This window comes from Mucilaginibacter sp. CAU 1740 (assembly GCF_039839285.1).
GTDB lineage: Bacteria > Bacteroidota > Bacteroidia > Sphingobacteriales > Sphingobacteriaceae > Mucilaginibacter.
The window spans coordinates 173,015-286,107 of the sequence record NZ_JBDOQS010000011.1 but is presented as its reverse complement, the minus strand read 5'-3'; the positions used below and the strand labels follow the sequence as shown (position 1 = coordinate 286,107).

Below are 113,093 nucleotides of genomic sequence, written 5' to 3'. Positions count from 1 at the left end.
GATATTTACTCAGATAATTCCGCTTTAAGGTTAGATCATTATTGATGTTCCGCATAATTGAATTAACGTTTTTTATTGCTTGTTAATTCTGTTACCGAATTATCTAACCTTTACAATTGCGAGGTACGAAGCAATCGCGAGCTATACAGGGCGGACCTGCTTCCGTGCGATTGCTTCGTACCTCGCAATGACGTCTTTTATAAGCGGTAATTTCCAAAAAGCTTTGGTGTCTTTGCGTTAAAAAATAGCGTCAGGATCAACTCTCCCTGATCACATCCCTATTCACGTTGTAGTTATTATGGAACGGCTTGCGATACTTTTTAATATAATCTGAAGGGTTAATACCGAATAGTTTATGGAACTGCTCTCTGAAATACTTCAGATCATTTAAACCTACCTTATATGCTGCTTCATAAACTGTACTATCAGATGTTAGCAATATCTCGGCTGCTTTACGCAGGCGGATAAAACGGATAAAGCCATTGGCAGATTGGCCCGAGATGGATTTGATGCGTTTATACAAATTTGAATGGCTCATACCTATTTCGGCAGCGAGGGTTTTGATACTGAAATCGGGATCAGTAAGGTGCTGCTCAACTATCTGCAAACATTTTTCGAGGAACTCTTTATACTCCTGGGAGATCTTCAGATCGTTGGATTTGTTGAGCGTGATCTCATTATAAAAATACTTTTGCAGGTTATTGCGGCTTTTCAGGATGCCGTTAACACGGGCTATCAGGATCTCACGGTCAAATGGCTTACTGATATAATCGTCGGCTCCTCCTTCAATGCCTTTTAGTTTAATCTCTGGCGATGAACTGGCCGTTAGTAATATTACCGGAACGTGGTTCATCACCGGGTCTTCTTTAATGCGACTGCACAACTCAATACCGCTTACCCCGTTCATCATCACATCGCTTATCACAATATCGGGCATTAGGTTACAGGCCATTTCAAGGCCGGTGGTACCGTTATCGGCCTCAAATATCTCGAACTCATTGCTAAAGATCTGTTTAAGATATGTCCTGATTTGTTCGTTATCATCAACCAGCAACATGGTTTTGGTGGTTGAACTCAGGGCTTCCTGGTTTTTAACAGGCGATACAGATCCTACTTCAACAGGTACCAACTCACCTTTATTCTCCATCAACTCATCCAAAAACACCGAAGTTTCGGCAACATCCTCAAAAATAAATTGCTGACCGAAATGTTCTTTCCCTTTTAATAACGATACTAAAAAGGTGGTGCCTTCTCCCTGCTTACTTTCATAGGTAATATTGCCCCTATGGTTTTCGATAAACACTTTAACCAGGTAAAGCCCGATACCAAAGCCCCCGGTATTGGCCGTTGGGTTTTGTAATTGATGGAATTTATCAAACAACTCATCACCAGTACCCTCGGCTATGCCGCAGCCGCTATCTTTTATAGCAATGGTAACCCCTTCTTCCCTATCGGTTATTGTACAATTTACTATGCCTCCGTCGGGCGTAAATTTTAAGGCATTGGAAATGAGGTTAAACAGAGCTATCTCCATTTTTTCCTTATCGGCATAGATCTCGATAGATTCATGCCCGGTAATAAAATCAAACTGAATGTTTTTTGCCCGGGCCTGGTGGTTAAAGCATAAAAACACCTCATGGCAAAGCGAAACGATGTTGAGCTTCACTATTTTCAGCTTATCGGTATCACTCTCGGCCTTGCGGAAAAGCAATAACTGATCAACCAAACTCAATAACCTGCGCGCGTTTCGATAAACAATATGCAAGTTGCCATTATCATCAGGCTGCCCGCCTTTGCCAAACAGCATATCCTTTACCGGGTTGATAATGAGCGTTAACGGGGTGCGAAACTCGTGCGAGATGTTAGTAAAGAAGGAAAGCTTGCGTTCGTTCAGTTCCCTATCCTTTTCGGCAGAGAGTTGCGCAACCTGAACCTCTAATTTAAGTTTGGCCTGATTAATTTTGTATAACCGGTAATAATTGAAAAGGAAACCGGCGGCAGCTATGTAGCAAATGTAAGCCCACCATGTTTTATACCATGGCGGTAGGACGGTTACCTGCAAAGTGGCATAATTATCAAACCAAATCCCATCCTGGTTGGATGCCTTTACTCTGAATGTGTAAGTGCCGGGATCAAGGTAACGGTAGGTGGCCGAACGCTGGTTGCCTACATAGTTCCATGATTTATCAAGGCCTTCCATTTTGTAGGCGAAATCTCCTTTTTGGGGGTAGGCATAATTAAACGCGGTATATTGAATGGAAAAAACGGATTGATCGGGCTGTAAAATTACCTTACGGGTTTCGTTAATAGTCGCGGGTATTTCGGTTCCGCTTTTGTCGCGGTCACCCGCCTCCACCTGCTTGCCGAAGATCTGCAAACCGGTTATCACCACACCGGGGCGATAATAACTTTTGTTTACCTGTGCCGGATCAAAAGCATTAAGTCCTTCGGTACCACCAAAATAGATGATGCGGTGAGCGGCATCAAAAGCAACCGAACCAACGTTGAACTGGCCGCCCTGTAAACCATCTGATTGATCATAGTTTTCTATTTTATTGGTAGAAGTATTGATGCTGGATAAACCTTTGTTGGTACTTACCCAAATGGTACCGTTGCCTGCATCCTTTACAGCATAAACTGTATTATTGGCCAGTCCATTTTTTTCGTTAAATACTTTCAGGGATTGAGTTTTCAGATTGTATACCAACAAGCCGTCTCCTTCAGTACCTATCCAAAGGTGTTGCGTTGCATCATGATACAATGAAAATATCACCGCGCCCGGCAGGTATTTTTTCTCATCCGCTGTTTTCAAAAATTTTGTGAAACGGTTTGTGCTTACATCGAAATAATCCAGTCCGCCGCCATAAGCCCCAATCCAGAGGTTGCCCTTCTCATCCTCGGCAATGGCCCTAACATCGTACGAACTGATACTGCTATTGGCCGGATTATAATTTTTAAACGACCGTGTAGCCGGATCGTACAAACTCAATCCACCACCGTTGGTGCCTAACCACAGGCGTTTGCGTTTATCCTCATAAATAACCCTTACATCATTCCCGCCCAAACTGTTAGCTACGCCGGCAGTATGACTAAAATTGGTAAAAGAATCGGAGGCGCGATTGTATAAAAACAAACCTTTAGCATAAGTGCCGAGCCATACGTTGTTATTACTATCGGTAAATCCGCTTAAAATCGCATTATCAGTTAAGCTGCCGGCTTTACCATCAGCTTTATATTGTTTGATCAGCGTTCCGTCCGGCCGGTTTTTGAGCAGGCCATCACCATCTGTTCCGAACCATAGCGTACCGTCTTTATCGATGGTCATTCCGTAAAAACGCACCATGTTTTCGCTTTCTTTATCGGTGTGCTTACGTTGGATACGGGTAAACTTTTCGGTTTTATTGCTCACCATGTAAATACCATCGCCATAGGTGCCCAGCCAGGTATTTTTATCCCTATCGATATAAAGGGTTTGCACCGAGCGCGGGGTAAGGTTAAAGCCGTCGTCGCCGGTAACGGGTTCAAGAATAAAGTTGTTGACGTTGTAATTAGCAGAGCCACCCAGATCAAGTTTATATAAACCACCATCTTGCAAGCCAATCAATAGTTTTTTGTCGGTTGCTTCGTTAAGCGCTATGTAGCGTTTGCTTTTGGCCCCGCTTCGCTCGTTGGGCAACTGATAAAATTTACCCGCTTGGCGGTTATACCAGGCCAGTCCGTTGCCGGTAGCTATCCAGATGTTATGAAAATGATCTTCAAAAATATCGTTGATCCGGCCGGATGGAGGAAGATCGGTATTCAGCTTTTTGCTGATAGCACCATTAGATTGTGTGAATACATTAAGTCCTCCTTCTTGCGTACCTACCCACAGTAAACCCTGCGAATCTTCGAGCATTGAAATCACCCTGTCGTCGGTAAGCGCGTCGAGCGTTTTGTGCCTATAATTGCTGAATTTACCGGTTTGGGTATTATAATATGAAAAGCCGATACCATAGGTTGATACCCAGAAATTACCTCCACGGGCAGATACAATGTTGTTTACATCCTCCTTTTGCGTGCGGCCTACGTTTACTTTATAATGGGTAAAATTTTCGGTGCGGGTATCCAATCGGCTCAAACCGTCACGCGATCCCACCCAGATCATGCCATCTTTCCCGGTAAAAACTTTTTCTACGTAATTGCTGGTTAAGCCCGACGAATCACCTTGTTTGGATTTGAATACTTTGAAAGTTGTACCATCAAAACGATTGAGACCATCGCTGGTGGCAAACCACATAAAGCCATTGGCATCCTGGGTAACGCTGTTCACAATGCCGAAGGAAAGCCCATCCTTTAATGAATATTTTAAAGCTTTGTTTTTGATGGGTGATTGTGCGTGCGAGGCTGTAAAACAAAACTGCAAGATCGCAATTAACGACAGCCTGATCAAAAACCACGAATATTGTTTACTTGGTAAAAGTGCCAGCATCTAAATTTCTCTTAATATCCAACAAAGCCTAACAGGCTCATAAAAATCTATTTACAACCGTAAAATCGGTAAAAAAATTGGGCGGATAGTATTTTAGATGATCTAAGCGCCTGTTTTGATGGTTTATAATTGAGAAGCAATATATAAATTAATTGTAAAAAAAACACTTAAAATAAAAAAAATTAATTGTCTACGATAAGTGACATGTTATTGCGAGTAAATAAAAGCCGAGGCATCTGAAGGAGATATGACGTTTGGTGGGTCGGCCTGTCACTCTGAGCTTGTCGAAGAGTCGCGCGTAGAGGCCAGCCCACCATGCTTCGACAAGCTACCCATGACATCCATTTTTAACTTGTCATGAGTAGCGCAGCGCGGCATAGCACGGAAGCACAGCCGCCCTGTATAGTATGCGATTGCCACGTCGCGGCTTTCACTTCTTCCCGGCAGCTCCTCGCAATAACATGTTTTACAGGTTCCATTTTAAAAAAAAACCCGACAACTCTAAAGCTACCGGGGTTTCAATTAACTGATCGAAGAAGAATCTTAATGCACCGCAAAAGCTTTCACAAACGTGCCCGAAGCGTCAAACACAATAACATATTTGGTACTGTTTGAGGTGATGGATACCGCGTAGCCTTTTAAGGTACCACCTTGGCTGTACGAGAACGCTTTATCAAACACATAGCCCGGATAGGTAGTGGTTAAATAAGTGGTGATGGCAGCAGGCAGTGCAGCTTCGGCCATAGCTGTGTGTTTGCCAATATGTTTATCAACCTGTACACGTTTTACAAATGTTCCGTTGGCTTTGATAGCTGTAGCGAACAGGCCGTTGTTTTTGCTGATGAGGACATAAGTAGTATCCGGCGTTACCGATGCATGCAACAGGGTATCTGTTGGATAATTAGTTTTGAAGTAGGTGGTTACAGCGGTAGGCAATGCTGAAATAGCTACTGTATCCCTGTGCTTACCATCCCGGTTATCAAACGGACCTCCGTGGTGCCAGCCCTGGCCTTTCAGATCGGGTTTGGCACGTTGTTCCAATACGCTTACAAATGTGCCGTCGGCAGTAAATTTAAGACCAACGTATGCGCTGTTGTATTTGATCAATACGATGTAGTTTACAACAGTTTTTACACTATCAGTAATAGCGTAAGCCTTTTTGAAAGTGTAGCCACTGTAATTGGCTGTTAAATAAGTACCAATGGCAGATGGTAAAGCGCTGAAAGCAACCGAATCTGTCTTATCATGTCGACCGTAGCAACCTACAACATAAACAGTATCCGTACTGCCCGAAGCCAGGCTAACCGCAATAGCCCCTGCCGAGGTTACTGCCGATGACGAAAAAGTTTGTGTTGATGTTGAGCTTTTTGAAACGCTCTGTTTTTGGCATGATGACAGGCCAATGATCAGGGCTATCAGCAGCAATAAAATGTGGGTAAATTTAATTTTCATACCTGTTAATTTTAGTTGATAATTAGTCGCCGCGTTTTTAAAGCGGCTTGTTTCATTAACTAAAATTAGAGGAGACGGGTGATTGTAACAATGTTGTGTCGATTAACGGAATTATAAAATCGACAAATGAAAAGAGGGGTATAGAAATTTTAATTCCCTCCTTGGGGAGGGGCGCGATGGATTGTGTTGTGGCAGGGAGGGGTTTGTCCGCCTTGCCTCATCAGCATGCATGGCGAAGAAACCCCTCCCTACACCCTCCCAAGGGAGGGAATCGCACAATCCTCCGCTTTTTAATGCGTCTCTACGAGAAAAGATTATTTATTTACACCTATTTAACCCATCAGTACTCGAAGCATCATCAGGCTTAATAATGAGCGCTTTTTGAAAATACGGACGGGCATCATTCTTCTTCCCTCCCATCAAATAACTCCAGGCCAACATGTGGTTGCCGTCGTAATCGAAGGGGTAAAGGGTAATTACCGTTTTAAAATATTTGATGGCAGGATCGTATTGTTTGCGGTTATAATAGATCACCCCGGCCCAGTAATTGGCCTGCGTGTTTTGCGGGTCTGTTTTCAGGATAGCGAGGTACTGCTCCAGCACTTTATCCCAGCTTTGCAAAAACGAAAGCGGTTTTACGTAACCAAACCGGGCCTCGATGGCATTGGGTTTCAGAGCGATGGCCTTTTGATAGTATGCCTGCGATGCAAGGTAGTTTTTGTTGAGGTAATGCAGCCAGCCGAGGCGGATATTTACATCGTAACTCCCTTCGGCCTGGTATGGGTAAACATCATTTATAGCGGCCTGGTAGTTTTTATTAAGTTCGTTGGCATAGCTGTTACGGAACGCTTTCTGAAGCTCGGCGTTGGTTTGCGCCTGCAGCCCAGTGGCGAAGGGTACGAAAAGAAATGCAATCAACGTCGTCTTTAAAACTTCCATATCATACCCAGGGTTATCGAGTTTTGGTTGTATTTTGTAGAACGGTAAATATCTGTTTTTCGCTCATAAATATAGTTTAAATTCAATAAGGCATGCCCGCTAAGCTGGTAAAAAGCGGTTTCGCCGCACCTGAACGTAGTAGGATCTATCGAATTATAAACGTATAAACCGTCGGCATCCTGGTAATCGTCCTGGTTACCAAAGGTTACCGAACTTTCCAGCCAAACTTTGTCAATAGCCTTAAAACCTATCGTTTGGTTATAAATAAAACGGTTATCCCCATCCATATTTAACAGCGACACACGGCTACCGGTATATAAATTGAGGTTGCCCGTTGGATAAAAATCAACCTTGGCGTTATATTGTTTCAGAACGTTGTTGATCAGTTTGCCAAACTGCCAATCGCCCTGCAAATCAAAATATCGGGTATTATATTTTATGCCGATTAGCCCCAGATTGCTGTGGTAATAATTATTGCGGTAACTGGTATGCAGGTAATGATACGAACCGATCAATTGGACGGATGAATTAAGCGCGAACTTCGTTTTCAAAAAATACTCCCACTGCCTGTCGGTACGGCCTGTTTGAGTAAAATGATCACGAAAGCCGCCACGGAGGATATTTTGCTTAAACAGCAGGCCCGACTGCTCCAATTGCCAGCGCCACGACAAGCGATTGCTCAGCCCTATCCGCTCAAAAAAACCGTTATCACGCTGGTCGTTATTAGGCAGTTTAATACCGGTTTCGGCAGATGCGTCTATCAACCCGAATGGCGATATTTTTAAAGAGCTTAGTGTTTGCTTATCGAGATATTTGGCCTGATAGGATACGCCTAAACTATTATTGAGATAAGTATTACAGTAGTAAGCAAACAGCCGGGCAGTGGCGTTGTATGAATCCTGGGCCAGCGTTTTATCAAACTCGGCTAAAGCAGCTTTATAGTTACCTTTTAGCATGTACGCGTAACCTAATTTAAACCGCAAACCCGGAAAATCGTTCCCTTTTGCAACCTCGTTTTTACCGAAAATGATGAGTTGCTCCCAGTCGCCTGAATGGTATAAACGTTCGGCGGTACTATCGGCCACAGCGGTGCTATCCTGCTGCGCTTCGGCGGCCAGGGTAAAAAAAATCAAAGCCAGAAGGATCAGATATTTTCTGTACGCCATGTTGCCTTAGTTTGTTTGCCGTTTAACTGTATGCTCATTGATTGCAAACCGTTATGATCTATCGCTATCGATGCTTCCATTAATTGCCCGGTTATAGTTCCAACGCGTTGATATTGAGATGAACTAATGATGATCTTACCTTTATTCAAATACCCTGCCGACTGATAAATGATCTTCGAAAAGAGAAAAAACGGTGCCGCCAAATCCTGCAGCCAACGCAAAGGTTTATTGGATAAAACATGGAGGGGAAACTCATCGCTCACCACCATATTTTTCATAGCGCTAAAAACCACTTTGTAGGCGGCAAGATAAAACTGATACAGCACCGAGGTTTTATCACCATAAAAGCTGGTGAAGTAAAACATGTTGCCATTATTGATAAAATAAGCCGCAGCACCCGTGGTTTTGCAGTAAATATATTGCTGACCGTAGGCATCTTTAAACACCTCCCAATCTTCGCTTTTGCCATCATCTGTTTTAAGCGAGGCTACATAGCCAGGCTGTAGGTCAAAAGCCTTTTTTAATTGCTGATCAATATCAGGGCTGCTAATCAGTTGCCCTTCTTTAGGGATACTGAAAGTTTGCAGGTCATCCTGATTAAGATAGCATGCAAAGGGATAGGCCAGCGATTTGGCACCGATATAGGGCGTTGCCTGTACCTGGAAATGCAAATGCGGCTCGGGCGACCGGCCTGAACTACCGCAATGCCCTAAAATATCGCCCTGCTTTACTACATCACCAACTTTTACTTTGACCGAGTTTTTTTTAAGATGTGAAACTTTGGAGTACAAACCTGTAAGATGCTTTAAAACAACAGTGTTGCCCCAATTATCCTTCAGGTTTTCCTGGCCAATGGCATTATCCTCAATGGTATCAACAACCGTTTCTACCACTCCATCCGCGCAGGCTATTACCGGTTTATTGAAGCAATAATAATCGGCAGGCGAAGCGCCCGGCAGCTGATATGTTTTTTGTTCATCATCACGGATCACAAAATCAAGCGCATGGCCCCATTCGCCTTTGTGGGTGATGTCGCCATCGTATCCTTGTGAAACCGTCCACGAACCCATAAATGGCAAGTTTAACCGCAGGTATTTCAGATCATCCAAGCGTTTTTGCTGGTTTAAAAACTGGTAAAGGTTGCGCTCGGGTGAGTAATGCTGCAAACCTGTTAAAGCGAGTTTTACCGGATATCCACGAAGAGTTAACAACCAGATCACACCGATATTGACCACGCAAAATGGCAAAGAAAACACAGGCAGCGCATGCACGGAAAAAAATCCCGTAAGCCCGTTTATCAAAATAAACGACACCGGGATGCTCAACACAGCCAGCAGGTATGAACGCCATGAGGGGATAGTAAAAAAACTCCCCATTGCCATAGCCGCCATCATAACGTTTGCCCCTAAATGGTAGTAGCTGATGCCTTCAGGATAAACATGTGTTATGCTATTTAAACCGCAGGCAGCAATAAAACTAATGATGAGCAAACTGAAGGCTATGCGTGAATGGATGAGCATCCCCACACTCATCAACATACCGGTTAATATATTATGCTGAAAAAGCACCGCGCTCAACGAGTGAAAAAACAAAGCCACCCAAACCGGCAAATGCGCCGAAAGGTAACCTTCAAGCCCAGCCACATCACCCGGGCCACGATACAACTCCTGCAATAAGTAGTTTGTACGAAGCTGCAAGCCCATGCTAAATATGCTATTGGCTGCCATTAGCACCAGCCAAAAGGTGATGATAAATGGCAAGGACAGCATAGGCAGGCCAAGCTTGCTTAAACGCTGTGTCATGATAACAGATAGCGCCACAGCCATGCAGCAGGCCACCAGCAACCACATTGCAAACATGATATTGAGATTGTAAAAAGCGCCGAAAGCTATACCCAGTAAAAGACTGTTAAAACTGTAAATTCCTTTTTGCCGGTCATCAGCATTAAAATTGAGCGTACCGGTTATGAGTAACGAAACAATAACACAAGCCAGCCCGGCAATGCCCGAAGCTGTATTTAAAAAAGATGCAAGCAGCAAAATAATGCCAAACACCCGGTTCTGCGAAAAAAACAGAACGGCGTAGGTATTAAGCACCGATTTTAAAAATGCTGCTGTTTGCTTCACTATTTAACTGCTAAATGTGATGGTATTAATTCAGGCTCTTCGGTGTAGCCAAGCGTTTCGCTTTTGCGGATCAGGTGCGCGCGCTGCTGCTCATCTATCATTACAACGGCCGGCCGCAGGGTGATGAATTGCATCCATTGGGTCATGTTATAAGCCCCTACCTTGTGTACCACCACCTGGTCGCCGGGATCTAATAGCGGCAGGTTGATACTTTCCCTGATCACGTCGATATTCATACACAGCGGCCCGTACATCACCATATTTTCGGTGTGGGGCACAAAATCCTGCGCGGGGCTTACCTGGTGATCGTACCAGAATGAGGTGAACAGGATATTCACCCCAAAATCCATCACCAAAGCGCGTTTTCCTGCGCTTAAGCGCTTATTGGCTATCACCGTACCTAACAGGTAACCGGCATCATCAATCAACGCGCGACCGGTTTCTAAAATCAACAAGGGCAGATCCTCATTGGCAAAACCATAATTGAGTATGGAAGATGTTATCACCTCGGCAAAATCATCAACCGGCGGTACGGTATCCTGACCGGGTAGGTATGCGCCTTTCAGCGTATTGGTTGAGGGAAATCCTCCCCCCATATCAATATATTCAATTTTATGGCCGAACTGTTTTTTGCAGCCCATGCTTAGCGCACATAGCTTATTGGCGGCTACACCATAAGCATCGGTGCTGGTTACATAAGTACCTATGTGGCAATGCAGACCCGCCAAATGCAATGTGCCCGATTCCAGTATTTTCACTATGGCCTGCCATGCTTCATTGCTTTCGTAATTAAAGCCAAAGCGGTCCCAAAGGGGATAAACACCTGTATCCATATTTACGCGGATGGCTACGCGTGGTTTATTGGTCAGTCCTTTGCTTAAAGCCAGTAACTGGTTCAACTCTTCAAAATGATCAATATGGATCAATGAATCATTATCGATAGCCAATTGCAACTCGGCGGTTGATTTACCGGGACCGTTAAAAATTATCCTGTTACCCGGCACACCATTATTCAGTGCCTTCTGGTATTCAAAACCGGATACCACCTCGGCCCAGCTGCCCTCCTGGTGAAAAACCTGGCAAACTGCGTTAAGGTAATTGGTTTTATAACTCCAGGCAAACTGCACTTTAGGATAACGCGTGCTAAACGCCCTGTGTGCCGAGCGGTAATTTTTACGGATCTGCTTTTCGGATAGCACGAACAGCGGCGAGCCATAGCTTTCCGTTAAGCTTTTCACGCTCAGTCCGTCGATGCTTTTAACCGGCTGCATGCCATTGCCCGAGCCGAATTTGTTCATCACACCGGCCTGCAGCTTTTTAATATATGGTTTTTGGTATGGCAGCTTTTCCATTGTTGGTTTAATTATAATTGGCCAAAAGCCGAGATCTGGTGAAAATCGGCTATATCGGCAATATGGTCCCACGAGTACCTAACGAATAACTTTCCGGCCTCATAATCGGTCATTTTATCAACTGACTCACCTAAAGCCAGTTTTACCAATGCACCGGGTTGATTTTGGCCGGCAGCCGTGGCTAAAAATAACCACGCCGGGAACCGCGGGTTGATCTCCAATATATATAAGCGCCCATCATCGGTACTCATAATTTCCATTTCGTAGCCACCCCGCCATGCCGTTACAGCGGCAAATTTATCGGCCAGCTCAAGTAGTTTATCATCTTTAATGGTAACACCCGCCCAGGCTTTTCCTTTATCGGTGATATACAGTTTGCGCATCCCCACAACGCTCAGGTTATTGCCTGTTCCATCACCCAACGCGGCAATATTAACTTCGGTACCTTTTACATATTGTTGGGCAATAACAGGGATACCCCAGGTTGTGTTAAGCTGATGAAAGGCTTTTACAGCCTGATCCATAGTGTAAACAACATAAGCCTCGTAAAACTTCCCCTTAACCACTATCGGGAAACCAAATTCGTTAGCGGCCGCTTTCAAATCGTCGGCACTGTATAATTTATAGTCGGCAGGTACGTGCAAGCCATTCTTATCGCCGAAATCTCTTAAATTGATCTTATCTCTTAAAGCCAGCTGATGATGCGATGGTAAAAACGAAGCGATGCCCATTTGCTGCAAAGCAGGCGCTATCTTAATAAAATTGAACAGCTCCGAATCGAGATTGGGAATTATAACGCTGATCTTTTCCTGCTGGTGAATGGTTGTTAAGCGATCAAGCAGCGCAGTTTTTCCTTCTGTAGGGTAAGGCAATCTGTAGGTTTTGCTTACAAGCTCGCGCAGGTAAATACCGGGCTCCAACGAATCGTACGATAAGCCGATGATCTTAACGCCATCACCAAAAGCAGCCTTTAACGAGCGGATCACCGCCAGGCCAGGCCCCGGATTGTCATTGGCGTTAAGCCCCGTAACCGCTATACAAAGTTCAGCGTAATTATCTGCCCCCATATATTAGTTTTCCAGCAGGTTAGCTTCTTTCAGTTGCAGCAGCCAGTCGGCCCAATCCCGGTCAAATTGTTCGGCGGTAACATCGTATTGTTCCAATACGGCCGCCTTTATTTCGGCATAGGTTTTACCGCTTTTCATCATACCAAAAAGCACAGCGGCCATGCCATTCCCGCTAAAGGAATCGCCGGTGGCCGGGTTAAAAACAAACCCGTTTTCGCTGGTGGCAATATTGCTTTTAAGTTTCATTTATAGTTTACGCTAAGCTTAAACGGTAAACATAAAGGGTTTGTACCGGTTTTACAAAATCAATACTTAGGGGTTTATTTATGAGGCCATTAAATATTCCATACGCGATGCAAGTAATTCCATATCCAAGGGTTTCACAAACAAAGCATCGCATTTATAGGCATCGGCCATGGCTTTTTTCGACTTGAACGATGTTACCACGATGATAGGCACATTGCTCAATTGCTCATCGTTTTTAAAATCCTCACAAACCAGCGTACAATCATTATCCAACAACAGGTAATCGAGGATCACCAGGTCGGGATGAATTTGCCTTGCTTTATCGTAAACGCCATCCGGATCGTAAGTTAAATGCAGGTCGAAATCGCCGTAGTACATAATATCGTCAATAACCGATAGCATGCGGCTGTTTTTATCCAGCACCAGTATTGTTTTCTTGTCTTTGGGTTTCATAATAACAAGGTTTGTTGTTTTAGAGGATTTGCATGCGGTACGGGGCACCTACGGAGCCGGGAATACCTTCTTTTCTTTCTATAAACACGTTACTCCTACGGAGTACTTGTACAATGAATACTCCGTAGGAGTAACGTGTTTATAGCATACCGGCCCTCGAAATTTTGGCTCCGTAGGTGCCCCGTACTACATGCTATTCTTTTCTGAATTTGTTTACCATATAAAATTCATCATATTTTATATGCGGTGGAACTATGTGTCGTTGAGTGCGTTAAATGTGCCGACAAATCCTAAATCTTACTTGCCCCAATCCTTAATAAAATCGGCATAGCTGGTACCAACCGGCAACTCGGCTGTACGTAGTTTAACCTTACGATTATAAATAGACCTGATCTGCGCTTTAGCCACCACAAAACCGCGATGGATGCGGATAAACCTATTGGCCGGTAACTTTTCGATGATGTTTTTCAGAGGCATCAAAGTAAGCACCGGCTTTTCGGCACTTAGCAGGTGTATTTTTATATAATCCTGCATACTCTCTACGTATTCAATATCATTAACTTCTATCTTGATCAACCGGTACTCCGAATGCACATAAATAGGCTCATCCTGTTCGCTATCCGCCTGGTGTTTAATGGCATAATGATCGATCAGTTTGGTTACCGCCGAACCAAAACGCGTGCTGCTGATAGGTTTGAGCAGGTAATCAAGCGCCTCCAGCTCAAAACCATCGTAAGCGAATTTTTTATAGGCGGTTGTAAACACCACCATCGGCTTTCCCTGTAAGGAGCGCACCAAATCGACGCCGGTAATATCGGGCATATTGATATCTACAAAAAGTACATCTACCTTATTGCTCTTCAGGTATTCGGCCCCCGAAACGGCATCCTCAAAAGTATTAACCAGTTTTAGCGAGGGGTACCCATCTACATACTTTTTAATGATCTCCAAAGCCAGCGGCTCATCATCAATTGCTACACATTTTAACTGCATCGTTTTATGTTGTAATTCGATTGTTAACTAATCTCTAAATATGGGCGTTGCCTGCGCACGCCTCTATGGCTTACTAACATTTTGTCATGCTGAGGAACGAAGCATCTTCTACGACAAGCATGGCCGCTGTGCAGGGCGAAGAAGATGCTTCGTTCCTCAGCATGACAACGTGTTTTTAAACATGTTACCTTGAGGCACTAAGTAATAACCTCCAATTCCACCCTATACATATTATTTTCCGAACTGATATTCAAACTATGCTTGCCCGGATAAATATGCTGCAAACGCTGCCGGGTATTACTTATCCCAATTCCTTTACGGTTTGATGTGGGGCGATTATCAAAAATGGTGTTCTCGCACAAAAACAGGATCTTGTTATCCTTTACGTCGATATTAATGCGAATAACGGATGCCTCATGTTTGCTCACCCCATATTTAAACACATTTTCGATAAACGTCATGATCACCAAGGGCGGCACTTTTTGCAAACCGATATCACCCGAAAAATTAACCGTAAGCTCCGTTTTTTTGCCCAGGCGGAGTTTTTGCAGGTCGATATAATCAACAATGCAATCAATCTCGCTTTGCAGTAGCACAAAATCTTCGGTAACCTCGTCGGTAACGTAGCGCATAATATTGGAGAGCTTCATGATACTCTCCGAGGTATGCTCGCTATCCGTAACTGATAGAGCGTAAATATTATTAAGCGTATTGAACAGAAAATGCGGGTTGATCTGGGCCTTTAAAAACGATAGCTCGGCATGGGCCTTTTCGGCCTCGGCACGGATTACCATTTGCTCGGTAAGCTGCCATTTTTGTACGGTGCTTACAGCGATGCCCAAACCAATAACGATGATGAAAATGAACAGTGCTACCAGATCGATATTGCCCGACTGATGGATAAAAACCACCTGGTTTGATGGCTTCTTTAAATTGGGATCCTGCATGCGCAGATCTTCATGCGGCAGCGGCCCGAAATACATATTCTTATTACTATCCGCACCCGGCATCAACTGCGGACCAATAGGCGCAGTGGTACTTTGCTTTTCTTTTTTTAAGTTGTGCAAAAGCAGGTTATCAAACGGCTGCAAAAAATACACGCAACCCGATAGCAATAAAATAATAAGCCCGTAAATCACATACTTTTTATGAAATACAAACCGCGGCACCAAAAACCACGCATTAAAGTAAAACATAAAAATATAGGTGAGACAGAAAAGCCAGTAGTAAGGCGACAGGATAACCGTAAACGTAAAACCGCTGTTTTGCTGCGTACGGTTCATGAACAGCAGCGGAAATCCGAAAAATACCAGCCAGCCTGCAGCATGAATAAAAATGGAGGTGGCTTTAGAGCGGATCATCTGGTTACATTAACGCCTTGCTGATAATTAATAAGCGCCCGTGGCCGGGCGCTTATCTTATGAAAAAAACCATGATCCGAAAACCTGCAATTCCGGTTCATGGTTCAAATATGATGGCGCGGATGATATGGAACAATCATCTATCGGTGAACCGGCAAAATGTGTGGATGAATGCCACATAAAGTCTGGAGTTATGAGGTTTAAACACTGTTGCAAAGGTTACGAGAGATAATAATTTACTTCGAATAAAACAATCCCGAAGCCTCAAAGCACATTAAGCCAATATTAAGTTTTCGTTATGGAATGATCCCAGCTCCGATTATTCAAATTTCCTCCAAATTTCAGCGGGTTTCTTTGCGGAAAAATCACCCGTTGCTCATGAAACACTATTACTCCCGTTACAGGCTTTTGCTCTTCCTGGCATTAAGTCTGTTGTTCTCTATTAATTCCATCGCCCAAACCATAAAAGGTAAGGTAAGCGATTATAAAACCGGCGAACCGCTGGTTGGAGCTACCGTGCATTTAACCCAGGCCGGTGCAAGCAGGTTTGTAGCCGTATCCTTAAACGGCTCGTACAGCTTTAAAAACGTAAAAAATGGTGCTTACCAATTGCAGGTAAATTATGTGGGTTACAGCACATCGCAGGTTTACGAAGGCACCATTACATCGGCAGACGAAACTAAAACCATCAATGTGAGTCTGCAGGATGCAAGTCAGCAAATGACCGAGGTTAAGATCACTGCCTCAAACGGTAAAGAATCTGACCATGCCGTACGCACGATAGAAAAAACATCGCCAATGGTGCTCAACATTCTATCGGCAAACACCATCAAACTTTTGCCCGATGTTACCGTGGCCAATGCCTTGCAGCGTGTAAGCGGCGTTACCATCCAACGCTCGGCAAGCGGCGAAGGTCGGTATGCCATTATCCGTGGTATGGACCAGCGTTATAACTCAACCTTGGTAAACGGCATTAAAATACCAAGCCCAGATCAGCAATATCGTTTTGTGCCGATGGACCTTTTCCCATCAGAAATGCTTGAACGCCTGGAGGTGATCAAAGCTTTAACACCCAGCATGGAAGGCGATGCCATTGGTGGTGCCATGAACCTGGTAATGAAAAGCGCGCCAAGCCACTTTACCCTTAGCGCCAACGTATCGGGCGGGTTTTCAGGTTTGTTTTCGGATGGCCGTTTATTTAACGCGTTCAATGCTTCGCCTAACAAACAATCACCTGCTATTGTAAACGGCAACAACTTTGCCGCTACCCCTGCCGATTTTAATAACAAAGCCATAACCAGCGGCCATAGCCTTAACAACCCGTTCAGCTCTACAGCGGGTTTAACTATTGGCGATAGGTTTGCCAACAATAAATTAGGCATTATTGTATCGGCCAGCTATCAAAACGTGTACCGTGGTTCCGATTCAAAACAATTAACCCCCAACGCGCAGCCGTCACCAGTTCCGTTGCCAAACTCGCCGCAGTTTTCTGACGCTTATGATCGCACTTACTCAACACAAACCAAACGTGTAGGGATCCACAATAAGATAGATTATGTGATCAACGATAAAAACAAGTTATCGTTATACAACCTGTATATCCACCAGGATGAATCTGAATCGCGTTTTACGGCCGATACTTTGGGCCTGGGCCTGAATACTACTGCCTTAAACAAGCAGATCACCATTTCAAACAGGAGTACTTTAACCCAACAGTCTATTTACAACTCAACCCTGCATGGCGATCATATCCTTGGTAAAAAGTTTGTATTTAACTGGGATGGTGTTTACTCGGTTGCTAACAGGCACATGCCAGATCGTACTGAATTTTCATACGATGCCAATAAAACATTAAACACCGCAGGATCAGTTGTTACCGAATACGATAACAACACAGCGCTTGTACACCATTGGGAAAACAACCGCGACCGTGACCTGAGCGGCTACGCCAACCTGATCTTCACCCCTAAAATTGGCAATACTGACGTTGAATTTGCCGTAGGTGGCCTGTATCGCCATAAAACAAGGGATGCCGACTATATCGATTATCAATTAAAAGGCGGCTTAACTTACTACAATAACAACTTCAACTCGCTTCCTTTTGCTATAAATACGCCGGCAGGCGGTTTGGGTAGCAATAATGATCAGCTTGAAAATAACTACCATATCACCGAAAATGATAATGCCGAATACTTTCAGTTTAAATTTAACCCGTTAGATAAATTGCAGGTTTTAGGTGGTGTTAGGGTTGAAAACACGGATATGAGTTATGCTACCCAATCGCCAATTACGGTAACCGAGCGTAGCGGCAATATCAAATACACCGATGTATTGCCAAGCATCCACTTAAAATATGAATTAGCTGATAACCAAAATATCAGGGCATCTTACTTCGCATCTATCAGTCGCCCCGGTTTTGGCGAGATCGTGCCCTACAAAATTACCGGCGAATACTATGATCAGGAAGGTAACCCTCACCTGAAACATATCACTGCCGATAACTACGATTTGCGTTACGAACTGTTTCCCGGTGGTGCCGACCAGTTTTTGATCGGTACATTTTACAAAAAGATCTATAACCCTATCGAGTTTTTCGTGGTACGAGATGGCGGCCCAAGCACCCAGGTAATTAAACCGATGAATGACGCAGGGAACGCCACCAACTATGGTTTGGAAGTATTGGCTACCAAGTTTTTCGGTGTGCTGGGTTTCTCGGTTAACTATACCTATACGCACTCAAGGATCACTACTTCAAAACTGTTGTACCAGCAAAGTGCCGGTCAGTCGGCTAATCAAAGTTTTGTTGATGAAACCCGTCCGCTGCAAGGCCAGGCCGATAACGTAGGTAACGCGTCGATACTGTTTAAAAGCGCCAAATTAGGTTTGGATATGCAGGCTGCGTTTGTGTACACTGGCGAGCGATTGTTCCAGGTATCGCCTTATTACAACCTCGATTTTTATCAGCATGCCTACAACCAGCTGGACTTCTCGTTCGAGAAAACCATCACCAAAAAACTATCATTTTACGGCAAGATCAATAACATAACCAATGCCGCCGCCAAGATCTATCTGAAATACCCACATGCTCAGATCGATCCTAAACAACAGGAGTTTTTAGGCAAACAGGATATCACTTCGCAAACCCTGGTTCAGAGCGATTTTTATAAAACCTTCTTTTTGGGCGGTTTCAGGTATAAATTTTAATTAAGTACGATCATGAAAAAATATATAATCCCTATAGTTTGCTTCATCATAGCAATAGGCGCTTCAAGCTGCCAGAAATGGAAAGGCGAGCACGCTGATATATACACCTATACCACACCGGCGGCAAACCCGGTAAGCGATAAGGCCCCCCTATCGTGCAGTGGCAGCGGAACCTCGGTGGTATCGGTTAAAGGCACTATGCTAAGCGGCAAAACCTATACCGTTGAAAACGGCTGCGATCTGGTGATCAACCCTTTAGATACTTTATTGATGCAGCCCGGCGTAACCCTAAACATGGGTACCGGTACCAGTTTAATAGTATTAGGTACGTTGGTAAGTAACGGATCAAAAGACGCGCCTAACTGGATCACTGTACCCGGCATTACCAAAAATGATGCGCCCGGAGGTGTAACACCAGCCAACGACCCAGCCTATGCGGGTAAATGGAAAGGTATTGTTGGTGGCCCAACCTGTAACCTGATGGTTTTACGCTGGACACACGTTGAATACGGCGGTCTGCAGGAAGGTGATGCTACGTCAAAAATAGCCAATTCGGGCGCGGGCAACCAATACAGCATTTTGTTTGCCAACTACAAAGGCAACTTTATTATGGAAGATTCGTGGCTGTACGGCGGTGTGGATGACCCTATCCGCATCTCAGCCGGCAAGATCGCCATCTTCCGCAATACCTTCGAAAAAAACGGTGTTAGCGGCGGCGATTGTTTAAATGCCAAAGGTGGTACCACCGGTACCATGGCCTACAACCTGTTTATAGGCACGGCAACCAATGGCCAAAAAGCATCAAACAAGGGCCAGGCTACGGGCGCGCCGCAAACCAATGTTGTTATGTACAATAATACCTTTGTAAGTGGCGGTTACAGGCAGGTACAAAGCGGCCGAGGTGGCTGTATTAACTTTGAGGAAGGTGCCGCAGGCATGTATTATAACAACGTTGCCATTAACTGCCGCTTTGGTTTCAGGGTAGTTGGCAGTCCGGTTGCTGATGTTGCACACCTATCGTACGGTAACAACTATCAATGGGCCGATTCGTTGAGCGTTGCCAACCAGTTTTATCCAACAGGTTATATCACCCAACCCCAAGCAACCGATATTCCGGCGATCAATACATCGGCCAAATATCTACCTTCAAATTATACTTTGGGTTCAATTTACGATGGTACCGATGTTGTGCAAAAAAACAACCCGATGTTTACCAACTTCCCGCTGCCAACAAGCGGGCACGCGTTGGCACAATACTCGGCAGTAGGGAATTACAACTTCCATTTGCAGGCAAGTTCACCGCTGATAGGTAAAGGCAATACAACTATTGCCCCGCTTATTACTGTGCCGCTTGATAAAATTTACGGCCTATCTGAAGCTACTTTGCCAGGTGCCGATCTGGGCTGTTTCCAGCTTAACGGAGGCGGCAACCAACACTAATATTTAATTTATTTACCCAGGGGCGATTGAGAAATCAATTGCCCTTTTTTATACCATTTTACAATGAAAAAATTCATTTATAATATTTTAGCGATCGTTGCGATAGCTTTCGCTTTTTCGTTAAAAGTTCAAGCCCAATCTGCCGATCTTAAAATCGTATTTATCCGCCATGCCGAAAAGCCGCTTAAAGGCGATAACCTTACCTGCGCGGGCATTAACCGCTCGTTAAAACTTCCGGCTGTTATCAACGCTAAATTTGGTGTGCCTGCGTATATGTTTGTTCCGGGTTTAGGTTTGGGCGAGGCTACCAAACACGCCCGCATGTTTGAAACCATTGTTCCCTTAGCCGCCAAATACAATTTAACCATCAACAGCAGCCGCACCGAAAAGGATTCGTTAGGAATGGCCGCCGATTTAAAAAGCCGCAACGGTGTTGTACTGGTAAGCTGGGAACATGGTGGCATTGCACCGATAGTGCGATCATTAGGAATAAAAAAGAAGGGTTTGAAATGGCCTGATGATGATTATGATAGCATTTGGATAGTGAGTTTTAAAAACGGCGAAGCTGTTTTAAGTATTGATCATGAGGGTATAATACCTGAAGCTGGTTGTAGTTTTTAATAAAAATATTTAACCGCCGCTCGGCTCCTGCCCATAGCCGTTAACTTAAGGAGAAAAGCTTCCTAAAAAGCGAAGGAAAGTGCGATTCCCCTCTTGAGAGGGGTGGAGGGGTGTGTTATTCTATACGCTACTTATCGCTCGTATAACACACCCCTGCTCCCGCTCTGGCCTTCGCGCCCCCTCTCAAGAGGGGAATTTAAAGCATTTACGCTAAAATATTTCCTTAAGTTAACGGCCATGGACTCCAGCCGAGCGGCTTTTGTTTTTTTCGTTTTACGAATTCAACGCGTACATAATAATATTAACGCCAAACTTGGTGTTATCTTCCGCCAAAAAACGCTTATTCCTGAAATCATAATCCCATTCGCAACCGTAGTCCTTATTACTGTACAAAACCCCTATCCGGCCGTTGATCTCGATGGCTTTCAAATAATCATGCACCAGGTCATCTCCCCAACCGTTCAGTTCAAAACTGGTATTGGGCGGGCCTTTATCAAAGGGAAAAAACGAGTGGTAGATCTTATGGTTATTGGGGATCTTTTTTAAAGCCGTAGCTCCAAACAAGGCACTCATCTGTGCCTCGAACGAGCGGGCAAATAGGCCGTCGATATCGTGATTACAATCATCGGCAAAAACAAAGCCGCCATTCTCTACATAGCGCTTAAAATTGGCTTTCTCTTTGGCATCAAATTGCACCAGTTTATGGCCGCTGATATAGCAAAATGGGGCCGAGAAAATATCATCGCTGCAAAGGGGGATCACTTTTTCGTGCGGTTCGATAGCGATGGTGGTGTACTCCAGCAATGAGTTAAGCAGGTTGGAGGGCATGCGCTGGTCGGTATCCCAGTCTCCCGAGTGATAGCTTAATCTTGTAAAGGTGAATTTGCCGCTGTATCCCATTTCAGTATTCAGATTTTAAAAGTAGCATAATATTTTAGCCGGGCGAGGCTTTTATTTGTGTACATTGTAAAGTTTCGGATACTTTATTGCCTTTTTATTAACAGACACCTGTTTTTTAAGCAAAAGGATGATATATTGGATGATTAATAAAAACTGATCTCATATTTTGGAACTTACCGAGAATAACGTAAAAGTATTATTGGCTAAACTGCCATTGCTAAAAAGCGAGATACAAAAGGTAATTGTTGGCCAGGATGCCATACTGGATGAATTGCTGGTTGCTTTTTTAGCCGGAGGCCATTGCTTATTGGAAGGCGTACCCGGCCTGGCTAAAACGCTGATGGTAAAAACCATGTCGCAGGCGCTGCACCTTTCCTTCAGGCGCATCCAGTTTACTCCCGATTTGATGCCGACCGATATTGTTGGCACCGAGATATTGGAAGAAGACCACGCCACCGGCAAACGTTTTTTTAAGTTTAACAAAGGCCCACTTTTCGCCAATATTGTTTTAGCCGATGAAATAAACCGTACACCGCCCAAAACACAATCGGCGCTGTTAGAGGCCATGCAGGAGTTTGAGGTAACTTACGGCGGGCAAACCTACCCGCTTGATAAACCTTTCTTTATCCTCGCTACTCAAAACCCTATTGAACAGGCCGGTACCTATCCCCTGCCCGAAGCTCAGTTAGACCGATTTTTACTGTTGGTAAAAATGGGCTACCCTACCGAGCAAGAAGAATTTGAAGTATTGAACCGCACCACCGGCACAAAAAAGGCAGATGTAAAACCGGTTATCAATGCCGAAGAAATTCAGCAAGCGCAGGCGCTGGTAAGGCAGGTAAATATTAATGATGAGCTGGTGAAATATGTGAGTTTATTGATCCGGGCTACACGCCCCGATACCAGTACCGTTACCTACGTTAAAGAATGGGTACGCTGGGGTGCAGGCCCGCGCGCCGGGCAGGCTTTGATACTAACGGCCAAAGCCCGCGCCTTATTAAAAGGCAGGTACGCTGTTTTGATGGAGGATATTCACGCCATGGCTCCGGCGGTTTTACGTCACCGGGTGTTGATGAATTTTAAGGCTGAGGCTGAAAATATTACATCTGATTTGGTTACCGAGGAGTTGATCAAAGCGATTGAGCGGCCAAAAGCGATTTAGTTTCTGCCTGTAGAGACGCATAATTGCGTCTCCCGGAGGACAAGCGGACTTACAGAGCCACCATACCAACGTAAATAGCACGCGGGAGACGCAATTATGCGTCTCTACATAAAAAATCCGACACCTATAAAAAAATGCTCGATCCAAAAGTATTAATGACCATTAAAGATTTGCCATTGCTCGCCAAAACGGTGATCGACGGCTTTTTGAATGGTTTTAATAAGAGCAGCATTAAAGGCCCAGGACTTGAATTTAGCCAATACCGCAGCTATCAGCCTGGCGATGACCTCAGGTGGCTGGATTGGCGTATGTATGCCCGATCAGACAGGTATTACATCCGCGAATCGGAAGTAGAAACCAGTATCGCAGTAAGATTTTTGGTAGATGCCAGCGCGTCGATGGATCACGATGATAATGGTATAAAAAAAATTGATTACGCCCGTTTTATGGCAGCGTCACTGGCCTACCTGGCTAATTTACAGGGCGATTCTGTCGGCTTATATATTTTCAGGGAAGGCGATCTGTTTTCGCTGGCAACCAAGCCCGATCCTCAACATTTGCAGCGTTTGTACCATCATTTGGCGCAGATTAAACCGGGGGGCACATTCACTAACTCTGCGCATTATAAAGAACTGTTTGCAGGCACAAACCGTAAGGAGTTATTGGTTTTTATTACCGATATGTATCAAACCGATGGAGAGATCAATAAACTGCTTAACTCATTATCGGCGCACCGGCACGAGATCATCGTTTTTCATTTAATGGGTAAAAACGAGCTTGAGTTCGATTTTAACGACTATGGAACATTGGAAGATCTGGAAACCGGCGAAACTATTGATATCAACACCACGCAGGCATCAGCCTATCGCAGCAAGTTGCAAGAGCATCTTGATGATACCCGAATTAACTTAACTGGCAACGGTATTTTTTACCGGATGATCAACACTTCGCAACCGTTGGATGAGGCTTTGCGCAGCTTCCTGGTTCAGCGAAATAAAAGCAAGTTTTAATTTCCTACCCAATTAGTCAATGCAGTTTTTAAATCCCATATGGTTGTTTGCAATTGCCGCGGTGAGTATCCCGGTGATCATCCACCTGTGGAATATTAAAAGCGGTAAAACGCTGAAAGTTGGTAGCATTTCCCTCATCAGTGCGGCAGCTAAGAAAAGCAGCCGGAGTTTACTGGTGACCGATAAATTATTGCTTGCTGTGAGATGCTTGTTTTTGATTGTTTTAGCCCTGCTATTATCGATGCCGGTTTGGAAAAAACAAGCTGATACATCCAAAGCCAAAGGATGGCTACTCATCCCCCGTGAAAACCTAACTGAAAGCTACCGCAAGTTTAAACCGCAGATTGATTCTTTAACCCACATTGGGTACAAGTTTCATTATTTTAATGAGGGATTTGCTGAAACGGAAATAGGCAAAGCATTAACCGATACATCAACGCAACTGCAAAAAGATGCAGATTACTGGGTGCTGATCAACAAATTGAACAGACAATTCCCGGCGGGGTTACCCGTGCACCTGATTACCCCAAACGGCATCAGCCATTTTAAAGGCGGCAGGCCCTCTACAGCTTTAAACATCAAATGGAAAACCTATCCGCCCGACGATTCAACAAGTACATGGATAGCCGATGCCTGGTTTACCGCGGATAAAAGCATACAGGTATTGCAGGGTAACAGCAAACCGGGTGCTACGGGTTTCACAAAACGTATTATTAATCCGGCTTTGAATAATGACGCTGATTTTCGGTTGAAAACCAACAATGGTAATGCTTACATCAGCCTAAAAAAGGGAGATACCAGTACTGTTTTAATTGATACCGCAGCTATTAAGCTTGCCATTTACACAGATAAATATGGCATTGATGCAGGTTATTTGAAAGCCGCTTTACAAGCCATAGGCAGTTTTAGCGGGCGAAAAGTTATCGTTAAACAATATGCTAATGCGGGCGAAATCCCAGGCAGGCAGAACTGGCTATTTTGGTTATCCGATCAAAAGCTTCCAGCAGCAGTGGCAAAAAAAGCAGCCAATGTACTAAACTATGTGCCGGGGCCTATCATCAAAACAAATTCGTGGATCAATGATAAAGGTCCGTTTAATATTTCTGGTCAAACTGATAAACCTGCTCTGCATCAGGTAATTAACGACAAGGCAACCGGTGAACCACTTTGGACAGATGGTTTCGGCAGGGCGGTTTTGAGCAAGGAAATACCAAACGGCAGCTACCATCTCTATACTCATTTTAATCCCGCCTGGGCAGATCTGGTTTGGAACAATGATTTCCCGCAATGGATATTTCGATTGATTTTTAACGAGCGGGTGCAGGTGACTATTGGTAAACATGAGCGACGGACTATCAGCAACGATCAACTACTTCCCGATAGCTCAGATAAGAAAAACATAGTGGTGAATACGCAACCGGATACCCACACCGACCTGTCCCATTATTTCTGGCTGATATTAATTACGCTGTTTCTTGTAGAGCGGTTTATGGCACATCATCAATATAAACCTTCAACCACTAATGGATAAACAAGGGGCGGCATATCAACATATCGGGCGGATACGGCGATTTTATATCGGGTGTAGGTTTGCTGTGTGCTTGCTGTTGGCCTTGTCTGCCGCCTCTTTGTTAGGCGCGGCGTTAGTTACATTGTTTAGTGTTTCATTGTTGTGGGTGCCTATCCTATTTTTATCAGCATTCATTGGCCAACTGCTCTATCAAAAACCTTGGATTATCAACTACGAGGCTATTCTAAATTTTCTCAACCTACATTATCCGGATTTACAGGAAAGCGGAAACCTGCTGCTTAAAAAACATGATGAGCTCAACCTGTTAGAGAGGCTACAACTATCAAAAGTTGAAGAAAGCCTTACCAATACTCCCGTAAGGCAAAAACAGTTTTTGAAGCCGTTAAAACAAGCGGGATTAGTTTTGGCAACATCACTGGTTGTCGGGGCTTTGTTGATAACATTGGTTCATCGTAAACCGGGCACGGGCTTATTAGGTGCTGTACAGCAGGCTTCAAAAGAGAGCAAAACCACAGAAAAAATACTCCCACAAATAACCGGGGTTAAATTAACCATAACGCCACCTGCTTACACAGGGAAAGCTAAACGTACGCAGGATAAATTTGCAATCGAAGCCGAAGAAGGCGCAGCAATATCGTGGGAGATCAGTACAAACACAACCGTTAAACAGGTATCGCTATTGCTTAACAATAAGCAGAACATCAGGCTAAAAGCTATTGATGCAGATAAACAAACATGGAAGGTACAGGCAACCGTCAACCAACCGGGCTTTTACCAGGTTAATATCGATGGTAAACTGTCCGATTTGTATGCTATACAGGTTATGCATGATCTGCCACCGGTTATTTATATCAAAACGCCACAGCCTTACACTTATATCGATGCAGGCGAAGCGCAGCAGGTGAATATACGTGCTGCTATTAATGATGATTACGGCCTTACCGGTGCGCTGATATTTGCTACCGTAGCGAAAGGCAGCGGCGAAGCGGTAAAGTTTAAAGATTATAAACTGGATGCGGGTATCTCATTCGACGGCCACAAGCCCAATTACGATTTACAAAAACTGGTGAAACTGCCTGCCTTAAATATGGAACCGGGAGACGAATTATATTTTTATATCCAGGCCACCGATACCCACCAACAGCAAAGCCGTACTGATGTTTACACGGTATCGATACAGGATACTGCCAAACTATTAATTATGGACGGCATTGTGACCGGCACCGATCAAAAACCGGAATTTTTCAGGAGCGAACGACAGATCATCCTCGATTCGGAACGATTGCTAAAAGAAAAAGACAGCATCAGCGTCGTGCAATTTAAAAACCGGAGTAATGACCTTGCAACCGATCAAAAACTATTACGCCTGCGCTACGGTAAGTTTTTAGGCGAAGAATCTGAATCGGACATTGGAGGCGATGATAACAACGCGGTAAGCGATATCAATAATTTTGGCAACGCCGATGTGATCAAAGATCAATACACCGATAAGCACGATAACGCCGAAGACGCGGGCTTTTTTGAACCGGGACAAAAAGCACAACTAAAAGCTACCCTTACCGAAATGTGGAAAGCCGAATTGCAACTCCGTTTATACAAACCGCAGGACGCTCTTGCTTTCGAGTATAAAGCTCTGCGCCTGTTAAAAGACCTCCAACAAAAATCAAGGGTGTATGTCGCTAAAACCAGCTATAACCCTCCCCCATTAAAATTAGAGAAAAGGTTGAGCGGCGATCTGTCGCCCATCAAATCAACATCGCTGAAACAGGATATCAAACCCGAAGCAGATCAGCTTGAAAGCTTACGGAAAGCCGCTGAAATATTAAGCCAGCTAAAAGCTGGGACAAGTATTAGCGCACAACAACAGCAAATACTAAATCCGGCAAACAGGCAACTAAGTATCAGAGCCGCTGCCGAACCGGGCAGTTATCTGGCAGCTATGAATGCCTTGAACAGCATCTTATCACCCAACAAAAAAATAAAACAAAGCGATGTTATTTTAGTGCAAAGAGCTATTCAAAAGGCATTGCATGCGGCGGCAAAAACGCCAGCCGCCGGGCAAAACAGTTTGGATATGGGTTTATCGCAACAGTATTTTAAAAACTTAAACCGTAGCGGGCAATGATGCAAAACAACTGGAATATACTTGTTTTGGGTATCTGCCTTGCGGTTGGAATAGCGGTACTATTGCAGGAGTTTAGGCGGGACAAAAAAAGGCTGCTTGGCTGGCGGATCCTTGCTGTTATAGTGGCGGTTGTCGCTTTAGCTTGCATTGCTATCCCCGTAAGTTACCAAACTGAAATTTCGGGTTCGGGTCAATCCGAAGCTGTTTTAATAACTGATGGATTTAATCCAGATAGCCTTTCAATCTATAAAAACATTAAGCAATTCACCACAGATGACAAGATCAAAGCGCGCTACCCTAATGTAGTTTTGCTTGATGAATTAAATAGCATAAGTGTCGATTCCGGCATTATTCAATTACATATTCTGGGTGATGGCCTAAGCGAATACGAGTTATCGCAGCTCAACAAGCTGTCAATCTCGTTCCATCCCGAACAGTTTAAACAAGGAGTTACTGCTGTAAATTGGAATGCCCGCATTAAAACCGGCGACCAATTGCAGGTACAGGGTACATACAAAAACTCGTCGCCCAACAAAATTAAACTACTGCTTGAAGGCCTCGGTACATCGCTTGATTCAGCGTTTATAAAACCTGGGGCAACGGCCGCATTCGAACTTAAAAACACGCCTAAAATTTCAGGGAAGGCGGTTTATCGACTTTTAACGATTTCGGGTACAGATACTGTTGATCATGGTAGTATTCCTTTCCGGGTTGACAATACTACACCGTTAAAAGTACTGATGCTTACTTCCTCCCCTGATTTTGAGAGCCGTTTCCTGAAAAACTGGCTATCTGAAAAAGGCTATGCCGTAGCCCTGCGTTCGACGATCAGCAAGGATAAATTCCGTACCGAATTTATCAATATGCCCGCCATCTCATTAGAAAACATTTCGGGTGCTGTTCTGGATAAATTTGATCTGCTTATCGGCGATTTATCTGCATTAAAAGCGATCTCTCCACAAAATTCATCGGCCTTAAAAACAGCAGTAACCCAAAACGGCCTCGGCGTCATTATTAGGGCAGATAGCACAGCTGGCAATTCATGGTTGCAAAGCAGTTTTAAAACCCAATCGTCGCAAGGACGGGACACGCTGGCTTACCCCATTCTATTACAAGGTAACCAACAACCGCTTGCTGCATTAACTACAGGTCAGTTTTTTATTAAGTTTAAGGATGGCATCCAACCGTTGGTTACCAACACACGCGGGCATTTACTGGCGGCTACATCTTTAGCAGGTAATGGAAAACTGGTTTACTCGGTGATCAATAATTCCTTTAGCTGGGCATTATCAGGCAACAAAGTCGATTATGCCAAGCTATGGTCGGCATTAATTCAGCAGGCTGCGCGCAAAGCACTACCTGCGGAAAGTTGGGATGTAACCACGGATCTCCCATCGGTTTCGTCGCCGGTTGATCTGCAATTAAAAAGTACAAATGCTACAATTGCGACTGTGGGTGAAGCGGATTTATCGCCAAATCAAAACCCATTGCTCCCATTTGAATATCATTATCAATATCGGCCTAAAACAACCGGCTGGCAATTAATAAAAGCGGGCAATGCAACAAACTGGTGGTATGTTTATGGCGATGATGAATGGCAAAGCCTCCGCAAATTAAAAAAGCAGGCGGATACCAGGCGCTACAGTATTAGCCATCCCCACGCCACTGGTGTAACAAAACCGCTACAGAAAAAAGCAACAATTTTGGTATCGAAAATATATGCTTATATTTTGCTCTTATTAGCATGCACGTTTCTGTGGGCCGAAGCTAAAGCGGCAGGGGCAGCAACAACCTCTCGCAAAGGGCAGCTATAAAACAACCCTATTTTAAAAACAAACGCCGCGGCTATCCATTCAGGACAGCTTTAAAGCGTTAAGGAGGAAAATACTTTGAGAAGACGAGACTTTCTTTATTTATCAGGTATGGGGGCAGGCGCGTTAATGCTGCCCGATCTATCTGCATTTGGTAAAACGATTGATCCGGCACAGGCCCTCGAAAGGGTGGATGTAGCCATCAAAAAAGAGCTGGCCGATGTGGCCCTTAACACTGCAAAATCTAACGGGGCAACCTACGCCGATGTGCGCATAGGCCGCTACCTGAACCAGTTTGTGGTAACCCGCGAAAACAAGGTACTGAACGTGGCCAACACCGAATCGTACGGTATCGGCATCCGCGTGATTGCCAACGGTTGCTGGGGCTTTGCCGCTACTAACGATGTAACCAAAGAAGGCATGGCCAAAACTGCCCTAAAAGCGGTAGCTGTTGCCAAAGCCAACGCCAAAATTGGCGGCGCGCCGGTACAACTGGCCCCGCAAAAAGGTTACGGCGAAGTAAGCTGGAAAACCTCGCTTACCAAAAATGCCTTCGAGATCCCCGTAAAAGAAAAAGTCGACCTGCTGCTTAACGCCAACGGCATAGCCATGGCAGGCGGGGCCAACTTTGTAAACTCGATCATGTTTGCGGTTAACGAGCAAAAATACTTTGCCTCTACAGATGGATCTTACATTGATCAGGACGTGCACCGCTTACAACCAAGTTTTACCGTTACCAAGATCGATCCCTCGGCAGGTTCGTTTGAAACACGCCGTTCGCTAAGTTCGCCGGTTGGTATGGGTTATGAATACCTCGATCCACTGGATAGTGAAAAAGTTGTAGGCATCACCCCTCGCTATAAAAAACGCTACGACATGCTGGAGGATATTAAATATGCCACCACGCAGGCAGCGGAAAAAATAAAAGCAAAATCTGTTGAACCGGGCAAGTACGATCTGGTGCTTGATCCATCACACCTGTGGTTAACCATCCACGAATCTGTTGGTCACCCTACCGAGCTTGACCGTGTATTAGGTTACGAAGCCAATTTTGCCGGTACCAGCTTCCTTACTTTAGATAAATGGAAATCGGGCAAGTTCAACTTCGGCAGCAAGGCCGTGAATATTGTGGGCGATAAAACCCAGGTTGGCTCATTAGGCGCTGTAGGTTATGATGACGAGGGCGTGAAATGTAAAAAATGGGATATTATTAAAGATGGTATTTTGGTTAACTACCAGGCCATTCGTGATCAGGCCCATATCATTGGTTTAACCGAATCGCAGGGCTGCTGCTACTCGCAAAGCTGGCAGGACGTACAGTTTCAGCGTATGCCAAACGTTTCGCTGCAACCCGGCAAAACACCGCTTAGCGTTGATAACATGATCAAAAACGTTGAAAAGGGCGTTTACATAATTGGTGATGGCTCATTCTCTATCGATCAGCAACGTTACAACTTCCAGTTTGGCGGTCAGCTGTTTTATGAAATTAAAGAAGGCAAAATTGTTGGCATGCTGAACGACGTTGCCTACCAGGCCAATACCCAGGAGTTTTGGAATTCGTGCGCGCAGGTTTGCGATGAAAGCGACTACCGTTTGGGCGGTGCTTTTAGCGACGGCAAAGGGCAGCCAAGCCAGTCGAGCGCGGTATCGCACGGATCATCTACCGCGTTGTTTAAAGGAGTTAACGTAATTAATACTAAAAGAAAGATCGGATAATTGAAATGGCAATATTAACTAAAGAAGAAGCCCAGGCTTTATTGAAGAAAGTACTTGCTTATTCAAAAGCCGAAGAATGTGAAGTAAGTATAAACGGCAGCGACGGCGGCAATATTAGGTACGCCCTAAACGCGGTATCAACAGCAGGCGATATCAGCACCATGGGCCTGGCTGTAACCTCGGTTTATGGCAAAAAAGCCGGTACCGCTACCATTGATGAATTTGGCGATGCGGCACTTGAAAAAGTAGTACGCCGATCGGAAGAGCTGGCACAACTGGCCCCTGCCAACCCGGAATATATGCCGATGCTTGGCCAAAGCGAATTTAAAGAAGAAATAACCTTTAACCCAACCACAGCCGCCATGACACCGGACACCCGCGCCGACCTGGTAGCTAAAAGTTTGGAGGTTACCAAAAAAGCGGGATTAACCGCGGCCGGCTTCCTCGAAAACTCAACCGGTTTTAGCGCGGTAATGAACTCGAAAGGTTTGTTCGCTTATACAAAAGGTACAGATGTTACTTTTTCGGTAACTACCCGCAATGAGGCTGGCACGGCATCGGGCTATGCTGCCCGTGGTTTTACTGATGTAAGCAAACTGGATACTTTTTCGGCTACCAAAATAGCATTAACCAAATGCTTAAGTTCATCAGGAGCAAAAGCCATTGAACCGGGTAAATATACCGTGATATTGGAGCCTGTAGCCGCAACCTACATGATGGAAAACATGTTTAGGTTTGATGCCCGCAGCGCCGAAGAAGGCCGGAGTTTTTTGAGTAAAAAAGGCGGTGGCACACGTTTGGGCGAGCAACTGGTTGACCCCAAAGTAACCATCTACTCTGATCCCTTTAACCCCGACCTCCCCTCTTCAACCTGGAACGGCGATGGTTTGCCACGCGAAAAAACCATGTGGATTGATAAAGGCGTAGTAAAAAACCTGAGCTACTCGCGCTATTGGGCCGATAAAAAAGGTGTAAAACCGATGCCAGGCCCAGGCAATATTATTATGGAAGGCGGCGATGCCAGTATTGAAGACCTGATAAAAAGTACCGAACGCGGTATCCTGGTATCGAGGTTATGGTATATCCGGATGGTTGACCCACAATCGTTACTATTAACCGGCCTTACCCGCGATGGTACGTTTTATATTGAGAATGGTAAGATCAAATTCCCGGTTAAAAACTTCAGGTTTAATGAAAGTCCGGTGATTATGTTGAACAACCTTGAGGCTTTGGGCAAGCAGGAACGCAGTATTAGTGTTGAGAGTTACCGCAGCTACCTGATCCCGCCGATGAAGATCCGTGATTTTACATTCAGCTCGTTATCTGACGCTGTTTAAATAATACTATTAGCCTGCCGTGTTACAACGGCAGGCTTTTTAATTGAGATTCTCTCCCTGACCGTCATTGCGAGGTACGAAGCAATCCCCGACTTTACAGGGCGGATTTGCTTGGTCGCTCTGCCTATTGGGGATTGCTTCGTACCTCGCAATGACGCGGTGGTAAGAATCGCTTCAAAGCTTCGTTTAATTACCTTCTATTTTTAAAATTCCTATGAAATTTTTATCCCTCGAACCATTCGTACCCTCCGGCAGCAATTTTGAAGGCTCACGCGGTTTCTTTCTTGAATTAGGTTTTCACATCAATTGGGAAGTTGATGGTTATATCGGCTTTCAGCGCGATGAATGCAGGTTTATACTTCAAAAATTTGAAAATGTTGATTTCGCTCAAAACTTTATGCTGAGTGTAAAAGTGACCGATGTAGATCAATTCAGGAAAGATGTATTGGATAAACAATTACCTCAAAAATACGGGATCCGCATTGGCGAGATCACTAAAGAACCTTATGGCCTCGAGGTTAATATTATTGATATAGCCGGTGTTTGCTGGCATTTTGTAGAGCAGTAATTTATATCATGGATACGCGCCATGGGCTTTAATACATCAGTATTGCACTCTCTCTATCGGTGTAAACCAGCTCATTAATGATATCATTTTTCTCAATATCTTTGTGCCCGCGCCAAACTGTTTGACGTTAAGATTGGTGCGATAACAAATTTAAGAACCGGCACATATCTGATGAGCAACCTGATACCTCCGTTAAAAGTTTCCAAAAACCTATATCGCCTTTTTATTATATCCCTGTTTTTCACTTTCCTGGTTGCTACCGGATCATTGGTATTGAAATACTCTATCGTTAAAAAACTGGATAAGCTAAGCCGTGAGTTTAGGGAACCATCTAAAACACAAGATATAAGCAATATCCTGATAGAACTAAACACCGCCGAAAACGATTTTCAACAGGCTGGTTTATACGGCGATAAAAATAAGCTGGATAACTACAAAAAACGACTCACTACTATATTCAGTCAGATCCAGGGGATATTGAAAGATTACCAAGCAGATAGCGCCCGGTATTTTCCCGGCACAAAGCAACATATCTCCAGTTCGCTTAAAAACAAATTAATGCTATCTGAGCAGGTATTGGTATTAAAGCACGGTTTTGATTCATTGCTAAATGCCACAACCTTGGAAGGCATCAATGTATCCACACCATCAACCCAAAATATAGGCCTGCAGTTTAAGCAGCACGTTAAAGTAAAGCAAAAGGCAGATACCACGGTAACCGTCAATAAAAACAAAGCCGGCTTTTTCAAGCGCCTGCGCGATGCTATAACCAATAAAAATCAGGCTACCCGCACGCTCACTATCCGGCGCGAAAGACAGATCAAAGATTCGCTTACCCGTTCGCTCAACCGAAAGCACGAGTTTATCATCAACGATCTGTTAAAGAAACTCAACGAAAAAAACAACCAGCTTGTTGGCTCCAACAAACGCCTCGTGGCGGCCAACCTCGATTTTGTATCCCAGATCCGCGAATTATTAAAACAACTCCGGGATATCGATCTTGGTGCCTGGATCAAAGACCGTAGCGAGATACTGAAACAATACCAGGCCGCTACGGATGAGATGAATACTTTTACCGGCATAGCGATCATCGTTGTGCTATTATTTATCCCATTACTTATCGTATTCATTTTCAGGGCACGTACCGCCGAACAGAATTACCTTACCGAGAATGAAAGAACGGTAGCTTTGGCGGGGCAGAAATCGGAGATATTGGCTACCATGAGCCACGAGATCCGCAACCCGCTTACTGTTATTAACGGCGCTATTTATATGCTTAATAAAACCCCGCTTACGGAGGATCAGCAGAAAAAGATAGCCGCTATCAATCATTCTACAGGCATGTTGATGGGTACCATCAACAACATTCTGGATGCAGGGAAGATGGAGAACCAGCAAACAGATGTACTTACTATAACTTCATTTGCTCCCTGTAAGGAGATCAGCGAAGCCGTGGAAGCCGTTAAATTTATGGCTGAGAACAAGGATCTATCCATCATAGCCGAGTTTACCGGCGATGAAGAAACCTTGGTTAAAGGTGATGCTTTCCGACTTAAACAGGTTATGGTTAACCTGCTAAGCAACGCTATTAAATACACCGATACCGGCAGTGTGAAAGTGCAATGCGCTGTCAACCCTGTGGGCAAACAAAATATTGAATTGCAGGTAAGCGTAATTGATACCGGCATCGGCATCCCGAAAGAGAACCAGGATAAACTATTCACCCGGTATTACCAAGCCAACCACGTGGGGCGTAAGCCAGGCACCGGCTTAGGGCTTTATATTTGCCGGGAGATCATCAACCTGCAAAAAGGTAGTATTGGTATTGAGAGCGAGGCCGGGAAAGGGTGCTGTATCAGATTTAAGATACCTTATGAAAGGGATTTGGCGTAAAAGAGCGCCTTGTCTTTTAACACTACGCATTGCGAGGTACGAAGCAATCGCAAACTATACAGGGCGAATTTGCATGGTTGCTCTACCTCCGTGCGATTGCTTCGTACCTCGCAATGACATTTTTATACTTTTAACTATTTAAACTTAGCCGGATCAAGCCTGAAAAACCGCACGGCATTATTGAACAATATGTCCCTTTTTTGTTCTTCGGATAGATAATCAGCATTTTCAATAAGAGCGATCGAGGTTTCTACCAATTTTGGCCAGATCAGCATATCGGTACCATACATAACGCGTTTGCCGAAGCCCGCTTGTACTAACCTCTTCAGATAGGCATTGACCTCTATTTGCGAGTAACTCCAGATCAAACCGGCTATATCTACATAAACGTAGGCGTTCGCACCCATCAATGCGATCATATTATCAACCAACGGATAGCCGGCGTGCATTACCCATACTTTTAATTTAGGGTGACGGGCGAGTAGGTCTTCCAATAGTAAAGGATCGCCCATTGATGCGCGGAACTTAGGTGATGTTAAGTTAGCCATGCCATTACCACCAGTGCCCATGTGGATACCTACCGGGATATTATGCTTTTCGGCAGCAGCGAAATAAGCATCAAGCGACATATCCGAAGGCGACAATCCCTGGTATTGCGGGGCGACCTCTCCCATTACTTTATAAAATCCAGACGAGAGCGAATCGGTAAAGGCCACCACGCTCATATCACTTGGCGAACTTACTCCTATGCCGGGGATAATCCGGTCGCCTGCTACTTTTTTCCAGTTGCGGATAATGCCCGCATCGCCATAAACTACCATGGTCATGTTGAGGCGTTTCACAGTGGCCATGATCGAATCCTGCATTTCTTTATCCGAATGGGCAGGTTGTAGCGGAATAGCGCATCCGGTGCCTAAAAATGATGGCGGCGGCGAACCGGGGTCGCTGCCCGGCATGTTACGTAAAAACCAGGGGCATAACGGCGGTATTCCGGGTGTTACCTTCATGGCGTGAACATGCACATCAATAATAGGCAATGGGGCAGCTTTTTGAGGTGCAGGCACCGATTGGGCGCGCAGCAAACAAGGCAAAAGCAATGCTAAGACGAGTAAAGCAGATCTTCTCATAAAATAGCAAAAAGGGGTTAATTGGTTTGTTAACTATTTAATCTGCTTAAATTTAATGAGCTAAAAATCAAGATGCAACTTTATAGTAACATTTTGTTACAATAAAGATTTTAAACCTTATAAACCTACAAAACGTCATTGCGAGGTACGAAGCAATCGCGAACTTTACAGGGCGGACCTGCTTCCGTGCGATTGCTTCGTACCTCGCAATGACGTCTTTTTAATACCTTACTGATTTGGCTAAATCACAAATGTGTTACTCCCCGCCTTTAACTCATATTGCTTAGCTTTCCAAACTAATATACCGGTGGTTGATTTCGGCAGGTTTACTCTGATCTGCCATTTGCCATTCTCCTGTTTATAATCAACAGCAACTTTGCCATTGGGATGAGGTATCTCGCCACTAATGCTTTTTATCTCGCCTAAATGCGGTTCTACCTTCACTTTAGCAAAGCCAGGCGCATAACTATCAATCCCTAAAACCGTACGGAAAAACTCAATGTTCGGGCTTGATCCCCAGGCATGGCAATCGGAACGGGAAGTGTTTACATCCGAATATTCGGCCCAGGTAGTGAGGCCCATGGCCATATTTTGCCTGTAAATATCGAGCCATTTAATATAATCATTACCTAAACCCGCTTTTACCAGCGCCTGGTTCAGGTAATATTTAAAATAAACCGAACATTGGGTTAAACTGGTGTCACTGAGCATGCGTTTGGCTACTCCAGGCATATCTGTGTTATTCAGCATGCCGCTAAGTATCGCCAGGCTGTTCACATGTTGCGAATAACCGTTCTTTTCTTTGGTATCAGCATATAATTTTTTAGCCGGATCCCAATATTTGCGTTGTATGGTTGCTTTGAGTTGCGTGGCTTTTTGGTTATAGATAGTGGCATAATCTTTCAGGCCAATTTTACTCTCCATATCGGCAGCCCATTGATAGGCCCATAGCAGTTGAAGATCGTAGATAGCCGCACTGCCGTCGCTGCCTTTAACCTCGCCCCACATATTGCCCGCCCAATCAACAAAGGCCCAGTACGGAGTGTTTTTTAGGGAGCCGTCGGGTTGTTGATATTTGCTGAAAAAATCAAGTACACCACGTTCACCGAGGAGTTTGCCCTTGATAAAATCATTGTCGCCACGGTACATCCAGTAATCATGCAGCATGCCTATGTACCATAACGAAAACGGCGAGATCACCTGCGTACCCTTCGATGGATAGCAACTGGCGGTTACCCCCTCTGGTAAACGTGAATGATCCATTTGCGTAAGGGCATTGCGGGCCAGCCTGTCATCGCTGGTATTGTAGTATGATATTACGGCCTGGATGCGGGTATCGCCTATGTATTGCAGCTGTTCGTAATATGGGCAATCGGTATAGGTTTCCCAGGCGTTGAGCCTTGCTGTACGCCAGCCAATATCCAGCATTTTATTGATCTCAGCATCATCTGTATTCAATACTGAACCTCGTTTAAAAGGATAGCCGGTAAACGTGCCGTACAGATCATCGATAACCAGCGGATCGTTTTGTGTTTTTACTATTAATTTGATGTAGCGGTATGTACGAAAGTTTAATGTGGTGTACGATTGCCCCTGGCTACCATCGGATATCAAACTATCTATCCTTGCTACAAACTCTTTGCCTTCCACCTCGTCGCGATTACCTTTTACAACACCTTTGGTGCCTTTTTTATACAACGATTCGGCGTAACCGAGCGACATAGCGGCATCTTTACCTCCGCTGAAGTTTAAAGTTACATAGGCGTTTGTTTCGAAAGTTTGATCGAGCAAAAGCACCGCCGTTGTGTTGGCAGGAATAGTTATAGTAGCTTTTTGTTGAGGGAAGGCGGAAGGCACATCTGCCCCAACAGAACCCCGTAGTTTCTGGAGCCGTTGATAGGTCATTTCCCTTGCAGGGAGTGTTGAAGGTACCAGCGCCCATTCTATGCCCCAGGCGGTGCCTTTAAGTTTACCGTCGGATAGTTTATTGGCCTCAAGCCATTTACTGTCATCATAACCTACAGCTGTCCAATCGCCTTTAACTGCCTGTCTAAAATCTATCATTTCGCCTTTGGTAGCGGCGAAAAAATATCCGGGTACCGGCATGTGTCCATTATCGCGGATGCTTTTCCAGGTATTGTTGGTGTTGAGTATCTCCTCTGTTTTAGAATCACCCTGCAAAATAAAACCGGTACGTACGCTGATCTGCGCGGCGGGGGTGTATTGGGCTTCGTTCCATACAAGAGCGGCTACGGTATTTTTTCCTGCGGATAAGTATGGCGCCAGATCAACCGTTTCATAATTCCAGAAGTAGGTATCCCCCCTCGCCGGACCAAGCGACACCAGTTTACCATTCACATATAATTTATACCGGTTATCTGCCGATACATGTACTTTAAACGTAGTTGGTTTAATGGCGAGATCGATACTTTTACGGAAATAAAAAACGCCGTACGTTGTACCATTATCGCCAGGTACACTTATCCATTGAGCATTCCATTCCCTTGGCGGATCAACTGCCGGTAAAGCTTTTTGGGCAAAAGTTTTCTGCACCGGCAACAGGGCCAGCATGAGTAATATTGACAATAAGAAAGGTTTCATTAATTGGTTGTGTGTATATTTTGAAGCAACACGATCAAATATAAAATCGTTTTAGCGGATAACTGTCACGAGGTGTCTTTTTGGTGTTCAATAATTTTGATTGAAAACTTGCTTGTCGTGGAAAATCGCTCGTAGAGTACGAGGCACCTACGGAGCCTTGGATTATCGTTTTATCTATTCTATAAACACGTCACCCCTACGGGGTTTAAAGCCATTATATAATTAACTTTACCTCACGCTAAGGACTCCATTAGGAGTCACGTGTTTATAGCACCATAAGAAAAATATTTTTTGGCTCCGTAGGTGCCCCGTATCTACAAGCGATTCGACGAAAATCTATTTACCAGCTCTGACGGACGATTTCCTGATTTTCAATTCCGTTTTCAAAATAACCGACTGCGATTTATTGAAGGATAGCTTATTATTCAATTTCTCCAGCAACACGCTAATCACATTATCAGCAATTTCCTCAACGGGCTGAGCTATAGCGGTTACCGGGGGCGAGTGCAGAGCGAAAACATCGTAATCATCAAACGAGATCACCGCGATATCTGTAGGGGCTTTTTTATCCAGCTCCTGCATAATTTTCAAGCCGCAAGTACCTATATGGTTGGTACCGAACAGTATGGCATCGATTGTAGGATTGGTTTTAATAAACTCGCGAAGGGGTTTCATGATCAAGTCTTCGTTTTGGTTGAAAACTATCTCTTTGATATTCGCTTTTAACCCTTCACTTTTCATGGCATCATGATAGCCTTTTACCCTATCCAGCATTTGGGTTTGCTGCGAGGCGAAGGTTACAAAAGCGATATTTTTAAAGCCCTGTTCAATAAGGTGTTTGGTGGCGTTGTAGGTGCTGAAAAGGTTATTGATCTCGATAAAATCGGTATTTACATAGGGTAAATGCCTGTCGAACAATACCACAGGCAAACCATCGTTTATTAATGATTCGATCTCTTTTTCAATACCTTCGGGCGGGGCTATGATGTAGCCATCCACATGCCTGTCCCTGAACATGGTGATCAGGTCCTTGGTTTTGCTGGTATCGTTATCGGTACTACAGTAGATAATTTTGTAGCCGTTTTTATAGGCCCTGTCTTCAATTAAACGGGCAATACTGGCAAAAAAGGGGTTAGAGATATCCTCCACCATCAATCCTATAGTGTTTGATTTACCGGTGCGCAAACTTTTAGCCAGCGAATTTGGCTTATACCCTACCTCCTCCACATATTTCATTACCCTTTCAACAAGCTCAGTGCCGATGCGTTTTTCCTGTGCGCGGCCGTTTAAAATAAAGGAAATGGTAGTTTTAGATACGTTTAACGCGTTCGCTATATCAACGATAGATAGTTTTTTGTTCACCGGTTTATAAGAGTTGCTTCAAAAATAATAGCCAATATAGCAGATTATTAAACAACCCGTGCAGTTAATCGATTTATTTTGACAGTAAATCGGTTAAGTAAACAAAAATCAGTCGTTTTATACCTTATGCCGACTTCTTATTCAATTTAGGGTAGCTAAACCCGAAAGCAAATATAACCAGGTAGCAGATGATCGGTAAATAATAAGCATGTGCTACGCTCTGATTAGCTATCAAACCCATTGCCAGCGGAAACAAACCACCTCCTACAACACCCATTACAATGAACGATGAACCCTGCTGTGTTTTCGGCCCCAGATCTTTCAAACCCAAACTAAATATAGTTGGAAACATAATACTGAAGAAGAAGTTGATAAACATTAAAGCGATGAACGATACCCATCCCAATCCCTGTGCCACGATCAAACACATCAGGATATTACCCGCCGCGAATATAGCCAGCAATTTATATGGCTTGATAAAGCGCATTAAAGCAGTACCTACAAACCGCCCTATCATCATCATCACCATACTACCAGAGAAAAACAAAGCGGCTTGCGAATCGGAAATGTGTACTACCTCCGCGCCATAATTAATAAAGAAAGCCCATGTGCCACCCTGCGCGGCCACGTTAAATAGTTGAGCTACTACGGCAAATATAAAGTGCTTTTGCTTAAACAGTTTCACATCCGCTTTTTCCGCCCCGGCTACCGCATAAGCATCGTCATCGATAACGTGCGGATCAGATATCGGCGGCACTTTGATAAACGAGAAAAGAATAGCTACGGCGGCTACAATAAGCCCGATTGCGATATAAAGGTGCTTAACAGATACCAGATCGTCAGAGTGTTCACCTCCTTTTTGTAAGATCAAAACACTACCCAAAAATGGCCCGATCACTCCACCCACACCATTAAATGCCTGCGCGAAATTGATGCGCTGATCACTGGTGCGCTGATCGCCAAGGGCGGCCACAAATGGATGTGCTACAGTCTCTAAAGTGGCCATACCACAGGCCAGTATGAACAATGCTATCCTGAAAAAGGTGAATGACTCTGAATCGGCGGCAGGCACAAACAGGAACGCACCCGCGGCATAAAGCGCCAACCCCATCAATACCCCGGCTTTATAACCGAACTTTTTCATGAACAAACCGGCAGGGATCCCCATAAAAAAGTAAGCACCAAAAATCGACAACTGTACATAAGCCGACCGTGATTTGGAGATATGTAACACGTTTTGAAAATGCTTGTTCAGGGTATCGCCAAGGGTCATGGAGATGCCCCACATTAAAAAAAGCGAGGTTACAAATACTAATACTACCAGGTATTTGCTTTCGGTGAATTTGGCTTGAGTACTCATTATGCAGGAATAGTTTTGTTTAATTGGCGCTGTAAATTAGGGCAAATGTTTTTAAATACATAGGCCTAAATCGTTTTATTTTTGGAGGATAAATTAATTACATCGTCATTGCGAGGTACGAAGCAATCCCCGACTTTACAGGGCGGATTTGCATGGCCGCTCTACTGCCTGGGGATTGCTTCGTACCTCGCAATGACGGCTTTTATATTATCATCCTGCGAAGAACCCGAATTACTCTTCCTTCACCGGATCATTGTAAGGCTGCACCAACAACACCGGGCTATCATTTCCCAAAACTTCCGCATCAAACTCAATTTTGATGTTCTTACTCTCTCCTTTCATCAATGAAAAGTAGTTATCATTCATCAGCGCAGGCAAAATCTGTTCTCCGTTGCTTTTCCTTACTGCCTGTGCCCTGATGGCAAAAGCGATAGCAGGCGATGAAGCCGGATTTGTGATGGTAGCATTAATGTAATACTTCCCTCCTTCCTTACTAATCTTCGAGTTTACCTTAAGGTTAACCTTCGGCAACTTATTCAAAGCCGTAAAATCCGTGCGTTTGTTGCCGCGCCAGTAAAAGTTATCAGATATTAGCTTGCCTGTTTTATCAGTTAGTTTTAGTTTGATAAAGTGCACATCGCTCAATCCGTTGCTTTTAGGTTCGCCGCCGTACACTTCAAAATCCCACAGCGAATACCCCCAGCCCGAGCCACGGCGTACGCCCTGCATTTTTACATAACGGGCTTTGGTTTCATCAAAAGTTATTTGCTGAACGCCGGTGTGACCATCTTCGGTATCATACACATCGCGCCATTGTTTGGCATCGTTGGATACCTGGATTTTAAACGCCTTACCGAAAGCCTCTTCCCAGTTCAGTTTTACGCCATTTACAACCTGCTCGCTGCCCAGGTCAACATAGATCCACTCGTTATCATTTTGCCTGCTGGCCCAGCGGCTGCCGCTGTTACCATCAGTAGCTAAAGCAGCCTCCATGTTTTCAAATGATGATGCTACTGTAGGTTTATTTAGGGCGAGGTTGGTATGTTCTTCTTTAAATTTGATAGTAAAACAGTTAACCGCGGCATTGGCAATGGCATCTATTTGTTTACTTTGATGATAATCAGCAACCGGTTTGCCGTCGGTATTGTAAACCTGTACATCTGCAATCAAATCGTTTACATTATTACCTGTAGTATTGATCACTTTTACGGAATTGTTTACCGGGTTCCATTGGATGTGCAGCGGCTCGCAGGCTTTTTTAGCTCCCCAGTAAGCGCCCGTTAAATCATAGTAGTAATCATAGGTTTGCCATACTAACGATGGATAGGCCGATTGGCTCATCCAGGTCATAATGCCCGAAGCATCTTCCCACATATTATCTTCCCAGCCCTCGTACATGGCTTTGTTGGTTTCGATATTCAGTAATTGCGCTTTGCGACAATAATCCTGTATTCCGGTAGCCGTACCATAACGTTTATTGATACCATCATCGTACCTATCCGGACCGGCATTCCCTGCCGATGGCCCAAAGAAATGCAGGTTCCACATCTCGTTGCGTGGCCACATTTTATCCTTCGGCATAAACTTTTTAAAGCTATCGTAATTGGTGAATACCGCCGTGCCTATCTCGCTGCGTAAACCCCAACCCGGCGAGCCGCCGAAACCATTAGGATACCTGCTGAAATACCAGCGCGGATCAAAGTTTGTCCACGGACCGCTTCCTGTTAGGTTGCCGGCGTGTGAGTTGGGTTGATAATACCTGTCGCCTCCATCATAATTGCGGATATCTTCGGCCAGCCAACCGTTAAGCGGAGGCATGGGTGTACCTTCGTTATCACCGCACCAAATGGCTATTGATGGGTGGTTACGAAAGCGCTTGATCTTTTCGATAGCGTTCACGTTGAAGTTGTTGACATCGTTAGGCAAATTAGGGATCGAGTTCAACCAGAAATCATCCCAAACCATCATCCCATATTTATCGCAGGCTTCGTAAAATTCATCATCAGTTGTAGAACCTATCCAGTTGCGTACGATATTGAAATTCATTTCACGGTGCAGCTTCAGCTTGGTATCGTACTCGTTGCCACGGCAGCGCAGCATATACTCGGCCATGCCCCAGTTGCCGCCTTTTAAAAATATGCGGGTACCGTTTACGAATACATGCAGCACGTTTCCCACGGTGTCATAGCTATATTTTTTGATGCCGAATTTGATGGTTTGGCTATCGGATACATCATCGCCTATTTTAAGGCTGAGTTTACAGGTATATAAATTAGGCTCGCCATAGCCATTAGGCCACCACAGTTTAGGGCTGTTAATAGCGAGGGCCTCGAAACGTTTTTTGTCCAACTTAACCTCAGCTGTGCTGTTACCTCCTACAAACACTTTTTGGGAGAACTCGATATTTCCGGGTTGGATAACACCGGTTAAAACCCCTGTTTGAAATTTGGATGTGCTGTTTTTAACGCCTACCTCGATGGATACATCGGCCCTTGCGTTAGTTGGCAGATCGGTACGGATCCATGGATCTTTCAGGGTGAGACTACCGGTATTGGTCAGGTAAACGTTATCGGTAATGCCTGAGTTTAGTCCAGGCACATAAGGCATCCAATCCCAACTGGCACTCGGTATGTATGTCGGACTTTCGTAGTTTACCAATGGATTATGTGGGCAGTAAACCAATACAGCCAAAACATTCGGGCTACTTTTGCTAACCAAACCGGTAACATCGTAATTGCCGCGTTGCATAAAGCCATCAAGCATCCCTAATAGTTTACCGTTTAGGTAGATCTCGGCCTTTTTGTTAATGCCTTTAAAGTTAAGCCAGATCTTTTCTTTGTTAAAATTGGCGGGGATGTTGAACTCGGTACGATACCAAAAGTTACGATCATATTTGGCTTTGTCAACCTTGTAGATGTTATCGCCAAAGTTGGGGTCTTTTTCCAATCCGGCTATCACATAGGCATTAAAAACCGTTCCTGGCACTACGCCTTTAACCCAATTGCCTGCGTTGTAACCAGGTTTGTAAATATTAACGCTATCCGCGCCAACTTCGGCCTGGGCTTTTACCTTCCAGTTGGTTTGCGGGTTTGAACTATTAAGGTAAACAGTCTCCTGTGCCGATACTTTTGTGCAGGCAAAAGCACAGATCATGAATACCGATCTTTTAAAAAAAGAAGAAAATTTGAAAGACATTATTGCGTAATGTTTAGTTTGCTATAGGTTTTGATAGTGAAAATGGTTTATCATCGGCAGCGAGGCCACGGGTGGTATTTGGCTTATCGCCCATTTCAAAACGGAGTACGCCGCCAGCCATAATATCGCTGTGCTTGATAAAATTGTGCGTATAAGGCTTGCCGTTCAACGTGGCCGACTGGATGTACACATTTTGCTTGCTGTTGTTATTGGCTTCTATCACAAATTTGTTCCCGTTCTCGAGCGTGATGGTCATCTTTTTAAATGCAGGGCTGCCTATCACATACTCATCCGTGCCAGGACAAACACTGTAGATACCAGCCGCGCTCAATACATACCACGACGACATTTGGCCTTCATCCTCATCGCCGGGATAGCCGTTTTCGCCTGCATTGTACATTTTGTCCATCACCTCGCGCAGGTGTTGTTGGGCTTTCCATGGCTGGCCTGCGTAGTTGTACATGTACAACAGGTGATGGATAGGCTCGTTGCCCTGGGCATACTGGCCCATTTTAAACTCTGCCATTTCGGTCATCTCGTGAATTACTTGTCCGTAGCCGCCAACTTTAATAGTCCCCGGTTCGGTGAAAACAGAATCAATTTTTGCGGTAAAATTTTTATCACCACCCATCAGGTTGATTAGGCCTTGCGTATCCTGAAAAACCGACCAGGTCCAATGCCAGGCATTACCTTCGGTGTACGGACCGCCCCAATCCATCGGATCGAAAGGCTCTATCCAATTGCCTTTAGCGTCTTTAGCGCGCATAAAGCGGGTTTTAGGATCGAACAGATTTTTGTAATTATACATCTGTCTCGAAAACACATTTTGATAGAAGGTATTGCCGGTTTGTTTAGCAAGCTGATATCCGCAGAAATCATCATATGCAAACTCCAATGTCCAGGCGGTTGAGCCCAAGGTTTGCGGCGTATAAGGCACGTAACCATCAGCATAATACTCCTTCCATCCTGGGCGGCCGTTGGCACTACCCCATGGCCCCTTGTTGGTAGCCTCGTGATAATAAGCTTCTAAAGCTTGCTTAGGATCAAAAGAATGGATGCCTTTTACCCACGCATCTGTTAACAACGAGATAGCGTGATTACCCAACATCCCCCCCGTTTCGGAAGGAAACGACCACGATGGCAGCCAACCACATTGCTGCTGCGCATCCAACAAAGCCTGTACGTATTGGCCCTGCATTTTGGGATGGACAATCGTATTGAGTGGAAACTGCGCACGGAAGGTATCCCAAAAGCCATTATCGGTGTACATATAGCCATCGTGAATTTTACCATCGTACGGGCTGTAGTAATAAGGTTTGCCCTCTTTATTATATTCAAAAAATTGGTGCGAAAACAGGTTGGCGTGGTACATGCAGCTGTAAAAAGTAGCTTTCTCGTCTTCGGTAGCGCCTTCTATTTTCATGCGGCCAAGCAGGGTATTCCAAACTTTATCTGCGGCTTTGCGGGTATCATCAAAACTTTTGTATTTGCCCAGTTCGGCTTGCAAAGTGGTTTCGGCCTGTTCCGGGCTGATATAGCTTGAGGCCACTTTAACCTGTACAGTTTCCCCATCTTTAAATTTAAGATAAGCGCCTACCCCGTCACTCTCGCCGGTTAAGCTTTTGGCTGAGATCTGGTTCTTTTTGTTTTCCCAGGTACCGTAATCGGCAAAAGGTTTATCAAAAGTGATCACGAAATAGTTTTTAAAACCCTGCGGCGCCCAGCGGCAATTGTTTACCCAGCCAACAATCTTGCGCTCCTGCGGGATGATCTTTACCATGCTCATTTTGGTGTATCCATCAAGCACCAGGTATGAAGTCTGCCCTTTCGGGAAGGTAAAGCGGAGGTGCGCCCCCCTTTCGGTCGGGGTCATTTCGGTGGTGATATTGTTATTCAGTTTTACTTTGTAATAGCTTGGTTGGGCTATCTCATTTTCATGCTTGAAAGCGGCTGCCCTCTCATCTTCATTAACCATTAATTTACCGGTAACGGGCATAAATGAAAACACCGCGTAATCATTCACCCACGAACTGCATTGGTGTGATTGCTGAAAACCGCGGATGGTATCTTTAAAGTACTGATATTTCCAGCCGTCGCCGTTTTTGCCGGTTTGGGCAGTCCAGGTGTTCATACCGAAGGGCAGCGCGGTTGCCGGGTAGGTATTACCGTAACTAAACTCGTATTTGGTATTGGTACCCTGCCGGGTGTTCACATATTTAACCAGGTTTTCGGTTTGGGCGAAAAGCGTGTTGGCAGATAAAAGCGTGATTACGCCGATGAGTAAACGTGATCTCATTTTGGTTTATAATTGGTTAACAGCTGATAAAAGAAGAGAGCCAGCTTTCAATACAAATATATTAATTAAATCGATTTAGCAAAATATCATTTAAAAACCTTATTTTATTTAAATAAGGTTTTGTAGAAAATATCGGCAACAAACTGGTTGCCCTGGTCATTGAGGTGTACACCGTCTTTAGTTAGAATGCCATCGCCTTTGTTAGTTGGGTTATTTTTAAGGTTGTAATCGTGGCATAAGGTGCGGAAATCAACGAGGTCGCAGTTATTTTGTTTAGCCAGATCGCGGATGATATTGGAGTAGCGGTTCAGGTCGCCATCCAGTTCGTTGCTGTAGTCGGTTTTCTCTCCTACGCTGGCCGGGGTGCAGATGGTTACTTTGATGTTTTTGGCCTGAAGTTTTTTGATAAGCGCGGTATAGAATTTGCCGAATTTATCCCAATCGGTACCAGTGCCGAACATGCGTTTATGCCAAACATCGTTCACCCCTACCCAAATCACTACCTGGTCGGGATTTTTGGTTAGCACATCATCTTCGTAGCGTAAGTACAGATCGTAAATTTTATTGCCACCGATGCCTGCTCCGGCAACTTCGTAATCGCTGTCTTTATGCTCGGCTTTTAAACGTTGCTGGATGAGGGTGATGAAACCGGCTGGCTGTACGGCGTACTCGGTGATCGAATCGCCGAAAAACACCACTTTTGTTGGCTTTTTAGGTTGAAAACTGCACAGCATAATAATGCCTGCAAACAGTAAGAACTTTTTCATTTAAATAGGTTAGCTAAATTGATTTAGCGAAGATAATTGTTTATTGTTAATTTGCAAATGTTGATGGGGTAATTATTTTGTTGCGGGGGCATGCTTTGTTTTTTCGATTCCACAAAAGCCTTGATACTATTTTACTTACATCGTCGCCCTCTTGGCCGGGCGGGGCCAGGTACTTTTGTCTTTGACACAAAAGTACCCAAAAAGTCAAGTCACCAGGAGGCTTCGTTGCCCGCTGGCCTGTGCGCTATCCCCCCGCTTGCCTTCGCCCTGCAAACCGGGCAGAACCACGGGCTGCTAAATTTTGCCCTACTGCGTTCGCACCCTCCCCTCCCTTCTGCAAAAAGTAGCTATGCCCCCTTCCCTCACTCAAGGCCACCATCGTTCTGCCCGCTTTCACCCGAAGCTTCCTACTGACGGAGCTGCGAAAAAGATTCAGGATAGCAAGAGACAAGATGCAAGAAATCAGACGTAAGAAACCTTTCCTGCTTACCGCCCTTACATTCTTAAAATACCAAACTATTCACCCTTAAAGCCCTCTGCGCCTTAGCCTCTTTGCGTACTTAATAATCTAAAACTGTTCACCCTTAAAACCTTTGCGCCTTCGCGCCTTTGCGTGCCTAAAAATCTAAAACTATTCACCCTTAAAAACCTTTGCGTCTTAGCGCCTTTGCGTGCCTAAAATCTCGAACTATTCACCCTTAAAAACCTTTGCGCCTTAGCCTCTTTGCGTACTTAAAAATCTAAAACTATTCACCCTTAAAAACCTTTGCGTCTTCGCGCCTTTGCGTGCCTAAAATCTCGAACTATTCACCCTTAAAACCCTTTGCGCCTTACCCTCTTTGCGTACTAAAAATCTAAAACTATTTAACCTTAAAACCTTTGCGTCTTCGCGCCTTTGCGTGCCTAAAAATCTCAACTATCCAAATCAAAAACTTTGCGCGTCTATTTACTTCTTAATCTTCAACCTAATAAACCTCGGCCTATACAAATTAGGATGCTTCTTCAAATCAGCAATAAACTCCAGCGAATTGATATTATAACTGATCAACAATTCGCCCGGAGCCGAAAGACTTGGGTGGGCTTTAGCATTATACACCAAAAAGGTTTTCTCTTCCAAATCCGGTTTGCAATCCCAAACTTTAATAACCGGACCAAAGGGGCCATAAGGTGTAGCACCTATCCGCATCCCCACATTGGTACTCATCCCTCCTACCTGGAAGATCATGGCGTACCGGCCATCGGGCAGGGCGGTGAGACTAAGCTCGTTAGATACGTTATCGGTAACATCAGCTACCTTACCCATATCTTTTACCCAGTTTGCACCATCATAAAAAGTCCACTTATCAAATTGTTCAAAATCTTTGGGTAAAACACGGGCTACCATTACGTTTTTGCCAATCCCGCGTACACCGTAAACATAAACGTAACCATCGGGTGCTGGTGCTCCTGCTTTTTTCGTGTTTACATAAATGCCTGCTCCAAACGACCCTATATCGCCATTTTTATCCGTGAGATAAAATGGTGTATCCATTTGTTGCAAGTCATGGTATGGTGGTTGTGCGCCAGTCGGGATTTTTATTAGGGTATTCCCAACTTCTTTAAACCCAAACGCGCCGCTGCTTACATTACGCACCCGGTAGCCGAAGATGTAAACCGTATTGCCCAATTCCTGGTTTACAAAACCATCTCCCAGCCAGTAGTAATCGGTACTATCTGTTTGTGGAGTGTGAGGGATAAAAGTCGATTCAGCAGCATCTTTTTTATCGGTATCCCAGCTGTATCGCATATTCTGTTCTACCGGTTTATTTCCCTTTAATAGCGCCACCGAGTTGTGGATCATTTTATAGCCATCGGCCATTGTACCGTTTTCAATCTTGCCTATCATGCTATCGCTAAAAATAAACAGGATCGGATCGTTGGGTTTGGCTTGTTTATTTTCTATGCCATTTAGGGGGATGGTATAAATACCGTCGCCGCCAAACCAGCCATTATCGCGCTTTAAAAAGTTGTTCCAGTCGGGCGCGGCTTCAACCGTAAAGTTAAGATCGGTGAGGTTAACCGGTTTTTGGTTGGTTTGGGCATTGCTTTGCAGATTAGCAACAATGCAGTACATTAAAGTGATCACTGCAAACTTTTTCATTGTTTTAGTTTATTAATTGGGCGTTGTAATTTACGCAACCGAACCCCGCCTTTGCAAGTTGTTTTTGCGGTTTATGATAATAAATACAAACCCTGTTATCCCACCTAACAGCATCAATAAACCGATTAAGCTGGCTTGCGTAAACATCATTCCTAAAATATTATATCGGGGGTTAACACGGATCATCTCGATCAAAAAACGCTCGCCTCCGTTAAGTACCAGGTATAAGAAAAACATAAATCCGGGGATAGTGATCTTTCTTCTGAAAACCCACATCAGCATAAAAAATAACAAACAAATAGCAGCCTCATAAAATGGTGTTGGATAAACCCCATGTGCTAATTGACTGCAATAAAAATCATTACAACCAGGTATGGATATACCCGCGTTAATGGCATTGTGCGGATAGTTAAATGCCCACATCCATTGGGGTATAAAGCCCGGTTTAGGGTGATGATTAACTATCCCCCAATCGCCATCGCCGGATAACTGGCAACCTATGCGCCCAACGCCATAGGCCAGCATCATTCCCGGCGAACCGATATCAGCCAGATGAACCAGCTTCATGCCTTTTTTATGGCAGATGTACAGGTAAGTTAACGCGCCGAAGATCAATCCACCATAAAATGAAAAACCGTTTGAGGCGAATAGCACTTTTACAGGTTGGTACATAAACTCCTGCCAGTGCTCTATTGTATTGAATAGCTTGGCACCGATGAAACCGAAAAAGGCCAGCATAAATACCAGGTAGGTATTGAGTTGGTAAGGATGCACCAATCTGGTTTCTACAACCGGCTTAGGTAATTGAGTTTTTTTTCTGTCGAGATAGATCCAACCGGCGAATACTATCAAACCGGTTATACCTGCTACTAAGCTCCCCTCTTTCGAAAAAATAAACCCGGTCGGATCTGTCGCAAATTTTGTATATTCGATAAAAGCACCTATCACTTTAAACCCGAATAAAAAGCCTAACAAACCATTTATCAAAAGCTCGAGCCATGAGGCAGGCGCGCCAACTACTTCCGTTTCGTTAAAAGCTTGGATCAATCCATCAGCCTCCTTACGCTTAAATTCAGATTTGAAAACGTAATAGGGAAATAAAAAAGCCAACGCTACAAAAAAGCCGAAAGTTGGAATGGGAACGGGGATCCGGATCTGGAAAAAGTATTCGAAAAGGCTGGAGAGCGTTGGAAACATAATCCGGTTTTTAGTAAAAGCATCCCGGCCAAACACCGGGATGCTTTGGTTAAAATTACTAAAATCCTAATTGTAAACCTACGTTTACTACACGCTGGTTAATGTATGCATCACCCGCGGTATTACTGGTGATCTCGGGATCCTGCTGGTATTTATTATAGTTATTCCAGGTAAACAGGTTGTACGCACTCATGTAAATACGTGCGTTGTTCAGGTGCCATGGCAACATTTTGGTTGGAAATTGGTAACCAATATCCACAGTTTTTAAACGCACATACTTGGCGTTGATCAACCAATAGTTTGACGGATAATACGTTGGACTGTTAACCGACGAGCCTATTGTTGTTAAACGTGGATATTGCGCGTTCGCGGCGTTCTCCGGCGTCCAGGCCTGCTGATGGATGGGCTGGAACTGGCTTTGGAACGGCTCGATACCGGTACCGGTTACAATAAAGCTGTAATTGAACGATCCCTGGAACAATACGCTAACGCTAAACCCTTTATAACTTGCCTGCAGGTTTAAACCCAAGGTAGTGTTTGGCAGGTTAGGGTTGCCTATAGCTGTTTGGTCAAACACATCGATAAAGCCATCCTGGTTAAAATCTTTATATTTTAAATCGCCTGCATGAACAGGTAATCCGTTTGATGGGATACCTATTTGTTTGTTATCCTTATTACTGCCATGCTGGGCTACGTAGGCATTAATTGCTGCTACATCGGCCGCGGTGTAAAACCCTAAGCTCTCATAACCAAACGGCTGCCCTATCGGCTGACCGGTACGTGCCAATCGCGGATATGCCGGTGCGGCCTCGCTCATAAACAAGATCTTGTTTTTAGCATACGAGAACACCAGGTTAGTACCAAACTGCACATTGCCGATGTTACTGTGGTAACCTATCTGGCCGTCAATACCCTGGTTTCGTGTACGGCCGAGGTTGATGGCAGGCAAATCAACGCCTAATATCTCGGGGATATTGTTAGGGGTAATCAACTGATCGTAACGGATGTTATGGAAATAATCTATCGTTAACGAAAGGCTATTATCCTTCAGCATGTTTAAATCCAAACCAATATCCATTTCGCGCTGCTTTTCCCAAACTACGCTGGCATTTGGCAAAGCACCTTCGTAATAAGTGTTGATAGGCGTAGAAGATGCACCGAAGTTATAGCCCCCACCCTGTATGTAGTTTTGAGCATAGATATACTTGTTACCCGGGGCCACATCCGAACCTACCAAACCGTACGATCCCCTTATTTTAGCTAAGCCAAAAAACGGTAGCGCATCCTGGAAGAATTTCTCTTTGCTGATGTTGTAACCAACACCAATTGCCGGGAACCAACCAAAACGGTGGTTTGCAGCAAACCTGTCGGTACCATTGTAAGCGGCATTAATATCAACGAGGTATTTACCTGCATAATCGTACCCGCCTTTGATAGAGATGCCCCTGAACTTGGCAGGAACACCTACCAACCTCGAATCTAAGAAATCGTTGGCGCTGTAAGTTTGCGCTGTTTGATTAAACAATACCAAACCGGTAATATGGTTTTTATGGAACGACCTATCGTAATTGGCAAAAACCTGGCTGTTTACGTTGGTGGTGTAAATGTTGATATTACCCGAATAATACTGGCTCGGGAAAACATAACCGCCTGAAGGGTTTTTGGTAGTAGTATTGGTAACCGGATCGTAATGGTACGAAGGGATCTGGTCATAGTTACCTGTGCCCCTTGTAAACTCTTCGGTGCTGGCGTAGGCGATACGGCCGGTTAACGATAAGCCATCGGTTATTGACGATAGGTTTTGGGTGATGTTGAACAACACGTTATAATCTGTACGTTTTGAGTTTTGATAACCGCCTGTTGCTATACGTGCGTTTAAAGTTGGCAAATGCGCGGTGTTAAACCTTGAGTAAGCGTAAGCATAACTTCCGTCGGGATTCATGAACGGCGCTGTGAACGGTGTTTGTTTGGTGAAATCATAGATCTCAGACAAGGCACTTGCCGCACTCTCATTAGGCGAGTTCAGGTTTGAAAAACGGGTGGTGATATCCAAACGCATGGTAAGGGTTTTATTGGCCTTCAAATCGAGGTTTGAACGGAAGTTATAACGGTTAAAGTTATAGCCGTTATTTACCTGTCCGCGCGGATCTGGAAAATCGCGAAGCAAACCATTCTGAATAAGCGCACCGCCAGAGATAAAATATTTCAGCTGCTCGGTACCTCCCGAAATATCAAGGTTGGTATTTACCTGGCTGGTAAATTTTGAAAAGATCTTGTTATACCAATCCACATTAGGGTGTCCGTATGGGTCGCTGCCGTTTTTAAACAGATCAAGATCTTGTTGGGTAAACTCTTGAGGAATGCCATCATTAGCCTGTGCCTGGTTAATTAACAAAGCCGAATTATACGAATCGAGGAATTTAGGCGTCCGGGTAGGTGATTGTAAACCGGTTTCGCTGCGCAGGTTTACCTGCGGCTTGCCTGCTTTACCACGGCGGGTAGTTACCACCAATACGCCGTTAGCACCTTTAATACCGTAAATAGCTGTAGTTGAAGCGTCTTTAAGGATAGAGATGGTCTCGATCTCGTTTACGTTGATCTGTTGTAACTGATCATAAGTGTATTCGATATCATCAACAATGATCAGCGGTTTGTTACCATCGGCATTCAATGAGCTTTTACCACGGATAAAAAAGTCGGAAGCATCTTTACCCGGCTGACCAGATGATTGTTGCGAAAAGAAGCCCGGCAATTTACCTGCCAGCGCGTTTTGTACGTTGGCTGTAGGCACTGTACGGATATCGGCTGCTGAAACGGTACTTACCGAACCAGTACTGGTGATACGCGTAGTTTTACCGTAACCAACCACCACAATCTCGTCCAGGCCCTGGTTGTTGGAGGCCAGCGTAACATCCATATCAGTTTTACTGCCAATATGTACTTCCTGTGTGGAATAACCCACAAATTTCACTATCAATATATTTGATGAGCCTTTAAGCACCAACCTGAATTTACCTTTACTATCGGTAATAGCCCCGCTGCCGGCAACTCCTTTTTCGGTAACTGTAGCGCCTGGTAAAATACCACCGGCGTCACGTACCGTACCTGTTATAACCCTGCTTTGCCCATAAACTAAAACCGGGAGCATGGTAATGATAACAAGAAGGAAAAGTATTATTTTTCTCATAACTGTTTGTTTAATTAGTTAAAGTATAGGTTATTACCAACCCGGATTTTGTTTCATATTTGGGTTTTTAGCCACTTCGTTGTAAGGAATTGGGTACAGGTACTGCTTCTTAACAAAGGCGGTGTTTAAAACCGTTATAGGATTAAAGGTTAAATTAGAGCTTGTTTTTACGATAGATACACCGGTACGCGGCTGGTTCATAACCGTTTCGGCAATTTTCCAACGCCTGATATCAAAAAAGCGGTGCTCTTCAAAGGCGAACTCTATACGCCATTCGTTTTGGATCACGGCACGCATTTCTTCTTTGGTCATGCCTGCTTTCAAACCGTAGTTACTGCCTGCTCCGGCTTCAATGCCCGCCCTTGCCCTGATATCATACAACTGTTTGTACACATCGGCCTGCGGACTGCTCTCTACCTCGTTACGGGCTTCCGCAAAACCTAATAATACCTCGGCATAGCGGAAGGCTACCCAATCTGTAGGGTGTTGCACCAGCGTTGTGCTGTTTTCAGACAGGCCCATAAACTTATGCATGTAGAAACCTGTAAGCGTTTGCTGTATGTTGCTATTAGGTTTGCTTTGGCCACCCTCATAAGTTTGTACGGTGCTGTTTAACCACATCGAGCCATTGTAAAAAATATTGGCATCTAAACGAGGGTCGCGTTTTGGAGTGGTGAAAGTAGCGTACGGATCAGTGCTATTATAGCCCGAAGCCGGATCAGTAATAGGCAAACCGTTGATCATCGGGTACGAATCAACCAGTTCCTGTGTTGGGCTGGTATTGCCTGTTCCGCCTACCGCGAAGCCTACCGGGCCGTTAGTTGATTCTACACTGGTGGCGATAGATCCCGGACGGATCCAAATAAGTTCGCTGTTATTTTGCGTTAAAAATACGTCCCTGTAATTGTTATCCAGTTTGTAAGTATTCAGGTTCATTACATCCTGCGCGGCGTTAGCGGCGGCTGTCCACCTGTCGGCCTGGAAATCGGTATAACCTGAAAGCGGATTTGAAGCATCGATGTTACCGCCATTAAACAGCGGACTTGCTGCATAAAGCAAAGCCTTTGCTTTTAAGGCCATAGCAGCACCTTTAGTTGGCCTGTAGTTATCGGCATCGGGCGTTATCAGCGGATACGTTAGCAGACTATCTTTAATGGCATCACATTCGCCCACAATGTATTTGATACAATCGCCAAATGAACTGCGGGGCAGCGCTACATTATCATTCAAGGTGAAAACCTTATCGCCCAGTAGTGGCACACCGCCATAGCGTTTCACTAATTCGAAGTAAAAATAGGCCCTTAAAAACCTGGCTTCGCTTTGCCATACATAGCGCATAGGCACACCCGATGGCGATTTACCTTTTACCGGCACTACACCAATATTGGTAATAAAAGTATTTGCCGCGCGGATACCTGCCCAGTATGATGATGGTGTACCGCTATTGCTCGGGATACCGGTGGCATTTTGCTCTTCCCAGAAATTTTCGCTTGACGGGAAATTGAACGAGTTAACCGCGTTGGTTGCTATCTGTTTAACCTGCACAGTACCCGATTTTGATGATACCGCATCGTCCGAAGCAGCATCCAGGTAATCACCGGCTACACGATTGTGCCCGTTTTTTGCGATGGCGTAGATCTGGTATAGGTAGCCGTGAGCTGACTCCCCGGCCGAATCAAGTGGGTTAAAAACAAAGTAGCTGGTAACTTTATCAACCGGAAATGTTTCAGATTTACGGCATCCGCAAAAAAGGGCGGCACCGGCAATCGTCATCAATAACATCTTGTTTATCTGATTTTTCATTGTCTTCATCTTTAATAATCCCCCGTTAAAGTTTTACACTAACACCCGCGTTAATCACCCTTTGGATAGGATAGTTATAAGGCATCACTTCCGGATCAAGTCCTTTAAATCCGGCTACGGTAGCCAGGTTCTCGCCGTTCACAAACACCCTTAAACCTGATAGCCGAAGCTTGTGGGTAAGGCTGTAAGGCAGCGTGTATCCTACCTCGGCATTTTTCACGCGGAAGTAATCGCCTGATTTAAGCCAGAAGGTTGAGAAGGCCGAGTTATTGGTGAAAGCCGTTTGGGCTAAACGAGGCAACGTTGCTGTATTGGCAGTTTCAGGCGTCCAGCGACCGGTTGCGTTTTCGTAAACCTGGTTGGTGGTTGAAGCGAATAAACCATCGATACCAAAGTGGTCAACCGCAGGGTTCTGGCTGTTGATCTGCCTGTTTTTAACACCTTGCAAAATCACACTAAAGCTGAAGCCTTTGTAGTTGAAACCGAAGTTTAATCCGTAGAAGATAAGCGGCTTGGTACCACCGATGGTTGATTGGTCGAACTGATCGATCACGCCATCGCCGTTAAGGTCTTTATATTTGATATCGCCCGGTTGCGGGGTATAACCTGCAATATGCGGGGCTGTAGCAGCATCCTGCGCGTTCTGGTAAAAGCCGAGTGCAGTGTAACCGTAAAATGTACCGTTTACCGGTAAGCCGGTACGCCTGTTCCATGAGTAAGGTGTTGCCAACTCATCCATGTATAGTATTTTTGATTTTTGCAGGTTGATGTTACCGGTAACAAAGTAGTTGAAGTTGCTGATGTTGTTTTTATAGGTTAAAGACAACTCACCACCCTGGTACAGGTTTTTCCTGATATTTTCTAACGTGTATGGGATCCCTAATAAGGCAATAGTATTACCGCGTGTGCCTAACTGGTTAAAGTATTTATCGTGATAATAATCGGCAGTTAACATTACATGGTTGTTAAACATGCTGATGTCTGTACCTACGTCGATCTTATCGGCACTCTCCCAGGTAATGTATGGGTTGGCCAGCGTGTTATCAAACCAATAGTAACTGGTGGTATAATTAGTACCTACCGGGAAAAACCTGCCTTGTGCCGCTGCGTTGGTTCCATAAGTTTGCAGGTACGAGTAATAAAGCTGCGCCTGCGAACCGATATTACCGTTGCCTGTACGGGCATAAGTACCGCGCCATTTCCATGAGTTTATCCAAGAGAAATTATCTTTAATGAACGATTCATTACCCATTTGCCAGCCAAGACCACCGGCATAAAAGTTACCCCATTGATGACCGGGCATGTAGCGGTTGTCGCCGCTGCGGGTTACTGCTGCCTCAATAAAGTATTTACCATCGTAATTATATGATGCTTTGGCGGCAAGGTTGGTCACAACCTCGGCAAGGTCATAATTGGTTACCAGCGATTTGGTATCATACATCAAAGTAGCGCTTACACTGTGTTTGCCAAACTGTCTGTCGTAGTTTAAAGCAAGCTGACCGTATGATTGCCTTGACGTATAAACCGTAGCGAAGCTATTATTTTGAGCAGTAGCACCTCCAAATACGCTGTAAGTACTATCGGCATTAAAACTGTAAACGGCATTGCCTAAGCTGCGGTTAAGTGCGGTAATTGATTGGTATGATAAGTTACCTTTCAGTTTAGCGCTTAAGCCCTTGGTTATACCGCTCAGGTTGTAATTAAGATCGAGGTTGGCCAAGATATCATCGGCATTGTTTTGGGTATAACCCGAGTATTGTGCCGCTGCCAACAGGTTGTTTTTATAAACCGAGTTACCACCGAATGAGCCATCAGGGTTGCGTACAGGGTAAGCAAAGTTTGGTGTATTGAACAGATCTGACAGGATATTGCTATAGCTTGAACCTGGCTCGGTAGTAGTTTGGATCCGGCCAAACAATTGCAGATCAACGTTCAGGTTTTTGGTTACCTGCACACCCACATCCGAGTTGATGATGTAACGGCTCAGGTTGGTATTGGTATTGTAAGGCACCTCATCGGCAGTTTTAAAAATACCGCCCTGGTTAAAGTAACCTAACGAAACCGAGTAACGGGCCACATTGGTACCGCCGTTGATGTTCAGCTTGTAAGTGCTCATCGGCGCATGATCGTTCAAAATGGTTTTGAACCAGTTCACATCCGGGTGGCGGTATGGGTCGGTATGATTTTTAAAGGCCGCAAAGTCGTCGCCGTTGTAGAGGGCGTTCTTTCCATCCGATAAAAGGTTTTCATTTAGCAAAAAGGCATACTCATAAGCCGGTAATGGTTTAGGCAGGCCTAATGATTTCTGGATCCCGGTTGCAGCAGTAAAAGTGATGCGCGGCTTGCCTATTTCTCCGCGTTTGGTGGTAACCAACACAACAGGTTTTGAGCTGTTCATACCCAATAAAATGGTAGATAAACCATCTTTTAATACTGAGATCGATTCGATACTTTCCGGATCGAGCGATGAAATTTCGCGTTGCACACCATCTATCACAGTAATTGGCGATTGCCCCCTTACCGAAATAGCAAACTCCGAGTTATCTGAACTGGTATTATTGTTTGATGTAGTATTTACCAGTGTTTGCCCTATAACCGAACCTGATGATAGCGGGGTTAGGTTAAAGGCAGTGAAACCACTGTACTGTTGCGTGTATAAACCTGCTAACTGACCAGGCAAAGCATATACGTATAACGATGCAGGCGTGGTAGTTAACTGGTTGGTATAAATGCTCGATATCGAACCTAAAACATTGTTCCTGTTGGCAGTGCCGTATAGCACATCAATTTTTTGAGGGATCTTGAGGTATGAATCCTCCAGTTTCACCACAATGTCTTTACCGGCATTTACGGTCACTTCTTTGATCAGGTGATTGGGATAAGTGAAAACCAGCAATGAACCCGGCGCGGCATCAACAGCAAACTTACCATCCATCTCGGATGTAACACCGCCTGTTTTACCTTTAACGGTAACGGTTACCCCTGGCAGGGGCTGGCTGTATTCGTCAAGCACCACGCCGCTGATCCAGCCCACACGGGCGGGCTTTTTTACCGCTGTGGTATCCTGAGCGGCGGCAGGGCTTACCTTAGCCATCAGCGATAGCATCAGGATAATTCCCGCCAGATATTTCTTTGAGTAGCAATAAATCATAAAATCAGATTTAAGTTGTTAACAGAATAAACGTAATAAGGGCCCGGGTATCCGTTTTTCAATCAGCAGAAAACGAATACAAAAACCTGTATTTTAGGTATTTATAATTGTATAGCTATATTAAGTACACCTGAACTTAAAAGTAAACGGATCGGATGTTCCACCGTACCCAACCTTAATAGTACCAGCCTGGTTGGTGATGTAGTAGCTCATGCTTACAATGGTTTGCGAGGCCGTGGCGCCAAAAAACTGGTGCGGCCAAAATGTAAGTTTATACAACCCTGTTTTAGCACCGGTTTGGGTTAGCTTGGTTTTATCCGTTTGCTCGCAAACCGTTAAGGTTTTACCATCGCTGGTGGTGGCGGTAGCACACAGATACACCGCTTGTGGGTTATCTAAACCGGTATTGGTAATGGTATTGTTGTAAGTAAGGGTGATAAAATCGTTATCCAATGATTTTGGAGGATCGATGCTGGTAAGTTGCGGGTTACAAAAATCAACAAAATCACCATCGCCGCCCGTTACAGTAAAGCAATCGCCTTTGTACAGGTTATGGTAAACCGCGTCAGGCCCCCATGGAGCACCATCGGCCACACCTGGATCGTCTTTTAAGCCATCAAGCGTTTGTGCAACTACGTAAGCCGGTTTGAAACTGGTGGCGTTACCATCAGCAGCTACCTTCAATTTGATGGCGCAATTACCAACAAATTTATCGCCGTTTTGCCATTTAAGCGGCTGATCGGTTTGCATAACCACCCACTCCATATCATCAATAAGGTTACCAGCAATTTGAAACTTATTTTTAAGCGCGACAGCCCAGGTTAAACCGTTGGTGTTTGGCGCAATAGCACTGGCCGGGGTAAAAACCATGTTTCCGTTTCCTTTACCGCTGGTATAGGTAGCTGTCATGTTTTCACGTCCCTTCCATCCTTTAGGCAACAACACAGCAATGATCACATTCCCGCTGTAAGTATCGCTGCCAAAATAATTGGTAGAGACATCTACGTCAACACCAATGTTGATGGTTTGGCCAACTGTGGCCGTAGGCGGACCGGTAACCCCGGTTATTTTAGTGTGGCAAAAGCTAAATACCAATGCCACTAAAATAAGCGCGCACGAGCTCCACAAGTATTTTCCCTTAATATGTAAACGTGTTCTCATTTATATGCTTTTAAGTATTTATCTGTTATTCTTTCACTAAGGTGTAAGTGTAGGAGTTGAGGCTGCAGCCGGGGCTGAACGTAAGGTTAAGTTGCCTTGCCCCACCTACTATGGGGTAGTTGAACACTATCCCTACAGCCTGGCCACCTTGTGGCGTAAATGCTATTTTAAAGGGGTAATTAGGATCATCCAGCTTGTAATTACCATCCTGGTTCACTACAAATGGCAGCGGGTTTATTAAGGTGTATTTGCCGGTGGCATCAAACTTTACCCTAAACTGCGTGAAATCAACAAGAGTTGTAAGATCGGTACCGTTGCGACTGGCTTTTAACACTTTCCAATTGCCCGAAATATCTTTAACCGATTCGTTTACGGGCAGCACCTTATCTACCTTGCACGATGTCCAGATCAAGGCAATGAGCGCTAACAGCAGCAGATGCTGTTTCTGTTTAAAAATTCTTTTCATATTATCCTGAGTAAAATGACTTGTGATTAATAGCCGGGATTTTGTACCAGTGTAGGCGATTTACCAGTTTCGCTAAGCGGGAAAGGCCATAAGTACATTGCCGGTCTGAAGTTGTGCTTGGTAACGTTAAACTTGGTGAAAGTCGCGGTGGTATTGGTACGCCTAACCTCCATGCCCTGTGTTTGCACGTTTTCGGTTTCAGCGGCAATTTTCCAGCGCCTAACATCCCAAAAGCGGTGCTCCTCATAAGCCAGCTCAATACGTCTTTCGTTTTGGATGTATTTGCGCATCTCATCTTTGCTTAAACCGGCAGGTAGTGCGGATGGGCTAAGACCGGCACGCTGCCTGATCATATTCATGAAGGTATATACCTCATTAGTAGGGCCATCAAATTCGTTGGCTGCTTCCGCGTAGTTTAACAGTATTTCGGCATAGCGGATAAGCGGCAACACTCGTGATGAGTTGTATTGAAGTGTTGAAGAAGTGGCACCCGGATCAAGCATTTTATTGCGGTAGTAACCGGTAAGTGTACCCTGGTGTACGGCATCCTGGCCGGTAACACTGCCGTTGTAGCTGCCAATAAAAATATTAACCGGGCCTTTGCCATCTACAGTACCGTTACCTAAACGTACCAGCAAAATTGACTGATCATGAATGATGGTGTAGTTTAAACGGGGATCGCGGTTGGCATAAGGGTTATTAGGATCATAGCCTGATGTTGGGTCGGTGATCAATTTACCATTGGCCATTGGGAAAGCATCAACCATACCCTGGTATGGAAAAGCACCGTTTGCTCCGTTCCTGGTTGGCGGCAGGAAAAGGTTTTCCAGATCGGAGTTACCCGGCCTCATAAATTGAAAAATATATTCTGTGTTCACACGCTGCGGAAACAGGCCTTGAAAGCCAGCGCCCGGCGTTGAAGCATCCACACCTGATGGCGGAACGGTATTTAAAGAATATGCGTTTAGGCTGATAACTGAAGCGGCAGCGTCTTTAGCCAGCTTCCAGCGGTTGGCATCAGCCATTGGATAACCTACCAACGAAGGGTCTGCCTGGCCACCCGCCTCGGCAACTAAGGTAGTACCATTAAACAGCGGACTTGCAGCGTATAAAAGCACCCGAGCTTTCAATGCTAAACAAGCACCTCTGGATGCGCGGCCATAATCGGCACCTGTTTGTGTTACCGGTAGCACTGCTCCGGCAGCGTCCAGTTCCGAGGTAATGTAATTTACGCAATCGGCATAAGTGCTGCGTTTTACGTTGATGGGCGTTTCGTTTGTAAGCAAAGTATCGCCAACCAATGGCACACCGCCGTAGTGTTTAAGCAAAATGGCGTAATACCATGCGCGTAAAAAACGGGCTTCGGCTATCATTAAAGCTTTGTTTGATGCTTTAATGGGTGTAACCGGCAGGTTTTTCAGAAACTGGTTAACCGAGCGGATGTTGTAGTAACAGGTTTTGTAAGGCCCGTCTTCAACAATACCGGCGTTAATAGTACCGGTTGCGAATGCCGAGGCCGTTGTTGAAAATGCGTGCGAAGGTTCCGACTCGTCACAGGCAGCCTCCAAACCACCACATATCACAGCCTTACCCAGCGGATCGTAAACGAAACGCGTTGGACTTGCGCTGTAATTGATGTTTGAGTAAATGTTTGCCAGGAAACCGGCGGTACGGGCACTATCCTTAAATACCGTAGTTTGGGTAAGGTCGGTTGTGGAGGTTGCGCCCAGGAAACCTCCTTTTTTACAGGAAGCCACACCCAGCATCAGCAACCCGCATACCCAAAAAGAAACATTTTGAAAGTAAAGTTTTCTCATATTATAGGTTTAATTACAATAGCATTGTTTACACAGTAGGTCACTTTTTAAAAAATCTTAAAATCGATTTAGCAAAAAGAGGGTAATCACTCGCTGATTTACTTTGAAAAACTGTGTTTGTATTAATTGGTTTATAACAGATATTGAATCTGACTGCTAATCTAAATTATAAAAACGATTTAGCAAAATTTTTTAATACTTTTTCAAAATTTATTTTTCTTGCATCAAATCAGCATAAAAATTGAAAAAGTATTTAAGAACAGGGCTTTATATTACAAGTGAAGTAAGGAATAGTTAAAAACACTATCCCCTACTTAGCGTTAGCAAAGAACCGGCTGAAAAACAACATCTGGTAAACGATCGAATTACTCCAGTATTCCCAGTTATGCGAACCCGGACGGATAGTAAAATCGTGCGGAATTTTGCGCATAAGCAACTGATCATGAAAAGCCGTGTTAACCGGGAACGTGAAATCATCATAACCACAATCAAACGTAATAGCCAGGGAATTAGGCTTTAACAGGTATATCATATTGATCACGCTGTTCTTTTCCCAGGTTTCGGGATGTTCGCTGTATTTGCCCAGTACCTGCTCAATACCAAAAGCATCCGCAAAAGGCCTGACATCTACCACCCCACTCATGCTGCCCACAGCGCCAAAAGTATCCTGGTGCTTAAAACCGATATACATGGCGCCATGACCGCCCATGCTAAGGCCGGTAATGGCCCGCCCCGTTCTGTTGGCTATGGTAGAATAGTGTTTATCCATATAGCTAACCAGCTCGGTACCTACATAGGTTTCGTACTGCCAATCCTTGTTCATGGGGCTATCGTAATACCAGCCTGCAAAATTGCCATCGGCACAGGCTATGATCACGTGGTATTGATCGGCCAGTTTGGTGATAGAGGGTACTTTCAGGATCCAATCGCTGTAGTTGCCGCTGAAACCGTGCAGCAGGTATAAAACGGGATATTTTTTTGTGGCCGAATAGTCGGCTGGTTTGATAACTACTGCTTTGATATCCTTGCGCATGGCCGCGCTGTGTGTAAGCACAGTATCAACAGTAGCCGCGTTAACCTTTACCGCGGCGGCAAAAAATACAACAGTTACAAAAAGTAGTTTTTTTAAGATGCTCATAGCTTAAACAAATTCGGTATAGGTTATTTGGCGGCGATAACGGTAATACGGTGATTTTTAGGTTTGTTGATGGCGTAGATCTCATCTATCAGCACATCCATTTCTTTTTGCCAGGCATCGCGCAGGCTTTTGTAACGTGCACGGCTGTAGTTGTCTTTGTTGCCATTAACAAATGGATTGGTGCGCGAATACTTTTTCACACTATCCATAGCCGCATTATTATCCTTGTGTAGCAGGCCTTTCTCCTTCAAAAAATCGAACTGGATCCAATTATAGTTTCTGAAACGACGTTCTATCTCCCAACGCTCCTCATTCAGCTCGCGGATCTGGATGGCCTGCTGGTACTGCGGTGTAGTAGTGATCTCGGCCATATTTACGCCGTCAGCCAGTTCCTTAGCCGACCAGCGGCCTATCTGTTCGCCATCTATCAGAACATCATAATCACTGCCTTTCAAACCTTTAACAGATAAAATTTCCTGGTTAAACTCCTTAGTAAAAGGGATCACCTTCAAAGCATCCGACTGCGGTTTCCGGTTACCCCATGCACGTGGAATGGTATCCAAAGGATAAGGCAATGAATTTGCCAAATAATTAAAACCCACCGAATCGGCATTGGCTACAACATTGCTAACGCGACAGTTAACCGATTTAGATACCGCTTTACTTTGCGCGTTCACCCCTATTTCGGCAACCGGTTGGTTATCCAATCCTTGAGTTTTAAGAAACAGATAAGCCATCACCAGGTGACCATCATTATCAGGATGGATCCTATCATTAGGGGTTAAGCTGTAGGTTGAATCTTTAGCTTGTTCACGCTGATTGATCGCAGTCATCGGGTGAAAGAAATCTACATAGCCGTAACCGTTCTTTTTAGCAGCCTGCTCCTGAAAATCGATCAGGTTTGAAAAAAAGGCGCGTTTGCCGGGATATAAGTTTTTGTTGTTGAACTTTGATGCGTCATCATAAGGTGAACCTAAGATGTATATCTTACGGATATCGGCGCGTTGCTTCAGCTTTTCTTCTACCAAAGCGTAATATTTATAGCTATTTTCCAGCTTTTTGGCCATTACATCTTTGGCATCGGCGCGGTACCATTCAAAATAACCGCTATCGTTCATGCCCCAGGTTAGGGTAAGCACGTTAGGCTTTTTTGAGAATACATCATCATCAAACCTATCATAGATCTGGTTAATAGCATCGCCGCCTATCCCTACGTTATAGCAGGTAATGCGGGTATTGGGCAGATGCGTCATGTAGTACAGCCAGATGTACGAGTGGTAGTGACCGCCGTCGGTAATACTGTTGCCTACAAAGGCTATCCTGTCGCCTGCTTTAAAGGGGGCTATTTTTTGGGCGCTGGCTGATAGAGTTGCGCAAGCTGCCAGGAGTATTAAGTATAATTTTTTCATTATCTTATAAATCGTTTTAGCAATTTGGGTTTATAATCTTATCTTTTTAGGTTTTCCTAACCATGTAATTATAAGGTACGAAGCAATCGCGAACTATACAGAGCAGATCTGCATAGCGGCTCGGCTTCTGCGCGATTGCTTCGTACCTATCCATGACATGTTTAAAAATGGGTGTCATGCTGAGCTTGTCGAAGCATGGTGGGCGGGCCTCTGCGCGCGACCCTTCGACAAGCTCAGGGTGACAGGCCGACCCGCCTGATGTCATACAATCCTTCAGAGGCCTCGGCTTTTATTTACTCGCAATGACGGGTTTTGTTTTTTGTTATCCTCTTTTAAATCCCCCAGCTCTTATTAGGCTTATCACCCATAGTAAGCTCCAGACTACCGCCTGCTGCTATATCCTTGTAATCCAGATAGCATTTATTATACGCCTTTCCATTCAGCTTAGCGCTTTGGATATACATATTACTCGCCGAGTTATTAACCGCTGTAATAGTAAACGTTTTACCTTTAGCGTATTTAGGATCAAGCCTCAAAATCACTTTATTAAACACCGGACCGGTAATTTCCTGCCTCGTATCTCCAGGACAAACCGGGTGCAAACCACTGGCAGCCAATACATACCAGGCCGACATTTGCCCTACATCCTCATTACCCACCAAACCTTCAACTGAATTATGATAAGCGCGACGGCAGATCTCTCTTGTCCATTTTTGGGTTAGCCATGGCGCGCCCAGCCTGTTGTATAAAAACGGAACGTGGTGAACCGGCTCGTTGGCGTGGTTATAGTAATCGTTCCACATCATGTTATCTGGCGCTTTTTCGAAAAAATTGTTCAGATCGGCAATAGTTTTCTCTTTACCGCCCATCATTTTAGCCATCCCGGCTACATCCTGGGGAACAAACCAGCCTTGCTGATATGGGTTACTTTCAATAGTGCCATACCACTGTTTTGTTTTGGCCGAATCGGGCCAGGCTTTCCATTCGCCGTTATCATCTTTGGGGCGGTACCAGCCTTTTTCAGGGTCGAATACGTTTTTGTAGGCTTGGCCGCGTTGGTTATACTTTTTAAAATCGGCGGTTTTGCCTAACCTTTTTGCCAGTTGGCCAACGCACCAGTCGGTATAGGCATATTCTAAAGTATAGGAAAGGCTCAAATCGCCGCCGGTAAAGCCTTTATCACCATTACCAAATTTTTCTACTGAGCCAACCGACAGGCGGTAGGCCTCGGGTACATTAAAGTTTCGGATACCTTTGGCATAAGCATCGGCAATAACCGATACAGCCGGGTTGCCGATCATACAGCCGCTGTAAGCATTTAACAGCTCCCAGCGCTCTAGGTAATCTTTTTTCTTCTCATCAGCCAATGTCACTAATGAATTTACCATATCATTCACCAAAGCTGGATTAATAATGGTTTGCAAAGGCATCTGGCTGCGGAAAACATCCCAACCGCTAAAAATTGTGCGTTTTTGGAATGATGTAGTTTGATGAACCTTACCATCTCCACCCATATAATGTCCGTCGACATCGCTCACAATGCGTGGATCGATCATGGTGTGATACAATGCTGTATAGAACACCGTTTTTTCTTCGGTAGTGCCGCCTTGTACACTTGCCTTGGCTAAAGCGTTGTTCCAAAGGGCTACTGCTTTTTGATGTACGCCGTCAAAATTCCAGTCTTTGATCTCGGTGTTGAGGTTATTTTTTGCTCCCGCGATACTTACGAAAGAGATGCCTGTTTTAAGCAGTACCTGCTCGTTCGCTTTGGTATCAAACTGGGTGTAAAAACCTAAATGCTTGCCCTGTTTTTCTTTAACACCTTTCAGGATGGTTGATTGGGCAACCCTTTCGAGGTATTTATCGCTGGTCACTTCGTCCAGTTTGCGTTTCCAGTCGTCGGGGATATCCGCCGTCCAAACGCCGAAATCTTTCAGCGGTTTGCTGAATTGGGCGTAAAAATAAACGGTATAATCGGCCTTGCCATCGCCGTTGCCCCAGCCACCGCCATCTGGGGTGCATTTCATCCAGCCTTCAATAGTATTTGCATCAACTACTTTTACATATTGCAAGGTCGAGGTCCCCCCTACCCTACGGGCGAGGTCAATCTGGATACGTGACTCTTTTTGCTGAGGGAAAGTAAAGCGCAGCATGCCGCTGTGCGGGGCGGCAGTCATTTCGGCCTTGATATTATAATCTGTAAGCAAAGCGCTGTAATAGCCTGCGGATGCTTTCTCTGATTTTTTATTGTAATTGCTACGGTAACCTTTCACCGAGCCATCCATTTTACCGGCTATGGTGTAAAGTTTACCGGCGGTAGGCATCACCAAAAAATTACCAAGGTCGCCATACCAGCCAATACCGCTCATTTGTGTCATGGCAAAACCTTCTATACTGGTTTGCTCATGGCTGTAACCCGAACCGTTATCGCCGCCGGTAATGGTATTTGGACTAACCTGCACCATGCCATAAGGCGTTGTAGCGCCCGGAAACGTTTTGCCAAGGCCATGATAAGTACCCGCGTCTTTGGTACTTGTACTGGCACCAATAAATGGATTTACGTATGAAGCCGGGCTTTGTGCTTTAAGCAACGTTGAACCAAGCGACAAAGCGGCGGTAAACAATACAGCTAAATATTTTTTGCCCGGCAAGGCCGCGGAAACGGTCCGTTTAGTATAGGTCATTATTTTGATCCTGAATATGTTATAGGATGTGGTTATTTGTAATTGGTTACTACGGCCTAAAGTAAATACATAAAATCGTTTTAGCAAATTATGTTTAATAAATTTTACATTTGGGTTTAGCAAGGAGTGTAAACGATCTTAATTGCTTAGTTCCTATCCAAAACGTGTTTAAAAATGGGTGTCATGCTGAGCTTGTCGAAGCATGGCGGGCAGGGCCTTTGCGCGCGACTCTTCGACAAGCTCAGAGTGACAGGCCTTCCCGCCCAAGTGTTTTGCTAAATTCCTCTCGCATTAATCAACCTCACCGTACGGAAACCAAACCTTGGTATATTGATATTCAATAAATTACCCCCTGATTTTTGTTTAGCAAAATGCAACGTCTGCTTAACCCTGCCATCCAGCTCAACCAGTTGAGCTTCATCTGCATTTAAGTTTAGCAAAGTTTTGATATCGGTTGTAGCACCCGCGTTAAACAACCTTACCAGCATATCGTTCCCGTCAAACTCGACTGAAGTAACTTCTACATTGTTATTATTTGTGCTGATGAGTGATTTGGCCACACTACCCGCAGGTTTTCCCGGATAAACCACCAATGGCTCATTCCACTCCGTAGCATCGACCCAAATGCCCGCCTTATCCCATTTTCCTGCATGCGGAATCAAGGCATAATGCACCTGCGTTGGCCCATTAATGGTATAATCGCGGCCCCATAGCCCCATCCCTGAATATTGAATATCAAGCCCTAAAGGAAAATCCTGCCCATGGGCATAACTGGTGGTATGATCTGTAAACAACGCCATACCGTATTTATCGTTATCGCCGGTAACATCTACCCAGGTATGGATCACGTTGTTTTTAATGCTATCCCAACGGCTATAAAAGGTGTTACTCAGCTTACTTTCGGTAACATCGAACGGGGCATTTTTATAAACTTTTTGATGTTTTAAGTTAAGCGAGAACAGCGCCAGCAGTTTATTCCTGTCATCATAAAAAGGTTTAGCAGGTAGTTCCCATTTGTAGGTGCCGGGTTTAATGCCCTCCCCTATTCCGGGGTTGCCTTGCCAATCAATATTCAAATCGATATCGATGCGTGGCTCCCCTTGTTTAAGACTAAGAACTTGTGTGTAAGTACTGCCGTTGATAGTGCCGTGTAAAGCTACTTTTATAGCAAGCGGGCCATTTTCTAAAAGTTCGACTTTAACCGGGTTGTCTTTGCTCGATTTAAAGCCACCGTCGTTATAGAAATTTCCTCGTAGTTCATTAAATGCAAGTTTATTAGCTTTATCTACAAACTCGCGATCACCTATACTTTTGGCGACCATACTTTTGATAATGCCTCCGTGTTGAGGATCGATAATAACACGGTATAAATCTGTTTCCAATTGATAGTTACCATCAGCAAGCGTTTTAATATCAGCGCCTTTTGTAGTAGTTGCGTTTACTTTTTTAAGCTGATAAACGGCATATCCCATTGAAGGCACCGCTGCCTTAAATTCAACAATAGGATTATGAGCATCGGTCGCCGGACTGAATTGAGCGTTTACCCGTTTCCCTGCGCTATCAAAAACGCCTGTATTATCCGCGGTAAAATCCGATGGCAGATCAAACTTTACCGTACCGGTTCTGGCAATGCCCAAAGTGTTATAAACGGTGATAAAATTGCCTTGCTCCTTGTTTAGCAACCCGGCCGCAACCATGCTGATGCTATCGCTTTTACCATTTGTGAACCCTGTCCAACCTATTACCTTATCGGCCCAGGTATCGCCGGGTTTGCCGTTATAGGGTACTATCCAGCAATCATGGTGTTGTGATAGCAAAAGCGTGCGCCAGGCGGCATCAAAATCGGCCTGCGGATAGCTGTTGCCACTATAGATCTTTGCCATCGCGGCCAGTTTCTGGCTTTGGATGATCTTGTTTTCGGCAACCCGTACCCGTTGGGCCAGTTGTTGCGTAACCTGTGATCCCCAAACCAAACTCACCTGGATATCTTCTTGCGATACCTTCCAATCCGGCCGAACATCTTTGGCGGCAACATTGGCGAAATAGTTTCGCCAGGTGGTATAAATGCTGTGGATGCCATTTTTATCACCTTTACCGATAAAGGGGCCGCCTTTCCATCCGGCATCCTGCAAGGTCATCCCGATGGGATGTTTCACGCCATTGGCATAAGCAGCTTTAATATAATTTGCGCCATTATCCCAGGCTATGGTTTGCCAGGTTGATTTGTCTGAAAGCTTTTCAACGGCATACCTTGGCGAGGTAATGATCCCCGTACCATCCGGACCTATCCAGTTAACCAACCCTCCGCCATGCGCGCGGGTGTAGCCACCAAAGCAGGTATTGGGGTTTTTGAGCGAGGCGTACTTAAAACCAAATGAAGTTAATATCTGTGGCAAAGCGCTTGTAAAACAGGGTTCTTCGGATGAATAAGATGTAAACACCGCTCCTGGAAAATGCGCCCTGATCTTTTTAATGCCATAGCTAAACTGATGAATGATGCTCTCGCCCGAGATATTGTAATTATAGCTTTGGGCATAGGCCGGGTTTACGTATTCGATACGGCCGTTCAGGCTTTGATCTGCAAACAGGGCTTTAAAGTCGGCATATGCTGCGGGATCAACAACCTGTGCCCTGTCCCAGGTTTCGGGTTCCAGTTCGATGTTGATCTTCCAGTCAGGGTTCTTTTTAAGCATATCGGCCATGAAACGGGTGTTCCAGTCAGGATAATGCCCCCAAACTCCGCCGTGATAACCATCAATATACCAGGCAGTTTGCGCCGATGAACGGGCAGATATACAACCGATAAGCGCGGCGCTCATCAAAATAGTTTTGAGTTTCATAAGGTTATGGGGCGGGTATTATTTCAATGAGATGGTTAACCGGTTTGTTGATGCGATAGATCTCGTTGGTGAGCAGCTCGATCTCTTTTTGCCAGGCATCGCGCACACTTTTAAACCTTGCTTTTTGATAGGTAGGCACGGTTACAGCCACAAAAAAGTCCTTTTTGGCGTAGCGCTGTAATGAATCGATGGTATGCGGACCATCATTAAACAACAAACCTTTAGGTTTCAAGATCGAGTAGTGCATCCAGTAATATTCCCTCAACCTACGCTCAATCGTCCAGCGTTCTTCATTGAGGTGCATAATGGCTAATGCCTGTTGATATTGTGGCGTATTATTGATCAAGGCGAGGTTGATGCCTTTGTCGTAATCATCAGCCTCCCATACCCCCATCAGCTGGCCATCTATTCTAAGCTGATATTGCTTTCCGCTTGCTAAACCTTTAACCTGTAAAAGCTCCTGGTTAAACTCATCAGTAAAAGGAATTACCTTCAAAGCCAGCGATTGAGCTTTGGCTGGTTGACCGAATCCACCGGGAATGGTATCCAACGGATAGGGAAGAGAATTAGCAAGATAATTGAATTTTATATGCTCACTACCTATAAATGGCGTTGTTACTGTGCAGTTTTCAGCGGTTTCTACCTTTTTGTTTCCCACATTAATAATTACATCGGCCACCTTTTTACCGGCAAGGCCCTGCGCTTTTAAAAACAGGTAGGCCATTACCATTTGCCCATCATTTGTTGGGTGGATACGGTCGCTTCCCTGTAAAGTAAAGGTTGAATCGGTTTGTTGTTGTTTCGCATTAATAGCAACCATAGGCCGGTTGAGATCCAAAAACTCCCAGTGGTTGCGTGCCGCCGTGCTTTGCTGATCGGCAGCAATTTGCAACATAGCCGTGTTTTTACCCATCAATGGCGTTATTTTGATCTTTGATTTTTCATCATAAGGCGATGATCCTATCATCACTTTCCTCACCTCGGGATGTTGCTTCAGCTTATCTTCTATCAGCCTGAAACTTTTCAATGATTCCGCAATTTTCGCGGCATAGGTAGAATCCGCTTTTGCGCCTTTCAGGTTTTGATAACCGGTGTCATTCATCCCGAAGGTTAGCGTAACCACAGTAGGCTGGTGTGCAAATACATCACCATCCAAACGTTCCAATATCTGCCACGAAACATCGCCACCTATCCCGGCATTGTAAACCGTGATACGCCTGTTGGGGAAATGGGTAATGTAATACAACCAGATGTACGAGTGGTAATGCCCCCCATCGGTAATGCTGTTCCCGGTAAATACCACCCTATCGCCCTGCTTAAAGGGCTGAACGGTTTGCGCGCTGCAAGGCAAAACAAAGGCACACAGCAGCAAAAAGCTATAGTAGATTTTTCTCATTTATAATTGGCTAAGCGATGAATGATTTTTACGCTAAATTGATTTAGCTAATTAAAGCAATAAAATCGATTTAGCAAATTTTTTGTATAAAATTTTATTGAGGTGGTAAAGTAAAGGATTGACCAGCTAAAAAAGACGATAATCTGATAGAAGCTATGAATTAAAAAACTGCCGAATAGCAAGCCGGATAATCGACTCACCCGGTCTACGCTACGCTGGACCACCCTCTCTATCCTTCGGATAAAGAGGGTAGGAAAAATAAGAAAACATCAAATCCCCTCTTTACGCGCAGCGTAGAGAGGGGTGGCGAGCGCAGCGAAGTCGGGGTGAGTAAATATGCGAGCGATGGTTTTGCGGATTATTGGCCAATGCTCCCGGTTTATTTCATTACCGGGAGTATTTGAGAAACTGATAAGTAAGGCTTTAACAATCTGTTTATTAAGGAGCTAAAGAAAATCGGTGTCTTTTTTAAAAGCCTGGATAACCTCGTCGGTATTTAAAACAGTGGCAAACTCATTATTGATCTGCGCCAAAGCTGATAAATGCACCTGTTCGGCACTGTAATGCTCGCCTTTAATGCCTGTTTTTGAAAAAGCGGCTGTAGCATCGGCAACTACAAAGGTGTCATAACCATAATTTCCGGCCATGCGGGTTGTGGTGGATACGCAATGCTCAGTAGTAAGGCCTGCTATAACAACCGTATCAATACCGGCAGCATCTAATTGTTGTTGCAGATCGGTACCGATAAAGGAACTGTTTACCGATTTTTTGATCACAGTTTCGCCGGGCAATGGTTTTACGATATCCTTGTGCGCGTTGCCGGGATTATTTTCATTCAGTAAAGAATCGGGGTTAACAGAGCAATGCTGAATATGAAACAAAGGCAAATTATTTGCCCGCCAGTGGTCAAGCAGTTTACGGGCGTTCAGTTCGGCATCAGGATTATTGCGCTCGCCGCCCCAATAATTAATGTTATCAAAGCCCTGTTGGATATCAATTAATATCAACGCGGGGTTAGTGTTTTGGAGTGTTTTCATACCTCAAAACTCCGGCTTTATAACAGCCTCATTTTTGCTGTGAAGCTTTATTTGTTTGTTTTTTTATACCGATTCGATGCGCGTACTTTTAGGCGAAGTACCAAACCTTTGTTTATACACTTTAGAGAAATGCGAGATATTCTCGAACCCACTGCTGTAAGCCACCGTAGCTACCGGATCGTTAGAATGTTTAAGCTGGTATTCGGCATATTCCAACCGTCTGTTAAGCTGCCATTTTACCGGTGTGGTATTAAAACGATCAGTAAATTCCTTTTTAAAAGCACTGGTGCTGCGGCCGGTAAGTTTGGCCATATCATCTATAGAGAGCTGCCTGTTGAAATTGGTTTCCATAAAATAGGCCAGATCAACTTTTTTCTGACTTACCAAATCTTTTAAAAACGAAACAAAAGTTTTTGATTTATCATTAGATAAAATTTGAAGCAACACCTGGTGCGCCGCGAATTTTACGATACACCTCGAATAATCTTGCGGGTGCGTGATATGCCTCATGATCTGCGTTACATTGGCCTCGATAAACTCAGAGTTTTTGAAAACGAAGGGCGGCAAATCGGCGCTTTGCCTCTCGTGCCTAAACTCCGGAACATGGCTATCCAAAAAGTAATCTACAAATTCGTTCTCCATAAATATCAGCAAGCTGCTGTACTCATCCGATGGAAACAACTGATAATTGCCCCTCCTCCTGAACTGCAGATCGCCCGCTTCAAGGTGCTGCGTAAAGCTACCGTACCGCACATCGATATGCCCTTTTAAGATAATTTCGAGACAATGCGCGGTTTGCAGGGTATCATCACATCTGAAAGGGCGTTTTTTATCAATGATAACACCGTACATATCCGACAAACGAAGGCGCATATGCACATGATGTTCAAGCAGGTCTTTTGGAATTTGTATCATCTGTATAACTAAAGTATACTAAGCTACATTTTGTGATGATATTTTGATAACAGACTGATTAATTGTAACAAATGGATGATAAACGCGATGCCGGCCTTTATACTATATACGCCCACCTTTTACCCTGTTATATAAATTTTACTATTATTACCTGCCATTTTATTTATTGAGTCGGTACCATTTCACTAAGTGATGAATAGTAGGCTACCCCATCAATTACTACGGCCATTTGCCCTGCAGATTTAAGAAAAGGAGAAAAATGGTATAGATCTTCAGCACCACTGGTCGAATCAAAAACCCTCATCCCCATTACCTCTATTCCGCTTGAAAAAGCTGAAGTCAGATAAATTTTTCCAGGCGTAAGTATAAATTGATAATAGTATGATGGCTTTGACCAGATCAGCGCGCCATTTTGTAAATTAAACTTCATAGCGTTTGAAGCGTTAAAAAGATACAAGCCAGAAGCATCGGCTGCTAAAGTACCTTCAAACACTACATTTTTCCATAAAAGCTTCCCCGTATCTTTATTAAACGCGTACAAATATCCCTGAAGTGTTCTGCTATAGGTTGAAAAAATAACCATGTTTCCTACTACCAGCGGCCGGGCCCTATAAAATGCAGTTCCCGCGCCGCCATCCATATAGGGTGTAGTCCACTTTTTTACGCCGGTAGTGGCATCAATAGCATTTAAAGCACATACTTCATCGGCTTCAAACGGTGGGATGTGGGTATCAACAATATAAACTACATTATCCTTTAAGGTAGGAGCTCCCATTCCCGACAACGGCGACACGAATGTCCATTTCAGAATGCCGGTGTTTGCATCGTAAGCCTTTAGCAAACCATTATTTTCCAATTCATCACCACCAACAGTAAGTACCAAATTGCCAAATATTCGCGGTACCGGTATATTTATATTTGTACTATTCTGTTTCTTATGCCACAGTTCGGTTCCGTCAGATGCTCTAAAAGCATAAGTATCTCTTGAACTTGTTGCTAAAATTATACCTTTACTATAAACTAAAGATACGGGAGTATCGTACCCAATATTATTCGGCACAGACCAAAGTACTTCGCCTGTTTTTGCACTTAAGGCACAAACCACGCTTTGTGGCGTAGCGTTTTTTCTTCCCTGTAAAAACAAAGTATCATTAGATAATACAGGCGTTAACCAATTTTCTATATTATGTCGCCAAACAAATTGTCCCTCTGTTGTATAGCAATTAATTCCATCAAGATCCGGACTGGCATAAACAAAACCTCTATTTGCAGGAATTTCAAATTCAATAGAGTCTTTTTTACCTAAACCATTTACAACTATCTTCCCTTTATAAGAAAACGTAGCCAAAACATTGGCCAGGTAGCATGTTGTATCACTTATATCGGGCGCAACTACCTTTCCATTTAAGCTAACGGTATATTTTACCCCATCGGTAGGCACCGTACTTTTTGCTTTCGACCAGTATATCTTTACATTATTCCAAAGGTCGGTGAGCTTATCGACTCGCTCAAACTTTACAAATTTAAATGATAGTACTGGATCAGGCTTTTCAGGGCCGTTGGGCGTAGGATGATAAGGATCGGCTTGTTTTTGACAACTGTTGAACAAAAACGCCAGCAGCAAGTATAACAGGATTTTTTGAGGATAGGGTTTCAGGTTAAGCATGGAATAAATTTAAACAAATAAATGGGTGATGCAAATAAGCATGAAGAACACTGGTTATTATTAACTAGCTTCCAATCTCAATTCCCCAAAATCGCGCGGTATTAATATTAGGTATTATCCTATCCCATTTTATAAAACTTAACCAAATATAAAATGGGTGTATCTCACCTATTGTTCATTTATTTTGGCAAATCCCTTTAAAATGAGCAGCTTTGGGAGCATAATGTTTTCAATCAGACGCGGAAGCCTGTTAAAAACGGTTTGATAAAAATGTCATTGGTATCCCCTTATTCCAAACCCGGTTTGGTGGCCCATGTCTTTATTGTGTACTCACAACACTATAAAGAACTAAAGCCCCTTTTTCCTGACACCTTTTAAACGGCTTCCTGGTAAAAATCATTGCAAAAAGGATCTGTTCCTCAAATTAAACTTAAATAAAAGAAACACCTTACCCAAAATGTTCACCCAACACAATTTGATGAAGTTAAAACCCGAATGGCTAATCAACAGAAAATTACTATCAAAGTCTACTTGCGCGACAGCGCTTTTGGCAATCGCGATACTTTCATCATGCGGCGGCGGGAAAGACAATAAAAACGGAGGTGGCGAAGCTGAGCAGGTGCTTGACTATAAAGTTCTTGAACTTCAACCAAGGCAGGCCACTTTAAATGTAGATTACCCGGCAAGCATCCAGGGTCAGCAGAATATTGAGATCCGCCCGAAGGTTGATGGTTATGTTGAGAAAATTTATGTAGATGAAGGCGCAGCGGTTACTAAAGGTCAGCTGTTGTTTAAAATAAGCGCCCCGCAATATGAGCAGGACGTGCGCACCGCACAGGCCGGCATAAAAACCGCCGAGGCCGACCTGGCCCTGGCCCGCATGCAGGTTAATAAGGTGAAACCACTGGTACAGCAGGATATCATCAGCAAATACGAACTGGAAACTGCCGAGTATAACGAGCAATCGAAAGCCGCGGCGCTTGCACAGGCTAAAGCAGCATTGGTAAACGCACAGATCAATGTTGGATATACCACTATTACCAGTCCGGTTAATGGGGTGATAGGTTCATTGCCGCATAAATTGGGCAGTTTGGTAAACGCCAACACTACCGAACCTTTAACTACGGTTTACAACACCGCCAACGTATATGCTTATTTTGCATTGAATGAAAAGGCCTTGTTGACCTTTACGCGCGATAGCTCGAGCAAAACATCGTTAAATGCTAAGATCGCCAAACTTCCGAATGTGTCGTTGATATTGCCGGATAGCAGCGTTTATGACCATACCGGCCGGGTGGAAACTATTAACGGATTGATCAATACGGCTACAGGTGCTGCCAATATGCGCGCCGATTTCGTTAACCCCCGCGGTGTGATCCGTAGCGGAAGCAGCGCTACAGTTCGGATTCCTAACGTTATCAAAAACGCTATCTTGGTACCGCAATCCGCCACTTACGAATTGCAGAACAAACGTTTTGTTTATGTGGTAGATGCTCAGAAAAAGGTTAAAAACACAGCCATCGAGGTGATGGATAATACCGAGGGACAATTTTATGTGGCAACCGGCGGTGTTAAACCCGGCGACGTGATCATACTGGAAAGTAGCGGAAACCTGAAAGATGGCACCGTGATCAAACCAACCCCTGTTAGCGCGCAGAGCGTTTACGGCGATACTAAATAAACCCAAAGCATCTTATCCAAAAATATAAAGCAATACCATGCTTAAAAAATTTATAGAGCGCCCTGTACTATCAACCGTAATATCAGTGATACTGGTGATACTTGGTGTATTAGGGCTTGCAACATTACCTGTATCGCAATATCCTGACATAGCACCGCCCACGGTGCAGGTACAGGCTTTTTATAGCGGAGCCAATGCCGATGTAGTACTTAAAAGTGTGATCATCCCGCTGGAAGAGCAGATTAACGGTGTGGAGAACATGACCTACATGACCTCCTCTGCCAGTAACGATGGTTCGGCATCCATCACCGTATTTTTCAAGGTTGGTACCAATCCCGATCTGGCCGCGGTAAACGTACAGAACCGGGTATCACGTGCTACCAGCTTACTGCCTTTGGTGGTTACGCAATCGGGCGTATCGGTATCAAAAAGCCAGAGTAGCGAGCTGATCATCTTTTCGTTATATAGTGAAAACAAAACCTACGACGAAACCTTTTTGCAGAACTATACCAAGATCAATCTTGTACCGCAAATTCAGCGTGTAACGGGTGTTGGTCAGGCGCAGGTATTTGGCTCGAAAGATTATTCGATGCGGATCTGGCTAAAGCCGGATGTAATGTCGCGCTATAGTTTGGTGCCAGATGATATTACTGACGCTTTGAACGAGCAAAACATCGAGGCTGCTCCCGGTAAATTTGGAGAGAATAGTCACGAGCCATTTCAATATGTATTACGTTACAAAGGCCGCCTTCAAACGCCTAAGGAATTTGGCGATATGATCATCAAATCGGTAGGTAATGGCGAGGTGCTACGTCTGCACGACGTAGCCCGCGTTGAACTCGGCGCACTCGATTATTCGTTTGTGGAGCAAACCAACGGCTTGCCATCGGTAGGTGTTGCTATCAGTCAAACAGCCGGATCGAACGCCCATGATGTGATCAACGAAACCAAAAAGATCATCGACCAGGCATCTCAAAAATTCCCGGCCGGTGTTAAGATAGCCTACCTTGTTGATGCCAACGAGTTTTTGAATGCCTCGGTAGAGAAGGTGATCAGTACGCTGATCGAAGCGTTTATACTGGTATTTATTGTGGTGTTTGTTTTCCTTCAGGATTTCCGGTCTACATTGATCCCTGCGATTGCCGTTCCTGTGGCCATTGTGGGTACTTTCTTTTTCCTTAACCTGTTTGGTTTCACCATCAACCTGCTTACGTTGTTCGCATTAGTGCTGGCCATCGGTATTGTGGTGGATGATGCCATTGTGGTGGTTGAGGCCGTGCACGCCAAATTAGATCAAGGTTATAAATCGGCCCGAAAGGCTTCGGTTGATGCGATGAACGAGATCTCGGGGGCGATCATCTCTATTACCCTTGTGATGTCGGCAGTGTTTTTGCCGGTTACCTTTATATCCGGCTCTACGGGTGTGTTTTACAAGCAGTTCGGTATTACGCTGGCCGTGGCCATTATTCTATCGGCAGTAAACGCGTTAACACTAAGCCCTGCCCTATGTGCTTTGTTTTTGAAACCGCATGAAAAAGGCCAGCCTAAACATGGTTTTATTAACAGGTTTTATGTGGCGTTCAATACCTCGTTCGATCTGGTAAGCGGTAAATATCAAAAATCAGTAGGCTTTTTGGCCCGCCGCAAATGGATAGTGATAGCTACTGTTGTTGTATTTGCCGGCGTGTTCGCGTTTTTGGTAAAAACCACTCCATCCAGCTTTGTACCTAACGAGGACCAGGGGACGATATTCGCAGCCATCAGCCTGCCTCCCGCCTCATCAATGGAGCGCACCGAAGCCGTAGCTACAAAAATTGACAGTATCGGCCGTACTTTTCCGGAGGTTGAAAACTCGCTTAAGCTGGTAGGTTTTAACTTTTTGGCAGGATCGGGCAGTGCATACGCCATGGTGATCCTTAAACTGAAAGATTGGGACCATCGCAAGCAAAAAAATCAAAGTTTGGAAAGCATTATCGGTCAGCTTTTTGCCAAAACCAGCGGATTGCGCGAGGCAAGCGTGTTTTATTTTTCGCCACCTACTTTGCAGGGTTTTGGTAATAGTGATGGTTTTGAGTTTCAATTGCAGGATAAAGGCGGGCATACCATTAATGAGATATTTAAAGTAAGTAACGATTTCCAGGCGGCCTTACGCAAACGTAAAGAGATCCAAAATCTGAACTCATCATTTAACCCTAACTTTCCGCAATTCCAGGTTGATGTTAACGTGGCTAAATGTAAAGAGGCTGGCGTTAGTGTAAACTCCGTGTTGGGTACCTTGCAGGGATATTACGGCGGATTATATGCCTCAAACTTTAACCAGTTTGGCAAGCAGTACCGCGTTATGGTTCAGGCCGATTATGATTACCGCACCAACCAGACCGGGTTGAGCAAAATATTTGTACGCAATAATGCCGGGGTGATGGCACCGATAACCACATTTGTTACTTTACGCAGGGTATTCGGACCGGAATCTATTTCACGTTTTAACCTGTTTACCGCTATCTCGGTATCAGGTTCACCTAACCCGGGCTACAGTACCGGTGATGCCATTAAAGCTATCCAGGAAACGGCTGCGCAAAACCTGCCTGCGGGTTACGATTATGAGTTTTCGGGCCTTACCCGCGAGGAGTTGAGCACCGGTACACAATCGGCTTATATATTTATCCTGTGCCTTGTGTTTGTTTACTTTTTGCTGAGTGCCCAGTACGAGAGTTATATCCTCCCCTTCGCGGTGTTGTTATCGCTGCCTGTTGGTTTGGCAGGTACTTATATTTTTGCCCGCATCTTTGATATCGGCAGTAATATTTACCTGCAGATCTCGCTCATCATGCTCATCGGTTTGTTAGCCAAAAACGCCATCCTGATCGTAGAGTTCGCGCTCGATAGGCGCAGGGCAGGCATGGACATTGTCCCGGCCGCTATTGCCGGTGCAGAAGCCCGCTTACGCCCTATCCTCATGACTTCCTTTGCCTTTATTTTTGGTATTATGCCGCTGATGTTCTCGACGGGCGCAGGTGCTAATGGTAACCGCTCTATTGGTGCGGGTGCTGTGGGTGGCATGTTTGTGGGGACTGTATTTGGGGTGTTTGTGATCCCGGTGTTGTTCATCATATTTCAGCATTTGCAGGAACGTGTTAGTCCGCTTAACAAGCATCGCGACGATGAGGACGACGCACCCGAAACTACACCTGCACACTAATTTTACTATTTGCAATGAATAAGAACATTATAAGATATACTTTTTTACCTGCGATATTGCTGCTGGCGCTATCATCCTGTTTGGTCAATAAAAAATACAAGCAGCCCGATGTTAACACCAACAACTTATATCGCGACGTAACCACTACCGATAGCGCAACACTGGCTTCAATGCCTTGGCAATCGCTTTTTACCGATACCACATTAAAAGCGCTGATACAGGAAGGCCTCAACAACAATCTCGACCTGAAAAACGCAATCCAGCGCATTGCCGAATCGCAGGCCGCCCTATTGCAAAGCAAAGGGGCTTTGTTACCCAACCTAAGTGCCAATGCCTCGGTAACACGCAACAAACAATCAACCGCGGGGTTAAACTTTCCAACCGGTATAGGATTTAATACCTTAACTACTACTTACCAGGCAGGCTTAACAACATCGTGGGAGGCAGACATTTGGGGCAAATTAACCAGCGCCAAACGTGCCGCCCTTGCAGGTTATTTGCAAACTGATGCCGCCAAACGCGCAGTGCAAACCCAGTTAATAGCTGATATTGCTAACAATTACTTTTTACTGCTATCGCTCGATCAGCAATTAGAGATAACCAAAGAGACCCTGGCCAACCGCATTAAAGATGTGGAGACGATGAAAAAGCTTAAGGAAGGCTCGGTAGTTACCGGCGCCGCCGTAGTACAAAGCGAAGCCAACAGGTACGCCGCCGAAGTATCCATCCCCGATCTGAAACGCAGCATCCGCGAAACGGAAAATGCTTTGGATATTTTGCTGGCCCGCGCACCAGGCCCCGTAAACCGCAGTGCCCTTTCCGTTCAAAGCATAACTGCGCCGCTGCAAACCGGCTTGCCATTGCAACTGCTTGCTAATCGTCCGGATGTACAACAAGGGGAATATGCTTTCAGGGCAGCGTTTGAAAACACCAATGCAGCTCGTGGTTATTTTTACCCGCAGTTTACCATTACGGCATCGGGCGGTTTTTCGAGTTTGCAATTGAAGGATTTTTTTGACCATTCAATATTTTATAACCTCGTTGGCGGTTTAACCCAGCCTATCTTTAACCAGGGGATCAACAAAGCGCGCCTCCGTACCGCACAAGCCCAGCAACAAGAGGCGCTGAACAGTTTCCAAAAAACATTACTGGTTGCAGGACAGGAAGTATCAGATGCGCTTTACGCTCACCAAACCGCTGTTGAAAAACAGGATGCGCGGGCTAAACAGATCGCCGCTTTACAAAAATCGGTGACTTATACACAGCAATTGCTACGTTATAGCTCAGCCACTAATTATACTGATGTGCTTACTTCTGAGCAGAATTTATTAGCTGCCCAGTTAAGTGGGGTTAATGATAAGTTGCAGGAATTGCAGGCGGTGGTGAACTTGTATAGGGCGCTTGGAGGTGGTTGGCGATAAAAAGCGATATTACCGCATAAAACGAGCGGTGGCCTGACAGAAAAGCGGGCCGGGCGTATGGCCTCGCGGGGGGAAGCTTTTTTCTGTCTTGACTTTTTGGGTACTTTTGTGTCAAGACAAAAGTACCTGGCCCCGCCCGGCCAAGAGGGCGACCGCGTTAGTTATATTGAACCAAAGCCCGTTACTTAACGAGAATAACGAAAGCCCTTTGCACTGCGACACTTGTATGGCGACTATCTTGTTCTAACAGCTTTCTGCTATCCGAAAAACATTGGCCCGCTCAATCGCCGCGGGTAGGCTTTGTTCTTTTTCTTGATAAAAAGAACCAAAAATCAAGTCACCAGGAAGGCTTCTTTGCCGCACTGGCCTGACGCGCTATCCCCTCGCTTGCCTTTGCCCTCCAAACCGGGCAGAACCACGGGCTGCTAAATTTTGCCCTACTGCGTTCCCGCTTAGGCCAGCCCTTCTGCAAAAAGTAGCTATGCCCCTCCCATCGCTCGAGGCCACCATTGTTCTGCCCGCTTTCACCCGAAGCTTTCTTGCTGACGGGTTGCGTCTTTGGGCGAGCATTAGGTGTATCATCATATCACGTTAAACTTGACTTTCCTCTTGATGTTCTTCCCGCCTTTCTTCCCTTCGCTGCGCGGATGACTGATCTTCAGATTCACCTCGCTTCCAATAAGAAACGATGCTGTAATTTTCCGATTTCCAACCCAACTCATCCCTAAAATAGCTTTTGAGGTTCTTTACTGTATGATATTCGGCCGCTGCAAAAACAAACTGTTTCTTATCGGGGAGATCCATGCCACGCACTACTTCGACGAGGTTGCTGTTTTGTTCGGGATGTGTGTTGTGTACCCATTGCAGATCAAAACGTGCTTTTGAAGATAGCTTCAGTTCGTCTTCTTTTCCATGAACTTCTAAAACTACTTTTGCCGAAGTACCGGCAGGCAATTGTTCAAGCATCGCGCTGATCACTGGCAGGGCGGTGCTATCACCAATTAATATGTATTCATCAACTTCCGGAAAAAGTGGGCGACGGCCTTCTTTCATCCCTATCCCCAGGCTACCGCCGGGTTGCGCGCGGTTGGCCCAGGCCGATGCGGGGCCGTTATCACCATGTGCTACAAAATCAATCCAGAGTTCTTTTTCAACAAAATCTATATGCCTTGTGGTGTAAGTACGACGGGTATTATCTGCAAAAAAGATCTTGTTATTCGCACCGATCTGGACGTTGCTGAACAGTTCCAGCTGCTCATCGGTCATCCCGAATTTTACACGGATGTAGTGTGGCGTAAGGAATAGTTTTTCCTTTACGTTGAATATTGAATGAACCGCTTTTCTCATAACCCCATCCCTCCTGATACTTCTATGCGTTGTGCTGTAACCCACCTGGCCGCGTCGCTGCATAAAAACGCTACTACACCGCCAATATCATCGGGCTGCCCTACCCTGCCCAAAGCTGTACGGGCTATGATGTTGGCCTGGTATTGAGGATCAAGAATGATACCTCCACCAAATTCGGTGGCCGTAGGGCCGGGAGCAACCGAGTTTACACGGATACCGCGGGAAGCCAGTTCTTTGGCCTGGTAGCGGGTAAGGGTTTCAATTGCGCCTTTCATGGCGGCATAGGCCGAATAACCTGGCACCACGCCTTGTGCTAACCTGCTGGAAAGATTGACGATAGCCCCATCATCGTTTAAAAATGGTAAAGCTTGCTGAGTGAAAAAATAAACACCTTTGAATTGCACGTTCATTACTTCATCAAATTGTGCTTCGGTAGTTTGATCAAAATTGGCGTGGAGGCCAACACCAGCATTGTTGATGAGGTGATCAACATGGTCAGCTCCAAAATGGGTGCTTAATATCTCCGATAGTTTTTCGAAAAAAAGAGGGAAAGTATTCGTTTCGCCAGCACTTAACTGGAGGGCAGCAGCCTTTACACATGTTTGTTCAATTTCGTTTACTACGCTTAACGCGGCCTCTTTTTGTGAGTGATAGGTGATAACCACACCTACGCCCTGGGCAGCCAATTTCAAGGCAATGTTTTTGCCTAAGCCGCGGCTGCCGCCTGTTACTAATGCTATTTTGTTTTCTGACATTTTGCTTTCTTTTGTGATCACAAAAGTCGGAAGAGGAGGCTATTAAAAAGATAGCAGTAACATGGTGATAATAGGACAAATCATGGTTTCGAAGCCCGAAAACCTAATGCGGTGATGCCGGTGTGCTTTTTAAACAGGCGGGAGAAGTAGGCATGGTCTTCGTAACCTAATTGAAAAGCTACCTGCTTAACATCTATCGAAGTATAATACAATAACCGCTTGGCTTCTAACAACACTTGTTGATTGATCCAATAACTTGCCGCGAAACCGGTGACCGCTTTAACCACTTCGTTTAAATAAAGTGGGGTTATATTCAATAGTGCCGCGTAAGCCTGCACCTGTTTTACTTCCTTAAATTTTTCAGATAACAACTGCTTAAAGCGGACCACCAACTGATACTGCTGTCCGCCGCTTACATGTGCGGTCTGATTATCTTTTACCAGTTTTGAAGCTACCATACCTGCCAGCGACGCAATAAGTGAACCTAATAACGATCTTTGCAAAGGCTCTGCTTGCTTGTTAACAACAGCGTTTAATACCTCAACCAGTTGAAATACGGGGCTATCGGCCTCCACGTTCACAATTTGCCGGGCGTTTAAATTAGCCTCGAAGATCTCGCGGCTTTCGGCCGGGATCAACTCCATATCCGCGAATACCAGCCAGGCATCAGTTTGATGAACATCGATATAACGATGTACCTGCCCCGGCGCGATAAAACAGACCGACGGACCTGAAAGCTTCACCTCGTTAAAATCAAGTTCCCACAAAAACTCTCCCTTTTGCTGAATAATGAACATGAAATGATCATCGCGATGGGCAAGCTGAGCGCGCCCTTTAATAGGTTCGCTCACCCGCCAAAGCTTAACCCCGACATCTTTCAGTTCGTCGCGGTGTAGGGAGATCGCTTCTTTCTTCATTTTTGTAAAGATATCAGCTATTACATTTTTATAAACCTGTTTTTTACTTTTCGACTTATAATTTTTACGTCCTCGCTGCCAATACATTCTCCGGTATTTTATTTACTTTCGCCTTTAAAGCAGTAGCGTTTCATCCAACGTAACCCGCTGTAACCAATTAACAACGTTTCACCCGCTTTAAAATCAGGCATCAAAAAGTGTAGCCGGATAATTGCCTGTTGATATGCCGAATTATCAAAAATACCCCGACGAGCAATTGGCAACCCTGCTAAAACAGGGCGAACAGGCGGCATTTACCGAAATTTATAACCGTTATTGGAAAAACCTGTTGGCCATTGCCTGGAACCACAGTAAAGACAAAGCAGTATCAAAAGATATTGTTCACGAGGTTTTTATGTCGCTATGGGAGCGGCGCGATCTGCTCGATATTCAAAACCTGCCCGCCTTCCTGGCTTCGGCGGTGAAGCTAAGCGTCTACCATTACTACCAAAAAGAACAACGCAGGGAGGCATTGGCCAAAAAGAATTTTGAATACGTTGATCTTGTGAATGATGAAGAATACCTGGATGCCCGTTTTTTAAAGGAATACATTAATCGTATGGTTGATGAATTACCTAAAAAATGTAGACTGGTATTTCTTTACAGTCGTGAAGCAGGAATGAAAAACTCGGAGATAGCGGAGCAGATGCAGATCAGCGAAAAAGGAGTGGAAGCCAACCTTACCAGGGCGCTCAAAATTATCCGCGGGGGATTAAAAAAGCATGGGATGTATATTTGGTTGGCTGTGCATATTTATAAGTTGTTTTAGATGTGATTTTGAACTATAACACGTAAAACGATGGTGTTAAGTAAAAAATAGTATCTATAAAATAAAGCACCCCGTCACGAGAAAGTACATTTTCATCATGCAGATCTTCAAAGATCAGGCCTAACTCAGTGTTGTAATAATCATTATTTCGTTTATGCTGAAATCCGTTATAGTCCAGAAAATCTTTGACAGCTGTTAGATCGGTAGTCTCGTTTGAGCGGATAAATCTTTGCTTCACGATCGCTTCAGTAAGATTATCTGTCACTCGGAATCCCAGGAAATCATATGCTGTAGCCGGAAAGAAAAAATTATGAGAAAGCAAGCTATTGAAGTAGTCAAGCCAACACTCGTAGAAAATACCAGAATTTGTTTTGAGCACATAGGTATCATCAAAGCGATAAACCTTTTGTTCAGCACCCTCGCCTATAAAATCGTTTATCGTAAAAAGCGGACCATTATAACGGAACTGCTGTCCGACAAGATTTAAGATTGCTGCTGTTTCTTTATCTTTGAAACGCTGCTGTTTTTCAGCCGGGTTACTTGTTTCCGCATATCTTCTAAGGAAACTTTGGGCTGCTTTGAGTTGGCTACCTCCGCCAATTTGTTCATTTCCGAGAATGATATCCTGTAATTCATTTTTACTGATTTTCATTTAACTAACAATCAAATATACGATTTACGCACATTTCGTCAAAGTCTCAGCAAAATCTATAAAAACAACTCCCACAAAAGTTATTTATCTTTCTAATAAATAACACCCTGCAACCTCCCATCTTTTTTAATAAAAAAATATAGGGTAAGCCCCTTCTCGTGTAACATACCAATATAAAGCGTTACACCAATTGAACCGACAAACTCTTTACCATCTTATTAAAAAGGATAAGGAAGGCACCGCTACGCCCGAAGAGCAGCAGGCCTTAGCCAACTGGTACAACCAGCTTTCGGAGCAGGAAGCCGCCTTCCCTGATGATGAACAGACTGTTAAGGACGAAATACTAACCGGGCTGCTTGAACACATCGATTTCCCTAAGACCCGTAAAATCAATTATAAACGCTGGATAGCAGCAGCTTCGGTAGTGTTGATGCTCGGAGTCGGAACCCTTTATCTAACCAATCAACATAAAAACAACAATAACCTTCTCGCTCAAAAAATTGTACCGGGGAGTAACAAGGCTATATTGGTGCTTGCCAACGGAAGCAAAATATCGCTTAATGATGCAGGCAACGGGCAAATTGCCCAGCAAAGCGGTATGCGTGTAAGCAAAAGCGCCAACGGGCAATTGGTTTACGAGGTTACCGGCACAATGGATCAAAGCGCCGAACCATCCTACAATACCATGGAAACTCCGCGCGGCGGTCAATACCAACTCGTCCTTGCCGATGGTACCAAAGTTTGGCTCAACGCGGCATCATCCATCAAATATCCACTCAATTTCACTAATGCTAAAGAGCGCCGGGTTGAGCTTAACGGCGAGGCCTATTTTGAAGTAGCCCACAACAAAGCCCTCCCCTTTAGGGTGGTAACCGGTAAACAGGTTGTTGAAGTATTGGGTACCCACTTTGATGTAAATGCCTATACCGATGAACAGGACACCAAAACCACACTGTTAGAAGGTTCGGTAAAAATTACCGCAGGCAGCAACAACACGCTGTTAAAACCCGGACAGGAAGCCAGCCTTACCGATAATTTCAAAGTATCGAACGTTGATGCCAACATGGCGATCGATTGGAAAAACGGCTATTTCAGGTTTGACGATGTCGACCTCGAAACGGTGATGCGGCAGGTAGCCCGTTGGTACGATGTAAAAGTGGAATATACCGATGAAAGTGTAAAGAAAGAATCGTTAGTGGCGGTATCAACCCGCTTTGCCGATATCTCAACCTTATTAAAACTGATAAGCCAGGCCACCGATACCCGGTTTACCATTGAAGGAAAAACCATTAAGGTTGGCAAAAAATAACCAAATAAATAAACCTGATTATAACCATTAACTATTTAAACCCAAGAGAAGAAAATATGATAAAACTCAACTAATCCCCTTTCTTACCCCAGAAAAAATGTTGATTTATCAGGTAAGATCAGAGACACTCGCGATGTCCCTGATCTGAAGCTTGTTAAGTCAAAATGCCATTGGAGATAACATTTCTAACCATTAAAACAGCCTTTAACAAATGTACAAAAATTTTACAGCAAACATTTGTACGCATTCGTGCAACCTTAAGAAATTCCTTCTTATAATGAAAATAACGACCTTCATAGTCTTCCTCGCTTTTATGCAGGTTAGCGCATCGGTCTTTTCACAAAAAATTACGTTCAAGCAGGACAATGTTACCCTCAAACAGTTTTTTAACGAGGTTAATAAGCAAACCGGATACAACGTATTCTGGTCGCCCAGGGGGCAGCAAAAATCCTATAGTTTGGATGTTGATTTGAACAACGCGCAACTCGATGATGCCCTGAAAACCGTGCTTAAACAGTTTCAGCTAACCTTCCTTATCGACGGAAAATCCATCATCGTTAAAACCGCTCCCGCAGTAAAAACCGCCGCCCCCCAGCCGGTGCAGGAACCACTACAGGCAGATATTACAATTACGGGTACTGTCAAAGATAAAAAGGGTATTACCCTGCCGGGTGTAAGCGTTTCTGTAGTAGGCAATACCAAAGTAGGTACCGTTACCGATAACAATGGTAAGTTTATCCTCGATGTAAAAGATGGCGTTACCATCAAGGTATCGTACATCGGTTTCAAACCTCAAACCTTTGTGGTTAACGCTCAAAACAAGCTTTTCAATATTGTTTTAGAGGAGGATGTGCAACTGGCCGATGAGGTTGTGGTAACTGCTTACGGTAAAAAGGAACGCAAAGAGGCCATAGTTGGTTCGGTAACTACAGTAAAGCCAGGCAACCTTAAAATCCCCGCCAGTAACCTTACCAACGCCATGGCCGGGCAGATAGCCGGTATCATCGCCTACCAACCAAGCGGGCAGCCGGGTGTGGATAATTCAAACTTCTTTATCAGAGGTGTAACCACTTTCGGTTACCGCCAAAACCCGCTTATCCTAATTGATAACGTAGAGCTGACCGCCTCCGACCTTGCACGGCTTAACGTGGATGATATCGAGAGTTTCTCCATCCTGAAGGATGCCAGCGCAACCGCATTGTATGGTGCCCGCGGTGGTAACGGCGTGATCCTGGTTAAAACCAAGGAAGGTAAAGCAGGTAAAGCGCAGATCAATGTTCGATTGGAAAACTCATCATCCCAATCAGTAAAAAACATTGAACTGGCCGATCCCATCACTTACATGAAGCTGTATAACGAGGCTACCCAAACCCGTTACCCTTTAAATCCGCTGCCCTATACCCCTAACCAGATCCTGAACACCCAGGCCACTATAGATCATGCACCGGGAAGCAACCAATACGTTTACCCGGCTGTGAACTGGCTGGATATGCTGTTTAAAAAACGTACCGCAACACAACGCGGCGATCTGAGTATACAGGGCGGTGGCGGTGTGGCGCGATATTATGTTGCAGGTTCGTTCAGTAATGATAATGGGATCCTTCGTACCGATATCCGCAACAACAATAACAACAACGTTAACTTTAAAAATTACCAGTTACGATCAAACGTAAACATCAACGTTACCAACCGCACCGAACTTGTTGTGCGCTTATCAGGTACTTTTAATGATTATAACGGTCCGCGTACCAACGATGCATCGCTCTCTACCGATTTGTACAACCTTGTGATGCACACCAGCCCGGTTGATTTCCCGGCCTATTACCCTGCCGATTCGGCCAATGTGGATACCAAGCATATTTTGTTTGGCAACACACGCGCCGCCAGCGGCGGCCCTGGTAGTACGCAATACATTAACCCTTATGCCAGCCTGCTGTCTGGTCACCAGAATTTTTCCGAATCGCGGATGCTGGCGCAACTGGAGCTGAACCAAAACCTCGATTTCCTGACCAAGGGACTTAATTTTCATGGTATTTTCAGCACCAACAGATACGCGCGGTTCCAATCGCAGATGTATTATAATCCGTTTTATTATACCTATTCGGATTATAACCGCCTCAATAATACCTACACTCTACAATGGATCAATAATCAGCCGGGCCAGGCGCAGGAATACCTGAGCTATGCGCCGGGAGCCAGCACACTTAATACCTTTTTGTATGTGCAGGGCGTATTGGATTACTCACGCAATATTGGCAAATATCACAATGTGAATGCCTCGCTCATCGCCACCCAACAGCAAACGGTTTATGCCAATGCCGGTAGCCTGTTCGATTCCTTGCCATTCCGAAACCAAACAGTGGCCGGTCGTGCAACCTATTCGTTCCGCAGCCGTTATTTTTTGGAGTTTAACTTTGGATACAATGGTTCGGAGCGTTTTTCGTCCAATCATCGCTACGGTTTCTTCCCTACCATCGGTGCATCGTGGATGGTATCCGACGAGAAATTCTGGACCAATATTTACAATGTTGTAAGCCGGCTTAAACTACGCGCCAGCTATGGTTTGGTAGGTAACGACCAGATAGGCGCGCAACGTTTCTTCTACCTGTCGGATGTTAATCTTAACGGCGGCAACTATGCTGTGTTTGGTACCAACTTAGGTTATAGCCGTAACGGGGTAAACATCAACAATTACGAAAATGATGATGTAACCTGGGAAACATCTAAACAAACCAACATCGGCCTCGAATTTACCTTGTTTAAAAAATTCAACGTTGTGGCCGAGGTTTATAATAACGATAAGTACAACATTTTGCAAAACCGCTCATCCATCCCGGCAACTATGGGTTTGGAGGCAGGCATTTCGTCAAACATAGGCAAGGTTAATTCTAAAGGTATCGATTTGCAGGTTGATGGCCAGCAATCTATCGGGAATGGCTGGTACTTAGGCTTAAGAGGTAACCTTACTTACTCGGCCAATAAATATGTACAGTTTGAAGAGCCTCACTACCCCGAAGCCTACCGCCTCCACGCCGGGCAGCCCTTGTACCGCCAGTATGGCTATGTGGCCGAACGTTTATTTGTTGACGATAAGGAAGCGGCCAACTCACCACCGCAAATTTTCAGCACCAATGGCACGCCACCTAAAGGCGGCGATATCAAATACCGCGACCTGAACGGCGATGGTAAAATTGATGGTGCCGATCAAACTTTTTTGGGCAATCCGGGCATCCCGCAAATAGTGTACGGTTTCGGTGTATCTACCACCTATAAAAACTTCGACCTATCGGGATTTTTCCAGGGACAAGCCAAGGTATCTTTTATGATCGATGCTGCCCGCACCGCACCATTCATCAAAAGCCCCGACTCGTACTTTACAGGTAACACGCAATTACTGAAAGCTTATGCCGATGATCATTGGTCGGAAGATAATCAGAACCTGTACGCCCTTTATCCAAGGTTAGGGCCGGATGGTGCGGTGATCGAAAATAACCGCCAGTCAAGTTCATGGTGGCTGCGCGATGGTAGTTTCCTGCGCCTTAAATCGATAGAGGTAGGTTATTCCATCCCCGCGCAATGGGCCAAAGCGCTCAATGTTAAAAAAGCGAGGATCTACTTTAACGGACTTAACCTGCTTACCTGGAGTCCTTTCAAGCTTTGGGACCCGGAACAAGGCGGCAATGCTTTTGCCTACCCGGTGCAAAAAGTATTTAACGTAGGCCTTAACGTGAACCTGTAATATTTACAAACGACATTAATTTGATATGAAAATACACTTCAAATACATATTGGTGGCATTACTGGCAACAGGCATTCTGGGTTGCAAGAAATACCTTGATGTTACCCCCGATAACGTTGGAACGATAGATTACGCCTTCCGCAACCGCAACGAGGCCGAAAACTACCTGTTTACCTGTTACGCCACATTGCAACAACTCCGCTACCCACAAAATGATGGTGGCTTCACTAATTCGGGCGAGATCATTTTCCCTAATAACCTGAGCGATAACCAAGGCATCGACCCAACGGGTTTTAACCTCATCCGGGGAACACAGAACACCCAAAACCCTGGCCTTAACTACTGGAACGGCGAAAACGGCGGCCAATCAACCTTTAAGGCACTGCGCCGCTGCAATACCATGCTCGAGAACATCGACAAGCCTACCGACTTAACCGCAGGCGAAAAGAAACGCTGGATAGCCGAAGTGAAATTCCTGAAGGCTTACTACCATTTTTACCTGTTCAGGATGTATGGGCCTATTCCTATTATCGACAAAAACCTGCCTATCACCAGTTCGCAGGAGGATGTGGATATCAAGCGGGCACCGGTAGATTCGGTGGTGAACTATATGGTGCGCCTACTTGACCAGGCCGCTCCTGATCTGCCCGAGGTGATCAGTAACCAGGCTACTGAGCTGGGGCGTATTACCAAACCTATCGCCCTTTCAGTGAAAGCACAGATTTTGGCTACAGCTGCAAGTCCGCTATATAATGGAAACCCCGATTATGCAAGCATGAAAAACCGCGACGGGCAGGCTTTATTTAGTTCGGCTTATGATGGCACCAAATGGGATAAAGCCGCAGCCGCTTGTTTAGAGGCCATTACCGATTGCGAGGCGAACGGTATCAGGTTGAGCAAATTCATTCCACCTGCCAATATCCCCGGCAACTTAACCGATTCGCTGAAAGAGGTTTTAACCCTGCAAACCGCCGTTACTGCCGAGTGGCAGCTTAACCCGGAACTGATCTGGGCTTTAAGCCCAACTTTCCCGGTACAAAGTTTTTGTATGCCGAGATTAACCGCCGCATCGGCAGCCACCCCTATTTTCCAGGGAACTTTTGCGCCGCCAATTTCTGAGCAGGAGATGTTTTATACCAACAAAGGTTTACCGATAGACCAGGATGCCACCTGGGATTACAACGGCCGGTACGAAATGCGCACCGGCGATGCCGCCAACCGCTACTACATCAGGCAGGATTATACAACCGTTAAAGCCCACTTTAATCGTGAACCGCGTTTTTATGCCGATCTGGCCTTTGATGGCGGTATCTGGTATGGCAATGGTAACCTCAACCCCGAGTCGGCTTATTATGTACAAGGCCGTGGCACCAACGCCTGGGCCGGCCCGAAAGATAATATCAAACTTAATATAACAGGTTACTGGCCTAAAAAGCTGGTGAACTACCTTACCGTTTACGATGCTAACTACACCATCATCGAATACCATTTACCGGTGATCCGCCTTGCAGGTTTGTACCTGTTGTATGCTGAAGCGCTGAATGAGCAAGGTAAACCCTATGCCCAGGTTGTGCCTTATATTGACAGGGTACGCCAAAGGGCAGGCATCCCGGGTGTGGTTGATGCCTGGACAAACTACTCGCGCAACCCATCAAAATTCACTACCAAAGATGGTCTTAGGGATATCATTCACCAGGAAACCCGCATCGAGCTTGCCTTTGAATGTCAGCCTGGCTGGGACCTGCGCCGCTGGAAGGAGCTGCAAAGCGTGCTGAGCAAACCGCTACTGGGCTGGAATATTTACGAGCCCGATGCCATCAACTACTACAAGCCCCGTGCGCTGGTTACCCCGGTATTCAATGTGCGCAACTACCTGTGGCCTATTAAATCCGACGATTTGATAGTGAACAATAACCTTGTACAAAATTTAAACTGGTAACAAATCAAGTACTGGAAATGATGAAGAATTTAAAAAAATGTTTGCTGCCGCTGTTTATGTTAATGCTGATAGCGGGCATGATATCATGCAAACGTAACGACGGCTATAACTACCCCGCAAGTACCGATAAAACCAAACCGGGCGTGGTAACCAATATTAAGGTTGATAATTATAACGGCGGCTCGTATATCACTTACGATCTGCCAAACTCAACCAATATCCTGTATGTTTTGGCCAAATACAATATCCGCAACGGGGTAGCCCGCGAAACCAAATCATCCTATTACGGTGATACCATCAACGTTGAGGGTTTTGCCAAAGCGCAAGAATACAGCGTAACACTTTACACCGTAAGCCGGGCCAATGTAATGTCCGATCCGCTGGAGGTTAAGGTGAACCCTAAAGAGCCTGTGTTTTCGCTGGTGCGCACGGATGCTTCCCTGCAGCCGGATTTTGGCGGGGTGAATGTTACGGCCCTCAACCCGCTTAAAAAAGAGGTTGGGATCATTATTACCGCCTTTGATAAAACAACCGGGCGCATGGAGGTGCAGGATCAACACTATACCAATAGTGATACCATAAACTATTCGTTACGGGGATACACCACCGATCAGCGCGATTTTGGGGTTTACGTAACCGATAAGTTTGGCAATATCTCCGATACCTTGAAAAAAAGCTTAAGTCCGCTTTTTGAGCAACTGTTACCTAAAAACTTGTTCAGCGAGTACAGGTTGGCTACCGATACCAAACTATATACAGGTGCCGACTGGCCTGTTAACCATATGTGGGATGGCGTTACCGATAATAGCGTAAGCGGCTGGCACACCAACTCGGGCAATCCACCTCCTTTTACATGCACATTTAACGTTGGCGCAAGCTACAAACTGAGCCGTTTTGTGATGTGGGAACGTCAGAACGAATTTGCCTATGGCTTCAGTAACCCTAAAACATTTACCATATGGGGATCGGATAAAGCGCAGCCGCAGGATGCACAGCTACCACTTTCATCGCCGGTGGGCACCGTGGTTGGCGATTGGATTAACATGGGCAATTACCGCTATCCAGATCCACCATCGGGTGCTTCACCTACTTCCATTACCGCTGCCGACAGGGCCTTTGTTGCCGCCGGCGTGGAGTTTAAAGTTGCCATAGCAGCGCCTGCAATTCATTTTATAAGGGTGGCGGTGGCCAATGTATGGTCGGGCGGCGACTCGGCCCACATTATGGAACTATCTTTTTATGGCAAGCCCGAGTAATTAACCATTAAAACTTAAGCAATGAAAAAATTGATCTATATACTTTGCGGCTGCTTTATATTGATAGCGGTTTACAGCTGCAAAAAAAATCACCAAACCGATTTCAGGAACTTTTTGGGCGATCATGAAATAGTGTACACCGGCTCGGTAGGCAAGGTGACCATTCAGCCCGGCAACCTGGAGATGGGGCTGAAATGGGCGGCCAGCAGCGATCCTTCCATCACCAAATATGTAATTTATTATAATAACAAGGCTGATTCGCAGGTGGTGAACATCAGCGGAAAAACGGATACCATCAGGGCTGTGATCAAAAACCTGGCCGAGTACACTTATTCGTTCACCATATACTCATATGATAAGGCGGGGAACAAATCGGTCCCTACCGAGATAAATAACGCCAAGGTTTACGGTCCGCTTTATATTGGTACTTTGCAAAACCGCAGTTATAATGCCACAACGCCGTACACCGTAAGCAGGGATGGTTTTGTTACCCTTAATTTTATCACACCGGATACCATTAATACCGGAACAGCCATTTACTATACCAGCCGTACCGACGGAAACCCCAAAACAGCGGTAATAAAGGGCGATAGCTCATCAATTACCATTCGCGATTATAAATCGGGCACACCGGTAACTTACCAGTCATCGTACATTCCCGACAGGAACGCGCTGGATGTTTTCCAGGTACCTGCGATAGCTAACTTCCCAACCATTATTGGCAACGCACCCTGTGATAAATCATTGTTTAGAAAGCTAAGGTTGCCCAATGATATGCAACCGCTGCAAGCCGAAACCGACCTGGAACAGCTTTGGGATGGGGCGACTTCACCTAAAGGTTATCCTAACATTTTCCACAACAATGGTCAGGGAAGCTTGCCGGGCACCATCACTTTTGATTTAGGTAAAACCTATACAAAGCTTACTCAAATAGAGGAGATAGGCCGTAACTGTTGCGCCAACCCCAACGACTTTGAAGTTTGGGGCATTAATGACATTAACAATGCCGAACTCAGCGTGCCGCCTACAGATCCTAATTGGAAAACCGCGGCCGTTGCCAAAGGCTGGAAATTGCTGAAGGAAGTTAAACGCAATGACGATGGCTCGGCACCGTACAAAGTTGATCTTGACGCGGGCGCAACTCCTGTACGTTACATCCGCATCCGTTTTATCAGCGCATCTAACGGCGATCCACGCACGGCCAATCTATCGCAGATCACCATGTTTTATGATGTGTTTAATTGATAAGTAAAAGCCCTGCATTTGCCAAAAACAAACCCTTAATATGAATATCCAAAGAGCATAGCTAAATAACGGCTATGCTCTTTAACTGTTAATCCCTTTAATCTATATGACTAATTTACGTGGCGGCCTCATCACACTTTTTGCGCTATCTGTATCTGCATTTCAGGCCCATCCCCAACAAAACGAAAAGCTTACCCAATATGTAAATCCCTTTATTGGTACCGGGGCTGTAAAAGGCAGCCTCTCGGGCAATAACTATCCGGGCGCTACCGTCCCATTCGGTATGGTGCAGCTAAGTCCAGATACCCGCGACGAACCGGAGTGGGATGCGGCTTCCGGTTACGACCATAACGACACTTTTATAGCGGGCTTTAGCCATACACACCTAAGCGGTACCGGCGCGCCCGATCTGTTTGATGTTTTACTGATGCCTTACACCGGCGATGAGAAAACCCGTGCCGGGAATGCTACACAAGCAGGCAGCGGCTACGGCTCACGTTTTTCGCATGCCAACGAACTCGCACGGGCAGGCTACTACAGCGTAAAATTAGATGACCATCAAATTGGTGTAGAGCTTACCGCCACAGAACATGCAGGTTTCCACAAATACCTGTTCCCAAAAAATGAAAAAGCAAGGGTAGTGATCGATCTTAACCACTCGCTTAAAAAGCCAAACTTTGGGTGCCACGTGATTGCGGCTCATTTTGATATGCCTGATGATCATACTATTGAAGGTTACCGGGTAATAACCGGCTGGGCCAAACTGCGCAAGATCTATTTTTACGCGCAATTCAGCAAACCGATAACCGGTAATGACCTGGTTGACGGCGGCAGCCAATATTTCAATCAAAAACTCATTAACGGTACCGATTTACGGGCGATATTGGATTTTGATGTTGCCGATGGCGCGCCTCTCCTCACAAAAATCGGCTTCTCCACGGTAAGCACAGCCAACGCCAAACAAAACCTCGAATCCGAGATCCCGGTCTGGGATTTTGATAAAACCGTTTCGGAAGCGGACGGCAAATGGGAGAAAGAACTGGAAAAGATAAAAGTTGATGGAACTCCTCAGCAAAAAGAGATCTTCTATACCGCCCTATACCACACCTTCATCCAACCCAACAACTACGCCGATGTTAACGGCGACTATACAGCTATTGATTATACTACCCACAATGATCCTAAAGGTTTTTACAGCACATTTTCGCTTTGGGATACCTACAGGGCCGCACATCCGCTGTACACGCTCATCCAATCGGAACGCGATGCCGCTTTTGTAAACAGCATGATCAACCAATACCAGGTTTATGGCTACTTACCTATCTGGCAGCTTTGGGGACAGGAAAATTACTGCATGATAGGCAACCACGCCATCCCGGTAATTGTAGATGCTGTACTAAAGAACCTGCCGGGTATTGATGCTGATAAAGCTTACGAGGCCGTTAAAAACTCATCTATAACCAATCATCCCGGTTCGCCTTTTACAGCGTGGGAGAAGCACGGTTATATCCCCGAAAACGTGCAATCGCAATCGGTATCGCTTACTTTGGAAATGGCTTATGATGATTGGTGCGTGGCGCAGTTGGCCAAAAGGCTAAATAAAACGGAAGATTACGAACATTTTATGCGCCGCTCGCAGTACTTCAAAAACCTGTATGATCAATCTACAGGCTTTTTCAGAGGTAAAAACAACGACGGACAATGGCTAAGCCCATTCAATCCATTACAATACGGAAGCAACGGCGGTAATCCATACACCGAGGGAAACGCATGGCAATACTACTGGTATGTACCGCATGATATTGATGGCTTGATGAACTTAACGGGAGGCAAAGAAAAATTTGCGGCCAAACTGGATACCTTCTTCACTTTAAATAGTAAGCCCGGCGAGGTTAACGGCAATGCATCCGGCTTTATAGGCCAGTACGCGCACGGCAACGAACCAAGCCACCACATTACTTACTTATACAATTACGCCGGCCAGCCCTGGAAAACCCAGTATTATGTATCCAAAGTATTGAACGAACTGTACAACACCTCATCGTCGGGATATGCAGGTAATGAAGATTGCGGGCAAATGTCGGCCTGGTATGTTTTCAGCGCCATGGGCTTTTACCCGGTTAACCCGGCGGGTGGCACCTATGCCATTGGAAGCCCGGTGTTAAAAAAGGCGAGTATCCAACTATCCGGAGGGAAAACATTTACTGTATTGGCCAATAACAGTTCGGCTAAAAACATCTATATCCAATCGGCAAAGCTGAATGGTAAAAGTTATTCGCATGCTTATTTAACACAGGGTGATATCAGCAATGGTGGAACGCTGGAGTTGAATATGGGGCCGAAGCCTAGTAAGAAGTGGGGATTGTAACACTTACCTAAGATCATAAAAGGCCGGTATCTATGCAGATGCTGGCCTTTTTCTTTCCGATTCCATCTCGTCCGGTTTATTATTTTCTATCTGTTTTCGCCAGGCTGTTAAGCTTATGCCATCCTTATGTTTTTTAAAAAACTTATTGAGATGGCTTTCATCGGCAAAACCAAACTCATGAGCTATCTCATTGATCCGCTGATCGCTAAACTGAAGCCGGTGCTCTATCAACCTCAATTTATAGGTAGCAATAAAATGTTGTAGGGTTTCGCCGCATTGTTCTTTAAAGTAGGCGCCCAGGTATGAGTTTGATATTCCAAACCTTCCGGCCATTACGGGAGTGCGCAGCTTTGAGGGGTAAAAAATATTTGTCTGGATATAATCAACTATTTCAATTATCCTTTTATCAGTATTGGTACCAACGTCAACTGGCTTTATGGAAGCTATGTTTCTTGCCGCTATTACGATCAGGGCATTTACAAAATGAATGGTAAGGTCTTCATTGTAAATCCCTCCGTGTTTCAGCCCATGAAGTATGGAAGATACCAGCCCATCAACCAGAGGAAAATCGGCTGGGTTACGCAATATGCAGCCCGAAAGATGGGAAGCGTAGTACAACAAGCATTCCATATGATCGATACTTTTGGAGCGGTATTCTTTGATATGGCTGGTGTAAAACCTAATGAGCAAAAACTCGGTCTCAGCTTCTATCAAAAAACTATGACGATCATTAGGAGTAAGAAGCATCAGGTTACCTTTTTGATAAGGCATTTGCCAACCATTGATACCCAATATTCCATTACCCGAAATAACATACGCCATTTGGAAAAACGTAAAGTGAAGATCGCCGGATGAACGGGCGTTATTATTTACGGGCAACTTTTTGTAAACCACCTCTACCGACTTATGCATGTTTTCCATATCGCAAAGTACTGTTTTATCATGAAAATATACCGGAATATAAAGCAAATGCCGGTTTATTTTTGCTAATATGAAAACAAAAAAAGTAATCGTTCTGGGAGCCATCTGCATGACATCTATCATGTTTGGCCTGGAAATTTCAAGCGTGCCGGTCATACTCCCCTCGCTCCAAAATATCATGAGTAGTAGCTTTAGTCAGATTGAATGGATCATGAATGCCTATACCATCGCCTGCACCATGGTACTGATGGCAACAGGAAGCCTGGCAGACAGGTTTGGACGAAAAAGGCTATACCTGATCAGTATCGCCCTGTTTGGCCTAACTTCTTTTGCCTGCGGTATGGCCGGTAATGTATCGCTGCTTATCGCAGCCCGCTTTGTTCAGGGTATTGGCGGCGGGGCAATGTTAATTTGCCAGATAGCCGTACTTTCCCAACAGTTTCGCGAGGGGAAAGAACGGGCCCTGGCATTTAGCATGTGGGGGATTGTTTTTGGTGCCGGACTTGGTTTTGGGCCTATCATTGGCGGCGCTATTATGGCCATGCTTAGCTGGAAATGGATTTTCCTGATCCACGTACCATTATCGGCCATGGCACTGCTACTTGTTGCCGCGGGAGCTACCGAATCAAAAGATCCCAACGCCCAAAAGCTGGACATTCCCGGTATTATTTTACTGTCTATGACGGTATGCGGCCTCACTTTCTTTATCACGCAGGGGCCGGAAATAGGTTTCGTAAGCCTGGCCGACATCGCTATTTTTATTTTAACGGTAATATGTTTCCTGCTTTTTATTCGGGCCGAAAAAGTGAGCAGTTACCCCATGTTTGATTTTTCCGTATTCCGGATCTATACATTTTCGGGCGCGTTGCTTGGCTCTATGGGAATGAATTTTAGTTTCTGGCCTTTCATAGTCTATTTTCCCATCTATTTTCAGCATGCACTTGGGTATGATGTAGTAACTACCGGGCTTTCATTATTGGGCTACACCATCCCTACCCTCATTATTCCGCCACTGGCCGAGCGGCTTTCTCTCAAATACCGCCCGGGTATCATCATTCCGTTAGGCATGTTTACTATTGGATCGGGATTTTTTTTGATGAGGTTAGGCATTGGCCAGGAACATGCCAGCTGGCTAACGGTACTTCCCGGAGCTTTGGTAGCAGGTGCCGGACTTGGTTTAACCAATACCCCGGTAACCAATACAACCACCAGCTCCATTCCCGAATCGCGGGCAGGCATGGCATCGGGCATTGATATGAGTGCGCGGCTAATTACCCTCGCCATCAATATCGCTCTGATGGGTTTTATCCTTATTGCGGGAATCTATACCTTTTTAAGCAATGCCCATTATGGGAACTCCGCAAACCGGCATATATTATCGGCAAAGATCGCATCGGGTAATATACCGCTTCAACCGTTTTACCGCCAGGCGCTGGTACACGGCTTTGAATGGGCAATGTTGTATGCAGCCATAGGTGTTTGGGTACTTGCGGCAATCAGTTTTAAAATATTTAAAAATGCAGACCGATGATCTGATATCCTAACCTGTGGCAGCTTTTAACACGCCACAGGTTAAATCAGATCGATACAAAGTTATACCTTTATGGTTGTTACCATGCCGGCGATATCTTTTGTAGAAAAAAATTAATGCGTAAAAATCCAGGTGCTATCCCAGTAAATAAATTTGGCGATGATAACGATGGTGGAATTTCTATCGAAAGGCTCTCTCTTGAATCGTTTCCAGACCTGACGGAATGGGTACAACCTGAAAGGCATGATCGCCATACGTTTTTTGTTACCGAAGAAGGCAGTGTGACGATGGAGATCGATTTCCAAAAATTCAGGATAGGTTCTCCCTCGCTCATTTATATGCATCCCGACCAGGTACACCGCATCATCGCGTTTGAAAACGTTACAGTAACGGCCTGGGGAATTGATAATAATAACTTAGCTCCTGATTACCTGAAATTGCTGGAGGGATTGACACCAACCACTCCGCTATCGTTAAATCAGGAAGCTTTCAATTTGCTATCCGATTCGATATCCGTTTCCCTCAAATTAGCTAAAAGGATAAATACACCGCTGTATCACCGCCTGCTTAAAGACCAGGTAAACGCACTGGTAAGTTTATCAATTTCCTTTTTTATGGAATGCGAAAAGCCTGTTAGCAACGCATCAAGATCAGAGACTATTACCAAGGCTTTCCGTGAAACATTGGCGGCTCATTTTACTGTGCTAAAACGCCCGGCCGAATACGCAGAAAAATTAAACCTATCCATCCCCTATTTAAACGAGTGCGTTAAAAGCACAACCGGTCAGCCGGTTTCCTATCATATTCAGCAGCGGGTTATTTTAGAGGCTAAACGCCTGCTTTACCATTCCGATCAGTCGCTCAAAGAAATAGCGGCCACTTTAGGTTACGATGACTACACCTACTTTTCCCGTCTATTTGCCAAAGTGGCTGGTATGTCTCCGGTAGCTTTCCGGCAGAAAAACCTCGATTAGTCCAAGTCTTCCTCCTTTCCGGCCTACCAAACGCCTTCTATTAGCTGTTCATTTGCATCAACAAAAATGTAATTGAAATGAAAACAGCACATCATAAAAAAGTATTGATATCGGGGGCCAGTTTTGCGGGTTTATGCACCGCGTACTGGATGATCAAACTGGGTTACCAGGTAACTATTGTTGAAGTTGCCTCCAGCCTTAAAAAAGGCGGTACGCCTGTAGATATTATGGGTAACACTATCGAAACCGTTAAACGGATGGGCATATTCGATCAGATTTATGCCAACCGGGTTACTATGGAACGGATGGAATTTAAAAACGCGGATGATATTACGCTTCGAACAGATTTTCATGAACAACGCCCTGATGTTGAATACGAGATAGAGCGGGATGCATTATTAGAGATGATCCACGATCTGATAAAAAACGAGGCCCAGTTTATTTACGGAGATAGTATTACCGGGTTAACCGAAAACCATGACCATATTGAAGTAACATTCAAAAAAACGCCACCAATGAGTTTCGACCTGGTATTTGGTTGTGATGGTATCCATTCGGCTGTTCGTAAACACTGGTTTGGTGCAGAAGCGGAATTTTCTCATTTTCTCCAGGCATATTTTTCTATCACCATTGTAGATAAACTGCTTATCCCGGAGAATTCGACACAAATGTATAGCGAGCCGGGCAAAACAATTATGCTGAATACCTACAACGGCAAAACAGATATTTGCTTCGCTTATCATTCGGAAAAAGAACTTCCCTACGATTACCGAAACGAACAGCAACAACGCGATATGATCTTCGATCAGTTTAAAAATACAGGCTGGCGCGCGGCAGAACTACTGGAAGAAGTACGCCTGTCCGGAACATTTTACTTTGATAAACTTTGCCAGGTAAAAATGCCATCGTGGACCAAAGGCCGTGTTGCATTGGTTGGCGATGCAGGTTATTGTGCGTCGCCGGCTGCTGGCCGGGGTGGCTCGCTGGCCATAGATGGCGCGGTTGCACTGGCTGATGCTTTTGAAAAATGGAACGGCGATCATGAGGCCGCATTTAGGGAATACAATGAGAGCTTTCGCCCGTTTATAGAAGAGGTTCAGGCGGGTGTTGTTGAATACGGTGTTGGCACACTTATTCCTAAAACGCAGGAGGCTGTTGATAAACGAAATAAAGAAGGCTTCAATTTTTAAAACCTCCTTTATTTAGATAGGGGTATGATCTATAACTTATTGGCCCGACTTAAAAACAGGTTGAGGCCAATAAGTTATAAAGTAATGTTCCTGAGCTTTTTCCTCATTTTTAATGAAGGTTGAGGATAATAATCAGTCAATTCCAACGAATATATCACGGTTGTTATCTTCCATGTACCATCCTTTTTTATCAGGGTTAAGTATTTGTTGCCCCAGTTGGTCATCCTGTTGTTGCCCCAAAAGCTGTAATCCATCATTACCGATGCTACCGCGCCATCTTCGGCTATTGCTACATTGTCGAACTTATCTTCGGTAGCTTGAAAGCGAAACAATGACCTCATAAAGCCTTTGTAAGTGCTCGAAAAGTAATTGCTTCCGGCGGCCTTCTCTCCTTTTTTCGCCACCTCCCGGGCCTGTGAATTATCTTTCAGCGCGCCGCACCAGGTTACCGGACCATCTATAAACAATGAATAAAAGGTGGAGGAATCCCGCTCGATCACGCTTTTTGAATAGGTTGCTATGATAGCTTCTATTTGCTGTTTATCCGTGCTTGCCTGCTGTGCGAGGGAACACTGTGCCGTAGTTATTAATATAACAACCACAAACATTTTCAATAAGCTCATCATGCCGTTTTTAATTTCTGCTGATTAGTGATAAGCTTATATTCAATAGTTGCCCCATCGTACCCATAGGCATCGGCCTTCATTTCCTGAATGGCGGTGTAGCTAATTGGGTGCACACCACCAAGAATGGCAGATAGGGATTCATGAACGGCCTGGATATAGTTGGATTTATCTACCTTAAGATTGGTAGAATCAGAGATCCTGATCACGAGGTGAAAACTTTTAGCCTTCTGATCGGCCAATGAAACGGCATCTACAAACCATAAATTATCGGGCACAAACGAAACTAAAACAACCGTAACCTCGGGCTTTTTGTGTAAAACATCTTTGGTTAGCCTGCCTATTTCTGTAACAAGTTGCTGTGCCAAGGCGGCATCTTCCTGTCCGCTTATTTTTAAATTAATTACCGGCATACTTCAAATTTTTAATGATTGAAGTACAAAGGTCGGAGGCGGCTGGCGCTTATTTATTGATGTATGTTAAGAGTTTGATGCGGCTAAGCGACTCGGGTTTTACGCCCAGGTATGAGGCGATATGATATTGTGAAACCCGCTGTTCTATCCCCAGATAAACCGCAGAAAGTCCTTCCAGCCGTTCGGCAGCAGTTTGTTTCAGAAATGCAGTTTCACGTTTGCATTTCCTGATAAAATAGCTTTCGGAGATATAGTTGGTAAGCTTTAAAAATTCGGTATTGGCGGCTATCAGCGCGTTTAGTTTATCACGACTGATCAATTGGACAACACAATCAGTCAAAGCTTCGATGTTGCAATTAGTTGGCATCCCCGTAAGGAAACTGGTGTACGCGCTTACGATGCTGTTATCAAAATAAAAATCGTTGTTAAACTCTTCTTCATCCTTACTTACGTATGATCGGAGAGTTCCTTCTGTAACAAACCCAACAAAATCGCAAACCGAACCTTCGCGAATCAGGTGCTCTTTCTTTTTCAGCTTTTTCGTTCTTAGCTGTTTGGAAAAAAGCTCCGCTTGATCGCTATTTAAACCTAAGCGCTGAAATAAAGTTTCTATGGGGGCGTCGGATATCATTTATCCAAAAATAGCCTTATTTTATTTTAGATGTTGTTTAAAACATGTAAAAGTAGTTATTGTGAGAGGCTAAAAACCCAACTTCTGAAGCGAGTAATGACAAAGCAGGTAAGACTTACGAAGTTTTAAAAACTTCGTAAGTCTGGACTTCACCACCCGTCATTGATAAGTATAAAGCAATCACGTAACAGGTTATTCTCTATTAAAACCGCTATTACTTATTAATAGTATAGTTAGCCGGGATATAAACATAGGCCTGCCCTTGTGCACGCATATGCCCTATACCCGGAAAAGAAAGGTGATCGCCAGCTACCCAATAACCGTTTTTGGCGGCATCGGCAAATACTTTTTCCCGTTGGGCTTTTGCTGCGGGTTGGTCAACATCGTAAACAATGGTTACTGCCGGATCGGGGAATTGCACCGCAGCAATATGCATGATATCACCCCAAAAAACTAATTTTTGATTTTTACTTTGCAAGGCGTAGGCAGTATGCCCGGGAGTGTGGCCGGGAGTTGCTATAGGGGTAATGCCCGGAAATAGTTCCTTGCCGTAGGTAAAAGTTTTCACTTTGCCTGCTTTAAGGTACGGGCCAACGCTGGCTTCTGCCTGGGCATAATAATTTTTAAGGCCTTCGGGCGCTTTCTCTTTGTTGCCAGGGCCAAACCAGAAATCGACTTCGGGTTTACTGATGTAGATGGTGGCGTTGGGGAAAACCATCTGCTCGCCGTTCATCAATCCGCCGGTATGGTCAATATGGGCGTGGGTTATCAGTACCGCGTTAATTTGTTCGGGCTTGTAGCCTGCTTTAGCCAGGCTTTCTGTTAAATGGCCTAAGCTTGGGCCATAGTTTCCGGCGGTACCGGCATCAACCAGTATCAACTGATCGCCATTTTTGATAAGGTAAGCGTTTACCGAAACCTCGATAGGATCTGTTTGAAAATCCTTTTTCAGGGCACCATCAATTTCGCCGGGTTTGTCGTTTTTTAATAGCTGGTGCAGGTTTTGGGGAATTGTTCCGTCGGATAGCGCGATCACATCAAAATCGCCTATTTGCACGTGGAAATATCCTGCCTGATCGATGCTTTGGCTTTGTGCCAAAACCTTTGAAGAGTTTATTGATAACGCGCAGAACGATATAAGTACTGCAGCCGCGGTTTTTGAAATAGCCCGCAAAGCATAATTGAAATATTTCATTTTTATAAAATTTAATGAAGCAAAATTTCAAAAATGCGTAGCCACGGCTAAGGACAATTGTCACTTTGATTTTGTGACAAACCTCACATCAGGAATTATAAAGGCGGCTCAGCGTTTCGCGCGAAACGCCCAGGTACGAGGCGATAAAAGTTTTAGGGATGCGTTTTATTAAATGAGGATATTGGCGTACAAACTGTTCATAACGGTCTTTGGCGTTACCCTTGATCATGATCTGCAAACGTTTTTGCAGCGAAGTATAACCCAGGTTGGCTTTAACCTGTAAAAAATGCTCAAATTTCCAAAGCTCTTTTCCCAGCTTACTGCGGTCTTCAAGGGTGATGCCAAGCAATTCGCAATCTTCCAGGCAGCTGATATTTACGGTGGCCGGTACGCCTTTAAAAAAGGCATCCCTATCGGTCATCCACCAATCTTCCACACCAAACTGGTAAATAAATTCCTTACCCGAATCGGCATCTACAACGAAGGCTTTTAAGCAGCCTTTCACCACAAAATACTCGTACTTAACATGATCATCTGCCTGAACAAGGTAAGCGTGCTTTTTAAGCTTTTTTATTTTGAAGTGTGATAGGATATAAGCAAACTCCTCATCAGTAAGGGGACTAATAGCTTCAATATGATCACGCAGCAGTTTAGACATAATTCAAATTTACTCCAATTAATAAACTTTTACGCCCTTACCGATAAATACCGCAAGAAGCGGATTGCATATTGCCCGCAGTATCAGTTTATTTGAACCATGAATAAAAAGGTGGAGATCGCTTTAACAGGCCTGTTTAGTACAAAAGAATGCCTATGGTTCCTGAACCGGGGATTTGACGATTGTATTTACAGGGTTTACCCCGATAAAGTACGCAGGGCATTTAAATTGGAGAGCGAAACGATGCTGGTTGATATTTACCTGAAACCAGGTAAGCTGCTTGTGGAATGGTTAAACGGAGAACCATCAGAGCAGGCCCTATCCTTCATGTTAAATTTTATTACTGATTGGTTTGATCTGGATACAGACCTCGAAGCTTTTTATAACGCGATCGCAAAAGATCAACAACTGGCCTATATGCCTGATGCTTTCCGGGGGCTGCGCTTTATCGGCATGCCCGATCTGTTTGAAGCCCTGTGTTGGGGGATTATTGGCCAGCAGATCAACCTTAAGTTCGCCTATACTATAAAGCGTAAATTGGTTGAAAAATATGGAGAGTATATTGATCATGAAGATGAACGATATTATGTTTTCCCAACACCAGCGCAACTTGCCGGTGCCGATATCAACGAACTTAAGCAATTGCAACTATCTACCAAAAAAGCCGAATATTTGATAACCATAGCTACAGCTTTTGCAAACGGAACGCTAAGCAAGCAGGTTTTATTTGAGCTGCCAGACTTTGATAGCCGGGTAAAGTTTTTGACAGGCATCCGTGGCATCGGGGTGTGGACAGCCAGCTATGCCCTAATGAAAAGTCTGAAAGAAAGATCATCCATACCTTATGGGGATGCCGGCCTGGTAAACGCGCTGATAGGGCACGGCATCATTACTAACAAGACCGATAAACAGGCCATCTCAGATTTCTTCAAAAAATTTCCGGGATGGGAATCGTATATCGTTTTTTACTTGTGGCGTAGTCTTGCTGTACAGTGATCAAAACTATTGATCAGCCAGAATAAGTGTTATCTTTTGATCTTTGGGTTTAATACGGTATAAACTTCCATTGGCTGTTTTTTCGATGGTTCCCTGCTTGGTCGATAACTTGTAGGTATGTCCATCAAACTCATATTCGGCGTTGTTATTATTCACATCGCGAAACGCGGTTTTAGCACCTTCGGCAACATGAAGATCAAGGAACCAATCATTAACCGGATTATTTTTCGCGGTGATGATAACGCTGCGCTCGTTCACAATGATTTCAAAAGCTCCCTTCTCTACCGGCCACGTGGTTAGCGCTGTTGTAGGGTTAATATTGGTAAAAACCGGATTGCCTCCTTCAACGGGTATTTCCTCTCCGTTTTTGTTCATCATCAACCTAAAACCTTCCGGTTGGCCGCGTTTCCCCCATTGAAAGCCATCAACCACAGGAAGTGTATAAAAGAAGCTTTGGTTAACGGTTGTTACATCTTTAAGATACTTATCAGGCACAGTTTCGTTAAACAGGTGGATATCAGCAATACGCATATTGCCGCCCTGCCAAAGCAGGTTGAGGCGGTAAAAGCGACTGTTGTACCAAATGGTTTTCTTATCGCTTTCGCCAAGGTCTTTACTTACTGCGAAGGTTGTAGACGGCGTTACTTTATAAGTTTTCTTAAACCACTCGCCCGAGGTTTTCATGGTTTCTACCCTTACTTTACCTTGTTGTTTTAATTGGGCAATGATAGGTATTTGCATTTCCAGCCCTTTTTGCATAGCAGGCCAGGTAAAAGAATTTTCCTGACCAGCCTGGGTGTAATTAAACCCAAGCGCGGGATCGTTAGTAAAAGTTTTGAAAAACCAATTGATCCATTGCTCATTACCACCGGCATAATCATAAACGGGTTCGAGAGTGGTTACCTTACCCCCATCTGCATATTGCCTTATCGGGTCGCTGCCTAACATCCTGAAAACAGGAACCGGCAGTTGTTTTTCGGCATGCTGGGCTGGCATATAGGCGTTAATCCTGCTGGGGTAATAGGCCTGGTTCCAGTAGCCTCCCCAAAGGGTAAAACCATCGGTACCTACCTGGTCTTTACAATTGGCCGATGCCACGATCTTATATTTATCATACATGTAATTCAGCGAGTGCGCATCAATAACCCATGAAGCTACCGAGCGCGGATAGTACCCGAAAACCTTTTTAAAATCAGCAAAATATACATCGATGATCTTTTCACGCTCGGCAGGTGTATAACCAACCGAAAAGCCTACGTCCGAATGCCAGTCCCACGCATATTTGCCACGCCATTTGATACCGGCCTTTTCAATAAGCGGCTGCGGAAGTTCCCACCAGGCACCTATTTCAAACTCACCGGCGGGCAGGGTTTTAAGCAACTGTTGATAGCGTTTATCTATCAGCGCATCGTACTGAAGCAAAAACGTACCGCCTAAATGATATTGCTTCATCAGTTTTATCTGGCTTACCACGGTTTTGTAAAGTACATCTTTGGTGATGCTGCTATCCCGCGGTTCGATATCACGAATGAAGTTTACGATGTTGACAATCCGGGGGGATGGCTGCTTTTGCTGCGCGAGGGAGTGGGAAACTGGCAAGAGGGTAACTATTACCAGGAGAATTAATTGCAGGATAGTTTTTTTATTCATGGGGAGGATAACCTGTGCAGCCGCAACAGTCAAAAAATTGGTTATCCTCAAATTTAATCACATAAGTTGATCCAACCGTCACCAACTATCCTGATGATCATAAGTGCTCTTATCCCGTTTTTAATTTATTGACACCAGAATACTTCCATAGAAGGAGACTCAATATACTGATTGTTTACACCTCGGTTTTAAACAATTACAATCCCCTGAAAATTCTCTCCTAAAGCATCCCGAACTTTGAGAGTTTAGAACAGTAACATGTCAGACAAAAAGAACCTGAAACTCAGCAATCACCTACTTGCCTTCCGGAAACACATGGACAGGCTGGTTGTCTTTAACAACGAAGAATGGGCCGTGCTTTGTAGCCATTTATATTTGAAGAAGCTGAATAAAAAACAACATTTCGCCATAGATGGTGAAATATGTGACGATCTGGGCTTCGTTATTTCCGGCTCATTACGGTTTTATTATGTCAAAGACGGAGAAGAGATCACTGGTTACTACAGCCCCAATAATAGGTTTATCAGTTCGTACAAAAGTTTCATCAGAAGGAAAGCAAGCACCTTAGCCATACAGGCAGTGCATAATTTGCTGCAAAAACGGGTAACGGTTGTCTTCGCAACGAACACGTTTCCGCATTGCTCACAGAGCCTGCTCAAGGTAAAATTTGAGCTCATTACATTTAATTTTTAATCTCTAAAAAAATTCGAACAATACAATTTCCGATCGGGGGAAATTACCCAACTTAAATAATTGACTTTAAGATATTTAACAAACAGTGGAGAAATTACTGGGGACTTAACCACTGATATTTTTCTTAAAAATCATCAGTAGTAATTTCTCTAATTACCCCAGAATCAAGGGTCGTTTAAGGTATAAAAGCAGTCATAAGCATCCATAAGCGACATAATCTCCCCTCAATTTTTCACATCCTCAAAAAATTAATTTTGAGAACCATTTGAGAACCAAATTTACGAAAAACGAGGGCAATTATCCAAGAACACGGACAAGTAGAAATGGCATAAGTTATTAACAATGAATGGATTATATTTCCTGAGTTGTCACTTTCTGTCAGGGCTTTTCAGGGTCACTTGCCGATACAAAACTTACTAAATATATTCTCCAGCAAATCATCAGTAGTAACAACCCCTACTATCTCGCCAAGATAATGCAATGCCTGCTTTATATCCATCGATAAAAAGTCGGAAGTAATGCTACCATCAATGCCTCCCAATACCCTTACCAGCGCTTCTTCAGTTTTCTGCAAAGCTTCAAGGTGGCGGATATTGGTTACCAATGTTTCATCGCCGCTTAGTTGATCTTTTATAGCAGATGAATAGACCTTATGCTTCAATTCGTCAATATGGCGTTTTTCTTTGGCCGAGATGATGACCGCCCTATCTGTATGAGGCAAAGCAGATAACTGTTCCGGATTAAGCAGATCGGCTTTGTTAGCTACTACCAGCATAGTTACACCTGGTTTTTGCAGGCTTTCGATATCTTTATTTAGTTCTTCTATCGTGATCTCGGCAGCATCAAAAACATAGATCAATAGCGCCGACTGGCTGATCTTTTCCATCGTACGCTGCACACCAATTTGCTCAATAGCATCAGTAGCTTCGCGGATACCGGCAGTATCTATCAGCCTGAAATTAATGCCTTGAATATTCAGCACCTCTTCAATCGTATCCCTTGTGGTACCGGGAATGTGACTTACAATAGCCCTTTCCTCATTCAACAACGCGTTTAGCAGGGTTGATTTACCGGCATTGGGGCGCCCGGCAATTACGGTGTTCACACCATTTTTGATCGCGTTACCTAACTCGAACGAGTTGATCAACCGACCAACAACCTTAGTTATCTCGTGGATAAGGTGTTTTAACTGATCGCGGTTGGCAAACTCCACGTCCTCTTCGGCAAAATCAAGTTCGAGTTCAATCAGCGAAGCAAAGTTTACCAACTGCTCCCTAAGGCCTTGTAACTGGCTGCTGAAGCCACCTCGCAGCTGTTGCAAAGCTACCTGTTGCGATGCTTTGGAATTAGATGCTATCAAGTCGGCCACAGCCTCGGCCTGGCTCAAATCCAATTGCCCGTTCAGAAATGCCCTCAGCGTAAACTCGCCCGGCTTAGCAGAACGCGCGCCTTTTTTAATGAATAGTTTAATGATGCTTTCAATAATATACCCCGAGGCATGGCAGGAGATCTCCACCACATTCTCGCGGGTGTATGACCGCGGACCAACAAACAATGAAACCAGCACCTCATCCAAAATCAAATCGCCATCGGCAATGCTGCCGAAGTGAATGGTATGTGATGCCTGCTTAGTTAAATCCTTGCCCTTAAAAACACTATTGGCAATAGTGATGGCATCAGGCCCCGAAAGGCGGATCACGGCTATGGCACCAACACCGCTCGGTGTGGCAAGGGCTACTATGGTATCAGTATTATCTGTCATTTGCTTTCGCGTCATTAGGTCATTAAGTCATTGGCTTAGCTGGCGGCCTTACAAATGATATATCGCAAAAGTAAAACAAAATCTTATCAACCCGACGCGCACTCACTACGAACTACTTTTCAATGACCTAATGACGCGCAGCAAATGACCTAATGGCCGAAACAATGACGCGCAGCAAATGACCTAATGACTAAAATCAATGACCTAATGACGCGCAAGCAAATGACCTAATGACCAAAAAATGTTACCTTCGCAGCACTATGGTAACTTTTTTTGAAGCTTCGCTCGAAACTATTTCGGTACATCATGTAGGCAATCAAACTCAGGAAGAAATGTATGCGCTTTCGGATCAATCCATTGAATTAAAGGACGAGATCATCCCCAACCTGTTGATGCAATATTTTCTGAAACCGTTTGAGAAAGCTAATGAAGTTTACCACCTGATGCACAGCAGTGGCGACCTGGCTTTGAACGAGTTGCATCATTTTGCTACCCAGATATTTGATGACAATACCAAATTTCACGAGGCATCGCAACAGATAGCCCGTCACCTGTACAAGGTTACCAATCACCCCAATATTAAAGGCGGCGAGCTTTATGTAGTGTATTTTAAGCAGGTTCAAATTGAAGGTAACCCACTGGATACCATTGGCATCTTTAAATCAGAAAATAAAGAAACTTATCTAAAAGTATTCCCGGATCAGGGCGGTTTCCAGGTTGATTATGAGCAGGATGCTATCAACATCAATAAACTGGATAAAGGCGTACTAATATTCAATATTGAAAAAGAGAATGGTTACAAAGTAGTTGTGGTTGACAAAACCAATGGCGGCCAGGAAGCTGCACGTTATTGGAAAGATGAGTTTTTACAACTCAAGATCCGTAACGACAGTTTTAACCAGACCAATAACACGCTGGGCATCTATAAAAACTTCATCACCGAAAAAATTGATGACGAGTTTGAAATGAGCAAGGCTGACAAGATCGATCTTCTGAACCGTTCGATGAAGTATTTTAAAGAGAAGGAAACTTTTGATATGGAAGAGTTTTCGAACGAGGTGATTGGCAACGAGCAAGCCATCGAATCGTTCAAGAATTTCAAAAACCAATACGAGGAGGAGTTTGACAGCCCCATTGCCGATAATTTTGTGATATCCGAAAACGCGGTTAAAAAACAGGCCCGCGATTATAAAAGCGTGTTAAAGCTTGATAAAAACTTCCACATTTATATCCATGGCGATAAAGAACTGATTGAGAAGGGTTTTGATGATGGCCGGTCGATGAATTATTATAAGGTTTATTTTAAGGAGGAGGCGTAACCACAGAAATAGCAGATAGTGAATAAACCTTTGTTTTTTGTCGACGTCATACCCTCAAACAAAAAATAAACTTAATCACATGTCTGCCTTAAAAAATTCTATTCTATCGCTTTTAATTCTGTTGATACTTTCAGGTTGTAGTGTAACGCATTATGCCATTGGGATGAGCGAAAGCCAATTCAGAAATTCCGAAAAATACAATTTACAGTTAGTTGAAGAAACATCGCAACACACAGTTTACAGGC

Annotated in this window: 76 protein-coding genes (1 of these 76 cut by a window edge); 29 read left to right on the top strand and 47 right to left on the bottom strand. The window is 44.6% G+C overall.

All coding sequences use genetic code 11. The annotated features are described in order from the left end of the window. Positions 1-256: 256 nt before the first annotated feature. The 11 genes from AAFN85_RS22910 to AAFN85_RS22860 all read right to left on the bottom strand — a co-directional run bounded on the left by AAFN85_RS22910 (position 257) and on the right by AAFN85_RS22860 (position 15,623). Positions 257-4,468 carry a two-component regulator propeller domain-containing protein gene (locus AAFN85_RS22910; protein WP_347530007.1) on the bottom strand — a complete coding sequence of 1,404 codons (4,212 nt, stop codon included), beginning with the start codon at positions 4,466-4,468 and terminating at the stop codon, positions 257-259. A gap of 543 nt (positions 4,469-5,011) precedes the next feature. Next, positions 5,012-5,920, bottom strand: coding sequence for a PepSY-like domain-containing protein (locus tag AAFN85_RS22905; RefSeq protein WP_347530006.1), 909 nt, complete (start codon positions 5,918-5,920; stop codon positions 5,012-5,014). A 318-nt stretch (positions 5,921-6,238) separates the two neighbouring features. Continuing rightward, on the bottom strand, positions 6,239-6,859 hold the full coding sequence (locus AAFN85_RS22900) for a tetratricopeptide repeat protein (protein WP_347530005.1): 621 nt from the start codon (positions 6,857-6,859) through the stop codon (positions 6,239-6,241). Further along, entirely contained in the window at positions 6,847-8,025 is a 1,179-nt protein-coding gene (locus tag AAFN85_RS22895; protein WP_347530004.1) for a hypothetical protein, read from the bottom strand. Before AAFN85_RS22895 ends, AAFN85_RS22900 begins: the two co-directional genes overlap by 13 nt. Next, entirely contained in the window at positions 8,004-10,151 is a 2,148-nt protein-coding gene (locus AAFN85_RS22890; RefSeq protein WP_347530003.1) for an urea transporter, read from the bottom strand. Before AAFN85_RS22890 ends, AAFN85_RS22895 begins: the two co-directional genes overlap by 22 nt. Continuing rightward, entirely contained in the window at positions 10,151-11,503 is a 1,353-nt protein-coding gene (locus AAFN85_RS22885; RefSeq protein ID WP_347530002.1) for a hypothetical protein, read from the bottom strand. The genes AAFN85_RS22890 and AAFN85_RS22885 overlap by 1 nt, the downstream gene beginning before the upstream one ends. Positions 11,504-11,514: 11 nt before the next feature. Beyond that, complete coding sequence (locus tag AAFN85_RS22880) at positions 11,515-12,570, bottom strand: ATP-grasp domain-containing protein (RefSeq protein ID WP_347530001.1); 1,056 nt, start codon at positions 12,568-12,570, stop codon at positions 11,515-11,517. A 3-nt stretch (positions 12,571-12,573) separates the two neighbouring features. Further along, complete coding sequence (locus AAFN85_RS22875; protein WP_347530000.1) at positions 12,574-12,816, bottom strand: PqqD family protein; 243 nt, start codon at positions 12,814-12,816, stop codon at positions 12,574-12,576. Between the two features lie 78 nt (positions 12,817-12,894). Continuing rightward, positions 12,895-13,269: a response regulator gene (locus AAFN85_RS22870; RefSeq protein ID WP_347529999.1), complete on the bottom strand. Its 375-nt coding sequence runs from the start codon at positions 13,267-13,269 to the stop codon at positions 12,895-12,897. A 297-nt stretch (positions 13,270-13,566) separates the two neighbouring features. After that, complete coding sequence (locus AAFN85_RS22865; RefSeq protein WP_347529998.1) at positions 13,567-14,262, bottom strand: LytTR family DNA-binding domain-containing protein; 696 nt, start codon at positions 14,260-14,262, stop codon at positions 13,567-13,569. A 197-nt stretch (positions 14,263-14,459) separates the two neighbouring features. Continuing rightward, the gene (locus tag AAFN85_RS22860) at positions 14,460-15,623 is read right to left on the bottom strand and encodes a sensor histidine kinase (RefSeq protein ID WP_347529997.1); all 1,164 of its coding nucleotides are present in this window, start codon (positions 15,621-15,623) and stop codon (positions 14,460-14,462) included. A gap of 378 nt (positions 15,624-16,001) precedes the next feature. On the opposite strand from AAFN85_RS22860, the gene AAFN85_RS22855 reads away from it, so the two are divergent. The 3 genes from AAFN85_RS22855 (at position 16,002) to AAFN85_RS22845 (ending at position 20,888) form a co-directional block, all read left to right on the top strand. Next, on the top strand, positions 16,002-18,827 hold the full coding sequence (locus AAFN85_RS22855; protein WP_347529996.1) for a TonB-dependent receptor: 2,826 nt from the start codon (positions 16,002-16,004) through the stop codon (positions 18,825-18,827). A gap of 12 nt (positions 18,828-18,839) precedes the next feature. Continuing rightward, a complete protein-coding gene (locus AAFN85_RS22850) occupies positions 18,840-20,267 on the top strand; it encodes a hypothetical protein (protein ID WP_347529995.1) in 1,428 nt (475 codons plus the stop codon). Positions 20,268-20,330: 63 nt separating this feature from the next. Then, the gene (locus AAFN85_RS22845; RefSeq protein ID WP_347529994.1) at positions 20,331-20,888 is read left to right on the top strand and encodes a histidine phosphatase family protein; all 558 of its coding nucleotides are present in this window, start codon (positions 20,331-20,333) and stop codon (positions 20,886-20,888) included. Positions 20,889-21,161: 273 nt separating this feature from the next. Here AAFN85_RS22845 and AAFN85_RS22840 read toward each other — a convergent pair whose 3' ends face one another. Then, a complete protein-coding gene (locus tag AAFN85_RS22840) occupies positions 21,162-21,788 on the bottom strand; it encodes a DUF4159 domain-containing protein (RefSeq protein ID WP_347529993.1) in 627 nt (208 codons plus the stop codon). A gap of 166 nt (positions 21,789-21,954) precedes the next feature. On the opposite strand from AAFN85_RS22840, the gene AAFN85_RS22835 reads away from it, so the two are divergent. The 9 genes from AAFN85_RS22835 (at position 21,955) to AAFN85_RS22795 (ending at position 34,941) form a co-directional block, all read left to right on the top strand. Further along, a complete protein-coding gene (locus tag AAFN85_RS22835; RefSeq protein ID WP_347529992.1) occupies positions 21,955-22,950 on the top strand; it encodes a MoxR family ATPase in 996 nt (331 codons plus the stop codon). A 134-nt stretch (positions 22,951-23,084) separates the two neighbouring features. Further along, positions 23,085-23,960 carry a DUF58 domain-containing protein gene (locus AAFN85_RS22830; protein ID WP_347529991.1) on the top strand — a complete coding sequence of 292 codons (876 nt, stop codon included), beginning with the start codon at positions 23,085-23,087 and terminating at the stop codon, positions 23,958-23,960. Between the two features lie 19 nt (positions 23,961-23,979). Next, positions 23,980-25,491 (top strand): BatA domain-containing protein, encoded by a 1,512-nt coding sequence (locus AAFN85_RS22825; RefSeq protein ID WP_347529990.1) that lies wholly within the window; start codon positions 23,980-23,982, stop codon positions 25,489-25,491. Beyond that, positions 25,484-27,616: a hypothetical protein gene (locus AAFN85_RS22820; protein WP_347529989.1), complete on the top strand. Its 2,133-nt coding sequence runs from the start codon at positions 25,484-25,486 to the stop codon at positions 27,614-27,616. Before AAFN85_RS22825 ends, AAFN85_RS22820 begins: the two co-directional genes overlap by 8 nt. Then, positions 27,613-29,430 (top strand): hypothetical protein, encoded by a 1,818-nt coding sequence (locus AAFN85_RS22815; protein WP_347529988.1) that lies wholly within the window; start codon positions 27,613-27,615, stop codon positions 29,428-29,430. The genes AAFN85_RS22820 and AAFN85_RS22815 overlap by 4 nt, the downstream gene beginning before the upstream one ends. Positions 29,431-29,505: 75 nt before the next feature. Continuing rightward, positions 29,506-31,143, top strand: a complete 1,638-nt coding sequence (locus tag AAFN85_RS22810; RefSeq protein WP_347529987.1) for a TldD/PmbA family protein — start codon at positions 29,506-29,508, stop codon at positions 31,141-31,143. 5 nt (positions 31,144-31,148) lie between these two features. Further along, positions 31,149-32,480 carry a TldD/PmbA family protein gene (locus AAFN85_RS22805; RefSeq protein WP_347529986.1) on the top strand — a complete coding sequence of 444 codons (1,332 nt, stop codon included), beginning with the start codon at positions 31,149-31,151 and terminating at the stop codon, positions 32,478-32,480. 214 nt (positions 32,481-32,694) lie between these two features. After that, positions 32,695-33,048: a hypothetical protein gene (locus tag AAFN85_RS22800; RefSeq protein WP_347529985.1), complete on the top strand. Its 354-nt coding sequence runs from the start codon at positions 32,695-32,697 to the stop codon at positions 33,046-33,048. Between the two features lie 171 nt (positions 33,049-33,219). Further along, positions 33,220-34,941 carry a HAMP domain-containing sensor histidine kinase gene (locus tag AAFN85_RS22795; protein WP_347529984.1) on the top strand — a complete coding sequence of 574 codons (1,722 nt, stop codon included), beginning with the start codon at positions 33,220-33,222 and terminating at the stop codon, positions 34,939-34,941. Positions 34,942-35,075: 134 nt separating this feature from the next. Here AAFN85_RS22795 and AAFN85_RS22790 read toward each other — a convergent pair whose 3' ends face one another. The 23 genes from AAFN85_RS22790 to AAFN85_RS22680 all read right to left on the bottom strand — a co-directional run bounded on the left by AAFN85_RS22790 (position 35,076) and on the right by AAFN85_RS22680 (position 75,656). Continuing rightward, on the bottom strand, positions 35,076-36,068 hold the full coding sequence (locus AAFN85_RS22790) for an amidohydrolase family protein (protein ID WP_347529983.1): 993 nt from the start codon (positions 36,066-36,068) through the stop codon (positions 35,076-35,078). 240 nt (positions 36,069-36,308) lie between these two features. After that, the gene (locus AAFN85_RS22785) at positions 36,309-38,669 is read right to left on the bottom strand and encodes an alpha-L-rhamnosidase C-terminal domain-containing protein (protein WP_347529982.1); all 2,361 of its coding nucleotides are present in this window, start codon (positions 38,667-38,669) and stop codon (positions 36,309-36,311) included. Between the two features lie 336 nt (positions 38,670-39,005). Further along, positions 39,006-40,031 carry a substrate-binding domain-containing protein gene (locus AAFN85_RS22780; RefSeq protein WP_347529981.1) on the bottom strand — a complete coding sequence of 342 codons (1,026 nt, stop codon included), beginning with the start codon at positions 40,029-40,031 and terminating at the stop codon, positions 39,006-39,008. Positions 40,032-40,155: 124 nt separating this feature from the next. Continuing rightward, positions 40,156-41,391 carry a sugar MFS transporter gene (locus tag AAFN85_RS22775; protein WP_347529980.1) on the bottom strand — a complete coding sequence of 412 codons (1,236 nt, stop codon included), beginning with the start codon at positions 41,389-41,391 and terminating at the stop codon, positions 40,156-40,158. A 231-nt stretch (positions 41,392-41,622) separates the two neighbouring features. After that, positions 41,623-44,544: a discoidin domain-containing protein gene (locus tag AAFN85_RS22770; RefSeq protein ID WP_347529979.1), complete on the bottom strand. Its 2,922-nt coding sequence runs from the start codon at positions 44,542-44,544 to the stop codon at positions 41,623-41,625. A gap of 55 nt (positions 44,545-44,599) precedes the next feature. Continuing rightward, the gene (locus AAFN85_RS22765; protein WP_347529978.1) at positions 44,600-46,882 is read right to left on the bottom strand and encodes a GH92 family glycosyl hydrolase; all 2,283 of its coding nucleotides are present in this window, start codon (positions 46,880-46,882) and stop codon (positions 44,600-44,602) included. A gap of 104 nt (positions 46,883-46,986) precedes the next feature. After that, positions 46,987-47,649, bottom strand: coding sequence for an SGNH/GDSL hydrolase family protein (locus AAFN85_RS22760; RefSeq protein ID WP_347529977.1), 663 nt, complete (start codon positions 47,647-47,649; stop codon positions 46,987-46,989). A 946-nt stretch (positions 47,650-48,595) separates the two neighbouring features. Beyond that, positions 48,596-49,789, bottom strand: a complete 1,194-nt coding sequence (locus tag AAFN85_RS22755; protein WP_347529976.1) for a DUF4185 domain-containing protein — start codon at positions 49,787-49,789, stop codon at positions 48,596-48,598. A gap of 30 nt (positions 49,790-49,819) precedes the next feature. Further along, on the bottom strand, positions 49,820-50,986 hold the full coding sequence (locus AAFN85_RS22750; protein WP_347529975.1) for a prolipoprotein diacylglyceryl transferase family protein: 1,167 nt from the start codon (positions 50,984-50,986) through the stop codon (positions 49,820-49,822). 58 nt (positions 50,987-51,044) lie between these two features. Then, the gene (locus AAFN85_RS22745; protein WP_347529974.1) at positions 51,045-54,173 is read right to left on the bottom strand and encodes a TonB-dependent receptor; all 3,129 of its coding nucleotides are present in this window, start codon (positions 54,171-54,173) and stop codon (positions 51,045-51,047) included. A gap of 33 nt (positions 54,174-54,206) precedes the next feature. Continuing rightward, the gene (locus AAFN85_RS22740; protein ID WP_347529973.1) at positions 54,207-55,976 is read right to left on the bottom strand and encodes a RagB/SusD family nutrient uptake outer membrane protein; all 1,770 of its coding nucleotides are present in this window, start codon (positions 55,974-55,976) and stop codon (positions 54,207-54,209) included. Positions 55,977-56,001: 25 nt separating this feature from the next. Then, complete coding sequence (locus AAFN85_RS22735) at positions 56,002-59,127, bottom strand: SusC/RagA family TonB-linked outer membrane protein (protein WP_347529972.1); 3,126 nt, start codon at positions 59,125-59,127, stop codon at positions 56,002-56,004. 120 nt (positions 59,128-59,247) lie between these two features. Then, a complete protein-coding gene (locus AAFN85_RS22730) occupies positions 59,248-60,288 on the bottom strand; it encodes a DUF4961 domain-containing protein (RefSeq protein WP_347529971.1) in 1,041 nt (346 codons plus the stop codon). Positions 60,289-60,313: 25 nt separating this feature from the next. Beyond that, entirely contained in the window at positions 60,314-60,754 is a 441-nt protein-coding gene (locus AAFN85_RS22725; protein WP_347529969.1) for a DUF5004 domain-containing protein, read from the bottom strand. Positions 60,755-60,780: 26 nt separating this feature from the next. Beyond that, complete coding sequence (locus tag AAFN85_RS22720; protein ID WP_347529967.1) at positions 60,781-62,571, bottom strand: RagB/SusD family nutrient uptake outer membrane protein; 1,791 nt, start codon at positions 62,569-62,571, stop codon at positions 60,781-60,783. Positions 62,572-62,881: 310 nt separating this feature from the next. Further along, positions 62,882-63,709 carry an alpha/beta hydrolase family protein gene (locus AAFN85_RS22715; protein ID WP_347529966.1) on the bottom strand — a complete coding sequence of 276 codons (828 nt, stop codon included), beginning with the start codon at positions 63,707-63,709 and terminating at the stop codon, positions 62,882-62,884. A 23-nt stretch (positions 63,710-63,732) separates the two neighbouring features. Then, positions 63,733-65,118 (bottom strand): SGNH/GDSL hydrolase family protein, encoded by a 1,386-nt coding sequence (locus tag AAFN85_RS22710; RefSeq protein WP_347529965.1) that lies wholly within the window; start codon positions 65,116-65,118, stop codon positions 63,733-63,735. A gap of 332 nt (positions 65,119-65,450) precedes the next feature. After that, the gene (locus tag AAFN85_RS22705; RefSeq protein ID WP_347529964.1) at positions 65,451-67,802 is read right to left on the bottom strand and encodes a GH92 family glycosyl hydrolase; all 2,352 of its coding nucleotides are present in this window, start codon (positions 67,800-67,802) and stop codon (positions 65,451-65,453) included. 275 nt (positions 67,803-68,077) lie between these two features. Beyond that, positions 68,078-70,642, bottom strand: coding sequence for a glycoside hydrolase family 38 C-terminal domain-containing protein (locus AAFN85_RS22700; RefSeq protein ID WP_347529963.1), 2,565 nt, complete (start codon positions 70,640-70,642; stop codon positions 68,078-68,080). Positions 70,643-70,646: 4 nt separating this feature from the next. Then, positions 70,647-72,038: an SGNH/GDSL hydrolase family protein gene (locus tag AAFN85_RS22695; protein WP_347529962.1), complete on the bottom strand. Its 1,392-nt coding sequence runs from the start codon at positions 72,036-72,038 to the stop codon at positions 70,647-70,649. Positions 72,039-72,484: 446 nt separating this feature from the next. Continuing rightward, positions 72,485-73,075: a cysteine hydrolase family protein gene (locus AAFN85_RS22690; RefSeq protein WP_347529961.1), complete on the bottom strand. Its 591-nt coding sequence runs from the start codon at positions 73,073-73,075 to the stop codon at positions 72,485-72,487. Positions 73,076-73,138: 63 nt separating this feature from the next. After that, positions 73,139-73,990: an AraC family transcriptional regulator gene (locus tag AAFN85_RS22685; RefSeq protein ID WP_347529960.1), complete on the bottom strand. Its 852-nt coding sequence runs from the start codon at positions 73,988-73,990 to the stop codon at positions 73,139-73,141. Positions 73,991-74,153: 163 nt separating this feature from the next. Further along, positions 74,154-75,656 (bottom strand): PQQ-binding-like beta-propeller repeat protein, encoded by a 1,503-nt coding sequence (locus AAFN85_RS22680; RefSeq protein ID WP_347529959.1) that lies wholly within the window; start codon positions 75,654-75,656, stop codon positions 74,154-74,156. A gap of 547 nt (positions 75,657-76,203) precedes the next feature. Between AAFN85_RS22680 and AAFN85_RS22675 the strand changes: the two genes are divergently transcribed. From AAFN85_RS22675 to AAFN85_RS22665, 3 genes are read left to right on the top strand one after another with little or no spacing between them, the layout of a single operon-like run. Beyond that, a complete protein-coding gene (locus AAFN85_RS22675; protein ID WP_347529958.1) occupies positions 76,204-77,337 on the top strand; it encodes an efflux RND transporter periplasmic adaptor subunit in 1,134 nt (377 codons plus the stop codon). Between the two features lie 37 nt (positions 77,338-77,374). Then, on the top strand, positions 77,375-80,536 hold the full coding sequence (locus AAFN85_RS22670; protein WP_347529957.1) for an efflux RND transporter permease subunit: 3,162 nt from the start codon (positions 77,375-77,377) through the stop codon (positions 80,534-80,536). 14 nt (positions 80,537-80,550) lie between these two features. Beyond that, positions 80,551-81,957 (top strand): TolC family protein, encoded by a 1,407-nt coding sequence (locus AAFN85_RS22665; protein WP_347529956.1) that lies wholly within the window; start codon positions 80,551-80,553, stop codon positions 81,955-81,957. A 591-nt stretch (positions 81,958-82,548) separates the two neighbouring features. Here AAFN85_RS22665 and AAFN85_RS22660 read toward each other — a convergent pair. The 3 genes from AAFN85_RS22660 to AAFN85_RS22650 form a co-directional block, all read right to left on the bottom strand. Then, positions 82,549-83,304 carry a siderophore-interacting protein gene (locus tag AAFN85_RS22660; RefSeq protein ID WP_347529955.1) on the bottom strand — a complete coding sequence of 252 codons (756 nt, stop codon included), beginning with the start codon at positions 83,302-83,304 and terminating at the stop codon, positions 82,549-82,551. Further along, positions 83,301-84,059, bottom strand: a complete 759-nt coding sequence (locus AAFN85_RS22655; RefSeq protein ID WP_347529954.1) for an SDR family oxidoreductase — start codon at positions 84,057-84,059, stop codon at positions 83,301-83,303. Before AAFN85_RS22655 ends, AAFN85_RS22660 begins: the two co-directional genes overlap by 4 nt. Positions 84,060-84,139: 80 nt before the next feature. Continuing rightward, positions 84,140-84,976 carry a helix-turn-helix transcriptional regulator gene (locus tag AAFN85_RS22650; protein ID WP_347529953.1) on the bottom strand — a complete coding sequence of 279 codons (837 nt, stop codon included), beginning with the start codon at positions 84,974-84,976 and terminating at the stop codon, positions 84,140-84,142. Positions 84,977-85,199: 223 nt separating this feature from the next. Here AAFN85_RS22650 and AAFN85_RS22645 point away from each other — a divergent pair, with 223 nt between their 5' ends. Further along, positions 85,200-85,784, top strand: a complete 585-nt coding sequence (locus AAFN85_RS22645) for an RNA polymerase sigma-70 factor (RefSeq protein WP_347529952.1) — start codon at positions 85,200-85,202, stop codon at positions 85,782-85,784. 13 nt (positions 85,785-85,797) lie between these two features. Here AAFN85_RS22645 and AAFN85_RS22640 read toward each other — a convergent pair whose 3' ends face one another. Beyond that, complete coding sequence (locus AAFN85_RS22640) at positions 85,798-86,436, bottom strand: hypothetical protein (protein ID WP_347529951.1); 639 nt, start codon at positions 86,434-86,436, stop codon at positions 85,798-85,800. Between the two features lie 190 nt (positions 86,437-86,626). On the opposite strand from AAFN85_RS22640, the gene AAFN85_RS22635 reads away from it, so the two are divergent. From AAFN85_RS22635 to AAFN85_RS22610, 6 genes are all read left to right on the top strand, one after another. Further along, positions 86,627-87,745, top strand: coding sequence for a FecR domain-containing protein (locus AAFN85_RS22635; protein ID WP_347529950.1), 1,119 nt, complete (start codon positions 86,627-86,629; stop codon positions 87,743-87,745). 277 nt (positions 87,746-88,022) lie between these two features. Further along, a complete protein-coding gene (locus tag AAFN85_RS22630; protein ID WP_347529949.1) occupies positions 88,023-91,484 on the top strand; it encodes a TonB-dependent receptor in 3,462 nt (1,153 codons plus the stop codon). 25 nt (positions 91,485-91,509) lie between these two features. After that, positions 91,510-93,423, top strand: coding sequence for a RagB/SusD family nutrient uptake outer membrane protein (locus AAFN85_RS22625; protein WP_347529948.1), 1,914 nt, complete (start codon positions 91,510-91,512; stop codon positions 93,421-93,423). Between the two features lie 17 nt (positions 93,424-93,440). After that, a complete protein-coding gene (locus tag AAFN85_RS22620) occupies positions 93,441-94,679 on the top strand; it encodes a DUF5000 domain-containing lipoprotein (protein WP_347529947.1) in 1,239 nt (412 codons plus the stop codon). Between the two features lie 21 nt (positions 94,680-94,700). Further along, positions 94,701-95,924: a DUF4998 domain-containing protein gene (locus AAFN85_RS22615; RefSeq protein ID WP_347529946.1), complete on the top strand. Its 1,224-nt coding sequence runs from the start codon at positions 94,701-94,703 to the stop codon at positions 95,922-95,924. Positions 95,925-96,030: 106 nt separating this feature from the next. Further along, positions 96,031-98,292, top strand: coding sequence for a GH92 family glycosyl hydrolase (locus AAFN85_RS22610; RefSeq protein ID WP_347529945.1), 2,262 nt, complete (start codon positions 96,031-96,033; stop codon positions 98,290-98,292). A 30-nt stretch (positions 98,293-98,322) separates the two neighbouring features. On the opposite strand, the gene AAFN85_RS22605 is transcribed toward AAFN85_RS22610, so the two are convergent. Further along, positions 98,323-99,213, bottom strand: a complete 891-nt coding sequence (locus tag AAFN85_RS22605) for an AraC family transcriptional regulator (RefSeq protein ID WP_347529944.1) — start codon at positions 99,211-99,213, stop codon at positions 98,323-98,325. 70 nt (positions 99,214-99,283) lie between these two features. Here AAFN85_RS22605 and AAFN85_RS22600 point away from each other — a divergent pair, with 70 nt between their 5' ends. From AAFN85_RS22600 to AAFN85_RS22590, 3 genes are all read left to right on the top strand, one after another. After that, positions 99,284-100,744, top strand: a complete 1,461-nt coding sequence (locus AAFN85_RS22600; RefSeq protein ID WP_347529943.1) for an MFS transporter — start codon at positions 99,284-99,286, stop codon at positions 100,742-100,744. A gap of 116 nt (positions 100,745-100,860) precedes the next feature. After that, a complete protein-coding gene (locus tag AAFN85_RS22595) occupies positions 100,861-101,718 on the top strand; it encodes a helix-turn-helix transcriptional regulator (protein ID WP_347529942.1) in 858 nt (285 codons plus the stop codon). A 77-nt stretch (positions 101,719-101,795) separates the two neighbouring features. Continuing rightward, positions 101,796-102,908: an FAD-dependent monooxygenase gene (locus tag AAFN85_RS22590; protein ID WP_347529941.1), complete on the top strand. Its 1,113-nt coding sequence runs from the start codon at positions 101,796-101,798 to the stop codon at positions 102,906-102,908. Positions 102,909-102,982: 74 nt separating this feature from the next. Here the strand turns inward: AAFN85_RS22590 and AAFN85_RS22585 are convergent, their stop codons facing one another. From AAFN85_RS22585 to AAFN85_RS22565, 5 genes are all read right to left on the bottom strand, one after another. After that, the gene (locus AAFN85_RS22585) at positions 102,983-103,534 is read right to left on the bottom strand and encodes a hypothetical protein (RefSeq protein ID WP_347529940.1); all 552 of its coding nucleotides are present in this window, start codon (positions 103,532-103,534) and stop codon (positions 102,983-102,985) included. Then, on the bottom strand, positions 103,531-103,944 hold the full coding sequence (locus AAFN85_RS22580; protein WP_347529939.1) for a 4-oxalocrotonate tautomerase family protein: 414 nt from the start codon (positions 103,942-103,944) through the stop codon (positions 103,531-103,533). The genes AAFN85_RS22585 and AAFN85_RS22580 overlap by 4 nt, the downstream gene beginning before the upstream one ends. Before the next feature lie 49 nt (positions 103,945-103,993). Further along, positions 103,994-104,575 carry a Crp/Fnr family transcriptional regulator gene (locus tag AAFN85_RS22575; RefSeq protein ID WP_347529938.1) on the bottom strand — a complete coding sequence of 194 codons (582 nt, stop codon included), beginning with the start codon at positions 104,573-104,575 and terminating at the stop codon, positions 103,994-103,996. A gap of 214 nt (positions 104,576-104,789) precedes the next feature. Then, the gene (locus tag AAFN85_RS22570) at positions 104,790-105,770 is read right to left on the bottom strand and encodes an MBL fold metallo-hydrolase (protein WP_347529937.1); all 981 of its coding nucleotides are present in this window, start codon (positions 105,768-105,770) and stop codon (positions 104,790-104,792) included. Positions 105,771-105,858: 88 nt separating this feature from the next. Beyond that, a complete protein-coding gene (locus tag AAFN85_RS22565) occupies positions 105,859-106,428 on the bottom strand; it encodes a Crp/Fnr family transcriptional regulator (RefSeq protein ID WP_347529935.1) in 570 nt (189 codons plus the stop codon). Positions 106,429-106,527: 99 nt separating this feature from the next. Here AAFN85_RS22565 and AAFN85_RS22560 point away from each other — a divergent pair, with 99 nt between their 5' ends. Further along, on the top strand, positions 106,528-107,424 hold the full coding sequence (locus tag AAFN85_RS22560) for a DNA glycosylase (protein WP_347529934.1): 897 nt from the start codon (positions 106,528-106,530) through the stop codon (positions 107,422-107,424). Positions 107,425-107,430: 6 nt separating this feature from the next. On the opposite strand, the gene AAFN85_RS22555 is transcribed toward AAFN85_RS22560, so the two are convergent. Then, entirely contained in the window at positions 107,431-109,074 is a 1,644-nt protein-coding gene (locus AAFN85_RS22555; RefSeq protein ID WP_347529933.1) for a hypothetical protein, read from the bottom strand. Between the two features lie 258 nt (positions 109,075-109,332). Between AAFN85_RS22555 and AAFN85_RS22550 the strand changes: the two genes are divergently transcribed. After that, complete coding sequence (locus AAFN85_RS22550; RefSeq protein WP_347529932.1) at positions 109,333-109,767, top strand: hypothetical protein; 435 nt, start codon at positions 109,333-109,335, stop codon at positions 109,765-109,767. 394 nt (positions 109,768-110,161) lie between these two features. Here AAFN85_RS22550 and mnmE read toward each other — a convergent pair whose 3' ends face one another. After that, the gene (gene mnmE, locus AAFN85_RS22545) at positions 110,162-111,529 is read right to left on the bottom strand and encodes a tRNA uridine-5-carboxymethylaminomethyl(34) synthesis GTPase MnmE (protein ID WP_347529931.1); all 1,368 of its coding nucleotides are present in this window, start codon (positions 111,527-111,529) and stop codon (positions 110,162-110,164) included. Positions 111,530-111,789: 260 nt separating this feature from the next. Between mnmE and AAFN85_RS22540 the strand changes: the two genes are divergently transcribed. Together AAFN85_RS22540 and AAFN85_RS22535 are read left to right on the top strand one after the other, a co-directional pair. Next, positions 111,790-112,848, top strand: a complete 1,059-nt coding sequence (locus tag AAFN85_RS22540; protein ID WP_347529930.1) for a nucleoid-associated protein — start codon at positions 111,790-111,792, stop codon at positions 112,846-112,848. Positions 112,849-112,927: 79 nt separating this feature from the next. Then, positions 112,928-113,093, top strand: partial view of a hypothetical protein gene (locus AAFN85_RS22535; protein ID WP_347529929.1) — the 5' portion only. It continues 128 nt past the right edge of the window; only the first 166 of its 294 coding nucleotides appear in the window; the start codon lies at positions 112,928-112,930; the stop codon falls past the right edge of the window.

Excerpts from the sequence above, each read along its gene's own strand:
- AAFN85_RS22625 (WP_347529948.1), top strand. The coding sequence starts at position 91,510 with ATGAAAATACACTTCAAATACATATTGGTGGCATTACTGGCAACAGGC.
- AAFN85_RS22570 (WP_347529937.1), bottom strand. The coding sequence starts at position 105,770 with ATGAAATATTTCAATTATGCTTTGCGGGCTATTTCAAAAACCGCGGCT.
- AAFN85_RS22885 (WP_347530002.1), bottom strand. The coding sequence starts at position 11,503 with ATGGAAAAGCTGCCATACCAAAAACCATATATTAAAAAGCTGCAGGCC.
- AAFN85_RS22590 (WP_347529941.1), top strand. The coding sequence starts at position 101,796 with ATGAAAACAGCACATCATAAAAAAGTATTGATATCGGGGGCCAGTTTT.
- AAFN85_RS22900 (WP_347530005.1), bottom strand. The coding sequence starts at position 6,859 with ATGGAAGTTTTAAAGACGACGTTGATTGCATTTCTTTTCGTACCCTTC.
- AAFN85_RS22800 (WP_347529985.1), top strand. The coding sequence starts at position 32,695 with ATGAAATTTTTATCCCTCGAACCATTCGTACCCTCCGGCAGCAATTTT.
- AAFN85_RS22660 (WP_347529955.1), bottom strand. The coding sequence starts at position 83,304 with ATGAGAAAAGCGGTTCATTCAATATTCAACGTAAAGGAAAAACTATTC.
- AAFN85_RS22585 (WP_347529940.1), bottom strand. The coding sequence starts at position 103,534 with ATGATGAGCTTATTGAAAATGTTTGTGGTTGTTATATTAATAACTACG.
- AAFN85_RS22630 (WP_347529949.1), top strand. The coding sequence starts at position 88,023 with ATGAAAATAACGACCTTCATAGTCTTCCTCGCTTTTATGCAGGTTAGC.
- AAFN85_RS22725 (WP_347529969.1), bottom strand. The coding sequence starts at position 60,754 with ATGAAAAGAATTTTTAAACAGAAACAGCATCTGCTGCTGTTAGCGCTC.
- AAFN85_RS22805 (WP_347529986.1), top strand. The coding sequence starts at position 31,149 with ATGGCAATATTAACTAAAGAAGAAGCCCAGGCTTTATTGAAGAAAGTA.
- AAFN85_RS22735 (WP_347529972.1), bottom strand. The coding sequence starts at position 59,127 with ATGATTTATTGCTACTCAAAGAAATATCTGGCGGGAATTATCCTGATG.
- AAFN85_RS22540 (WP_347529930.1), top strand. The coding sequence starts at position 111,790 with ATGGTAACTTTTTTTGAAGCTTCGCTCGAAACTATTTCGGTACATCAT.
- AAFN85_RS22575 (WP_347529938.1), bottom strand. The coding sequence starts at position 104,575 with ATGATATCCGACGCCCCCATAGAAACTTTATTTCAGCGCTTAGGTTTA.
- AAFN85_RS22560 (WP_347529934.1), top strand. The coding sequence starts at position 106,528 with ATGAATAAAAAGGTGGAGATCGCTTTAACAGGCCTGTTTAGTACAAAA.
- AAFN85_RS22905 (WP_347530006.1), bottom strand. The coding sequence starts at position 5,920 with ATGAAAATTAAATTTACCCACATTTTATTGCTGCTGATAGCCCTGATC.
- AAFN85_RS22730 (WP_347529971.1), bottom strand. The coding sequence starts at position 60,288 with ATGAGAACACGTTTACATATTAAGGGAAAATACTTGTGGAGCTCGTGC.
- AAFN85_RS22655 (WP_347529954.1), bottom strand. The coding sequence starts at position 84,059 with ATGTCAGAAAACAAAATAGCATTAGTAACAGGCGGCAGCCGCGGCTTA.
- AAFN85_RS22895 (WP_347530004.1), bottom strand. The coding sequence starts at position 8,025 with ATGGCGTACAGAAAATATCTGATCCTTCTGGCTTTGATTTTTTTTACC.
- AAFN85_RS22550 (WP_347529932.1), top strand. The coding sequence starts at position 109,333 with ATGTCAGACAAAAAGAACCTGAAACTCAGCAATCACCTACTTGCCTTC.
- AAFN85_RS22825 (WP_347529990.1), top strand. The coding sequence starts at position 23,980 with ATGCAGTTTTTAAATCCCATATGGTTGTTTGCAATTGCCGCGGTGAGT.
- AAFN85_RS22700 (WP_347529963.1), bottom strand. The coding sequence starts at position 70,642 with ATGAAACTCAAAACTATTTTGATGAGCGCCGCGCTTATCGGTTGTATA.
- AAFN85_RS22720 (WP_347529967.1), bottom strand. The coding sequence starts at position 62,571 with ATGAGAAAACTTTACTTTCAAAATGTTTCTTTTTGGGTATGCGGGTTG.
- AAFN85_RS22740 (WP_347529973.1), bottom strand. The coding sequence starts at position 55,976 with ATGAAAAATCAGATAAACAAGATGTTATTGATGACGATTGCCGGTGCC.
- AAFN85_RS22790 (WP_347529983.1), bottom strand. The coding sequence starts at position 36,068 with ATGAGAAGATCTGCTTTACTCGTCTTAGCATTGCTTTTGCCTTGTTTG.
- AAFN85_RS22860 (WP_347529997.1), bottom strand. The coding sequence starts at position 15,623 with ATGATCCGCTCTAAAGCCACCTCCATTTTTATTCATGCTGCAGGCTGG.
- AAFN85_RS22715 (WP_347529966.1), bottom strand. The coding sequence starts at position 63,709 with ATGAGCATCTTAAAAAAACTACTTTTTGTAACTGTTGTATTTTTTGCC.
- AAFN85_RS22565 (WP_347529935.1), bottom strand. The coding sequence starts at position 106,428 with ATGTCTAAACTGCTGCGTGATCATATTGAAGCTATTAGTCCCCTTACT.
- AAFN85_RS22830 (WP_347529991.1), top strand. The coding sequence starts at position 23,085 with ATGCTCGATCCAAAAGTATTAATGACCATTAAAGATTTGCCATTGCTC.
- AAFN85_RS22670 (WP_347529957.1), top strand. The coding sequence starts at position 77,375 with ATGCTTAAAAAATTTATAGAGCGCCCTGTACTATCAACCGTAATATCA.
- AAFN85_RS22705 (WP_347529964.1), bottom strand. The coding sequence starts at position 67,802 with ATGACCTATACTAAACGGACCGTTTCCGCGGCCTTGCCGGGCAAAAAA.
- AAFN85_RS22695 (WP_347529962.1), bottom strand. The coding sequence starts at position 72,038 with ATGAGAAAAATCTACTATAGCTTTTTGCTGCTGTGTGCCTTTGTTTTG.
- AAFN85_RS22795 (WP_347529984.1), top strand. The coding sequence starts at position 33,220 with ATGAGCAACCTGATACCTCCGTTAAAAGTTTCCAAAAACCTATATCGC.
- AAFN85_RS22840 (WP_347529993.1), bottom strand. The coding sequence starts at position 21,788 with ATGGGATACAGCGGCAAATTCACCTTTACAAGATTAAGCTATCACTCG.
- AAFN85_RS22845 (WP_347529994.1), top strand. The coding sequence starts at position 20,331 with ATGAAAAAATTCATTTATAATATTTTAGCGATCGTTGCGATAGCTTTC.
- AAFN85_RS22785 (WP_347529982.1), bottom strand. The coding sequence starts at position 38,669 with ATGAAACCTTTCTTATTGTCAATATTACTCATGCTGGCCCTGTTGCCG.
- AAFN85_RS22685 (WP_347529960.1), bottom strand. The coding sequence starts at position 73,990 with ATGATACAAATTCCAAAAGACCTGCTTGAACATCATGTGCATATGCGC.
- AAFN85_RS22760 (WP_347529977.1), bottom strand. The coding sequence starts at position 47,649 with ATGAAAAAGTTCTTACTGTTTGCAGGCATTATTATGCTGTGCAGTTTT.
- AAFN85_RS22745 (WP_347529974.1), bottom strand. The coding sequence starts at position 54,173 with ATGAGAAAAATAATACTTTTCCTTCTTGTTATCATTACCATGCTCCCG.
- AAFN85_RS22680 (WP_347529959.1), bottom strand. The coding sequence starts at position 75,656 with ATGCTTAACCTGAAACCCTATCCTCAAAAAATCCTGTTATACTTGCTG.
- AAFN85_RS22650 (WP_347529953.1), bottom strand. The coding sequence starts at position 84,976 with ATGAAGAAAGAAGCGATCTCCCTACACCGCGACGAACTGAAAGATGTC.
- AAFN85_RS22620 (WP_347529947.1), top strand. The coding sequence starts at position 93,441 with ATGATGAAGAATTTAAAAAAATGTTTGCTGCCGCTGTTTATGTTAATG.
- AAFN85_RS22710 (WP_347529965.1), bottom strand. The coding sequence starts at position 65,118 with ATGAAAAAATTATACTTAATACTCCTGGCAGCTTGCGCAACTCTATCA.
- AAFN85_RS22910 (WP_347530007.1), bottom strand. The coding sequence starts at position 4,468 with ATGCTGGCACTTTTACCAAGTAAACAATATTCGTGGTTTTTGATCAGG.
- AAFN85_RS22600 (WP_347529943.1), top strand. The coding sequence starts at position 99,284 with ATGAAAACAAAAAAAGTAATCGTTCTGGGAGCCATCTGCATGACATCT.
- AAFN85_RS22755 (WP_347529976.1), bottom strand. The coding sequence starts at position 49,789 with ATGAAAAAGTTTGCAGTGATCACTTTAATGTACTGCATTGTTGCTAAT.
- AAFN85_RS22665 (WP_347529956.1), top strand. The coding sequence starts at position 80,551 with ATGAATAAGAACATTATAAGATATACTTTTTTACCTGCGATATTGCTG.
- AAFN85_RS22765 (WP_347529978.1), bottom strand. The coding sequence starts at position 46,882 with ATGAGATCACGTTTACTCATCGGCGTAATCACGCTTTTATCTGCCAAC.
- mnmE (WP_347529931.1), bottom strand. The coding sequence starts at position 111,529 with ATGACAGATAATACTGATACCATAGTAGCCCTTGCCACACCGAGCGGT.
- AAFN85_RS22595 (WP_347529942.1), top strand. The coding sequence starts at position 100,861 with ATGCGTAAAAATCCAGGTGCTATCCCAGTAAATAAATTTGGCGATGAT.
- AAFN85_RS22865 (WP_347529998.1), bottom strand. The coding sequence starts at position 14,262 with ATGCAGTTAAAATGTGTAGCAATTGATGATGAGCCGCTGGCTTTGGAG.
- AAFN85_RS22775 (WP_347529980.1), bottom strand. The coding sequence starts at position 41,391 with ATGAGTACTCAAGCCAAATTCACCGAAAGCAAATACCTGGTAGTATTA.
- AAFN85_RS22580 (WP_347529939.1), bottom strand. The coding sequence starts at position 103,944 with ATGCCGGTAATTAATTTAAAAATAAGCGGACAGGAAGATGCCGCCTTG.
- AAFN85_RS22880 (WP_347530001.1), bottom strand. The coding sequence starts at position 12,570 with ATGGGGGCAGATAATTACGCTGAACTTTGTATAGCGGTTACGGGGCTT.
- AAFN85_RS22875 (WP_347530000.1), bottom strand. The coding sequence starts at position 12,816 with ATGAAACTTAAAAGCAATATTGCCACCAGCGAAAACGGGTTTGTTTTT.
- AAFN85_RS22615 (WP_347529946.1), top strand. The coding sequence starts at position 94,701 with ATGAAAAAATTGATCTATATACTTTGCGGCTGCTTTATATTGATAGCG.
- AAFN85_RS22770 (WP_347529979.1), bottom strand. The coding sequence starts at position 44,544 with ATGATCTGTGCTTTTGCCTGCACAAAAGTATCGGCACAGGAGACTGTT.
- AAFN85_RS22690 (WP_347529961.1), bottom strand. The coding sequence starts at position 73,075 with ATGAAAACACTCCAAAACACTAACCCCGCGTTGATATTAATTGATATC.
- AAFN85_RS22855 (WP_347529996.1), top strand. The coding sequence starts at position 16,002 with ATGAAACACTATTACTCCCGTTACAGGCTTTTGCTCTTCCTGGCATTA.
- AAFN85_RS22815 (WP_347529988.1), top strand. The coding sequence starts at position 27,613 with ATGATGCAAAACAACTGGAATATACTTGTTTTGGGTATCTGCCTTGCG.
- AAFN85_RS22645 (WP_347529952.1), top strand. The coding sequence starts at position 85,200 with ATGCCGAATTATCAAAAATACCCCGACGAGCAATTGGCAACCCTGCTA.
- AAFN85_RS22820 (WP_347529989.1), top strand. The coding sequence starts at position 25,484 with ATGGATAAACAAGGGGCGGCATATCAACATATCGGGCGGATACGGCGA.
- AAFN85_RS22750 (WP_347529975.1), bottom strand. The coding sequence starts at position 50,986 with ATGTTTCCAACGCTCTCCAGCCTTTTCGAATACTTTTTCCAGATCCGG.
- AAFN85_RS22640 (WP_347529951.1), bottom strand. The coding sequence starts at position 86,436 with ATGAAAATCAGTAAAAATGAATTACAGGATATCATTCTCGGAAATGAA.
- AAFN85_RS22850 (WP_347529995.1), top strand. The coding sequence starts at position 18,840 with ATGAAAAAATATATAATCCCTATAGTTTGCTTCATCATAGCAATAGGC.
- AAFN85_RS22605 (WP_347529944.1), bottom strand. The coding sequence starts at position 99,213 with ATGGAAAACATGCATAAGTCGGTAGAGGTGGTTTACAAAAAGTTGCCC.
- AAFN85_RS22610 (WP_347529945.1), top strand. The coding sequence starts at position 96,031 with ATGACTAATTTACGTGGCGGCCTCATCACACTTTTTGCGCTATCTGTA.
- AAFN85_RS22870 (WP_347529999.1), bottom strand. The coding sequence starts at position 13,269 with ATGAAACCCAAAGACAAGAAAACAATACTGGTGCTGGATAAAAACAGC.
- AAFN85_RS22555 (WP_347529933.1), bottom strand. The coding sequence starts at position 109,074 with ATGAATAAAAAAACTATCCTGCAATTAATTCTCCTGGTAATAGTTACC.